General features: G+C 49.0%; 109 protein-coding genes, 2 pseudogenes and 1 riboswitch (2 of these 112 cut by a window edge). Of the genes and pseudogenes, 28 read left to right on the forward strand and 83 right to left on the reverse strand.

All coding sequences use genetic code 11. The features are described 5' to 3' along the window. Positions 1-603 carry the 3' portion of a sensor domain-containing diguanylate cyclase gene (locus AC4PHM_RS07955; RefSeq protein ID WP_492020349.1) on the forward strand. 318 nt of this gene lie to the left of the window's left edge, so only the last 603 of its 921 coding nucleotides appear in the window; the start codon falls outside the window, past its left edge; its stop codon occupies positions 601-603. Between the two features lie 65 nt (positions 604-668). Here the strand turns inward: AC4PHM_RS07955 and AC4PHM_RS07960 are convergent, their stop codons facing one another. The 7 genes from AC4PHM_RS07960 to AC4PHM_RS07990 form a co-directional block, all read right to left on the reverse strand. Beyond that, positions 669-1,646, reverse strand: coding sequence for a glutamate formimidoyltransferase (locus AC4PHM_RS07960; RefSeq protein WP_492020350.1), 978 nt, complete (start codon positions 1,644-1,646; stop codon positions 669-671). Positions 1,647-1,850: 204 nt separating this feature from the next. After that, the gene (locus AC4PHM_RS07965; RefSeq protein WP_492020351.1) at positions 1,851-2,903 is read right to left on the reverse strand and encodes a copper amine oxidase N-terminal domain-containing protein; all 1,053 of its coding nucleotides are present in this window, start codon (positions 2,901-2,903) and stop codon (positions 1,851-1,853) included. A 173-nt stretch (positions 2,904-3,076) separates the two neighbouring features. Next, the gene (locus AC4PHM_RS07970) at positions 3,077-4,621 is read right to left on the reverse strand and encodes an IS3 family transposase (protein WP_492017433.1); all 1,545 of its coding nucleotides are present in this window, start codon (positions 4,619-4,621) and stop codon (positions 3,077-3,079) included. A gap of 254 nt (positions 4,622-4,875) precedes the next feature. Further along, positions 4,876-6,711: an ATP-dependent zinc metalloprotease FtsH gene (gene ftsH, locus AC4PHM_RS07975; protein ID WP_492020352.1), complete on the reverse strand. Its 1,836-nt coding sequence runs from the start codon at positions 6,709-6,711 to the stop codon at positions 4,876-4,878. Between the two features lies 1 nt (position 6,712). Then, positions 6,713-7,228, reverse strand: coding sequence for a MarR family winged helix-turn-helix transcriptional regulator (locus tag AC4PHM_RS07980; RefSeq protein WP_492020353.1), 516 nt, complete (start codon positions 7,226-7,228; stop codon positions 6,713-6,715). Positions 7,229-7,458: 230 nt separating this feature from the next. Next, a complete protein-coding gene (locus tag AC4PHM_RS07985; protein WP_492020354.1) occupies positions 7,459-8,661 on the reverse strand; it encodes a hypothetical protein in 1,203 nt (400 codons plus the stop codon). Between the two features lie 298 nt (positions 8,662-8,959). Next, a complete protein-coding gene (locus AC4PHM_RS07990; protein WP_492020355.1) occupies positions 8,960-9,658 on the reverse strand; it encodes a response regulator transcription factor in 699 nt (232 codons plus the stop codon). A gap of 166 nt (positions 9,659-9,824) precedes the next feature. Here AC4PHM_RS07990 and AC4PHM_RS07995 point away from each other — a divergent pair, with 166 nt between their 5' ends. Together AC4PHM_RS07995 and AC4PHM_RS08000 are read left to right on the forward strand one after the other, a co-directional pair. After that, positions 9,825-11,144, forward strand: a complete 1,320-nt coding sequence (locus tag AC4PHM_RS07995) for a YjiH family protein (RefSeq protein ID WP_492020356.1) — start codon at positions 9,825-9,827, stop codon at positions 11,142-11,144. 183 nt (positions 11,145-11,327) lie between these two features. Further along, a complete protein-coding gene (locus tag AC4PHM_RS08000; RefSeq protein WP_492020357.1) occupies positions 11,328-13,247 on the forward strand; it encodes a sensor histidine kinase in 1,920 nt (639 codons plus the stop codon). Between the two features lie 105 nt (positions 13,248-13,352). Here the strand turns inward: AC4PHM_RS08000 and hutG are convergent, their stop codons facing one another. The 4 genes from hutG to AC4PHM_RS08020 all read right to left on the reverse strand — a co-directional run bounded on the left by hutG (position 13,353) and on the right by AC4PHM_RS08020 (position 18,786). Next, on the reverse strand, positions 13,353-14,384 hold the full coding sequence (gene hutG, locus AC4PHM_RS08005) for a formimidoylglutamase (RefSeq protein WP_492020358.1): 1,032 nt from the start codon (positions 14,382-14,384) through the stop codon (positions 13,353-13,355). Between the two features lie 82 nt (positions 14,385-14,466). Beyond that, positions 14,467-15,369: a glycyl-radical enzyme activating protein gene (locus tag AC4PHM_RS08010; RefSeq protein ID WP_492020359.1), complete on the reverse strand. Its 903-nt coding sequence runs from the start codon at positions 15,367-15,369 to the stop codon at positions 14,467-14,469. 88 nt (positions 15,370-15,457) lie between these two features. Next, complete coding sequence (locus AC4PHM_RS08015; RefSeq protein WP_492020361.1) at positions 15,458-17,911, reverse strand: glycyl radical protein; 2,454 nt, start codon at positions 17,909-17,911, stop codon at positions 15,458-15,460. Between the two features lie 206 nt (positions 17,912-18,117). Then, positions 18,118-18,786 (reverse strand): GntR family transcriptional regulator, encoded by a 669-nt coding sequence (locus AC4PHM_RS08020; protein ID WP_492020362.1) that lies wholly within the window; start codon positions 18,784-18,786, stop codon positions 18,118-18,120. Between the two features lie 189 nt (positions 18,787-18,975). Between AC4PHM_RS08020 and AC4PHM_RS08025 the strand changes: the two genes are divergently transcribed. Next, positions 18,976-19,827, forward strand: coding sequence for a YitT family protein (locus tag AC4PHM_RS08025; RefSeq protein ID WP_492020364.1), 852 nt, complete (start codon positions 18,976-18,978; stop codon positions 19,825-19,827). Between the two features lie 64 nt (positions 19,828-19,891). After that, complete coding sequence (gene rbsK, locus AC4PHM_RS08030) at positions 19,892-20,848, forward strand: ribokinase (RefSeq protein ID WP_492020366.1); 957 nt, start codon at positions 19,892-19,894, stop codon at positions 20,846-20,848. Positions 20,849-20,944: 96 nt separating this feature from the next. Here rbsK and AC4PHM_RS08035 read toward each other — a convergent pair whose 3' ends face one another. Continuing rightward, positions 20,945-21,334, reverse strand: coding sequence for a YbaN family protein (locus AC4PHM_RS08035; RefSeq protein WP_492020369.1), 390 nt, complete (start codon positions 21,332-21,334; stop codon positions 20,945-20,947). 22 nt (positions 21,335-21,356) lie between these two features. Beyond that, positions 21,357-21,824 carry a Fur family transcriptional regulator gene (locus AC4PHM_RS08040; RefSeq protein WP_492020370.1) on the reverse strand — a complete coding sequence of 156 codons (468 nt, stop codon included), beginning with the start codon at positions 21,822-21,824 and terminating at the stop codon, positions 21,357-21,359. 707 nt (positions 21,825-22,531) lie between these two features. Here AC4PHM_RS08040 and AC4PHM_RS08045 point away from each other — a divergent pair. From AC4PHM_RS08045 to AC4PHM_RS08055, 3 genes are read left to right on the forward strand one after another with little or no spacing between them, the layout of a single operon-like run. After that, the gene (locus tag AC4PHM_RS08045) at positions 22,532-23,671 is read left to right on the forward strand and encodes an acyl-CoA dehydrogenase (RefSeq protein WP_492020372.1); all 1,140 of its coding nucleotides are present in this window, start codon (positions 22,532-22,534) and stop codon (positions 23,669-23,671) included. Between the two features lie 12 nt (positions 23,672-23,683). After that, complete coding sequence (locus tag AC4PHM_RS08050) at positions 23,684-24,475, forward strand: electron transfer flavoprotein subunit beta (RefSeq protein WP_492020374.1); 792 nt, start codon at positions 23,684-23,686, stop codon at positions 24,473-24,475. Between the two features lie 25 nt (positions 24,476-24,500). Next, positions 24,501-25,517, forward strand: coding sequence for an electron transfer flavoprotein subunit alpha/FixB family protein (locus AC4PHM_RS08055; RefSeq protein ID WP_492020376.1), 1,017 nt, complete (start codon positions 24,501-24,503; stop codon positions 25,515-25,517). Between the two features lie 124 nt (positions 25,518-25,641). On the opposite strand, the gene AC4PHM_RS08060 is transcribed toward AC4PHM_RS08055, so the two are convergent. The 34 genes from AC4PHM_RS08060 to AC4PHM_RS08225 form a co-directional block, all read right to left on the reverse strand. Further along, positions 25,642-26,370, reverse strand: coding sequence for an HAD family hydrolase (locus AC4PHM_RS08060; RefSeq protein ID WP_492020377.1), 729 nt, complete (start codon positions 26,368-26,370; stop codon positions 25,642-25,644). Between the two features lie 209 nt (positions 26,371-26,579). Further along, the gene (locus AC4PHM_RS08065; protein WP_492020379.1) at positions 26,580-26,984 is read right to left on the reverse strand and encodes an FMN-binding protein; all 405 of its coding nucleotides are present in this window, start codon (positions 26,982-26,984) and stop codon (positions 26,580-26,582) included. 14 nt (positions 26,985-26,998) lie between these two features. Further along, positions 26,999-27,562, reverse strand: a complete 564-nt coding sequence (locus AC4PHM_RS08070; RefSeq protein WP_492020381.1) for a TetR/AcrR family transcriptional regulator — start codon at positions 27,560-27,562, stop codon at positions 26,999-27,001. Between the two features lie 217 nt (positions 27,563-27,779). Further along, positions 27,780-28,172: a DUF5655 domain-containing protein gene (locus AC4PHM_RS08075; RefSeq protein ID WP_492020383.1), complete on the reverse strand. Its 393-nt coding sequence runs from the start codon at positions 28,170-28,172 to the stop codon at positions 27,780-27,782. Positions 28,173-28,447: 275 nt separating this feature from the next. Then, positions 28,448-30,187: an NADH-dependent [FeFe] hydrogenase, group A6 gene (locus AC4PHM_RS08080; protein WP_492020384.1), complete on the reverse strand. Its 1,740-nt coding sequence runs from the start codon at positions 30,185-30,187 to the stop codon at positions 28,448-28,450. Further along, the gene (locus AC4PHM_RS08085; RefSeq protein ID WP_492020385.1) at positions 30,184-31,569 is read right to left on the reverse strand and encodes a complex I 51 kDa subunit family protein; all 1,386 of its coding nucleotides are present in this window, start codon (positions 31,567-31,569) and stop codon (positions 30,184-30,186) included. Before AC4PHM_RS08085 ends, AC4PHM_RS08080 begins: the two co-directional genes overlap by 4 nt. Then, the gene (locus tag AC4PHM_RS08090) at positions 31,562-32,131 is read right to left on the reverse strand and encodes an NADH-quinone oxidoreductase subunit NuoE family protein (protein WP_492020386.1); all 570 of its coding nucleotides are present in this window, start codon (positions 32,129-32,131) and stop codon (positions 31,562-31,564) included. The genes AC4PHM_RS08085 and AC4PHM_RS08090 overlap by 8 nt, the downstream gene beginning before the upstream one ends. Before the next feature lie 461 nt (positions 32,132-32,592). Next, a complete protein-coding gene (locus tag AC4PHM_RS08095; RefSeq protein WP_492020387.1) occupies positions 32,593-33,852 on the reverse strand; it encodes an L-lactate MFS transporter in 1,260 nt (419 codons plus the stop codon). Continuing rightward, complete coding sequence (purE, locus tag AC4PHM_RS08100) at positions 33,849-34,388, reverse strand: 5-(carboxyamino)imidazole ribonucleotide mutase (protein WP_492020388.1); 540 nt, start codon at positions 34,386-34,388, stop codon at positions 33,849-33,851. Before purE ends, AC4PHM_RS08095 begins: the two co-directional genes overlap by 4 nt. Then, the gene (locus AC4PHM_RS08105) at positions 34,385-35,623 is read right to left on the reverse strand and encodes a 5-(carboxyamino)imidazole ribonucleotide synthase (RefSeq protein WP_492020390.1); all 1,239 of its coding nucleotides are present in this window, start codon (positions 35,621-35,623) and stop codon (positions 34,385-34,387) included. The genes purE and AC4PHM_RS08105 overlap by 4 nt, the downstream gene beginning before the upstream one ends. Before the next feature lie 138 nt (positions 35,624-35,761). Continuing rightward, positions 35,762-36,124, reverse strand: a complete 363-nt coding sequence (locus tag AC4PHM_RS08110) for a Na-translocating system protein MpsC family protein (protein ID WP_291400089.1) — start codon at positions 36,122-36,124, stop codon at positions 35,762-35,764. A 207-nt stretch (positions 36,125-36,331) separates the two neighbouring features. Further along, the gene (locus AC4PHM_RS08115; RefSeq protein ID WP_492020391.1) at positions 36,332-36,907 is read right to left on the reverse strand and encodes a YdeI/OmpD-associated family protein; all 576 of its coding nucleotides are present in this window, start codon (positions 36,905-36,907) and stop codon (positions 36,332-36,334) included. Next, on the reverse strand, positions 36,900-37,898 hold the full coding sequence (locus tag AC4PHM_RS08120) for a hypothetical protein (RefSeq protein WP_492020392.1): 999 nt from the start codon (positions 37,896-37,898) through the stop codon (positions 36,900-36,902). Before AC4PHM_RS08120 ends, AC4PHM_RS08115 begins: the two co-directional genes overlap by 8 nt. Positions 37,899-37,960: 62 nt before the next feature. Then, positions 37,961-40,024 (reverse strand): alpha-amylase family glycosyl hydrolase, encoded by a 2,064-nt coding sequence (locus AC4PHM_RS08125; RefSeq protein ID WP_492020393.1) that lies wholly within the window; start codon positions 40,022-40,024, stop codon positions 37,961-37,963. Positions 40,025-40,076: 52 nt separating this feature from the next. Continuing rightward, complete coding sequence (locus AC4PHM_RS08130; protein WP_492020394.1) at positions 40,077-40,247, reverse strand: hypothetical protein; 171 nt, start codon at positions 40,245-40,247, stop codon at positions 40,077-40,079. Positions 40,248-40,281: 34 nt separating this feature from the next. After that, entirely contained in the window at positions 40,282-40,761 is a 480-nt protein-coding gene (locus AC4PHM_RS08135) for a DUF1801 domain-containing protein (protein ID WP_492020395.1), read from the reverse strand. Between the two features lie 255 nt (positions 40,762-41,016). After that, the gene (locus AC4PHM_RS08140; protein ID WP_492020396.1) at positions 41,017-41,163 is read right to left on the reverse strand and encodes a hypothetical protein; all 147 of its coding nucleotides are present in this window, start codon (positions 41,161-41,163) and stop codon (positions 41,017-41,019) included. A 414-nt stretch (positions 41,164-41,577) separates the two neighbouring features. Next, the gene (locus tag AC4PHM_RS08145; protein ID WP_492020397.1) at positions 41,578-42,153 is read right to left on the reverse strand and encodes a DUF937 domain-containing protein; all 576 of its coding nucleotides are present in this window, start codon (positions 42,151-42,153) and stop codon (positions 41,578-41,580) included. Positions 42,154-42,396: 243 nt separating this feature from the next. Beyond that, entirely contained in the window at positions 42,397-42,873 is a 477-nt protein-coding gene (gene grdA / locus AC4PHM_RS08150; RefSeq protein ID WP_492020398.1) for a glycine/sarcosine/betaine reductase complex selenoprotein A, read from the reverse strand. Positions 42,874-43,054: 181 nt separating this feature from the next. Next, the gene (locus AC4PHM_RS08155; RefSeq protein WP_492020400.1) at positions 43,055-43,321 is read right to left on the reverse strand and encodes a YkoF family thiamine/hydroxymethylpyrimidine-binding protein; all 267 of its coding nucleotides are present in this window, start codon (positions 43,319-43,321) and stop codon (positions 43,055-43,057) included. Continuing rightward, complete coding sequence (locus AC4PHM_RS08160; protein ID WP_492020402.1) at positions 43,291-43,965, reverse strand: class I SAM-dependent methyltransferase; 675 nt, start codon at positions 43,963-43,965, stop codon at positions 43,291-43,293. Before AC4PHM_RS08160 ends, AC4PHM_RS08155 begins: the two co-directional genes overlap by 31 nt. A 19-nt stretch (positions 43,966-43,984) precedes the next feature. Beyond that, a complete protein-coding gene (locus tag AC4PHM_RS08165) occupies positions 43,985-44,734 on the reverse strand; it encodes an ABC transporter ATP-binding protein (protein WP_492020403.1) in 750 nt (249 codons plus the stop codon). Beyond that, a complete protein-coding gene (locus tag AC4PHM_RS08170; RefSeq protein WP_492020404.1) occupies positions 44,712-45,764 on the reverse strand; it encodes an ABC transporter substrate-binding protein in 1,053 nt (350 codons plus the stop codon). Before AC4PHM_RS08170 ends, AC4PHM_RS08165 begins: the two co-directional genes overlap by 23 nt. A 76-nt stretch (positions 45,765-45,840) precedes the next feature. Continuing rightward, positions 45,841-46,605: an ABC transporter permease gene (locus AC4PHM_RS08175; RefSeq protein WP_492020486.1), complete on the reverse strand. Its 765-nt coding sequence runs from the start codon at positions 46,603-46,605 to the stop codon at positions 45,841-45,843. Continuing rightward, positions 46,580-46,864, reverse strand: a complete 285-nt coding sequence (locus tag AC4PHM_RS08180) for a thiamine-binding protein (RefSeq protein ID WP_492020406.1) — start codon at positions 46,862-46,864, stop codon at positions 46,580-46,582. Before AC4PHM_RS08180 ends, AC4PHM_RS08175 begins: the two co-directional genes overlap by 26 nt. Positions 46,865-46,918: 54 nt before the next feature. After that, positions 46,919-47,025: riboswitch (TPP riboswitch) on the reverse strand. A 145-nt stretch (positions 47,026-47,170) separates the two neighbouring features. Then, positions 47,171-48,517 carry a DEAD/DEAH box helicase gene (locus AC4PHM_RS08185; RefSeq protein WP_492020408.1) on the reverse strand — a complete coding sequence of 449 codons (1,347 nt, stop codon included), beginning with the start codon at positions 48,515-48,517 and terminating at the stop codon, positions 47,171-47,173. A 307-nt stretch (positions 48,518-48,824) separates the two neighbouring features. Beyond that, positions 48,825-49,757 carry an FMN-binding protein gene (locus tag AC4PHM_RS08190; RefSeq protein ID WP_492020410.1) on the reverse strand — a complete coding sequence of 311 codons (933 nt, stop codon included), beginning with the start codon at positions 49,755-49,757 and terminating at the stop codon, positions 48,825-48,827. 107 nt (positions 49,758-49,864) lie between these two features. Next, the gene (locus AC4PHM_RS08195; protein WP_492020411.1) at positions 49,865-50,995 is read right to left on the reverse strand and encodes a response regulator; all 1,131 of its coding nucleotides are present in this window, start codon (positions 50,993-50,995) and stop codon (positions 49,865-49,867) included. A 1-nt stretch (position 50,996) separates the two neighbouring features. Further along, positions 50,997-52,610 (reverse strand): sensor histidine kinase, encoded by a 1,614-nt coding sequence (locus AC4PHM_RS08200; RefSeq protein ID WP_492020412.1) that lies wholly within the window; start codon positions 52,608-52,610, stop codon positions 50,997-50,999. A gap of 268 nt (positions 52,611-52,878) precedes the next feature. Further along, positions 52,879-53,670 carry an arsenite methyltransferase gene (gene arsM / locus AC4PHM_RS08205; RefSeq protein ID WP_492020413.1) on the reverse strand — a complete coding sequence of 264 codons (792 nt, stop codon included), beginning with the start codon at positions 53,668-53,670 and terminating at the stop codon, positions 52,879-52,881. Positions 53,671-53,766: 96 nt separating this feature from the next. Next, complete coding sequence (sigZ, locus tag AC4PHM_RS08210) at positions 53,767-54,351, reverse strand: RNA polymerase sigma factor SigZ (protein ID WP_492020415.1); 585 nt, start codon at positions 54,349-54,351, stop codon at positions 53,767-53,769. 25 nt (positions 54,352-54,376) lie between these two features. Continuing rightward, positions 54,377-55,117: an MJ1433 family protein gene (locus tag AC4PHM_RS08215; protein ID WP_492020416.1), complete on the reverse strand. Its 741-nt coding sequence runs from the start codon at positions 55,115-55,117 to the stop codon at positions 54,377-54,379. A 284-nt stretch (positions 55,118-55,401) separates the two neighbouring features. Next, positions 55,402-57,582 carry a glycogen debranching protein GlgX gene (gene glgX / locus AC4PHM_RS08220; protein WP_492020417.1) on the reverse strand — a complete coding sequence of 727 codons (2,181 nt, stop codon included), beginning with the start codon at positions 57,580-57,582 and terminating at the stop codon, positions 55,402-55,404. A 55-nt stretch (positions 57,583-57,637) separates the two neighbouring features. Then, positions 57,638-58,402, reverse strand: coding sequence for a DUF434 domain-containing protein (locus AC4PHM_RS08225; RefSeq protein WP_492020418.1), 765 nt, complete (start codon positions 58,400-58,402; stop codon positions 57,638-57,640). A 261-nt stretch (positions 58,403-58,663) separates the two neighbouring features. On the opposite strand from AC4PHM_RS08225, the gene AC4PHM_RS08230 reads away from it, so the two are divergent. After that, positions 58,664-59,035, forward strand: a complete 372-nt coding sequence (locus AC4PHM_RS08230; protein ID WP_492020419.1) for a hypothetical protein — start codon at positions 58,664-58,666, stop codon at positions 59,033-59,035. A gap of 180 nt (positions 59,036-59,215) precedes the next feature. Here the strand turns inward: AC4PHM_RS08230 and tnpA (AC4PHM_RS08235) are convergent. The 5 genes and pseudogenes from tnpA (AC4PHM_RS08235) to AC4PHM_RS08255 all read right to left on the reverse strand — a co-directional run bounded on the left by tnpA (AC4PHM_RS08235) (position 59,216) and on the right by AC4PHM_RS08255 (position 64,970). Continuing rightward, a pseudogene (tnpA, locus tag AC4PHM_RS08235) lies at positions 59,216-59,690 on the reverse strand (IS200/IS605 family transposase). Positions 59,691-60,000: 310 nt separating this feature from the next. Further along, a complete protein-coding gene (locus AC4PHM_RS08240) occupies positions 60,001-60,528 on the reverse strand; it encodes a GNAT family N-acetyltransferase (RefSeq protein ID WP_492020420.1) in 528 nt (175 codons plus the stop codon). Positions 60,529-60,745: 217 nt separating this feature from the next. Continuing rightward, on the reverse strand, positions 60,746-62,248 hold the full coding sequence (locus AC4PHM_RS08245; RefSeq protein WP_492020421.1) for a glycine betaine uptake BCCT transporter: 1,503 nt from the start codon (positions 62,246-62,248) through the stop codon (positions 60,746-60,748). A 49-nt stretch (positions 62,249-62,297) separates the two neighbouring features. Then, a complete protein-coding gene (grdH, locus tag AC4PHM_RS08250; RefSeq protein ID WP_492020422.1) occupies positions 62,298-63,623 on the reverse strand; it encodes a betaine reductase selenoprotein B in 1,326 nt (441 codons plus the stop codon). Positions 63,624-63,638: 15 nt separating this feature from the next. Further along, a complete protein-coding gene (locus AC4PHM_RS08255) occupies positions 63,639-64,970 on the reverse strand; it encodes a glycine/sarcosine/betaine reductase component B subunit (RefSeq protein WP_492020423.1) in 1,332 nt (443 codons plus the stop codon). Positions 64,971-65,190: 220 nt separating this feature from the next. On the opposite strand from AC4PHM_RS08255, the gene AC4PHM_RS08260 reads away from it, so the two are divergent. Then, complete coding sequence (locus AC4PHM_RS08260) at positions 65,191-65,877, forward strand: TetR/AcrR family transcriptional regulator (protein WP_492020425.1); 687 nt, start codon at positions 65,191-65,193, stop codon at positions 65,875-65,877. Between the two features lie 70 nt (positions 65,878-65,947). Here the strand turns inward: AC4PHM_RS08260 and AC4PHM_RS08265 are convergent, their stop codons facing one another. Next, entirely contained in the window at positions 65,948-66,775 is an 828-nt protein-coding gene (locus tag AC4PHM_RS08265) for a hypothetical protein (RefSeq protein WP_492020427.1), read from the reverse strand. 265 nt (positions 66,776-67,040) lie between these two features. Here AC4PHM_RS08265 and AC4PHM_RS08270 point away from each other — a divergent pair, with 265 nt between their 5' ends. After that, positions 67,041-67,838: a TIGR00266 family protein gene (locus tag AC4PHM_RS08270; RefSeq protein ID WP_492020428.1), complete on the forward strand. Its 798-nt coding sequence runs from the start codon at positions 67,041-67,043 to the stop codon at positions 67,836-67,838. A 141-nt stretch (positions 67,839-67,979) separates the two neighbouring features. On the opposite strand, the gene AC4PHM_RS08275 is transcribed toward AC4PHM_RS08270, so the two are convergent. Together AC4PHM_RS08275 and AC4PHM_RS08280 are read right to left on the reverse strand one after the other, a co-directional pair. Next, positions 67,980-68,093: an LDCC motif putative metal-binding protein gene (locus AC4PHM_RS08275; protein WP_291405544.1), complete on the reverse strand. Its 114-nt coding sequence runs from the start codon at positions 68,091-68,093 to the stop codon at positions 67,980-67,982. 106 nt (positions 68,094-68,199) lie between these two features. Next, a complete protein-coding gene (locus AC4PHM_RS08280; protein ID WP_492020429.1) occupies positions 68,200-69,300 on the reverse strand; it encodes an S-layer homology domain-containing protein in 1,101 nt (366 codons plus the stop codon). A gap of 154 nt (positions 69,301-69,454) precedes the next feature. Between AC4PHM_RS08280 and AC4PHM_RS08285 the strand changes: the two genes are divergently transcribed. Then, positions 69,455-70,654 (forward strand): cation diffusion facilitator family transporter, encoded by a 1,200-nt coding sequence (locus tag AC4PHM_RS08285; protein WP_492020430.1) that lies wholly within the window; start codon positions 69,455-69,457, stop codon positions 70,652-70,654. An 88-nt stretch (positions 70,655-70,742) separates the two neighbouring features. Here AC4PHM_RS08285 and AC4PHM_RS08290 read toward each other — a convergent pair whose 3' ends face one another. Next, entirely contained in the window at positions 70,743-71,414 is a 672-nt protein-coding gene (locus tag AC4PHM_RS08290) for a DUF3159 domain-containing protein (RefSeq protein WP_492020431.1), read from the reverse strand. An 84-nt stretch (positions 71,415-71,498) separates the two neighbouring features. Beyond that, positions 71,499-71,852, reverse strand: coding sequence for a DUF1475 family protein (locus AC4PHM_RS08295; RefSeq protein WP_492020432.1), 354 nt, complete (start codon positions 71,850-71,852; stop codon positions 71,499-71,501). 85 nt (positions 71,853-71,937) lie between these two features. Here AC4PHM_RS08295 and AC4PHM_RS08300 point away from each other — a divergent pair, with 85 nt between their 5' ends. Beyond that, positions 71,938-72,129 carry a hypothetical protein gene (locus AC4PHM_RS08300; RefSeq protein ID WP_492020433.1) on the forward strand — a complete coding sequence of 64 codons (192 nt, stop codon included), beginning with the start codon at positions 71,938-71,940 and terminating at the stop codon, positions 72,127-72,129. Positions 72,130-72,138: 9 nt separating this feature from the next. Here the strand turns inward: AC4PHM_RS08300 and AC4PHM_RS08305 are convergent, their stop codons facing one another. Next, entirely contained in the window at positions 72,139-72,570 is a 432-nt protein-coding gene (locus tag AC4PHM_RS08305; RefSeq protein WP_492020434.1) for a universal stress protein, read from the reverse strand. A 272-nt stretch (positions 72,571-72,842) separates the two neighbouring features. Here AC4PHM_RS08305 and AC4PHM_RS08310 point away from each other — a divergent pair, with 272 nt between their 5' ends. Continuing rightward, positions 72,843-73,166, forward strand: a complete 324-nt coding sequence (locus AC4PHM_RS08310; protein ID WP_492020435.1) for a thioredoxin family protein — start codon at positions 72,843-72,845, stop codon at positions 73,164-73,166. Between the two features lie 192 nt (positions 73,167-73,358). On the opposite strand, the gene AC4PHM_RS08315 is transcribed toward AC4PHM_RS08310, so the two are convergent. Genes AC4PHM_RS08315 through AC4PHM_RS08325 form a run of 3 tightly spaced genes read right to left on the reverse strand, consistent with a single transcriptional unit; the run spans position 73,359 to position 76,116 of the window. Further along, positions 73,359-73,577, reverse strand: a complete 219-nt coding sequence (locus tag AC4PHM_RS08315) for a putative signal transducing protein (RefSeq protein ID WP_291405534.1) — start codon at positions 73,575-73,577, stop codon at positions 73,359-73,361. A gap of 20 nt (positions 73,578-73,597) precedes the next feature. Beyond that, a complete protein-coding gene (locus AC4PHM_RS08320) occupies positions 73,598-74,659 on the reverse strand; it encodes an XdhC family protein (RefSeq protein ID WP_492020436.1) in 1,062 nt (353 codons plus the stop codon). Between the two features lie 59 nt (positions 74,660-74,718). Then, on the reverse strand, positions 74,719-76,116 hold the full coding sequence (locus AC4PHM_RS08325; RefSeq protein WP_492017361.1) for an aldehyde dehydrogenase: 1,398 nt from the start codon (positions 76,114-76,116) through the stop codon (positions 74,719-74,721). Positions 76,117-76,413: 297 nt separating this feature from the next. Here AC4PHM_RS08325 and AC4PHM_RS08330 point away from each other — a divergent pair, with 297 nt between their 5' ends. The 6 genes from AC4PHM_RS08330 to AC4PHM_RS08355 all read left to right on the forward strand — a co-directional run bounded on the left by AC4PHM_RS08330 (position 76,414) and on the right by AC4PHM_RS08355 (position 81,923). Next, positions 76,414-77,586, forward strand: a complete 1,173-nt coding sequence (locus tag AC4PHM_RS08330; RefSeq protein WP_492017362.1) for an ABC transporter substrate-binding protein — start codon at positions 76,414-76,416, stop codon at positions 77,584-77,586. 94 nt (positions 77,587-77,680) lie between these two features. Continuing rightward, complete coding sequence (locus AC4PHM_RS08335) at positions 77,681-78,562, forward strand: branched-chain amino acid ABC transporter permease (protein WP_492017363.1); 882 nt, start codon at positions 77,681-77,683, stop codon at positions 78,560-78,562. Continuing rightward, complete coding sequence (locus tag AC4PHM_RS08340; protein WP_492017364.1) at positions 78,559-79,665, forward strand: branched-chain amino acid ABC transporter permease; 1,107 nt, start codon at positions 78,559-78,561, stop codon at positions 79,663-79,665. The genes AC4PHM_RS08335 and AC4PHM_RS08340 overlap by 4 nt, the downstream gene beginning before the upstream one ends. Continuing rightward, positions 79,658-80,500: an ABC transporter ATP-binding protein gene (locus tag AC4PHM_RS08345; RefSeq protein ID WP_492017365.1), complete on the forward strand. Its 843-nt coding sequence runs from the start codon at positions 79,658-79,660 to the stop codon at positions 80,498-80,500. The genes AC4PHM_RS08340 and AC4PHM_RS08345 overlap by 8 nt, the downstream gene beginning before the upstream one ends. After that, on the forward strand, positions 80,493-81,215 hold the full coding sequence (locus AC4PHM_RS08350) for an ABC transporter ATP-binding protein (protein ID WP_492017366.1): 723 nt from the start codon (positions 80,493-80,495) through the stop codon (positions 81,213-81,215). Before AC4PHM_RS08345 ends, AC4PHM_RS08350 begins: the two co-directional genes overlap by 8 nt. Positions 81,216-81,338: 123 nt before the next feature. Next, positions 81,339-81,923 carry a LysE family transporter gene (locus tag AC4PHM_RS08355; RefSeq protein ID WP_492017367.1) on the forward strand — a complete coding sequence of 195 codons (585 nt, stop codon included), beginning with the start codon at positions 81,339-81,341 and terminating at the stop codon, positions 81,921-81,923. Between the two features lie 128 nt (positions 81,924-82,051). Here the strand turns inward: AC4PHM_RS08355 and rnk are convergent, their stop codons facing one another. From rnk to AC4PHM_RS08390, 7 genes are all read right to left on the reverse strand, one after another. Then, positions 82,052-82,468, reverse strand: a complete 417-nt coding sequence (gene rnk, locus AC4PHM_RS08360; RefSeq protein ID WP_492017368.1) for a nucleoside diphosphate kinase regulator — start codon at positions 82,466-82,468, stop codon at positions 82,052-82,054. Positions 82,469-82,635: 167 nt separating this feature from the next. Continuing rightward, positions 82,636-83,169 carry a helix-turn-helix domain-containing protein gene (locus AC4PHM_RS08365; RefSeq protein ID WP_492017369.1) on the reverse strand — a complete coding sequence of 178 codons (534 nt, stop codon included), beginning with the start codon at positions 83,167-83,169 and terminating at the stop codon, positions 82,636-82,638. 131 nt (positions 83,170-83,300) lie between these two features. Then, positions 83,301-84,065 (reverse strand): CPBP family intramembrane glutamic endopeptidase, encoded by a 765-nt coding sequence (locus AC4PHM_RS08370; protein ID WP_492017370.1) that lies wholly within the window; start codon positions 84,063-84,065, stop codon positions 83,301-83,303. 214 nt (positions 84,066-84,279) lie between these two features. Next, positions 84,280-87,156 carry an acetate--CoA ligase family protein gene (locus AC4PHM_RS08375; RefSeq protein ID WP_492017371.1) on the reverse strand — a complete coding sequence of 959 codons (2,877 nt, stop codon included), beginning with the start codon at positions 87,154-87,156 and terminating at the stop codon, positions 84,280-84,282. Between the two features lie 102 nt (positions 87,157-87,258). Then, positions 87,259-88,641 carry a sodium-dependent transporter gene (locus tag AC4PHM_RS08380; protein ID WP_492017372.1) on the reverse strand — a complete coding sequence of 461 codons (1,383 nt, stop codon included), beginning with the start codon at positions 88,639-88,641 and terminating at the stop codon, positions 87,259-87,261. A gap of 45 nt (positions 88,642-88,686) precedes the next feature. Continuing rightward, positions 88,687-89,844 carry a pyridoxal phosphate-dependent aminotransferase gene (locus tag AC4PHM_RS08385; protein WP_492017373.1) on the reverse strand — a complete coding sequence of 386 codons (1,158 nt, stop codon included), beginning with the start codon at positions 89,842-89,844 and terminating at the stop codon, positions 88,687-88,689. Between the two features lie 11 nt (positions 89,845-89,855). Continuing rightward, positions 89,856-91,064: a hydroxymethylglutaryl-CoA lyase-like TIM-barrel protein gene (locus tag AC4PHM_RS08390; protein WP_492017374.1), complete on the reverse strand. Its 1,209-nt coding sequence runs from the start codon at positions 91,062-91,064 to the stop codon at positions 89,856-89,858. A 215-nt stretch (positions 91,065-91,279) separates the two neighbouring features. On the opposite strand from AC4PHM_RS08390, the gene AC4PHM_RS08395 reads away from it, so the two are divergent. After that, a complete protein-coding gene (locus tag AC4PHM_RS08395) occupies positions 91,280-92,128 on the forward strand; it encodes a helix-turn-helix domain-containing protein (RefSeq protein WP_492017375.1) in 849 nt (282 codons plus the stop codon). A gap of 199 nt (positions 92,129-92,327) precedes the next feature. Here the strand turns inward: AC4PHM_RS08395 and phoU are convergent, their stop codons facing one another. The 5 genes from phoU to AC4PHM_RS08420 form a co-directional block, all read right to left on the reverse strand. Beyond that, positions 92,328-92,975, reverse strand: a complete 648-nt coding sequence (gene phoU / locus AC4PHM_RS08400; RefSeq protein ID WP_492017376.1) for a phosphate signaling complex protein PhoU — start codon at positions 92,973-92,975, stop codon at positions 92,328-92,330. A gap of 67 nt (positions 92,976-93,042) precedes the next feature. Next, complete coding sequence (gene pstB / locus AC4PHM_RS08405; protein ID WP_291402025.1) at positions 93,043-93,822, reverse strand: phosphate ABC transporter ATP-binding protein PstB; 780 nt, start codon at positions 93,820-93,822, stop codon at positions 93,043-93,045. 16 nt (positions 93,823-93,838) lie between these two features. Continuing rightward, positions 93,839-94,798 carry a phosphate ABC transporter permease PstA gene (gene pstA, locus AC4PHM_RS08410; RefSeq protein WP_492017377.1) on the reverse strand — a complete coding sequence of 320 codons (960 nt, stop codon included), beginning with the start codon at positions 94,796-94,798 and terminating at the stop codon, positions 93,839-93,841. Continuing rightward, complete coding sequence (gene pstC / locus AC4PHM_RS08415; RefSeq protein ID WP_492017378.1) at positions 94,798-95,721, reverse strand: phosphate ABC transporter permease subunit PstC; 924 nt, start codon at positions 95,719-95,721, stop codon at positions 94,798-94,800. Before pstC ends, pstA begins: the two co-directional genes overlap by 1 nt. Positions 95,722-95,823: 102 nt before the next feature. Next, positions 95,824-96,819, reverse strand: a complete 996-nt coding sequence (locus tag AC4PHM_RS08420; RefSeq protein ID WP_492017379.1) for a PstS family phosphate ABC transporter substrate-binding protein — start codon at positions 96,817-96,819, stop codon at positions 95,824-95,826. A 466-nt stretch (positions 96,820-97,285) separates the two neighbouring features. Between AC4PHM_RS08420 and trxB the strand changes: the two genes are divergently transcribed. From trxB to AC4PHM_RS08450, 6 genes are all read left to right on the forward strand, one after another. After that, the gene (gene trxB, locus AC4PHM_RS08425) at positions 97,286-98,227 is read left to right on the forward strand and encodes a thioredoxin-disulfide reductase (protein WP_492017380.1); all 942 of its coding nucleotides are present in this window, start codon (positions 97,286-97,288) and stop codon (positions 98,225-98,227) included. A gap of 62 nt (positions 98,228-98,289) precedes the next feature. Further along, positions 98,290-98,619 (forward strand): thioredoxin TrxA, encoded by a 330-nt coding sequence (trxA, locus tag AC4PHM_RS08430; RefSeq protein WP_492017381.1) that lies wholly within the window; start codon positions 98,290-98,292, stop codon positions 98,617-98,619. Positions 98,620-98,638: 19 nt separating this feature from the next. Continuing rightward, positions 98,639-100,180: a glycine/sarcosine/betaine reductase complex component C subunit beta gene (gene grdC / locus AC4PHM_RS08435; RefSeq protein WP_492017382.1), complete on the forward strand. Its 1,542-nt coding sequence runs from the start codon at positions 98,639-98,641 to the stop codon at positions 100,178-100,180. A gap of 12 nt (positions 100,181-100,192) precedes the next feature. Further along, positions 100,193-101,383, forward strand: coding sequence for a glycine/sarcosine/betaine reductase complex component C subunit alpha (gene grdD / locus AC4PHM_RS08440; protein WP_492017383.1), 1,191 nt, complete (start codon positions 100,193-100,195; stop codon positions 101,381-101,383). A 336-nt stretch (positions 101,384-101,719) separates the two neighbouring features. Further along, a complete protein-coding gene (locus AC4PHM_RS08445; RefSeq protein ID WP_492017384.1) occupies positions 101,720-102,193 on the forward strand; it encodes an S-ribosylhomocysteine lyase in 474 nt (157 codons plus the stop codon). A gap of 81 nt (positions 102,194-102,274) precedes the next feature. Further along, positions 102,275-102,973, forward strand: coding sequence for a 5'-methylthioadenosine/adenosylhomocysteine nucleosidase (locus AC4PHM_RS08450; RefSeq protein WP_492017385.1), 699 nt, complete (start codon positions 102,275-102,277; stop codon positions 102,971-102,973). Positions 102,974-103,251: 278 nt separating this feature from the next. On the opposite strand, the pseudogene tnpA (AC4PHM_RS08455) reads toward AC4PHM_RS08450, so the two are convergent. The 8 genes and pseudogenes from tnpA (AC4PHM_RS08455) to AC4PHM_RS08490 form a co-directional block, all read right to left on the reverse strand. Then, positions 103,252-103,724: pseudogene (gene tnpA / locus AC4PHM_RS08455) on the reverse strand (IS200/IS605 family transposase). Positions 103,725-103,928: 204 nt separating this feature from the next. Then, complete coding sequence (gene sstT, locus AC4PHM_RS08460) at positions 103,929-105,176, reverse strand: serine/threonine transporter SstT (RefSeq protein WP_492017386.1); 1,248 nt, start codon at positions 105,174-105,176, stop codon at positions 103,929-103,931. Positions 105,177-105,628: 452 nt separating this feature from the next. Further along, positions 105,629-106,837: an MFS transporter gene (locus tag AC4PHM_RS08465; RefSeq protein ID WP_492017387.1), complete on the reverse strand. Its 1,209-nt coding sequence runs from the start codon at positions 106,835-106,837 to the stop codon at positions 105,629-105,631. 95 nt (positions 106,838-106,932) lie between these two features. Continuing rightward, positions 106,933-108,591, reverse strand: a complete 1,659-nt coding sequence (locus tag AC4PHM_RS08470) for a M20/M25/M40 family metallo-hydrolase (RefSeq protein ID WP_492017388.1) — start codon at positions 108,589-108,591, stop codon at positions 106,933-106,935. A gap of 164 nt (positions 108,592-108,755) precedes the next feature. Further along, the gene (locus AC4PHM_RS08475; protein ID WP_492017389.1) at positions 108,756-109,103 is read right to left on the reverse strand and encodes a GIY-YIG nuclease family protein; all 348 of its coding nucleotides are present in this window, start codon (positions 109,101-109,103) and stop codon (positions 108,756-108,758) included. Positions 109,104-109,186: 83 nt separating this feature from the next. After that, positions 109,187-109,795 (reverse strand): hypothetical protein, encoded by a 609-nt coding sequence (locus AC4PHM_RS08480; RefSeq protein WP_492017390.1) that lies wholly within the window; start codon positions 109,793-109,795, stop codon positions 109,187-109,189. Positions 109,796-109,954: 159 nt separating this feature from the next. Further along, on the reverse strand, positions 109,955-110,605 hold the full coding sequence (locus AC4PHM_RS08485) for a hypothetical protein (protein ID WP_492017391.1): 651 nt from the start codon (positions 110,603-110,605) through the stop codon (positions 109,955-109,957). Continuing rightward, positions 110,606-111,511: a hypothetical protein gene (locus tag AC4PHM_RS08490; RefSeq protein WP_492017392.1), complete on the reverse strand. Its 906-nt coding sequence runs from the start codon at positions 111,509-111,511 to the stop codon at positions 110,606-110,608. Positions 111,512-111,842: 331 nt separating this feature from the next. Between AC4PHM_RS08490 and AC4PHM_RS08495 the strand changes: the two genes are divergently transcribed. Continuing rightward, positions 111,843-112,760, forward strand: a complete 918-nt coding sequence (locus tag AC4PHM_RS08495; RefSeq protein ID WP_492017393.1) for a D-2-hydroxyacid dehydrogenase — start codon at positions 111,843-111,845, stop codon at positions 112,758-112,760. Between the two features lie 138 nt (positions 112,761-112,898). Here AC4PHM_RS08495 and AC4PHM_RS08500 read toward each other — a convergent pair whose 3' ends face one another. Both AC4PHM_RS08500 and ppk1 read right to left on the reverse strand, forming a co-directional pair. After that, a complete protein-coding gene (locus tag AC4PHM_RS08500; RefSeq protein ID WP_492017394.1) occupies positions 112,899-113,816 on the reverse strand; it encodes a metallophosphoesterase family protein in 918 nt (305 codons plus the stop codon). Positions 113,817-114,016: 200 nt separating this feature from the next. Further along, on the reverse strand, positions 114,017-115,343 hold the 3' portion of the coding sequence (ppk1, locus tag AC4PHM_RS08505; protein WP_492017395.1) for a polyphosphate kinase 1. 824 nt of this gene lie beyond the right edge of the window; the window shows 1,327 of its 2,151 coding nt (coding positions 825-2,151); its start codon lies beyond the right edge, outside the window; it ends in the stop codon at positions 114,017-114,019.

Below are 115,343 nucleotides of genomic sequence, written 5' to 3' on the forward strand. Positions count from 1 at the left end.
TCGCGGATCTTGATAATACTTAGAGATGTCAGCAACTTTATTGAGGCTCAGAGGGCACTTAAGGAAGCAGAACTATTTGCGACAGAGCTTGCGACGCACGATTTTCTGACCGGTCTTTTAAACCGACGCGGCTTTGAGGAATTTATGGAGCACGAACTCGACCGGGCAAAACGCTCAGGAAAGCCCACCGGTCTCATTATGATGGATATTGATCACTTCAAGCAAATCAATGACAAATTCGGTCATACGGGCGGCGACTGGCTGCTTAGAGAGTTTGCCACCGTCATGTCGACGAGCATCCGGGATTACGATATCCTCGCCCGATTTGCCGGAGATGAATTTATTCTGCTCTTACCCGAAACTTTACAGGGTGAAAGCATGCTGATCGCCGAACGGCTTCGTCACATTATCGAATCGCACCCTATCAAGTATAGCGGCGAACACTTTAAAATCACCGTCAGCCTGGGTGTGATCAGCGTGCCGTCAAGCTACGACGGACCAACGGAGGACCTTATTGCACTGGTGGATAAGGCGCTCTACCTCGCTAAAGGCAGCCGCAACAGTGTGTATTTTCAGACGCCGGATGTGGAAGTGGGTGTCTGACACCCACTTCCACATAAAAAAACACCCTGAATCCGACCGGATCCAGGGTGTTTTAACGTCTTTAATTATTGAAGGTGGAACTCAATGATAGACTCTTTGTTGAAGCCTTCGAGCATCATATTGTCAGCGAGGCAAGCGACGACAGCGTCAAAGTCGTTGTCTGCGCCGGCATAGCCAAGAGCTTTAGCAGAATCGAGGAGGTACTGGTATTTAACCGGTCCTACGATTTGAGTCGCGATGACTTTTGTTCCGCGCTTGTCAGCTTCTTTGGCGATGAACTCTTTAAGCATTGCGAGTGGAGTGCTTGCAGCATCAAAGACGTTCATGGAAACTGCCGTACCAACGTGACCTTCATCTTTAAAGCCAATGCCTTTGATGGATGTCCAGCCTGTCTCAGCATTTTTGACAACTTTAGCAATGTCGTTGGCAACAGTCGCATCTTCTGTCTCAACGAAAACGTTGTAAGCTGTAAGACCTTCATAGTCAGAGCTGACTGTGCAGCCACCCATAGTTGGGCTGAGCTTGCCGTCAACAGAAAGGTCAGGCTTTCTCATTTCGAGATCTGGATGGTCAGGCGTCTCGAGAAGTGCCTTAAGGCCTTCATACTGACCTTTACGAATGTTGGTATTGGATTTTTTGAACTCTGTACGTGCATTGAGGCCGGAGAAGTAAACCGGAACTTTGTAAGTCTCGTGGAGCGCGACGCCAATTTCTTCAGCGAGGGCTTTAACTTCTTCGATGTCCATGTTCTGGAGCGGGAATACTGGCGCAGTGTCAAGAGCACCAATTCGCGGGTGATCGCCTTTTTGGACTTCCATGTTGACGTACTGGTAAACCGCACCTGCGAGTTTCAACATAGCTTCTTTGACGAACTGAGGCTCACAGATGTAAGTGAGAACTGTACGGTTGAAGTTGGCCTCTGGTTCAACAGCGACAATTTTGACAGACTCAACAGCTTTAACAGCGTTTACAGCAGCATCGATGGCTTCCTTGTTGCGGCCTTCGCTAAAGTTAGGGACAGCGAGAACATATTTCTTACTCATAACGGAAATACACATCCTCTCAATAGTCTAAATTCTGATTTGATCATATCAAAAATCAAGAGGAATGTCATTTCTGTTTTACTAAAGAATTATCTTAAAATTCGAGAAAATACGAGGCAAAACTTGTGTACTTTATCTAAAAAGTTAACGAACTTTCATATTCACGTTAATTCGAACGTGAAATTAGTTTAATCTCGTTAAAATTCATTCATTGCTTTTAATCTGAATCGAAACTTTGACGGCTGTGTTTTCATTGGTCGTTTCTTGTTCAGTTCCAGTTTCGGTTTTAGCTTCAGCGGTCAGTTCGGGCAGGATTTTGCTGAAGAATTCCATCGGCACAAAAGTTCTGCCTTCCCTGAGTTCAGGTGCAGCGCCTAGCGATTGCGGCGCCATTCTCGCGAAAGCGTAAGCATCCTTGCCAATGACCAGCGAGGCTTTGCCAACCATGACGGTCTGGGACTCTTCCAGCCAGGTGACCTCATAACCCAAGGCCTCTGCAGTTGCCCGAAGTGGTACCATGACGGTTTTGTCTTCTTTAACAAAGGAGGACATGGCATGCACCACGCTGCCGTTGACCAAGACTGGAATCTCGCCGGCTGGCGTCAGCCACTTTTGATCCTCTATGACATAGATGGATTCAGGCACGGTCTGCGCTGGGATGCTGCGCGTTGAAATTTTATAGTTCACGAGAAGGTGCTTCCCTGAAAGACTTTCTGCGTAAACCTTCCCTTGGCTGTCCCACAGCTTTAGACTGCCCTCTTGCTGCAGATTGAGCTTCAGCATGCCGTCGGCGCTGGTCAGGGTCTCGTCAAAATAGTCGACTTTTTGCGTGGTGCCCTCTGATGGCATAGTCACCAGTTCAATATTATACTGTGGCGGGTAGATCAGGATCATAGGTTTTCTGGCATCATACCAGCCTGTGATAGTCTTGCCAATTTCGATCTGGACGTTGTCAGCGAAAACAGTATCCTTTGTCAGGACAAAATCCGCGATGGCTTCTCCATCCCCATGGATGCGGATCATTTTTGCGTCTGGAATGCTGTGGTGAGGCTCAATGCTTTCGATGGTCCCTTCAAAAAAACCGTAATGGGCGAATTTCATCTGCGATTCCCAGATCTCCTCTCCATAAGGCATTGCCGTTTGGTCAACACTGTCTGCCAGTGAGGCAAGTGGCGAGCCCCCTATGGCCAAGGCCGTGATCAGTAGTCCAGTAGTCATGTTTTTCATAGTGTTCTTTTTCATCTTCTTATGCAGCATCATGATGCTCCTTTCAATTTTAGGTTCTGGCAGTAAGACGCCGCACCTACTCAAAAGGTTGCACGAACAGGCATTAAGAAAGTGTAACAAAGGAATTAAAGGGTTGGGTAAGGGTCGGGGACGCGGACAAGTTTCAACTTGGGGACGGGGGTGCGGACGTTTTCTTGGACGGTTTAGGCTACTAGTCCTTTGCTTCGCCTGAACACCAACGGGCTCATTCCACCCAGCGACATTTTGATTCTTTTTTCGTTATACCAGATTAAGTATTCATCTAATATATTCATAAACTCGTTCAGGCTAACACCGACCCATGAGCGATAATAAAACATTTCAACCTTGAGTCTGCCGAAGAAGCCCTCGCAGGCAGAGTTATCAGGTGAACAGCCTTTCTTTGACATTGATCTCACCAGGCCTGCATTGTCCATTCTGGATAGCCACCCTGGCCAACGGTAGTGGCATCCTCTATCCGAATGGACAATTGGACGCTGATCCTCTTGTAGCTTGTCTATGGCGCGATCAAGCATACTGTTAACCAGAGCTGCGTCGGGTCTTGTTCCAATTGACCAGCTCGTTATATAACCGTCATAGCAGTCTACTATTGGGGATAGGTATATCTTACCGGCGGGGATTGAAAACTCGGTTATATCCGTAAGCCATTTTGTATTTGGTGCGTCCGCATGGAAATCCCGATTAATCAGGTTGTCTGCTGCAGGTGCTATCTCACCTAAATAGGAACTGTACTTTCGCTTCTTTTTCCCGAAAACAACAAGTTTTAATGTTGACATGATACGTCTCACAATCTTCTCCGAAACACGAATGCCTTCCTGCTGAAGGAGTTCGTTAATCCGTCGATATCCAAATCTTCCGTGGTTTTCTTTAAAAAGATCAATAATTCGAAGCTTGATATTCTCGTATTTCTCAGGCATCAATGCAATCTGATGATGATAATGATAACTGCTTTTTGGTATATCAACATATTTCAATAATTCCTTAAGGGTATATTTATTTCTTAGGGCGTCGATCAATGTTGCTCTCACTTTGTTTGTCAATTTCTTCGGATCGACGCCCGGGTTCTTTTTTAGAATTATTGAGAGTTCTCCCATGAGTTCTTTTTCAATTTCCAATTTCCTGATTTGTTTTTTTAGCAATTCGATTTCAACCAAGAGAGCCTCTGTTCCTTCAGGGGGCTTGCCTTCATGGAGTTTATCATCAACTTTCAACATGATTATTGGATACTCCTTAGCGAGCAGAACACCGTTGTGTTTATAATTAGTTCTTCGGCCGACACTGTGCTTATCTCCGAGATCCGTCGCCCTGACACACGGCGTGTCGGGTTCTACGACGGCTTCCTTTTTCTGCGCTTGAGTGCATTGTATACTACTGACGTGCATTTTGCGATCATTTGGATTCAATTCATCACACCAGAGTCTTAATTTGCCCGTGGATGGATAGCCTAAAGCTCTTACTGTTCTTGAAAGATTTCTCCCGTGCGCCAGGTAATGATTAACGGCTACTTCCATTTGCTCTACTGAATACTTGACCTTTCTAGGTTTCCTCCCCCATTCGTCTCCGATTGATTGACCCCTTAGATAGTCTTTGTACCATCTCCGGATGACTCTACACGATGGAAAACCGAGCTCATTTGATACAGCGGCCGCAGACTTGTCGTACTTGATGTATAACTCGATTACTTTTTTCCTAACTTCCAACGAATACATACGGACAACTCCTGACTTTTTCATAGTCCAGGTTTTTGTCCGCACCCCCGACGCGGACGGTAACAGATCTGTAACAATAGACATGCCAACCTCGCGGCTGGCGCCTATTGCTCCGCCCCAAAACACGCTTAGCGTGTTTCATGGCTGCGCTTCGGTTGAGGGCTGCGCCCTATACAAACAACGATGATCCCGCGCCACAGAGAGCAAGCTCTCTGAAGCGCGGGATCATCATTGTTTGTGCACGTCTGTTAGCCTTAGCAACTCTCCAGCGGTTGTGTCGCATTCAACACATACATGAACTCATCACCGGTCATGGTTTCCTTTTCAAGCAGGCATTTCGTCAGCTCATGCAGCTTCGCCTTATTCTCCACAAGAATGCCTTTCGCGTTTTGATAAGCCGTGTCCAAAATCTTCATGATCTCTTTATCGATTAATGCCGCCGTCTCGGGCGACACCATCAAGGTTGTGTCTGTGCCCAGATAAGGATTGTTGACCGTTTCCAGCGCCATCATACCAAAAGTCTCACTCATCCCAAAGCGCGTCACCATGGATCTGGCGATTCGGGTGGCTTGTTCAATGTCATTGGACGCGCCCGTAGTGATGCTATCAAAGATCAGCTCTTCAGCCGCACGGCCACCCATAAAGGTCGAAATTTTATCCAGCGCCTGCTCTTTGGTCATCAAAATTTGCTCAGTCTCTTCGACCTGCATTGTATAGCCCAGCGCACCGGAAGTCCTCGGCACAATGGTGATCTTCGTGACCGGTGCTGAATGTGACTGTTTTGCAGCTACAAGCGCGTGCCCAATCTCGTGATAGGCTATCGTCAGCTTGTCCTTCATGGAAATAACCGCGTTTTTCCTCTGATAACCCGCTATCACCACTTCTACGGATTCCTCCAGATCGCTTTGAACAATCTGTTTACGGCCCATCTTAACCGCACGCAGCGCCGCTTCATTGATGATGTTGGCCAGATCCGCGCCGGAAGCGCCGGAAGTCGCCCTGGCAATGGCATTGAAGTTTATGGCAGGCCCCAGCTTGACTTTCTTGGCGTGGACGACGAGGATCGCTTCACGACCCGCAAGATCAGGCAGCTCCACCGGAATGCGGCGGTCAAAACGGCCCGGTCTGAGAAGGGCCTTGTCCAGTGTTTCAGGACGGTTGGTTGCCGCCAGAATGACGACACCCTTGTCCGCGTCGAAGCCATCCATTTCTGACAGGAGCTGGTTCAGCGTCTGCTCCCGTTCATCATTGCCACCAAGCCCGCCGGAATTTCTGCTTTTTCCAATAGTATCAATTTCATCAATAAACACAATGCAAGGCGCCTTTTCCTGAGCCTGCTTGAACAAATCCCGAACCCTGGCCGCGCCCATGCCTACAAACATCTCGACGAATTCCGAACCGGAAATTGAGAAAAACGGTACTTTCGATTCGCCCGCAACGGCTTTTGCCAGTAAGGTTTTCCCGGTCCCCGGAGGGCCTACAAGCAGCGCGCCTTTAGGGATGTTGGCGCCAATTTCCTTATATTTTCCGGGGTCGTGAAGAAAATCGACGATTTCCTGGAGGGCTTCTTTGGCTTCTTCCTGCCCTGCGACGTCTTCAAAGGATTTACCGGTCTGCGCCTCGACGTACACCTTCGCTTTGCTGTTGCCAAAGGACATGGCGTTGCCGCCCACTTTGCCCATCATCTTCTTCATGAGGAATTGGCCGAGGGCTATGAAAATGACCATCGGCAAAATCCAGCCTAATACGGAGGCCAGAATCGGTGAGCTTTCTGCCGGAATGACTTTGTTGAACTCAACGCCCGCCGCGTAAAGCCGGTCAACGAGCTGGGGATCTTCAATGCGTCCGGTGATGAAATAGCTGTCCTTACCCTCTGCATCTTTCTGAACGTAGACCACCTGCTTGTCGTCCACCTCAACTTTGGTGACCGTGCCGGCTTCCACCTGTTCGAGGAAGGTGCCGTAATCGACCTGAGTCACCTCAGGTTTGTTCATCAGCGGAAAAACAAAAGCATTCAGCAGCATGACCACCAAAAGCACAATCATATAATAGTAGTAAATGGGGCGTTTATTATTCTCGTTGAATTTCATTTCAGTCGCGCTCCTTCGCACTTTTATTGGACTCAAACGCTTCTTCTTCCGGGGCTTCATGTAGCGACCCGTTCAGCGACGTGTTCAGACTCAGCAAATCGCTGAACTTCTTTAGGCCGTTAAGCATGGCCTTCAGTTCTGCTTCGTCCACTGCTTCCATCATGCGGTTGATTTTTTTATTAAAAACCTCATTGATCTCTTTCATTTCATCTTCACCCACTCGTGTGAGGACAACCATGACGACGCGTTCGTCCGCCTCGCTGCGCCGTCGGTTGACCAAACCACGGGCCTCAAGTTTTTTGCACATGGTCGAGACATTGGTTCCGGCCTGCCCCATCTGGGCAGCGACCTCCCCAACGGTCAAGGCGCCGTCATTGTAAAGCTCCATCAGGAGTCTCAGCTGCATGGCGGTAAGGCCATGTCGTACTGCCTCCTGATTCAGCAGCGTGTTTGTGCAGTCGTTGATCTTTTTGGAATAGTCGAGCAGGCTGCGCTTGAACGCCTCCGTGACCATCATCTCGTCACCTCCGGATACGTCTTCGTGATTACTCTTTATTTACTTTAAGATATATATACATTATATATATTATGAAACATAATTTTTATTAAAAATGAATTAAACTTAGCTTTCAGGCAAACAAAAACGGCACCTCACATTCGAGAGAAAACTCTCTTCTGCGAGGTGCCGTTTTACTTTTGCACGTCATTCAGCTTTTGCGGACACTTTCGCGGATCCTTTCGCAGACCCTACTTCACCAGCGACGTCATAGCCCCCGCAACGAGGACGGATACAATAGTGACGCATACGAACCCAGCGATCAGCATCGTAGGCAAGAGGGCGTCAAAAATCTTTTCTTCTTCCTCAGCAGATTCTGCAACAGCCATAGCCGCTTCCTTCGTGATCAGGTAGTTCAAAGGGAAACCAAGGAAGCAGTTAAATCCGACCGCCATGGAGAGCCTCGCCGAATAGCCAATCCGCTTGCCGACCAGAACACTGAGAATCGCGATCGCTGCAGTTGCCAAAACGAAAGCAATGACGAGCGGCACAATCAAAGCCTTAATCGTTTCAACCTTCGCGCCAACCAAGAATGTCATGATAAACGCGTAAAAGCTGATCTCCATAATACCTTCGGACTTAGTTTTAGTCATAACGCCCTTGTCAAGGATCCCAAGATTCCCGAGAACGACACCGATAATTAGAGAAACAATCGATTTATCCAAGACGAGCTTAACATATGGGATGTTTACGATTACGTTGTTGTAAAACGCGACGTTCAGGGTGTAGAGGATAGCGAGAATCAAGAAGTAGAAAGCCGGCGTTCTGAACTTCTGAGGCACCTTGTCAATCCATTTGGTCTTTGCAGCAGCTTTTGTCTCTGCTTTATGCGCGGTAATTTCCTGGCCGCCTCTAAGCTTCCTGGCAAGGTCAGAAGCCTCACCACGCAGCATATAAGCCACTACCGGCATCCCAATAAAGCCTTGAAGCGTGATCAGAAGAATTGGCCACACCGCCAAATCGGTTTGTCCAATGTTGGTGAGCGCCTGACTCATGAGAATTGCCGCGATCATACCGCCTGCCAAAGGCGCAATAGCCGTGATTGCCATGTTGGCACTCGGGAGAACGAATCTGCCGAGAAGAAGGAACACCAGCACCACGCCTGCTACTGCCGCGAGTGCCGTCACAACGGTTCTCCACTCGCGCTTAAGCTGGTCAATTTCAAGCAGCGTGCCCATGTGGATCAGAATGATCATCATGGTGATATCCTTGACGGCTACCATGCCCGAAACCGGCACCACATCCAGCGGTAAGATTGTCCAGTAACCAATCAGCGTAATGACCGTCATCAAGAACAGTCCCGGAACCTTGCCTTTCGTCATGCTGGAAATTGTCTCAGAGAAGAAGATGATGCCAATAACAATAATAAATGCCAGTTCAAATCCGTATTGCATGTACTAACGCCTCCTTAGAGTCATGATTTTGACCCGACCGCAGCGCCTGAGAAAAGCAAACCTTATGTAATCCTCATCCGTATGCGAATCCGTCATGCACATGTAATACGCAAGTCTATTGCCAATATACGAATTTTCTAAAACTTTCTGTAACTTTTTTTAAAACACTGATAATGCTTGGTTTTAGCCGATGGTTTCTTCTCCATCACCCGCACCCGCCACCGGTCGCTTTTCGAACGTAAAATTTGTTTTACTCATGTAAAAAACCACACTGTTGATTGTAAAAATCACCTGAGCGTTATTCAACGCGTTCCAGTTCCGCCTCAAAGAGATAGCCCACACCCCGAACGGACTTTATGTACGCCTGGTCGTCGTCACCCCGCCTGATCTTTTGCCTCAGCCGCTTGATATAAGCGGTCACCGTATTCTCATCGTAATGCTCGCTTTCCCACACCTCGGCCAACAGCGTTTTCCGCGTAAACACCTCGTTGGGATGGTCAATCAGAAAACTCAGAAGTCTGAACTCGGTGGATGACAAAACAAGCTCCTGATCCCCTTTTAAGAGGCGATGCGCACTTTTGTTCAGGGTAAAGTCGCCAAACTTCACCTGACTGCCCATTCGAACCGCCTCGTTGTAAACCTGATGCCTTCTCAGTTGTGCCTGAATTCGCGCAATCAGCTCCATGGGGTCAAAAGGTTTTGTGATGTAGTCGTCCGCACCATACCCAAGTCCAAGAATTTTATCCGATGAGGACGTGTTCGCACTCAGGAACAAAATGGGCACCTTGTAGCGCTGCCGAATCCACTGGCACGTCTCCATGCCCCCCATCTCATCCATATTCACATCCAGAAGCACCAAATCGACGCGCTCATCCATCAGCACAATAGCGTCTTTGCCATCATAGGCGGTGATGACGCTCATGTTATTGAGCAGGAGAAATTGTTCGACCATTTTGACGATCCGCTTATCATCATCTACAACTAAAATTTTAGGCATGACATCACCTTCTCCCTTCAAATCGTTTAATTTATACCCTTTGGTGACAAATTGGTGACAAAGCCATGATGCTTCCATGACTTTTTAAGAAACGTCGAATTTTCGGTGTATATTAGCCCTATCATATCACATTTATCAAACTTCATATTTAAGGGGAGGCACTATCATGGAAAAAAGCGTTACAAGTCCGAAGTCTCACGCAACATCGCTTAATCTCATGAAATTGATCGGTTTCAGCGCAATTGGCATCCTAATGTTTTTCATCCCAATTACCATCGGCGAAAAAACCACTATTCCTCTCGACCATTTAGTCACCTTCATCACCGCAGCTTTAGGCGCCAGCGCAAAGTTCTATGCACTCGCCGTAATTATTATAGGCGGCCTTCGACCTTTCGTCATCAAAACATGGAATAAAGACGCCGTCACTTTGGTGTTCTCCATTTTCAAGCTGATCGGTATTGGTGTCGCGTTCATGGCAGTGTTCAATGTTGGTCCGGCGTTCATGTTCGAACCGGATATGGTGCCTTTCTTACTTAATAAACTCGTTATTCCTGTTGGACTGATCGTCCCTATTGGTTCTGTGTTTCTCGCGTTCCTCGTCGGTTACGGACTTCTCGAATTCATTGGCGTTCTCGTCCAACCGGTCATGCGCCCTATTTGGAAGACGCCGGGCCGTTCCGCGGTCGACGCAGTCGCCTCCTTTGTCGGCAGCTATTCCATCGGCCTCCTGATCACTAATCGCGTCTTCAAGGAAGGCAAATACACCATCAAAGAAGCATCGATCATAGCCACAGGATTCTCCACCGTCTCTGCGACTTTCATGATCATAGTCGCTAAAACTCTGGGCATCATGGAGCATTGGAACCTTTACTTCTGGGCGACCCTCGTCATTACCTTCATTGTCACCGCCATCACTGCCCGCATTTATCCGCTCAACAAGAAAAGCGACAATTACTATTCTGACGTTTCTGATCCCGAGCCTGAAATTCATGGTAATCTGCTCAGAAATGCTGTCGCGGAAGGTTTGAAAGCGACCAGCCATTCCCTTTCTATTGGAAAAAATATCGTCGATAACTTTAAAGACGGGTTTATCATGGCAATGGGCATCCTCCCAACCATTCTCTCCGTTGGTCTCTTCGGTCTGATTCTCGCTAAGTATACGCCGGTTTTCGACATTATGGGCTACATCTTCTATCCTTTCACCTGGGCACTTCAAATACCTGAGCCGATGCTTGCAGCAAAGGCCTCCGCCCTCGAAATTGCTGAAATGTTTCTCCCGGCGCTCCTCGTTGTGGACGCACCAATCGTCACCAAGTTTATTATCGCTATAGTTTCCGTCTCTTCGATCCTTTTCTTCTCAGCCTCTATTCCATGCGTTCTTTCAACCGAGATCCCATTAACCCTAAAGGATATTCTGATCATCTGGTACGAGAGAACGGTCTTGACGCTCATCCTGGCGGCGCCGGTTGCATTCCTGCTGTTTTGATACAAGCCATTCTCGCGCCGGGCAGTCATGGCAGCAATGGACGGCGCTGAAATTTGAATGACAAGACAGCGTTCAACCTCACAACAATATGATACAATAAAAGTGTCTGGCGCCGGGTGTACAACTGCGGTCCAGGCACTTTTTCCATTCGTGGGAAAATCATCTGCGAAACGAGGGGTCCCTATGAGCTTGAAGCGCCGACTCGCGCTGATCTTATGCGCGCTGATCATCTTTTTGATGCTCTCCGTCAGTTACTTTTTATACCATAGATCTGCCGACATCATTAACCAGGACGCAAAACATTACATGGCGGCACAGCTCGAAAGAACCAAGGAAAACATTGATCTTTTGCTGGAAATCACTCAGCTGGAGACCAAAAATCTTGCCAATGACCTTCAAGTAAGAGCGTTTCTGAATGAGAATCTGTCCACCGCTGAGATGAACGCTTATCTGAAGGAACTCATGGCGCAGCGCGACCCCGCTCACGAGCAGTATATGGACCTGTTTATTCTCGATCTCAGCGGACACATTTCAGCCGCGACCAAAGCGGAATTCATGAACCTGGACCTGTCGAGCCGGGATTATTATCTAAAGTCCAGACGTACAGGAACCACAGTGACCAGCGATATTTTAATAGCAAGATCAGATGGCTCCCTGGTCGTCAATACTGTGAGCCCCATTTATGATGAGGACGGCACACTGCTGGCCCACGCTGGGATTGCGATCTACGCGCAGTACCTGTCAAACGTGGTTAAAACCTTTGAAATGGGAGAGAACGGGTACTATATAATTCTCGATTCCGAGAACAGAATCCTCTCTCACCCTGAGGTCAGCCTCATCGCAACTGAAGCAGACTTTGAGCTTCCTGAAAACTTACGCACGGACGACCTTGAGAGCAATGCGGTTTCGGCTTCCGACCTCCCGGTCATGAAATCCACCGAGGGTGACAGCAATCTGATGATGTTAAAGCGCATGGCCAGTAATCAGTGGATTTTGATTGCGGTACTGCCTGAGACAGAGCTCCTGGGTAAATCACTCAGCCTGCTTTCCGACGTCATTTTTATTGGACTGATGACATCACTCCTCGCAGTCCTGGCTGCTTTTTATATTTCAGGAAAAATTACAGCGCCCATTGTCGCCATTACAGAGTCCATAGACTCTGCGGCAAGGAGCAGCCAGCGCTTGACTCAGTCCGTCGCCAGCGCCGCACAGCAGCCTGGATCCTCCGAAAAGCTCTTCGAATCCGACCACAACGAAGGTATTGCCGCCACAGATGCTGCTTCAAAAGAAATCCAAAATTTATCCGGCGCTTATTTGAATTTTAAAACCACATTCAGTTCCCTGATCAAAAACTTCAGCCTGGAAAACGAACAGCTGTTAAAGCAGACCCAGACCTTAACCACCGACATTGAAAATCGCAATGACCAGACCGCCCAGTTTGTCTCAGTCTTATCCCACGATCTGAGAACCACACTGACGCTTATAAAAGGTTACAGCAGGGCTCTGACCTCAAGCCTCAGCGTGGATGAAGATACTCGACAAAAGTTTTTAGAGGAGATTGTCGAAGGCGCTGAAGATCTTGAGCGCATCACCTCAGATATCCTGGATTCCGCCTATGAGGCCCAGGCTGAGCCAAAGCTGCACGTTATAGGTATCGATGCAGCACCGTTCACAGCCAGGATTTTTGAGAACTCCAAGCGCTATATCGAGGATGCCGGTCATATTTTCGAAGGTGTCTGCCAGAATACTGAGGGGTTACTGTCCATAGATCCGGTCAAAATCACGCGGGCCTGGAATAACTTAATGAGTAATGCAGTCAAGTATTCCGAAGCTGGCGGCGTGATCCGCGTCGAGCTGAAAGGTTCTGACAGCCATCTGGTTTTCAGCATCGAAGATCATGGCATTGGCATCCCTGCTGAGGATCAATTGAAAATCTTCGACATGTTTTTCTCCGGACAGCACAATCGAAAGCAAGGCTATGGGCTGGGTCTCTTTATTGCAAAATCATTTTTGCAGGCCCATGGTTCAACCCTTCAGTTTGTCTCTGAAAAAAATAAAGGCACAACTTTTTGGTTTGAATTGCCACTGAAAGGATCCCAGTAACTCCCTATAGCGCTCGTGAACAAAGAAAAAAGCGGGATGAAATGACCATCGACACGAAGCACTAGTCACAGCTTCTTTCGACGTCCATTTCAGATCCCGCTTTTGCTATTCGGCGTCCAGCAGCAAATTCTTGTTTTGACACAAGGTGTTCACTACGGTAAAAATAATGACTTTAGCCAGACTCGCCGTGATGTTGTCCTTGTCGAATCGCGGTGAGACTTCTGCAATATCGAAGCTGATCACTTTTCCGGATCTGATCAGGCGCTTTAAAATTTTAAGTGCCAGCTCCGGGTCCAGACCGAGAGGCTGCGGGGCGCTGACCCCGGGCGCGAAGGCGGAGGAAAAAACATCCGCGCAGACCGTCACATATAAGTGGTCAGTCCGACCGACAAAGGCACCTATAGATTCGCTCAGCTGCCAGTGATCCTCCTGAATGAGGTCCTTGGCCAGCTTGTATTTGACCCCCAGTGCCTCCGCCGTTTTGAAGAGTTCAATGGTATTGCTGTAGCGCTGAACCCCGGCGCAATAATACAGAAATGGAAAGTCGCTGGCTTGGTTCAGATCCGCGATCTGCCTGAACATTGTCCCGGAGTTTCCACCGCTAAAGTAGGGTCTCAAGTCAAAGTGGGCATCAAAATTGAAAATGCCTATCCTTGGGCGCGACTCTCCGGATGCCAGGAACTTCTGCAGCCCCAGGTAATGCCCATAGGCGATCTCGTGTCCGCCGCCCAGGAGAATGGGAAACAGCTTCAGCTCAAGCAGCCGTTCGACCATGTCGCCTAACTGCCTCTGACTTTCCTCGAGATTGCCATCCTCACAAATCACGTCCCCCGCATCAAATAGGGCAACCGACGGATCAAAATAGCATGGCAAGTTCGCAAGTTCATGGCGAATGCTTGCCGGTCCGTTGACCGCACCGCCTCGTCCTTTGTTCCTGCGGATGCCCTCGTCTGACTGAAATCCCAAAAAGGCAATGCCAAGGGCACCCTCATAAGCCCTGACAGCACCGTTGTTCAGATCCAAAAGTCGGACACACTGATGCCATCTGAAGGCGTAGTAGTTGTCTTCACTGTCTACTCTGCCGTGCCACTCATCAAGGTTTTCGAGTGGTTTGTATCGATCTGTGCAGCTTCCCATTCAAGCTTCCCCCATTCAAATCCATTTGCGTTATTGGAGAAAGCCTATCAGGCCGCTGTCAACAAATCGTCAAAGTGCAATCCTACTTATAAGAAACCACCTTAACCCCGCACTTCTCAACCAATGCCCTGAGCGCTTCCATCCGTACCTCACTGGGTGTCTCATAGACATACAGCCGGGCTCCCAGATTCAGCGCTTCGTACTTATAGTTGCCATAAGCATGATACGGCAGCAGCTCAACAGCCGCCCGCGGGAGTACCTCGCTGACGAACAATGCTGTGGCCTCAATGTTGGCCTCGTCCTCATTCACCCCTGAAATGACGGGAATCCTGACCACCACGTCGACCCCCAGGCTAGCCAGCCTTCTGAAATTCTCCAGGATCCGCCCATTGTCCTGCCCGGTCATTTCCAGATGCTTTTCACTGTCCATCAGTTTCAGGTCATAGAAAATGTGGTCCATGAGCATCAAGCTCTCGGCTGCCTCATCCCATTCAAAAAATCCGGAAGTCTCGAGGGCCAGATGTACCCCCAGGTCGTAAAATTCCCGGACCAGCCTGTTGAAATAGTCCGCCTGGAACGTGGCTTCGCCGCCTGAAAAAGTGACCCCGCCGCCTGACGCCTGGAAAAAGATGTTGTTCCGCATCACTTTCCCGACGACCTCTGACACCGACATTTCCCCGCCCATCCTGGTTTTGGCTGCCGATGGGCACACCGCCACACACTTTCCACACAGTGTACACTGTGCAGGATTGACATGATGAGGCATGACCAAATCGAGGGCCCCTTCTGCCGGACATACCTGAAGACAGCGTCCGCAGTCTGTGCACCGGCTGGCATGTGAGGCCACCACAGGCTTTATGCCCCAGGTTTCGGGGTTGGAACACCATCGGCAGCGAAGAGGACATCCAGAAAGGAAAATCGTGGTGCGGATGCCATCCCCATCATGTACCGAAAAATCCTGAATCTGTGATACGACGCCGGTCATGGCCCTCCGCCTCCTTTCTTCTTGAACTGTATACACTTTGCCGACTTTGCGGTCTACTGTCCTGAACCATCACAAGGCTCAGACCCGCCTAGACCAGCGCATGGGCATTTCGGGCAATAATCGCCTCCTGAACCTCTGGCGACAGATTGACAAACTGTGTGCTGTAACCCGCGACGCGAACCAAAAGATCCCTATAGTCCTGCGGACGGTCCTGAGCTTTTCGCAGGACCTCATTGGACACCGTGTTGAACTGCACGTGGAAAGCTCCCAGGGAGAAGTAAGCCCGAATCATGGATTTCAGGTTATTGACCCCACGACGTGTCTCCAGGAAGTCGGACATCAGACGCAGATTGAGCAGCGTCCCACCCGTGTGGACGTCGTGATTCATCTTGGCGGCAGAGCGCATGGCGGCCAGGGGTGTTGAAATATCCGAACCCACAAACGGAGAAACCCCTTCCGTCAGCGGCTGACGGGCTTTTCGGCCACAAGGCGTTGCGCCCACGACCTTACCCGCTGGAATATAGTTGGAAATCCCCATAAAAGCCGTATTGAAATGGGAGCCAAAAATGTCCTTATAGTTTCGCGTTTCATGATAGTAATAGTTGGCAATGGACTGTGCGATCCGGTCGACCTCTTCCTGGTCATTGCCGTATTTCTCCACATTCACAGCCCGGCGCTGCAGGTCCTCGTAACCCACCCAGTCCGCCGCCAAAGCGTCAGCGAAATCCTGCAGGGTTGCAGAGCCCTCTTCGAACACCAGCTTCTTGATCGCCATCAACGAGTTGGCCACAACCCCCAGACCAATCCCCGTTAGTACCGGTCCCACATTATAGCGGGCACCGCCCCGGCTAAGGTCCTTGCCCTTCTCAAAGCAGCCCTCCACACAGGTGGAGAGGAACGGCCGCGGCACCATCTCAGAATGGAGCTGCTGTGCAATGACTGTACCAATAACTGAGTGATGGATCAAATACTGAAGCTGTGCCTCAAAGGCCGCCTTGATCTCCTCAAAGCTGGTGAAGTCCGTCAGCGGCTTCACAGGAATCCCCAGGGTCTCCCCCCGGAGCCGGCTGTTCCCCTCGTTCAGGGCATACTCCAATGCAGCGCCAAAGTTGACATTGACCGCCGCGGTCCACTGTCCCGTCTTTCTGAAATGCGGCACGACACAGCCGCAGTTGTTCCAGTCCCGGGCGTCCTCCGGCTCGTACCCCGCTTGGAGCAGCATCCTGGAGCCCGCGTCGTCATTGTGGATTGCCGGAAAACCCGTCCCCGTCTTCACCAGGTCCACTACGGCGTTCATGAAGGCCTCGGGACAATCGGCATGAATCCGCACACTGAGCCCCGGCTGATGGGTCTTCACCCGCTTCGTGGCTTCCAGACACATGTAGGTAATGTCGTTGGTGGCATCCGAGCCGTCGCGCTTCCGTCCGCCCACCGTTAGATTCTGGAACTGATTATACCCTGCGAAGAAGTCCGCCGTGTTGGCGGAAATCGTCCAGACCCACTCGGAAAGCTTGATCCACAAGGCCTCAATCAGCTCCTGGGCCTCCGCCGGCGTGATGCGCCCCGCCGCCAGGTCTGCAGCGTAGAACGGGTACATGTACTGGTCAAAGCGCCCCGGATTCAGCGCCAGTGGGTTCTCGGAAATGACGCCGCCCAGCTGCACAAACCACACGAACTGAATCGCCTCCCGGAAGGTCTCCGGAGGATTAGCCGGCACCTTGCGGCAGACTCGGGCGATCTCCAGGAGCTCCTGCCGTCGCTGCTTCAGCGGTACAGCCCATTGTTTTTCCCCGTCTTCAAAGACTTTATTTGCCGATGGTTCCGCCGTCCCAGTCCCAGTCCCAGCCCCAGCCAGGTCTGCCGCCATCTCCTCCGCTTTGTCCGCATACCGATTCGCAAAAGTGACAATGGCCTGCGCTGCAATGGCTATAGAGGTGTAAAATTGTATTTTCTCAATGTTCTCTCTGCTGATCGGCTCAAGCGCTGCAAGCTTTGCCTGTGCCTCCTCGCGAATGCGGTCATAGCCCTTAGGGAACAGAGTCTCCGGGTAATCCGGCGTCACTTCGCCAATGGCCTGACGCCATTTGGAGTCGTTATCGATGATCCCCGTGTCAATCAGAATTCTGGCAGTGCTTTCCGGCACGCGGCTCAGGAAAGCCTCTTCCAGGGACTTCCCTTTCCAGTAAGGGAAAATGTTCTCACGCACATAGGCGCGCTGCTCGTCGGTCATCACATAAGGGTCCTGTGGACGTGTCTCAAAGGTGTCCATTTCCTTGTCCACCCATTTCCAGGAGAATTCCGGCGTCAGGATGCCGGTTCGGCGAAAGCGTCCCGCTGTGCCCACCAAGAGTTCGTCCTCAAAAATCTGAACCGGGAGCTCGCTGCAGGCTTTCAGGAACGCCTTGGCACGTCTGATTTCAATAGGTTCGCCCTCCGTTTCCTGATGAGAACGGGTCCACAGATCCGCACGGTCATAGCAGATCAGCGGTTTTGAGTTCACATAAGACTGTCTGAATTTTTCAATTCTCTTGGTAGTATTCATGATTTTTACCTCCTTGTACGCAGCGTTTCCAACGCCTGGAGTGTGTTTTGTTGTAAGTATTATTTTATATTTTATAATATATAATCTTGATTACATTATAATAGCCCTTTCAATTTCAGTCAATCGAGAAGGGCCGCTTTGCACATTAAAATTTCAAACTTACAGAACTCAACATACTCAACAAAAAGCCTTACTGCATGACTGCGCTAAAGCTCTTCCCGTTTCAGCGCCTCGATCAGCGACGTCATGGCCATGCGCATGTGCTGCTCCAGATCAAAGCAGGCCTGATCACTGTTTTTTTCCTCAGCCGCTCTGAGAATCCTTCTGTGAAATTCCTGGGAGAGATCATTGTTGAGATGCTCTATCAAATAACGCCGCATGTACCGTTCCACCTGATAGTGCAGGGTTTCGATCAGCTCCAGCAAAAAGGTATTGCCGCAGCGTCCGTAGAGCACGTTGTGAAGTTCCAGATTGAGCCTGCTCAGGGCCTTCCCCGTCTCAGCCCGGTCCAGCTGGTCAATGAGCTGGGAAGCTGCTTTAAAATCCTTTTTAGTCAGCTTGGGAATTGACATGGCCAAGGCGCCCTTTTCGATGAGGATCCGGGTCTCAAAAACCTCTCTGGCCCGCTCACTGGAAAGTTCGCTGACAAAAGCCCCTTTATTTGGGTAAAAAGTGACCAGACCTTCCGTCTCCAGATTTCTCAGCGCTTCCCGCACCGGAATCAGGCTGCTGTCAAAACGTCTGGCGATCTCCTCCTGTTTCATTTGAGTGCCTGCTTCAATTTCACCGTTCAGGATGGATTCCCTGAGCTCCTCGGCAATGATCGCCGGCAGATTTTGATAGGTCTTGCCTTTTTTCTTCAGATCGAGTGCCATGTCAACAACCCTTTCAGCGGACTGATTTAGCCTTCTTTCAGCAATTGCTGTGCCTAAGCCAAGCCGTGCCCCATGCCTTTTGTTTTAAGTATACCAGAAATGCCACCCACCTGAAGCCCCATTTACGTTCAGAAAAGAACGTGATAACATTATGAGCAAACCACAGTTTTACCAAGGAGGCACCCGAATTTGAAAAAAAACATCAAAGAATTTTTCCTCATCAACCTTGGTCTGGCCATGGTAGCAGCCGGCATCTATTTCTTCCTGGTGCCCAACAACGTCGCTGCCGGCGGCGTCAGCGGCCTGGCCATGGTCATCAATTATTATCTGCCTCTGATCCCAATTGGCGCCTTTATGATGATGATGAACGTCATCCTCTTTATCATTGGGATAATTTTTATTGGACGGGATTTTGGTGTCAAAACCATTTATTCCAGCCTGATGCTTTCCGGTATGATCTGGCTGTTTGAATTCCTTTTCCCTCTCTCTGAACCGCTGACTGGCGACATTCTGCTGGAAATGATCTACGGGATCATGCTGGCGGGCGGCGGCATGGGCATTGTCTTCCTCAACAACGCTTCAACAGGTGGAACGGACATCATTGCCAAGATTTTGAATAAGTATTTTCAGATCGCCATCGGCAAAGGTCTTCTGATGGCGGACTTTCTCATTGTCACTGCCGCAGGCGTCACCTTTGGCATTCAGAGCGGCCTCTATGCGCTGCTGGCGGTCATTATCAACGGCTTTGTGATCGACGCGGTGATTGAGGGCCTAGAGACCAACAAACAGGTGACGATCATTGCCACTGAGGTGGATCAGATAACGCGGTTCATCATGGACGACCTGGGGCGGGGCGCGACGCTGTATCAGGCCAGAGGCGCCTATACCAATGAGTCGAGGGAGATCATCATGACTATTGTGGACCGCAAGGAATTTATTCGCCTGCGAAATTACATCAAGTCGGTGGATCAGCGGGCGTTCATTTCCGTCAGCAAAATACACGAGACGCTTGGAGAGGGCTTTAAGAGTTTACTGCATTAGTGCCCTCTGAACGCGAATTTGGATCGAATTGACGACATCCACTGAATTGAAAGGGCGGAGGCAAATGAGGACTAAACTGCTGGTCGTGGGCAGTCTAAATATGGATCTGGTGGCCATGGTGGATCAGCTGCCCCGGCTTGGGGAAACCGTGACGGGGCAGCGCTTTGACACTTATCCCGGCGGCAAGGGTGCCAATCAGGCGGTGGCCGCGGCGCGGATGGGGGCCTCCGTGGCCATGGTCGGTGCGGTGGGTCAGGATGATTACGGCGCTCGTTTGCTGGAGGGCCTGATTCGGGATGGGGTTGACATTCAGGGTGTAAAGACGCTCCCCGACCTTCCAACCGGCGTCGCACTGATCACAGTTTCTGCCGATGGTCACAATACCATCACCGTCATCCCCGGCGCCAACGGCGGGGTGCAGCCCTCTGACCTTGACCTGGCAACGGACGCGTTCTCAGCTTGCGACCTGGTGATCCTCCAGCTCGAGCTGCCTATGGACACCGTCGTTGCCGCAGCTTCGCTCGCCCATTCTTACGGAAAAAAAGTCATCCTCAATCCGGCACCCTATCAGCCGCTGCCCGAGACGCTGCTTCAGTGTGTCGACGTACTGGTGGTCAACGAGATTGAAGGACTTCAGCTCAGCGGGCTTGTGCCTGATTTTCACGAGCCTGGCGAAGTCAGCGGCACATCCGGTTCCGGAGTGTCCGGCAATGATTTTTCACCTGCTGATGTTTTGAAGACGTTGGTAGCGTTGGGACTACCTAATGTTCTCATGACTATGGGGGCGGACGGGGTTTATTACAGCGGCGAAGGTCGAACTGGCCACATTCCCGCTGTTAAAGTCTCGGCAGTGGATACGACTGCTGCCGGGGATACGTTTGCCGGTGCCTTTGCGGCCTTTTGGCGATCTGTTGGTCTGGAGAAGGCGGTCGAGCTGGCGGTAAAGGCTGCCGGCATAGCCGTCACCCGCCCGGGAGCGCAGTCTTCGATCCCCTATGAGTGGGAATTGAGCAGGAATTGAGCTGGAATTGAGCTGGAACTAAAGCTAAAGCCACCATGGATGCCCCCGACTATCAGGGGATCTGAGGTGGCTTGTTATTTTGGGGGTTAATAATCTTTAGTCCGCCGGTTGCTCTGTTTCTATTGTTTTCAGTGTAAACAAGTGGATGCTCACCGCAATGCCAATAAAGACGAGAAGAAGCCTTATGTGAAAGTGATCCACCAGGATCATGGAGATGCTGAGGGTCAGCCACAGCATGGAGAGAGCTGCTGTTCTGGCCTTGCGCCTGACGCCCCTGTAAGTGATGTAGTCATAAAGGTACGGACCCAGGATTTTATGATTCATCAGCCAGTCGTACAGGCGCTTTGAGCTTCGCATGTAGCAATAGGAGGCCAGAAGCAAAAAAGGGGTCGTAGGCAGGACAGGTAATACGACACCAATGATTCCGAGAATCAGGGCAAGACTGCCGGCTGCGATCAGCAAATGCTTTTTTAGTCTGCTCGACACCTGTTCACCTCCAAAATGTGGGTTAAACGTCCTTTTGCTTTCTAAGACATTTTGGGCATGTCCCTTTTAAATAAATATTCTTGTCGTCAACGACGAAGCCCTTTAACTCATCCGATACCAGTACGTCATCACTGACTCGGAAATTGAAGATATCGCCACAGGCGTTGCACTTAAAGTGCCCGTGGAAGTCGGTAAGGATGTCATACCGCGCCTCATTTTCCACGATGTCCAGCACTTTGACGAGCCCAGCTTTTAAAAACAGATTCAAGGTGTTGTAAACGGTGGCCCTGGACAGCGTCGGCACTTTAATCAGCAATGCATTGTAGATCATGTCCACGGAGGGATGATAGTGATGGTTCATCAAATATTCCAGGATCATGAGCCGCTGTTGTGATGGGCGGACTTTGTGGACCGAGAGTATGGTGGTGAGCTGCTGGACGGTTGGGGATTCATGTGCTTTACCCTCTGTTTGCTTATTCGTGGCTTTCATTGGATTCCCAGCTTTCTCATAGGGTGTGCTGCGCCTTGAAACCTTAGCCTATCGAAAGAAACCGCTGTCCTGAACCGGAGTAGATATTTTCTATTTTATAATGAATTTAAAGTTATTGTACTCTCATTCGAAATTGGCGTCAAGATTGGCGAAAGGGTCGGTTAAGGTGGGGGACGCGGACAGCTTCAACTTTGGGGACGCAGACAGCTTCAACTTTGGGGACGCGGACAGAAATGAAAATTGTACCAGAGCTTGCGATAACAATTCTCGCTGTCGTAAAAATGAACGCTTGTGTTACTTAAACATTTCTGTCCGTGTCCCCAACCCAAAACCTATCCGCGTCACCAACACCCACTTCGTCCGCGTCCCCTTCCATTAAAAAGCCATGCCCGGCGCTTGCCGGGCATGGCTTCATCTCAACTTACAATCCAAATCAGGCGTCAGACACCAAGACAAAATTCTTCCCTTTGTCACAATTCCATAAGACGAAACGACACTTTGTTAAATTAGAATCAAAAAAACTCAAATTAAATGAACTTTAATCACCGCCTGACAAGAAGTGTTGTTCCGCTTCCAATCCCCTTCATTTAGCGCATCAATTATTATATAATGGCGTTGGAATACCAATCCGTTAGTAGGTTTTACAAAAATGATTGAAATTTTTTTGATACTTTTTGTGAATCTATTAACAAATTTAGGAGGTTGTTATGAACTTCTCTTTGTCAAAAGAACACGAAATGCTTCGCGAACTGTATCGCAGCTTCACAGTTCAGGAGGTCAAACCCCTCGCAGAAGAAATCGATGAGGAAGAGCGCTTCCCGGTTGAAACCGTCGAAAAGCTCGCGCGCTATGGCTTCATGGGGATCCCTTTTCCGAAGGAACTCGGCGGCAGCGGCGCTGGGAACCTGGCCTATGCCATGGCTGTCGAAGAGCTCTCAAAAGCATGCGGCACCACCGGCGTCATCGTCAGCGCCCACACAAGCCTCTGCGCAGCGCCCATCTACGAGTTCGGCACTGAAGCGCAAAAGCAGAAGTATCTCCCGCCTCTTGCCAAAGGTGAGAAAATTGGCGCTTTCGGACTCACAGAAGCCAACGCCGGTACAGATGCCAGCGCCCAGCAGACCAAGGCAGTCCTCCAAGGTGACCACTACGTCCTGAACGGCAGCAAAATCTTCATCACAAACGCCGGGCATGCGGACACCTATATTGTCATGGCCATGACGGATAAAGCCGCCGGGACCAGAGGGATCTCGGCATTTATTGTGGAGCGTGGTTTCCCGGGCTTTTCCATCGGCAAAAAAGAGAAAAAGATGGGCATCCGCGGTTCCTCTACCTGCGAGCTTATCTTCGAAAACTGCATTGTGCCAAAAGAGAATCTGCTCGGCAAAGAGGGTCAAGGCTTCAAAATTGCCATGAAGACGCTGGACGGCGGCCGCATAGGCATCGCTGCCCAAGCTCTTGGCATTGCTCAAGGCGCCATTGACGAGACTGTCAAATACGTGAAAGAACGCAAACAGTTCAACAGGCCAATTTCAGCCTTCCAAAACACCCAGTTCGAGCTCGCCGGCATGCAGACGAAAGTCGACGCTGCCCGTCTCCTGGTCTACCGTGCTGCTACCCTAAAGGAAGCAGGCGCGTCCTACGCCACCGAAGCCGCCATGGCCAAGCTCTACGCTTCAGAGGTCGCCATGGAAGTCACCACCAAAGCAGTCCAGCTGCACGGCGGCTATGGCTACACCCGAGAATACGGCATTGAGCGCATGATGCGCGACGCGAAGATCACTGAAATCTACGAAGGCACCTCGGAGGTCCAGAAAATGGTCATTTCGAGCGCAATGCTGAAATAGGAGGCCTGTCCCATGAAGATAATCGTATGCATGAAGCAAGTTCCGGATACCAATGAGGTCAAGCTGGATCCCGTCACCGGGACGCTGATCCGCGACGGGATTCCGTCCATCATCAACCACGACGACAAAGCCGGCCTCGAAGCCGCCCTTTGCCTGAAAGATCAGTTTGGCGCTCACGTCACCGTCCTCACCATGGGACCGCCGCAAGCCGACAAGGCTCTCCGGGAAGCCCTGGCTATGGGCGCGGACCGCGCTATCCTACTGACAGATCGCCGCTTTGCCGGAGCAGATACCTGGGCGACGTCCCTGACGCTCGCCAGCGCTATCCGCAAGATGGACTACGATCTCATCATCGCCGGACGTCAGGCCATCGATGGCGACACCGCTCAAGTCGGACCTCAAATCGCAGAAAAACTCAGCATTCCTCAGGTCAGCTACGTGGAGGACCTCGAAGTCGAAGAGGGCCAAACTTCCATCATCGTCAAGCGTATTTTTGAGGAAGGCTTTCACCGCATCCGCGTCAAGTTCCCTTGCCTGATCACGACCCTGGCAGAGATGAACACGCCGCGCTACATGTCCGTTGGGGGCATTATGGCCGCTTACAATGAAAAACAAGTCGAAACCTGGACTCTGGACCACCTGGACATGAACCCGGACCACGCCGGTCTCAAGGGCTCGCCAACCAAGGTCAGGAAGTCCTTTACCAAAGCGCCAAAGGCGCCTGGCAAAAAATTCAACGCCGAGCCGGACGCAGCTGCCAGACTCATTCTGGATGCGCTCAAAGAACGCTTCATTGTAGAATAACGCTGATTCGATCAGGAGGTATAGCATGGAAATCCAAAATTATTCTGATGTCATGGTCTTTGTCGAACAGCGTGAAGGCCACGTCCAAAAGGTGTCCCTCGAGCTCATTTCCAAAGGCAGAGAAATTGCCGATGAGCTCGGAGCCCGCCTAAAAGCCGCCGTTCTCACAGCGGGTCTGACCCACCCTGTGCATTCGCTCATCGAACTGGGCTGCGATGAGGTCATCCTCGTCGAGCATCCCATCCTTGAACCTTACACCACGGAGCCTTATACGAAAGCGCTCACAGAAGTCATTCGTGCCCACAACCCAGAGATCGTTCTGTTTGGGGCGACGACCATCGGCAGAGACCTGGCACCTAGGGTTTCTTCGAGGTTAGATACCGGCCTCACCGCGGACTGCACGAAGCTGGAGGTCGACCTCGAAAACCGAAATCTCCTGATGACGCGGCCGGCGTTTGGCGGCAACATCATGGCGACGATTATTTGTCCGAACCACCGTCCGCAAATGTCGACGGTGCGTCCCGGCGTCATGCAGATGGCGGAACCGGTTGTTGGGCGTATGGGTGTCTGCAGGAATTTCGAGGTCGCGTTCTCGCCGGCGGATCAGCACGTGGAGGTGCTCGAGGTCGTTAAGGCAAGCAAGAAAAAGGTCAATATTGAGGACGCGACGATCCTGATCTCAGGCGGTCGCGGCATTGGTTCACCTGAAGCGTTCCCGATTCTTGAGTCTTTGGCGGACAAGCTGGGCGGCACTGTGTCTGCTTCAAGGGCTGCGGTAGACGCGGGCTGGATCGATCGAAGCCATCAGGTCGGCCAAACCGGAAAGACCGTGCGTCCTGACCTGTACATTGCCTGCGGGATTTCAGGCGCTATTCAGCACCTTGCGGGCATGGAGGAGTCTGAGTTTATCGTGGCCATCAATAAGGATGAAGGGGCGCCAATTTTTGACGCGGCGGATCTCAGCATTGTTGGGGATGTCCATAAGATCGTCCCTGAGTTGATCCGGATTTTGCCGGAGCTGGGGAACAGAAACGCGCAGTAGGGATTTGGGAGCAGGGGTTAGGCGGTAAAGATCATGCAATAGGGACCAAAAGGTAAGGCGTCAGGAAAACGGTTTTCATCAAACCATTTTCCTGACGCCTTTTTTATTTAAAGTATCATCCAACTTACCGTGTCGATTTTGTCGTCAAATCCGGCAATTCTTCAATCCATGTCTTTAAAGTTTCGAAGCTGCCCTGTCTGTGATGGGACAGATCTTCCTCCCCCTTGTGAATCAGGTGATCCGTCAATAGAAAGGTGTCCATGCCCAGATCCGCAACGCACAGGTCTTCCCTGGCATCATTGCCGACCATCAGGCATTCCTGCGGTTCTTTTTTGAGAGCCTTTAAGACGTCTCTGTAATAGTCCAGGTTTGGCTTGCAATGGCTGCAATTCTCGTAGGTGGTCACCAGGGAAAAGTCCTCAGGTTTTAAGCCTGCCCACTGAATTCTAAAATGAGTCGCTATGGCAGGAAAAAGCGGATTGGTGGTCAGAGCCAGGGTGTAGCCTTTGTCTTTTAGAAGGTCGACGCATTCTCGGGCCAAAGGATTTTGGCTGGCGACCACTTTAGCTTTGTCAAATTCGGTCATGTAAAACTCTTCAAGCAGAGGTCTTAAGGCTTTGGCATCGCCTTCATAGACGTTGTCGAAAACGCGCCAAAACTTTTCTTCATTGGTCATGATGCCATCATTGCGGACCATGGCTTCCGTACCGGTCCAGATTGCTTTGAAGAGCGGTTTGGGCTCAATGCCTCTGGAGGCCATCATCTTGCCCATTAATCCAAAATAAGTTTCCAGAAATTGATCCTGGTCCAAGGGAAGCAAAGTCCCATCCAAATCGAATAATACGGTATTCATAATGCCATAACCCCATTTCTCAAGCACCTTCGCTTAGCTAGAAAGTTTACTTTTCAAAGTTTAACATATTCACGTTGAAAAAGGTAGTTAAGGCAGGGTGACAAAATGGAAATTATTGCGCTTTGGCTCTGCCCCCGAAATGAGTTTGGTGCCTGTCACCAAGTTCATCTCGGTGCCAGAGCTTCACACAATTCACTACAATTTGCTGTTTACTTCTCGGCCGCCTGCAGCAGTGCGTCTTCGATTGCCTTCAAAATCACCTTGCTGCTGTAGGTAGCACCCGCCACCAAGTCGACGTCGAGAGATTGCGCCTGCACGACAATCTCAGGCAAAATTTCAGCATTGGCCCCTTGGCCGTGTTTGTGTTCAATCAACTCGATAGATACAATTCTATGTTCTTCAAGTGTAACTTTAACTTCTGCTGCTACCGGAAGCGCAGAATAACTGCCTGTATAAATGCCATCCTTTGCCTTTTCCAAATCAATGTCTGCCAGTTCCAGCGCCATGAGCCCATTCAAATTGCTTTCAATTTTTTTCATGGCCACCTGCGCCGCCAGAAATATCAAAACCAGCGCAATCAAAGTCCACATTAAAATTCTTTTCTTTTTGGACATTTACTTTCTCTCCTCTACAACAAGTGATTCACTATTTTCTCCAAATCTTGATAGGCTTGATCTTCGGTCAACTCCCCTGCGCTTGAGAATCGCAGTGTCAGAAGTCCCTGTACAGAATAGATCATCACTTTTGCCACAATCTCAATGTCTTCCGGTCTCAGAATGCCATTTTGAACAAAAGCACCAAAGGTTTCCGACCACATAGATGAAAAATCCGGATCACTGCTTTGATCTCCCGAACCTCCAATGGATTCAACGTCAGGTTTGATCAAAGGATAAAAATAAAAAAATCTGAAGACCTCGGGATGTTCAAAAAAGTAACCCATGTAAAGTTTAAAGACTTTCTTGATGTCTTCCTTATCTTTAACCGGCGCTGACATCTTTGACTTAACGTCTTCAACGAGCTCCTGGATCATGAGCTGTCGTGTCTCCCAAAGCAATGCATTTAGATCTTTGAAATAGTTGTAGATTGTCGCATAGGAATAGCCTGCTGCATCCGCGACTTTACGAACTGTCAGTTGGTCAGCCCCATCATTTTTTACGGCTTGAATGGCGGCTTCCAAAAAGTAGGTTTTCATGCGCTGCTTCTTTATTTCTTGTCGTTCCTCAGGGTGCAAGTGATTTCATCTCCTCATTGGGCAATTGTTTATTCGAAGATTCAAAGATTTGAACCTTCGAGTAAACAAACGTATACAATATTAACATTGTTAATTATATGGACAAATAATCAAATTGTCAAATCGAACGCGATCAGCAGTCCTTATACTATTATGTCAGAATAGTGTTTCCCATAGGTTAACGCAAACCAAAATTATACGCCTCCCTCAACCAATCCAGGAGTTCTTCATCGAGTTCTTCCCGCGCGGAGAGGATGAGGTGATGCATCCATCGGCATGGGTAGGGTTCTGCAGCTTCAATAATTCGGGGGCTCACAATCTGACGAGGCAATGTGAAGCTCAGGACAAGATAATGCGCCGGTCGTCCCTTGACTTTGTGGATGGGAAGCCACACATAGGCAAATCCCTTGCCTGAGGAAAATGAGATCTGGGTCTTTTGAACTTTGCGCGTCACATCACCCAGCGCATAAAGGAGGGGTTCCAGCGCCTGATAGAGCGGGTTTACAGCGGGATCCGCCGCGAAGAACGCATCTATTTGATTTTTTGTTGGCATAGTCTCAGCGTCTTGCATTCACTCTGCCTCCTTCCTCAAGTTTTATTCAGCTTACGTCAATTATACCCATTGCAAGGCCGTAAAAAAGCAGCCCGCATAAATCACCGGGCTGCTCAGAATCACTTCATTCGCGAATGCTTACAGACCTGCATCTCGTAACCGCGCAGCAGGGTTTCCGGCGGAGCAATAGGCGCCAGCCGCGAGGTGGCAAGTCAATGTTACAATTTCATGACCGTCCGCGTCCCCAAGTCAAAACCTGTCCGCGTCCCCAACCTTCACAACCTTCAAATCCCCTACTTCCCCCTGCTGTGATAATGGGTGTGAAGCAGCTCGTGGGACTTATGGCCCAGGGGCTCTCCCAGCCAGGTTTCATATAGCTTCAGGACATCCGGATTCTTGTGGGACTTGCGGATTGTCAGTGCTTCATCAATCTTGTAAAGGGCGTCCATGCGCTTCTCCCTGACTTTATTGGTTGAGCGGATCGGCTGTCCGCCGCCGCCCAGGCATCCGCCCGGACAGGCCATGATCTCAATAAAGTGATAAGGCGACTCACCACGCCGAATCTGCGTCATCAGCGTCTTGGCATTGGAAAGACCATTGGCGACGGCAACCCTGAGGACGACCTCGTCCCCTATTGCAACTTCCGCCTCCTTGATCCCCTCAAGGCCTCTGACCTCTCTAAATTCCAAGCTCTCAAGCTCATGACCGGTCACGACTTCATAAGCTGTGCGCAGCGCGGCCTCCGTCACGCCGCCTGTAGCGCCAAAGATCGCGCCGGCGCCGGAACCAATGCCAAATGGATTGTCGAAGGTTTCTTCCTCGATCTCAGCAAACTCAATGCCGGCAGAACCAATCATGCGCGCCAGCTCCCGGGTCGTTAAAACCGCGTCCACCTCTCGAACACCTCCGGAAGTCATTTCAGGTCTGGCCGCTTCATATTTTTTCGCCGTACAAGGCATCACAGACACCGTGAAAATATCCGATGGCGCCAACCCCTTCAGCTCCGCATAGTAGGTCTTTGACAGCGCCCCAAACATCTGCTGGGGTGATTTGCAGGTGGACAGATGGTCCAGCAGATCGTCGAAAACCCCCTCGATGTAATTGATCCATCCGGGAGAACATGAGGTGACCATCGGCAAAACGGCTTTTTCTCCCTTTGACAGCTGTGACAGCCTCGAAAGGAGCTCCGACGACTCCTCCATAATCGTGAGGTCCGCGGTGAAGTTGGTGTCGAAAACCTGATCAAAGCCCAGCCGCCTCAGCGCTGCCACAGTCTTGCCCGTGACAATTTCGCCCTTTGGCAGGCCAAAGGCGTCCCCGAGGGCCACGCGCACCGCAGGCGCCACCTGCACAATGACGTGCTTCGAAGGATCCTCAATGGCCTCCCAGACCAGATCCGTATCATCTTTCTCAACGATAGCCCCGGTCGGGCACACCGCCGCGCACTGGCCGCAGAAAACGCAGAGGGTGTCCTCCAGCGGCATTTCGTAAGCTGGCGCAATGTTGAACCGGGTGGAGCGGTGGGAATGGGTCAGGACGTGAACCTCCTGAACGTTCTGGCAAGCTTCCACACAGCGCCCGCACTTGATGCATTTGCTGGAATCCCTGACCAGGGACGGGTTGGTATTGTCCAGGGGCAGCGCGTCAACCGCGTCCTCCAGGTGGGTCCTCGAAATATTGAATCGCTCGCAGAGGTCCTGCAGCTCGCAGTTCCCGTTGCGGTGGCATTTCAGGCAGTCCTGGTTGTGGTTGGCCAGCATCAGCTCCAGGATCCCCCGCTGCATGTCCCTGACTTTTCTGGTGTTGGTCAGAACCTCCATGCCCTCCCAGACCCGGGTCGAGCAGGCGGCAGACAGCTTACGGCTGCCCTTCACCTCCACGACGCAGATCCTGCAGTTGGCTTTGATCTCCTGGTCCGGATGGTAGCAGAGGTGCGGAATGTTGACCGCGACCTTCTTTGCCGCCTCCAGCACCGTCGTCCCCTCCGGCACCCGGATCGTCTTATGGTCAATGGTCAGTTGAATGTCCTTCATGCCCGCTCCCCCCTTTCGCCTTTAAAGCTGTTTTGGCCGATGGTTTCATCCACAACCACCCCAGCCGCACTCGCATTTGCACTTGTATTTCCATCAGCATTTGCCTTTACACCCGTCTCGGTCTCAACCCCCTCTACGACCGCCCCAAGCTCAAACGCCTCAGGAAAGTGCCGAATCGCCGAAAGCAGCGCGCTCTGGGCCGTCTCACCCAGCCCGCAGAATGAGCAGTTCGACATAATGGTCGCAAAGCGTTTGGCGGTTTCCAGGTCATCCGGCCTTGGCGCGCCGTCCGCAAATCGGGCAATGATCCGCCCGATCTGTCGATTGCCTTCCCGGCACGGCGTGCATTTGCCACAGCTTTCGTGGATGAAAAAGTCCTGGATGGACTCAAGGAATTCAATGACGGAAGTGCGGTCGTCCACCACCAAAATACCGCCTGAGCCTACGTCAAGCCCGGCCTTGGCCAGGTCCTCGTAAGTATAGGGCGTGTCCAGCAGCGACGCAGGCGCGATTCGTCCCGAAGCCCCGCCCAATTGTACCAGTCTGAGGGCCCTTCCCTCTTCAAGACCGCCGCCGATGGTTTCAACAATCTCCCTGAGCGTCATCCCAAAAGGGATCTCGTAAGCACCGGGCCGCCTGACATTGCCTGCCAGTGAGATCAGCTTCGTTCCCGGCGACTTCTCTGTGCCGTACGCTTTAAACGCCTCAGCGCCAAAATCCAGAATCGCCGCGGCGGCCGCCAGCGTTTCCACGTTGTTGACCAACGTTGGTTTTTGAAAGAGTCCGCATTCCTTTATAAACGGAGGCTTGATGCGCGGTCGCCCGCTTTTGCCCTCCATGGATTCAATGAGGGTGGAGCCTTCGCCGCAGACGTATGCCCCAGCGCCGGAATAGAGCGTTATGTCGAAGCTGAAGCCAGTGCCTTGGATGTGGTCACCTAGCCACTGATTAGCTATTGCCTGGTCTATGGCATTTTGGAGCCTTGGCCTCAAGTGGCGGTATTCCTCCCTGAGGTAGATGTAGCCTTGGTTCGCGCCCACCGCATAACCTGCTATGGCCATGCCCTCGAGCAGTCTGAAGGGGTCCTTTTCCATCAGGGTCCTGTCCTTGAAGGTGCAGGGCTCCCCCTCGTCTGCGTTGCAGATGACGACTTTGTCCTCTCCCGGGACTTCAGCGGCCTGACGCCACTTGATTCCGGTGCTGTAAGCGGCGCCGCCCCGCCCCTGAATGCCGGATTCCGCAATGATCTGGATGAGTTCAGACGGGGTCAGACCCAGGGCGCGCTTCAATCCGCCAAACCCGCCAATGGCAAGGCAGCCGGCAAGGTCGACAGGACTATACTTGTCAAAATGCGCTGTAATAAAACTGACTGTGTTAAGCACGCGCTCCGCCCCCTTTCTCATAGCAGTCCAGGGCGTCCTTGACATCCTCTTCCGACTTCAGGGGCCCGAAGACAACGCCATTGATCCGGATCGCCGGAGATCTATCGCAAGCCCCAAAGCAAGGCGCCGCCTCAAGATGATATTTTCCATCCTTTGACGACTCTCCGGTTTTTATGCCCAGGAGCCCTTCCAAGGCATGTTTTAGCCGATGGTTTCCTGTCACCTTACACACCACGCTGTCACAATACTGGATGACAATGTCCGCCTGGGGCACATCCGAAAGCGCTTCGTAAAATGAGATGACATCATAAACCCTGCTGAGGGGCAGGTCGAGTTTTTCACCGACATAAACCGCGATCTCTTTTGGGAGATACTGCATAGGTGTGATGTCCTGGATGTCGAGCAGCATGCCGACCAGGCGTGTTGGGTCCTTGGCGAAGCGCTCAAGGATGTGGTCGATCTGAGTCGCCAGTTCCAGAGTGAGAATGGTCGTGTCAAGAGGTCTGTACAGACGGTCTGAACTTTGGTTTACACGGGTTGTATTCGTCACATTGGCGTTCATAAGATGCCCTCGCTTTCATTGAAAACTTCAGAGATCTATTCTAAACCTGTTGATGAGAATTCGAATAGCCATTTACTTATTTTACATTATGAACATTATGAACTTTATTAGGTTAATTATACACCCAATGCCTTTGCCATAGCAAGATTGCTGATTTGTGAAACGAACAACACAAAGCCTCCATTTTTTTCTGTCATGTGGTTCTTCACACTGACTGAAAAAGTGGAGGCTTGAAGGAGGCATTTGAATTTCACTTCATCCTAAAGGTCCTGTAGCCCTTGTATAGAACTGTTGTCACAAAAAGAATGCAATTGATGCCAGTTAGGAAGCCACGGCTCCATAAACTCTACATCAACTGCATTCTTTAACTGCCTTGACCCTCACACAACACTGAGCGCATTGAACATAGTCAGCTTCAAAGCTAAGGTCGTATGGTCTCAATTATACTGAAATTTCAAAGCCTAAGTTGAGTGTTTACCGGACACTAGCTTCACCGCAAGACTTCCAATCATTGCAAGAACAAACACCAGGTAGAAGATCGTAGGATAGCCTCCAAACCAATCTATCAAAAGCCCGGAACTAACGACGCCGATTATGGCGCCTATACCATAGGCCGTAAAGACCACGCCGTAATTTTGGCTGTAATGGAGCGTTCCAAACAGAGTCATGGTTGACGCTGGTGCGATGGCCAGCCAGCCACCCAGGTTAAACCAAAATATTGAAAATGCCAAGCCAAAGGCAACCTGACTTGAACCATTCGAAATAATCATTAATAAGGATGCTATCATAATGGATAGAAAAGAGAGCATCGCAGCGCGCCTGAAGGAGAAGCGGTCGGTCAGCCACCCAAAAGCGGGTCTGCCAATGCCATTAAACACAGCGAAGAAGGACATTAAAAGTGCAGCACCGCCCTGGGAGAGGCCTACCCATTCAACTGCAACTTTTCCGGTCATCCCTATGAGCATCAAGCCAATCATTGTACCGATCAAAAAAGCGGCATATAAAATTTTGAAAGATTTCGTCTTTATCATGACTGCAGATGGATATTCGATCTGTCGCTCATGACGAGTTCCCTGGGTTGTGTCTGCCTTGGAAGTTAAGCGTTTCGTTTTTTGATCCGGATTCCAATGCTCGGGAGGATAGGACAGAGTAAACGCCAACAAGGGGATGATCACACCAAAAGTTGCTCCCAGTAGTTTAAACGTCTGCATGCCCCCGTAAATCTCAATCAGATGCCTCGCAAGAGGCGCAGTTACGAGGGGCGACAATCCAAACCCCACAAGAACCAATCCAACCGCAAGCCCCTTTTTATCCGGGAACCACTTCGCCACTACTGCCATAGGTACACCGTAAGCAATACCTACCCCTGCGCCAATGACAACACCATAAGTAAGTGTCAGCACATAGATATTGGACGCATAAGCAGACCCAATCCAACCGGCACTTATGAGCAGCGCACCAACTGTTATGACAAGCCGAGGGCTGAAGCGGCTCAAATACTTTCCGGAGATCAGCATAAACAAGGCATAAAAAGCCAGCGACACCATATAAGGCAATCCGCTCAAAGTCGTCCCAATGCCAAAGGTCTGTTCAACAGGAATCCTAAAGACACTCCAGGCATAAACCGTTCCAAGGCACATCATCAGAAGATTGCCTGTCAGGACATATAACCAGCGGAAAGTCTGTCGACCTGTCCCGGAAAAAGCTGCATTCTGAATCATGTCATGACCTCACTTTCGTAGAATTTATCCTCCAGATCATAAACGACCTGATCCCTGATTTGCTCCATGCGCGCCTCCAACCACTCGCGGATCCACGGATATTTGATACTCAGCATTCTGGCTGCCAGGATCCCCGCGTTTTTCGCATTATTGATACCTACCGTCGCAACCGGAACTCCTGAGGGCATCTGGACAATTGACAACAGCGCATCCAGCCCTTCCAAGGTTTTAAGCTGAATAGGCACCCCAATTACAGGCAATGTCGTCATGGATGCGACCATCCCCGGGAGGTGCGCAGCGCCTCCGGCTCCTGCGATCACGACTTCAAGTCCCCGATCGGCCGCTGACTTTGAGTATTCCACCATGCGGTCCGGTGTACGGTGGGCAGATACCACCTTGATCTCGAAGGGGACCCCCAGGGATTTCAATTCTAGGGCCGCAAGCCTCATCACCGGAAAGTCGGACTCACTCCCCATGATAATCCCGACGAGCGGTTTGCCACTGTCCGTCCCATTATGATTCACATTATAATTCACGCTCTCACCCTCTCCAATTCTTCATCTAAGACTTCAATCGAAATCGATTTCATAAGAGTCTCGGCCTTAAAACGCGCAGCTTCAGCACTTTCCCCAAGCACGGTTACATGACCAAGCTTACGCAGCGGACCCGTTTCCTTCTTTCCATACAGATGCAAATAACAAGCATCCTCTGCCATCAAGTGCTCCGTGCCTCTGAGCTTATATTCCCCTGTGCCCTCGCCCTGTCCGAGCAGATTCCACATGGCACATGGGGCCAGCAGTGCACTCGACCCGAGCGGCATCCCTGTGATCACCCTGAGCAGCTGTTCAAACTGGGAAGTGATGCAAGCCTCAATACTGTAATGTCCGGAATTATGCGGACGCGGTGCAATTTCATTCACCAAAATGTTAAAATTCTCATCTACAAAATACTCAACGCAAAAGATGCCATAGTCGCCAATAGCCTCGATGATCTTCATTGTCACCCGCCGGATCTCAGACTCAGTTTTTTCTGGCAAGCCTGCAGGAACACTTGAATGAATTAAAATGCCGTCTCTGTGGACATTTTCCGATATGGGGTAGAGTACGACACCATAAGCCCCATTCGCGGCCAGGATGGAGACTTCTTTAATGTAATCCACATAGGCTTCCGCCATGATCTCTTCGCCTTCGAAAACCATCCATGCCGCCTCGAGCTGGTCCTGCGACTTAACCAGCTGAGTCCCTTTGCCGTCGTAGCCATCCCTGCAAGTCTTCAGAACCATCCTGCAGCCAAACCCTACAAACGCCGCCTTCAGTTCTTCCAGTGACTCTATCCTCTGAAACGGCGGCACCTGAATGCCATGCGTCTTCAGAAAACGCTTCTGTACAACCTTGTCCTGTATGAGCCCAAGGCTTTTAGCCGATGGAATCAGGCACGCACCATCCGCCTCAAGCTGAGCCAATGCTTCAAGATCAATGTGCTCAAACTCGTAAGTCATCACATCCACTTTTTGTGATAAGCTGAGCAACGCTTCACCATCTGAATAGGCCGCCACGATCTGATGATCTGCCACCTGGCCTGCAGGTGAATTTGGCTTTGGATCCAGCACAATGACACTGTAACCCATGCGTTTCGCTTCGACTGCAAGCATCCGGCCAAGCTGTCCTCCGCCTATAATGCCAATTTTCCCCGGCGGGTGCAGCCTTCTAATCCTGTTTTGCTTCCCAATTTGAATGACTTGTTTCGATTCTGGCAACTGAGGTAATTTCATTTTTCATCCTCCAAACACATAAAAAAAGCCAACAACAAAAGCTCCGCAGTGTACGGATTTTTGTTGCTGGCTTACCTGTCAACTGGTCTATGACCTTTCAACGTGTCTTCCAACTTTTTAGAAATTTAGTTTGACCTGCTATTTTGAAATAAGCTCTTCCAAATCGCGATCCACTACAATCCCAATGAGTTTTTCACCGGTTTTAGTGCTTACATCTGAATAAGTACTGATCACATTGACCTCAATGAGCGCTTTAATAGCTTCCTCCAGGTTCTCTCTCGAGCTTTCGAAGAGCGCCATCCTCACTTTTTTAATCAATTCAACGCCATCTTTGCTCGTCGCGAGATTGGTTTCCGCTTTGCTCAGAAATCCCTTAATTCTGACAATGATTAAATCCTGGAATATTATGGTCCTAATTTTCTCAGGCCCTCTGCCCATATGCTCAATCTCAAACTTGCTTATGATTTCGCTAATTTTTGCTTCCAATTGTCCTTTTGTCATTCTAATGTATACCTCTTCATAATTCTGTTGGCATGTCTCTTGAGTTTCATGCGCTGCAAACCATTCTCATTGATTTTTCACATTGTAACACATAATCCCTATCAAAATCAACACTGTAATGAATAAAAATCCGCAGTTGTCGAACAATAATTTATATTTTTATTTTTTTGTACGCTTTTTTGAATTGGCTTTTATATTTTAAGTGCTCTAGTCTTCCTCAACTTCCTTCTGATTTGCCATTTCAACGACAATGCGAATGCGTTTTTTTCTCGTCTCCAGACTCTTTGACAAATTGACCCAAATGATCCACCTGGACTGCTCGGTGTAACGCCATGCTTCAAAAGCCTCCAAAGCGCCTGGTTGAGCAGCCAGCTCAAGCCTTAAGTCATCAGGACAATCCGGCTTTTCTTTGGAAGAGTAAGCCAAATCCCACCATCCGCTTTCCTTGGCGGCGCGCACACTTTCCATCCCGGTTTCAGTCATTCTTCCCTGCTCAATAAGCCGGCAAACCCTGTCGCGATTAATCTTAGACCATACGCTTCCGGGCTTTCTTGGTGTGAAATGAAGCATAAAATAATCTGAGTCCACGCTGCGCATAATACTGTCAATCCAGCCAAAACAAAGCGCTTCCGTCACCGCTTCCTCAAGGCGAATGCCCACCGCGTCAGACTTTGCCTTTTTTATTAAGACCCAAATATCTTTTTCTTTCTCGTGATTCAACTCAAGCCACTGCCTCCATGCACCAGACGTCGGAAAATGTCGAATCTGCTTAAACTCAGTCATGGCCGGATACCTCGCTCAGCCTGTAGTCCTCCACCCGCTTCTGAATCCTTTGAATAACAAAGGTCATCCACAGAGAGGGCTTCTTCTTTTGCCCAAAATCCCAGCCTTTCCAAGGCTGCCAGATAGATTCCGGCGTATACAATCCTTCTCCGTCTGTTTTGTCCAGGACTAAGGACAGCATCTCCGCAAACCGCTCATCTCTAACCGCGACCTCAAACTGAGACAGCACCTCAAGGACATGCAGAATGTCATACCAGATGAAGGGCAACTTCAACTTACGAAAGTCAGAACCCATGTAAAAGATATAAGGATGTTTTGTCCTGCTGTTCACCCACAAGTCAAGGAGTGTCTCAATCCCTGTCCTCGCCGCTTCACGACATGAGGTGTCGTCATACAGCGCCAGACATTTCAAGATAATCAGGTTCACATAGGGGCATGGATCCTCTTTTCTGCCAGGGCCTCTGAAAGTCCCGAGTTCTTTTGAGACTTTACATGGCCAGCCGTTGTCTCTTGCCAGACTCAGGAGATAGTCCCGGCCTTTGAGAATCCGAGGGTCTTCCTTGTATCCCATTTTGGCTAAGGCATAAAGGCTGGTTGGCGCGTCACACAGTGCCCACCCCCAGGTTTCCTGGCCGCTGCCGCCGTAATGTGTTGGGATGACCATCGGCAGAGTCACTAAACCTTCCTCTGTTATATGACTGAGCACATGGTTGAGTATTTCAGGAATTCCGGGATCCTCTCGGGTCAGACCCAGGTCCGCCAGAAATGCCAGCTTGTGATAGTGCTGGCTGGCGCTTTTGTGGCTGCTGAGAACCACACCCGGCCAGGACTGCAGCTCAAGGATCAGCGACTGGACCAGCGGATGTGCAATCATGGCGGATCTGGCGGAAGTAACCGCTTCTTGGGTCTCGTCATAGCCATATAAATCCTTGAGCGCCCTGTACCGGACCCAAGGCTCAGATGCATTGATCAAAGCCGGCCAAATCTCCATGATCTCCACCTCGCTTATGATGCAAAAATGTTACAGTGCCTGACCCCAAACTCAAAAACACTCTAATCCTGAAGCGTCACTTTCTTCAGTACCATAGCCGTACGGTTTGGCAGGTAGATCTGAATACCGGTCTGCTGCTTCAGCCCCGGCAGTGTTTTGACCTCATAAATCACGTCATGAGAAATGCGCGAATGTCCTCCAAACCTGGCTTCATCCGTGTCCATGAGCACTTTGTAACGCCCCGTTTCATGAATTGGCAGCTCAAACTCAACCTGCGGATCCGTTGAGTGGAAGTTGAAAATGAAAATATAGTCCTTTTTCTTATAGGCTATGATCTTCTTCTTCTGATCGATCCACAGTGGCTGAGGTACACCGCCGCCCATCAGCGAATTATCGCTCATCAGGTGAATCATGGCAATATCAAAATGCTTTAAATCCTCGTATCTGAGGAATGGATTATCCGCGAGGCTCCAGAGACGTCGGCAGTGCTTAAAGCTCCAGTTATTCCCTTCGCGTGGGAAGTCAATCCACTCCGGATGGCCAAATTCGTTGCCCATAAAATTCAGATATCCTTCGCTGCCCATGGAAATGGTGATCAGGCGGATCATCTTGTGTAGCGCCACAGCGCGCTCAATGACCAGGCTAGGGCTCTTTTTATTCATGTGCCAATACATATCTTTATCCGCCATCCTGAAGATCAGCGTCTTGTCGCCAACGAGAGCCTGGTCATGGGATTCGACGTACCCTATGCGCTTCTCGCCCGGCCGGCTGGTACTCAGCTCGTACCATAGCTGCCCGACACTCCAGTCTTCATCCTTTTTCTTCAGGGTATTCACCCAAAAGTCCGGTATCCCCATGGCAAGACGGTAGTCAAAGCCTATTCCGCCGTCTTGGATAGGCAGACACATTCCCGGCATGCCGCTCATGTCCTCGGCAATCGAAATCGCATCCGGCCGCAGCGACTTGATCAGTTCATTCGCGAACTGCAGATAAGTCACCGCATCAATGTCGGTATTCAGGCTGAAGTACTTGGCATAATCGTCGAAGGACGTTCCAAGACCATGGTCGTGGTAGAGCATGGAGGTCACGCCGTCAAAGCGGAATCCGTCAAAGTGAAACTCCTCCAACCAGTATTTGATGCTGGACAGGAGAAAATGGATCACGCTGTGCTTTCCATAATCAAAGAGTTTGGAGTCCCAGGCACTGTGATGTCCCCGGGCGCCATGGTGGAAAAACTGAGTTGCGGTGCCGTCGAATTCATTGATGCCTTCTGCGAAATTCTTGATGGTATGAGACTGAACCATATCCATCAGAACAGCAATGCCCATGCTGTGAGCCTTATTGATCAGGCTCTTCAGTTCTTCGGGATTTCCGAACCAGGAGGACGGCGCGAAATAATTTGAGACGTGATAGCCAAAGGACGCGTAATAAGGATGCTCCATGACTGCCATAATTTGAACGGTATTGTAGCCCTGGGCCTTGATTCGGGGCAGGATCACCTCTTCAAATTCCTTATAGCTGCCGATGGTCTCCTTTTCCTGCGCCATACCAATATGCGCTTCATAAATCAAGGGCGCTCTGGACGGATCAAGTTTAAAATCCTCATCAGTCCAGTGAAACGGCACCTCAGGCGCCCAGATCTGTCCGCTGAAGTCATGGGTTCTCGTGTCCTGAATGACCTTTCGTATGTAGAGCGGAATGCGGTCCCGGTCACCGTTTCTGGCGACTACCCTGACCTTGACGCGGGATTCGTGCTTCAGTGCGTCGTGTCCAGGAATGTAAATTTCCCAGGTGCCGTCACCTTTATTCTCGAGAGGGTGGGAATCCCTGTTCCAGCCGTTGAAGTCCCCCATCAAATAGAGCGCGAAGGCGGACGGAGCCCATTCGCGGTAAACCCAGCCATCGCCAAAAGGATGAAGACCGAAGTGGTGGTGACCATTGGCAAAGTCCTTAAAGGTGCCTGTCTCGCCAAGCAGTGATTTTCGAACGCCTTCATAACGCCTCATTCTGAGCGCGATATCTTCTTCATAGGGTTTTACCCAAGGATCGAGCTTGAAAATTCCGAGATCCGGATTCACGTTTGTTGAACTGGCAGCGTTCTCTTTTTTCTTGACTTTGCTCTCCATAAAATCGCCTCCATAGGTCAATCGCTCGTTGTCATGTTTCTATGCTGCAGCCTTACGTCTCACTTCTCCACATTTTAAAACCAACGGCCACCGAAATCAGGCCAAAAATAGTCAAGGCGGGCAGCCCGTGAAAAATGCCGGTAATATAGGCAACCGCATTGTAAATCAGTATTGCAGCGCCCACTATGGCCATGACCAGGCCCCGGGTTTTCTTTGTTCCCATATCGCCACCTCATTTTTTATTCTCTTTTCAGGCCCTAACGACGTTGCGGTTTTTTGCCCTCTTCATAGAGTCGGATATATTGTTCCACGGTAATTTTTGCGCATAGCTCCGCGATCAGGTCGTAGGGGATCGCGTCTGGTTTTTTGAATCTTATGCAGCTTTTCCCCATGTCGAGCTTACCCTCCGCCCTTGAGGCATATTCCTTTTCGAACCATGCCAAGAGATCCGGCAAAGCGTAGATTCCCATATGGTAGAACGCGATATGCTGCTTTTGTGAGGCCAAATTGATAAAAGGCAGCGGTTCCTTGGGATTGACGTGGTAACCGGCAGGATAAAGCGTGTGCGGCACGACGTAGCCGAGCATGCCATAGCTTATGACCTCTTCGAAACCATCGGGCAAATTTTCCAGAATCACTGTCCTCAGTTTTTCTACAGCCTCTCGATGTGCTGCAGGTAGACTATCCAGGTATTCTTCAGGTGTTTTTGCTTTTTTGACTTCCAAATCGGAATTCAAGACTATTATCCCTCCTCGTTTTGAACCAACTAAAGCATATATACCCCATTCCAGATGTTTATGCAGATCGTTAGCAGTAAATCGTCCTCTGTTCTCCGGATTTCCGGGTGAAGGTAAGGTAAGAATGGCAATGCAGCAGTCACATTTCTCGCCATGCCCTATTATGAGCGTGCGCCCATGCCGGGCGCACCAAAAAAAACTCCCTCCCAATCAGATTGGAAAGGAGTTTGCAGTTAAATTATGTAGGAATTTCGCCTAGAAATCGGATCCCTCATGAGCCAGTCTGTGGCACTGAACGTCTTTGACTCTCATTTCTTCTTTAAGCTGACGGATTTGCTGATCCTTTTCCTTGAGCATTTCCTCGAGTTCTTTTACTCTTTCTTCACATCTCAAATTGTCCATTTAATCCAGCTCCTTCTTTAGGGATTGGCATTAGCCGTCTCCCGCAATTTGTTTTCTTAGGTTACAACCATTTTAACCATATCTTGCACTAAAAATAAAGCATCGTTATTTAGTGAACAGAATCGGTTTGTATGTCTACTAATGCTTATTCTCTGAAAAGCCTGAATTTTCAGTCTTTTAGAGATTTGTATTATGTGACGGTGGAAAAATAAACATTAAAAATTTTATTTATGCTGCACTTTATAGGTGTTGTTCGTTAATACCCAAACTACTTTGCTGCTACTATTCAAAAACAAAAACAGCATGCCGATGGTCCCAATCAGCAAGCTGTCTTTGTTTTTGTATGAAACTGGGTGTTGAAACTGGGTGTCAGACACCTAGTTACTGTTTTTGAATAAACTTCAATTAATTCCTCTATCTTTTTTTCATGAATCCGCCAATCAGATTCCCAATGTCGTCCATAATGTCGCCGTCTTTGTCAGCATCAAGAATCTTTGATGCCATCCCCATTAAATCATTGCCGTCACCTGACATGACGCCGCTGAGCATATTTGAAATGCCGGAGGCGTCGAGGTTTTGGCTCTTCTTCTGCTGTCCAAGTGCACCAAGGACAAGAGGTGCGAGCTGGGTCAATAGACCAGAGACTTGGTCGCTTTTTAGACCGGTTTGACTGGCCAAATTATTTTGAACGGTCTGTGTCTTGCCTCCGAGAACATGCTGAAGGATTTTGGCCCCATCGTTTTGATCCACTTTGCCGAGAAAACCGTCCAGGTCATCCACATCATCCTCTTCGTGCCGTTCAAGTGCCTTCGCGAGGGCGGAAGCGCCTTCAGGCGTGCTGGCATTTTGTCCGAGTGCTTTCATGAGGGTCGGAAGACCTATTTTAGCGAGCTGCTCTACTTGCTCAGGATTAGCGCCTACAGATTGCCCCAACTTGTTGAGGGCTGCCGGATTATTAAGCTGACCAGAAATCAGATCCATTAGATTCATTAAAATTGCCTCCTTTTTTGTTTATGTGAGTTATGTTTACCCATTTAGTTAGAAAATATGTAAATTAAAAGAGGAAGCTGGCTTCAGGACACCAACTTCCTCTTATAGGTTCTCAATAATTTCATGGCTCGACCGAACCATGTATAGCATGGATTTTGGATTCATCAGGGTTTTAATCAGGGTTTTTGTATTGCTATGTGTTGCTTTGGTGCGCTTGGTGCCTCTAAACTATCGGCTAAGGTTTTAGAGGTATTTGCAGTAAGACGTTCTCATATTGCTCATCTCAGCAATGATGTCGTCCACGTTGAGGACCATTTCCATCATGCCGATCTGCTCTTCGTAGACGTCTGCGTCTACGTCAGCCTTGAACTCAGGCTCTACCGCGTGGTAGACAGAAAGTCCAAGTGCCACGCCTGCAAGGCTTCCTGCAAACGTTGGGTCACCGTTGGTGACGGTCTCAGCTGCAAGACCAGCTGATTCTGCTTCTGCTGCGCCGAAGATGACGACGACATTCTCATGTCCGTACTCATCCGCTAAAGATTTAACCCTGTTCTGATTCTCCAAATCCATGGCCCCTGCAGCCGTTCAGACGAAACACTCTGTTGCGGAATAGACGACGGTCGCTTCGCTATTCGTTTTGACGCATTCTTCGATCGCTTGGCCCGGAACACCGTCGCGGTCGCCAATGATGATCACTTTCTTGTTGGCTAAAATGCTCATTCATCCCATCCTTTCCTATTTTTCCACTAGACGTGGATTGAGATTTTTTATACCCATTTCGTTTTAATCAGAAACTTTTATCTGATAATTTAATTATAGTTATTTTATAAACATGTTCAAGTTATTTCGTGATACTTTTGGATATTTATTTTGTTTCGAAGAAAATCGGCGCCTGGAACCGCTAAATGCCACAAGTATTGGAGAGTCTGAGATCCAGCGTGAATACCCCCTGGCTGTCCATTGCTTTGTAAAGCGCGCTGACCATATCGAGAATGGTCTCCAGATCGCCTCTGATCAGCGTGGCCATGGCGTTCGTTTCAATGGTCAGCGGGAAGTTATGAATCACTTTCAATGCGCTCTCTACGGCTGCCTCAACGTCAGATGTTTGAACAGGCGTGAAGATCACCTGGGCGCCGACTATGCCCGCAGCTTTTCCCATAGAAGACATATGAATCCTCCTCTGTTGTTGGCACTGAACTGATGCTCAGTTTCCATGCTAATGTGTTCTTCCGGAGTGTCCGGCGGCAAAAACAAACACTCTTTGGTTTGCTTCAAAACCTCGGTGTGATAGGCCGCCATTTCCTCCAAGGTTTTGAAGGCTGCGTGCCTGAACACTGTTTCCTTCTGGAAATACTCCAAGGTATAAAGCCGGCCCCAGGAGGAGTTCAGGTGAATGGTCCCCACCATAAGACTGCCACCCGGCTTAAGGACTCGGAACAGTTCACCGAGTGCCCGCTCCGGATCCTTTACAAATTCAAAGGCTGCCATGGAAAAAACAGCGTCGAAGGTGTTGTCCTCAAACTCAAGCTGGTATAAATCCATATTTTCGTAGGTGATGGGCAATTCACCTGTTTTGGATCTTGCGATGCTGAGCATTTCCTCCGAAACATCAATACCCGTGACAATAGCGCCTTTTTCAGCCAGCTTGATCGAGAAGTTTCCAGTCCCGCATCCAACATCCAGAATCTTTTGATCTGGCTTCGGCAAAAAGAGTTCGAAAGCGCAGGCAGTTTCAACTTCATCCACAAATCGCCCCATCTTGGTCGTGTACCACTGGTCGTAGTCTGTTGCGACTTCATTGAATATTGTCATAACTCAATTGCCCCCAATCCTAAAAGCTGTGCAGCAGCTTCTTTTTCAACTGAGTAAAGGTCTCCGACACCATCATATCCCTATTTCGCGGCCTCGGCAGCTCCACAAGGATCTCTTCCTTGATCGTCGACGGCCGGTCGGACATCAGATAAATCCGGTCGGACAGATAAATTGCCTCTTCAATGTCATGAGTTATGAACAAAATGGAAGCCTTCAGCTCGTCATTCACACCCAGCAGCCAGTCCTGCATCTTGGCCTTCGTCAGCGCGTCCAGCCCGCCAAAGGGCTCATCCAGCAGCATGATATCCCTGGAGTAGACATAGGTTCTCATGAGCGCCGCCCTCTGGCGCATCCCACCAGACAGCTGATGGGGATACTTGTGCTCAAAGCCTTCCAGTCCAAAGGTCTCAAACAAAGACGCCACCTCCGCCCTGGCCGCCTTCTTCGAAACACCTTTCACCCGAAGGGGCAGGGCCACATTGTCAATGATCTTCAGCCACGACAGCAGCAAATCCTTCTGGTACATGTAGCTGACGAGACCTTTGCGGGCTTTGACCGGCGCGCCATCGATTCGTATTTCGCCTTCATCCTCCACAATCAAGCCCGAAATCATATTGAACAGCGTGCTCTTCCCGCAGCCGGAAGGCCCTATGATCGACACAAACTCGGTTTCCTTCAGCACCAGGGACACATCACTGACCGCGAAGGTATCTTCAAAGGTCTTCTTGACGCCGACGAGCTCCAGCCTATTTTTTAGGGAGGAAGTCATTGGTGAACGCCTCCTCAGCCTCGAGTTCTGACTCGATCAGACCATTCTCAAACATCCACCCTGCGTAATTGGTCCAGATCTCCAGGTCCATAACGCCCCACTGTGGTGCTTCCGCCTGATACTGGTCCGCCAGGTAATTCTGCGAGGCGACTGCAATAGCCTCATCCACTTCCGGCGCCGCTTTCAGCAGTGACTTGACGGCCTCTTCAGGATTCTCCATGGCATATTCATAACCCTTAGTCGTCGCCGCCAGGAACTTCTTCGCAAGCTCCGGACGCGCGCTCAAAAGCTCTTCCTTGGCAATGATGACCGGCGTATAGAAATCGAGGTTCTCTTCGAAATCCTGCAGCAGAATGAAGTTGATCGGCACATTGTTGACCTCTGCCGCAATGCCGTCCCAGCCATAGTAGATCCACGTGAAGTCCACATGACTTTTCGTTGCTGCGAAGAAGTCAAGCGCGCCGAGGTCCACCATCTCCAGCTTGTCAAAATCCGCGCCTTCCTTGGCCATCAGCCCGCTCAGCATCGCGACTTCAGCAGGGGAGCCCCAGCCGCCGTACTTCTTGCCCTCGAAATCCTTGGGTGTCACGATCCCCTTTTCCACCGGTGACGCGAAGCCCGAGGTGTTGTGCTGGATAATTGCTGCGATCGCTTTCACCGGAAGCGGCTCAGCTGCCGTTCTGGCATAGGTGATCTCTTCCTGGTAGGAGATGCCGAACTCCCCCTGACCCGCTGCGATCAGGCTCGCTGAGCCCCCTTCAGCCGGCTGGATGATCTCCACATCAAGCCCGGCTTCTTCGTAAAAGCCCAGGTCCTGGGCCACGTAGAGTCCCGTGTGGTTCGTGTTGGGTACCCAATCCAGGACTACAGTGACCTTCTCAAGCTCTGCCGATGGTCCCTGCGCCCCATCCCCTGCCTCCACAGCGTCCTTCGGCTGGCATCCCGCGAGGGCCAGAGTGGCCGTCAAAATCAAAAAAAGCGCGGCTATACTGAGTTTCTTCATCTTCATCTTCATCTTCATCTTCTTCATCTTAATTTACCTCCAATAAGTCTCTTTCAAAATGTTGGTGAAACACACGACCATCGGCCGCCTGGTCCTTAATCCTCTACTTCTCTTTGCTGACCGCCCATGGCATCAGCATTCTTTGAATCAGGTCAATGCCCTTGAACACGGCAATGCTCAGCACGACGACAATCAAAATGGCAGCGAACATCTTGTCCAAAGCGAAGGAATGCCTGACCCGCAGCATGTAGACGCCCAGGCCGCCGGTGCCCCCCAGCCACTCGCCGATCACCGCACCCATGATGGAATAGGTCGCCGCAATGCGGATGCCGGAAAACAGGTTGACCAAGGCACCGGGAAACTTGACCCAGCGAAACTGCTGCAGCTGCCCTGCGCCCATGCCCTCGATGAGGTGCAGCTCATCCGGGTCCGCTGCCTCCAGGCCGTCCAGCAGGCTGACAATGATGGGGAAGAAGCAGACCAGCATGACAATGACGATCTTGGGCAGCATGCCAAATCCGAACCACATGCCGAACAGAGGCGCCAGCACAATGATGGGCACCGTCTGTGACAGGACGAGAATGGGGTACAGGCCTTTTTTAACCATGGGCACGAAATCCATCAGAAGCGCCAAGGCAATTGAAAAGCCAATAGCCGCGAGAAATCCAATTCCCGCCTCCTGGAGGGTGATCCAAATGTGGCTGCGCAGTCCCGGCAGCTCAGAAAACAGTACGCGGATGACGCTGGACGGCGCCGGCAGGGTGTAGGCATCTACCCAGCCGGATCTTACGGACAGCTCCCACAAGGCCGTCAAGACAGCTAGGAAGACAGCGGCCGGCCACTTACCGGTATTTGCCGACTTTTTCATCAATGGTCACGCCCCCGGGCTTGTAATCGATCTTGACGACAGAGCACACACGCTCCGCGCCCTGCTCGACGCAGATTTCCTGGGCGCGTTTGACAATGTTGAGAAGCTCCTCAAGGTCGCCCTCCATGGTCGTCTCCATGGGGCCCACGGTGTGAACGACGCCCGTGCTTTGGATGTACTCGATCACCGCGTCCACGACGGGATAGATCTTGCTTTCCGGAACGCTTGGAATGACTTGCAGACTGACATTGGTCAACATATTGCATCTCCCTTCGAATTAAAAAAGACCCATCCGGAGGATGAGTCTCATAGGTGTAAGCTTATGTCTCCTCCCTTCGCTGGCATGATCCAGAGCAGGTGATATGGGTCGGAACTCACAGTTCCCTCTCAGCCAGTTTACTGACTCCCCCGTACATCTTCGTTTCAGTTGTGGGTGTTTAGTGGATGTTTAGTGGTTAGATAAAAATTTTAAAAAGTCTTTTTCGAACACCAACATCATAAGCCTTGAAATTTGATTTGTCAATTGCGTAGATGAAACTTGATTTAAGCCTGCCTGTTGGTCTGGTTATTCGGTAGGCTTTCTTCTTCGATTTCGTCTGCGGTTCGCCGCAGCGGGTGATTCTGCCTGAGCTGCGGCCTTTGGCACGCTATGACGGCTTTCCTGTTTGGCCCTCTGCTGTGTTTGCTTGCCCTGATGCTTTTGTTGCTGCGGGCGAGGCTCTATGAAAATGTCGTCCTTGACCGTAGCGTCCAAAGGAAATGGATGCTCTTTCACCTCAGGAATGCGTTTGCCGATGGTCTTTTCTATATCCTTCAGCAGCGGCAGCTCCTCAACATCACAGAAGGACATAGCGATCCCGCTGAGGCCCGCCCGGCCGGTTCTGCCAATCCGGTGAACATAGGTCTCGGGCACGTTTGGAAGGTCAAAGTTGATGACATAGGACAGCTCATCAATATCAATTCCTCTGGCTGCGATATCCGTCGCAACCAGGACGCGGATGGCGCCCTTTCTGAAGTTCTCCAGGGCGTTTTGACGGCTGTTTTGACTTTTGTCGCCATGGATAGCCATAGCTGAAATATGTGCTTTTACCAGCTCGCGCACTACGCGGTCTGCGCCGTGCTTGGTTCTGGTAAACACAAGCACAGACTCAAGCTTTGGATCATTGAGCAAGTGGATCAGCAGCTTTCGCTTGTTGGCTTTGTTAACCAGGTAAACGCTTTGGCTGATCGCCTCCACTGTCACGACCTCAGGCGTCACCGACACCTTGGCAGGATGCTTCAGCATGGCATCTGCCAAGGCTGAAATCTCCTTAGGCATGGTAGCGGAAAACAGAAGTGTCTGCCGTTCAGAAGGCACCTTTGCGACGATCCGTTTGACATCGTGAATAAAGCCCATATCCAGCATGCGGTCTGCTTCGTCGAGAATCAGAATTTTGACTTTGTCAAGCTTGATGATGCCTTGATTCATCAGATCATTCAAACGTCCGGGTGTCGCGACCAAAATATCCAGACCATCTTTAATCATCTTTTCCTGGGGGCCCTGAGGCACGCCGCCAAAGATGACGCCGGTCTTCAAATAAACGTGGCGCCCGTAAGCATGGAAGCTGTCCTTGATCTGAATGGCCAGCTCGCGGGTTGGCGTCAGGATCAGCGACTGTATGCCGTCATGCTTCTTCCCAGATTGTGATGAAGCGCTTGAAAGACCTTCCTGTTTCATTTCAATGATCCTCTGGAGCGTCGGGATTGCGAAGGCGGCGGTTTTCCCCGTTCCTGTCTGAGCGCAGCCCAGAACGTCTCTCCCTGTCAGGATCAGCGGAATTGCCTGGTCCTGAATATCCGTAGGCTCAACATACTGTTCTTCTTTAATGGCTTTGAGAATGGCGGGCATAATGCCCAATGACTTAAACTTCAATCTAAAAACTCCTTTGTAATGGCCTTTTCCCTGTGTTGTAGAATTTTTTGGCAAAGGTCCAAACTACATTGTATGTTATTCGAGCCATTCTGTCCAATTTTTGATTGGGGGACGCGGACAGCTTTCTAGTGAGTGCCTGTCACCAAACCAAAACTGGGGACAGAGCATTGTAATATTTCGGTAATATTCAACTCGGCATAAATCGTGTTAAAACGGGAATATCCGCAACTTCTTGACCGTCCTGCTCATAATCAAAAAAAGAGTCGCAGGGAAGCGACTCTAAAAATGGGGGACGTGAACCAAAATTTTAGTTTAAAGCACCATCTTTTTTGATTTCTTCAAGGAGTGTACCAGCGAGCTTCAAGTAATTATCCCACGCTGTATTTCGAATAGTAAATCCACTTGAGGCATAGTCGCCGGACTCATCAGTTGAAGGAAGTCCATTGAGATCTAACAAGTCCTGTGTTTCAACTACTTTTGCATTCAGGGCATCCATTTGAATGTTAAAGCCAATGCGTGATGGCTCCTGGTATTCGACGCTCTCATATTTTGATTGGCGATAGAACGCCTTCAGTGCTGGATCCTCAATCTCTTCAGGTGTATTCGCGAAAATTTCGTCGTATCGAACAGATGTGATTTTGCCATTTTCAATGACGACCTGTACAAAGCCTGTCAAGCCACCGCCAAGTTTTTCTGCAATACTGTAATATTTTTTTGCCGATGGTTGATCCAGCAGCGGCGCCAACTTCTCAGCAAGCGGGATCATGGACTGGTTAACACTGTTGGACGCACCTGAAATTGTGTCAAATTCGCCCGTCACACGTTGCTCCTCGATCATTTGTTTTTCAACAGCGACTACGCTTTGCACCCACGCAGCGCCTTTTTTATCACCCATACTGAAGTTATATTCAGAAAGCCGTTTAGGCACATTCTGAAAATATCGCTCATAATAATTTGGGCGCGTCATCTCATTAAACTCTATGTAAACCAACTTATCGTCCTGTTTGACGATTTCAAGGATTCCAAGATGACCTTGACGGAAACGTTCTTCAATTGAGTAATAATCACCCTTAACAATGCCAAGCGGTGGTTGAATATCCCATTCAAGTTCTGCCTGTTCAGCTTCAGCTGAAATTTCCGGTGCAGGCGTACTGACTGGCGCTTCTGTAGTTTGTTTTTCTGCTGTGCCACAAGCCGTGAGGTTAAAAACAAGCCCCGCAAGCACCAACAATTTGAACATTTTAGACCTAAATACCATGATGAGCCTCCTTCAATGTTTTCGTATGATTTGTTATATATTTATCATACTAGACGCTTGAACAAGACCGAAGGATCAAAACATGGCTTTTACCCCGACAATTTACGGGTGTTCTTTTGACGGTACTGCGAAGGTGTCATACCAAACTGGCGTCTGAACAGCTTATAAAAATATTCATCGCTATAGCCTAACAGTTCAGCAATTTCATAAGTTTTTAACGCACTGTCCGCCATCAGTTCTAAGGCTCGATACAGCTTAACTTTAGTCATATAGTCTCCAAGGGTGATTCCTGTTTCACGTCTAAAAGTCTCCGCAATATAATTTTTTGTCAGATAAAATTCCTTAGCAATTTCCTCCTGAGAAGCCACCGCCTCACAATGAGTTAAAATGAATTCTTTAATTTTTCTTATGAGAGTATGTCCTTGATCCCAAGGATCCAGGATATTAAGTATCTCAACAAGTTTCTCAAATCTAATTTTGACTATCCGAAACAAAGTTTCAAAAGCATCTTGATCAGATAAGTCAACATGCATCTCTGTTTCGTAATCAAAGAGCATCAAATCGCGATTGTTTAAAAAAAGTGGAAGCCAATCCAATGATTCCACCAACTTTGAGCATATTTCCTGACAACTCTTTTCAAGAATCGCTCTGGTTTTGAAAACATTGAGATCCAAAGCCAAATAGGTCTTTCTAATCATATCCTGAAATAATTCACTTGCCTTCGCTCTCTGACTAGTGAGTGACTCAATGATTTCACGAATCTGTCCATTTGGATAATAAGGTGCCACGGTCTCAGCGAGACTTGTTTTTAATAAATTGACTTCAGCATCCCGTGCTTCCAGTGACTCTAAATGCTTTTGAACCCTTGACAAGAGCGCTGCCAGCAACCGCTCATCCACCGGCTTCAACAAATAGTCAAAAATCCCATGATGAATAGCTTCCTTCGCTAACCCAAACTCACCATAATCCGACAAAAACACAACACAAGGCACCAAATTTTCCTTTTGTACGCACTTAAGTAACTCCAGTCCATCCAGAATCGGCATGCGAATATCTGAAATTAGGAGATCAAGAGATTGATTTCTCAACTTCTGAAGCGCCTCTAGACCGTCACTCGCCTCATCGACAATCTCAAAGCCAGTGGAGTTGCCCCACAGCGGCAGTCTTTTAATCTGTCGTCGAAAGATAGGCATATCATCCACAATCATCACTCGATACATGTTATTGCACCCTCCTTTCCAGCGGCAGGCTTATACACGCTGACGCACCTTCCCCCGCCTTCCCTTCCAGAGATACAGTTCCCCCGTGCTTTTCAATTAGTTTCTTCACTGTGGCCAACCCAACACCATAACCGGCAAAATCCTCTTTTCGATGTCCCCGGCCAAAAATTTGAAAAAGTTGCGCTTTCGAAGCTGAATCAAACCCCACCCCATTATCCTGGATACAAATTTCCAAACAGACATCCGTAGCGATTGATGAGATGATGATTTGAGGCGCAGACTGCAGACTTGAAAACTTAATGGCATTATCCAACAGATTCATAAAAATCTGACGCATCATAACTCGATCCCCAGTAATCACCGGCAAAGGATCAGGGAGCACGACACGAACCCTCTGATCAGATCCCGATTGACTTAATGTCTTGATACACTCCTCAACAAGATCATTTAAATCAATGATTTCATCTTCAAGAGGCGTCTTGGACATGACTGAAAATTTAAGCAGATGCTCAATAAGCGAAATCATATCCGCAACCAAAGCCTGCATTTCCCTCAGCATTTCCAGACTTGTACCGGGTAATTCCTTGAGATTGTCTTCTTCCAACATGGAGCCATAAACCTGAAGCGCTCTCAGCGGTGACTTTAAATCATGAGAAACCGTAAAGGTGAAAGACTCAAGATCTGCTACAGCTTCTTCAAGCTTCGCAGTTCGTTCTTCAACTCTCTTTTCCAACACTTCATTTAGTTGAAGGATTTCGTTGTTGGCCTTTGTCAATGCCTGCTGTTTCTGCTGCAATTCGACCTTTGAAGCCAATGTTTTTTCGACAAATCGGACTGTGATTCCGCCAGCAATTGAAAACAGAAGTCCAGACAAAATCAATGTTATCTGCGTTTCATCATGCCTGCCAAGAAACCAAGCAGATGTCGATTCTCCCCGAACAATGACCTGCTGAACAAATAACAACAACCAAGCGAAAAAGAGACCACCAAAAAACATCAGCGACATGATCAGAGTGTTTCGTTCACTGCCAACACGAACCTCCATAAGCATCATCCGTCTTATGAAGGGCAGCTGAAGCAGAGCATCTGCCAATGCCAAAAATACAAACTCAACGATTATCCCTTTGACAGCAAAAATCACAATTACATCTGTTGACATTGAATTTAGCGCATTGGGATAAAGATAAACACCATTTAGTTTAAGTAAAATTGGAAACAGTGCGATATAGAGCCCCATTCTGGCCAAACTGTAAATAACCTGGAGAAAATAAGCATTATAGCGCAAAGCTTTAGAGCCTTCTCTATGACCCTTACCCCATCCTTGAATCTGGATCCAGAGTCCATAGGATATCACTGGAACCAGTGAAGCCCATCCATTGTAAGGTCCCAGTATAAACGGATAGATGATCACGCCTCCGAGGACCAGACACACCATGCCATAGAATCGACCCCAGGCCAGAGTAACAACCATCGGCAGAATTAGACTCCACGGGAAGTTAATCGAAAATTCATTAAAGGCGAGGCGTGTGGAAAAAAAGATCCCAGCCAAGCTGAAAAGGCCGATCAACCAAGATAGTATTAATTTGTTGCGTTCCAGTTTGATATTTTTCAACATTTTTCCTCACCTAATGATCTTTTTCTCATGTTCTGATCCAATAATCTCATTATATACGTTTGGCGAAACTAAAGCATAAAATTCGCCGGGCTTCACTTGGAGACAAGACAAAACCCGAATTGGGAATGGTAATTTTTAACAATGCACGCCCCCCAAAAATCAGGACCATCAGAATGTCTTTGTTCAACATCCTGATGGTCCTAGTTTAAGCATTTCAAAGACTTAATTCCAGACTTTTTCAGTCTCTATTTCTTTTCAATTTCCATTTCTATTTCACTGCTTCAATTAAATAAGACGCCACGAAATCCTCCGCCTTATGTCCCGGCGCCCATGAAGAAATCAACTCACGGCTGTTGTCCTTTGGCATCAGCCGGATCTCCTTGAAACCAGCTTTCTCCATAATAGCCCTCAGATCTTCGACATATTCTGCGCCGCCAATACAGCTGGCCACCAGTCTCAAGTCATCACGCATGTTCTCAGGGATCACTGCCGTGGCTACCACATCTGAAGCTGCTATACGCCCGCCCGGTTTCAACACTCTGTAAGCATCGTTGAACACCTGCTGCTTGTCCACAGACAGATTGATGACACAGTTTGAAATAATCACGTCCACAGACGCGTCCGCAACCGGCAGATGCTCAATCTCCCCCAGCCTGAAGTCCATGTTGTCAATGCCTGCCTCATGAGCGTTTTTTCGCGCCAGCCTGACCATGTCCGGTGTCATGTCGACACCGATTACGTAGCCAGTTTCGCCGACTTTGGCTTGCGCCAGGAAGCAGTCAAAGCCGCCCCCGCTGCCAAGATCCAGGACGACCTCGCCGGGCTTCAGTGCCGCAATGGCCGTAGGATTTCCACAGCCCAGCGCCATATTAGAGCCTTCCGGAGCCTGGCTGAGCTCGTCCGCCGAATATCCAATGAGCGCGGACGCATCCAGCAAACTTACCGCCTGTGTGCCGCACCCGCATCCGCTGATGCAGCAGCCACCATCGGCACCCTGTTTTAAGGCTACAGCTGCATAGTTCTTCTGTATGTGTTCCCTGACTTTTTCCTTTTTTTGCATAACAAACCCTCCACATTAATCCTAAATACTACTCACCCCTATAGACGACACAACACAAAAAAGGACGCAAAAAAAGACGCAATTTCTGCGTCTTTTTCAACATTTTTTCCCCGGCTGATACTTTTGAAACTCAATGATGTTGCCACAGCGGTCAAATTCAAGCCTGCAGCAATCCAGCATCATGTCCTTCAGCAATTTCCGAGCCCTCTGTACTCTGGACTTTGCGCCGGACACCGACAGCCCCAGCCGCTCGGCCAGCGCCTTTTGTGTCAGGTTTTCGAATTCGGTGAGCAGAATGGCCTCCCGGTACTTCTCGGGCAGCTGCTGAACCATGCCCGTCAGGCAGCCCGCCATTTCAGCGTTGGCATTGCCGCCGGCTCCAGCCCCTCCTTCTGCCGATGGTCCCAAAACCCCACCCGCGCCTTCCGCCAAATCCTCCGGAAGCTCAGCAAAGGTCTTCCCGCTGCGGTAATAGTCAACTATGACATTCCGGGCAATCTGATAAATCCAGGCATGGATCTTTTCCTGATCCTTCAAGGTATCCAGGCTCAGGCTGATTTTAACAAAGACTTCTTGAAGCAAATCCTCCACGTCGTGGGGATTGGACACGCGCCTCGCAATAAATTTTTCAAGCGGCTCATGAAAATTTTCCCACAGACATGTCACGCAGGTGCCTGCCATATCATCACGACCTCTCCTTTGATTATTATGCAGCTTTCTCTTCTTTGATCTGCATTGGATTTTTACGGAGCGCGGCAACGTAAAGAAAAGGATATTCTGCTTTTAAATACAGGATATACTGGATCCACTCCGCCACAAGGGCTTCATAGGCCCGGCGCAGGTCGTTGGAGAGGTGTTCAATGTCGCTAGAATCGAGTTCGCCAAAAGGACCACGGATTTTCAACTCATCCGCCACATGAAAGACTGCCCAAAGCATATCTGTAAAAGAATCGTGCTCAAGCAGGTTGGAGTTTTCGAGCATACTCAGGAGAGGTGCTTTATAGCCCTCCATGACCATAGCCAGCTCACCAAGACTTGCCGGATTTGCATAGAAATCATAAGGGTAAGCATTTTGAGTGCGATTGCCTTTGAACAAAGATTTTTCTTTTTTCAAATCCATAATATTGAGCATCTCACATAAGGCGGCGTTTTCCCGGTTGAATTTGCCAATTTCGAACAGCAAAGTTGTCCCGGTTTCTGAGAAAAAAGTGCTTATGATGACGTTGACTTTTTTTACTTTCTTGCGCTTTTCGGACAGACTCAGAAATCGATTGATCACCAATGTGACAACCAGAACCTGAACCGGAACAAAAGCAAGGTCTTGAAGCAGGTAGAACAGGGTTTCGTCGCCTCTTTGAAAAATTATGTATTGAACACCATAAACGGCTGCAGACGCAACAATGAGGATCATGGTCAGCACCAGGTTGTCTCGCAGTTTAATTAACAATATTATATTCACCCTTCTGTACATAATTAAATGACTTAGCACCTCAGACTTCAATGACGTGAAGTTAATCTATTCTAACACAAGGAAAAATTGTTTGGGAATTGTTTTGGTGACGCGGACAGCTTTTTATTGAGTGTCAGGCACTGTTTCAACTTTGGGGACTGTCACTCGTTCAACTTTGGGGGCGGGGCACTGTAATAATTTTGTAACATTGCAATTAAAATAAGCCGGTGTCAAGGAAGTCAAGGCCATCATGCCTTCCCTGCACCAGCTTCAATTTCCTGCTATTTTCGCCTGCTGCTTCTTGTATCTTGCTTATGGATCCGGCAAGCCATCATAATGACCACAGATCTTGGTTCAAAATCAAACTCATAATGGACCGCCGTCATCTTACAGGGTTCCTCGACAATTTCTTCTCCGGCCGGCAAGGCGGTATTGACTGCCATCCGCCATTCTAAGCCCAGCGGCAAGGCAGGCAGCACCACATGCCGGGACTCCCAGTGCATGTTCATGCCAACATAGATGACCTCATCTTCCTGGTTCTCCCCTGTCTCTTCAGCTTTTCCAGCGAACATGACCCCCAGATAGCGGGTTTCAGCATCCTCCGTTAAATTCCACGGTTCAAGTCCATGCCTGCTGACATAGGGGAAGCCACATTTAGCCTGTCCTGTACTGTCCCGCAGATTCGGACATCGCTTTCGCAGCGCGATCATCTTCCTGAAGAATTCATACACCTCCCGGTTCTTCTCAAGCAGTGTCCAGTCCAGCCAGGAGACCTCATTGTCCTGACAATAGGCATTGTTGTTCCCATATTGTGTGTTGCAAAATTCATCCCCGGCAAAGAACATGGGGGTCCCCTGGCTGGCCATCAAAACCGCGCAGGCATTCTTGATCAAGCGCTTGCGCAGCGCCATGACCCCAGGATCCTCCGTCTCTCCTTCCACGCCGCAGTTCCAGCTGTGGTTGTGATTTTCACCGTCGGAATTATTCCAGCCATTTGCCTCATTATGTTTTTCATTGTAACTGTACAGGTCATATAAAGTGAACCCATCATGACACGTTATGAAATTGACCGAGGCATTCTTGCCGCGGTGCACCGGATCATAAAGATCGTGGGATCCTCCAATTCGTTCCGCGACCGTCATGGCAAGCCCGGCATCTCCCTTCAGAAAACGCCGCAGATCATCCCGATACCGGCCATTCCACTCCGACCATCGCTTCCAGGACGGAAAACTCCCAACCTGGTACAACCCGCCGGCGTCCCAGGCTTCTGCAATCAGTTTGACATTCGCCAAAATTGGATCATAGGCCAGATTTTTCAAAAGCGGCGGATTGTTGCTCGGCGATCCATCCTCGTTGCGCCCCAAAATTGACGCCAGATCAAACCTGAAACCATCCACTCTGTACTCCGTCACCCAATACCTGAGACAATCCAAAATCAAGCGCTGAACCACAGGATGATTGGCGTTCAAAGTATTGCCTACCCCACTGAAGTTATAATATCGCCCATCCGGGGTCAACATGTAATAAACGTTGTTGTCGAGCCCCTTAAAAGAGATGTACGGCCCCCGTTCATCCCCCTCGGCTGTATGATTGAAAACCACATCCAAAATGACCTCAATGCCATTTTCATTAAGGGTTTTTATCAGGGCTTTCAGCTCTTTCCCTTCCTGGTTGTACTCCACGCCTGCTGTATAACTGGTATTGGGCGCGAAAAAGCAAACAGGATTATACCCCCAGTAATTCAAAAGTTTGTCCCCGTTGACCTCTCTCATGTCTCTGCATTCATCGAACTCAAAAATCGGCATCAGCTCCACCGCATTGACGCCGAGTGCCTTTAAATAAGGCAGCTTCTCCATCAGTCCGTCAAAGGTGCCGGGATGCTTCACACCAGAGGACTCATGCCTTGTAAAGCCTCGCACATGCAGCTCATAGATGATCAGGTCCTGCATGGGAATCAACGGCTGCTTGCAGTTGGCCCAGTCAAAGCCATTGGTCACCACCCGGGCTTTATAAGGCTCATCACTCCCTTGCCGCTGCCCCCATTTGCTCTGTCCGGTGACCGCCTTCGCGAAGGGATCCAGCAAATACTTAGTCTGATCAAAGATCAGCCCCTTTTCAGGCTCATACGGCCCATCCACCAGATAGGCATACTCGAAGTTTTCAATGTCCAGTCCAAAGACAATCATAGAAAACACATTGCCAATTCTATACGGCTCTGGAAACGGTATGACTACATAGGGCTCTTTGCTGCCCCGTTCAAACAGCGCCAAACTGCATGAAGTGGCCTGCTGGGAGTAAATGGTGAAGCTTACCCCCCCAGGGACTACCACTGCGCCGTTTTGAAGAAAAAAGCCCGGCCGAATTTTGTAGTTTTGATAGGTGTCAATGGGCACCAGCTCTTTCCACACAAAATGGTCCATGCCGCTGGACTGCCTGATCTTCTTGACTTTGAAGGTTGCCACGCACTCACCCCCGCTCTCTGATTCGTCCGCTTTGTCGCTGACGTTTCTTTATATATTAGTCAAACTTCCCCACTTCCGCTTCCGTCACCCGCAGCTGTCCGTCGCCGCTTTCCAGATCGACGATCCAAGCATCCGGAATCCACTTATCAACGATCCACCGCCCGAGGTTCAGCCAGCTGCGGCAATTGTCCAAGATTACCGAGTCCCCTGAGACAACCCCTTCAGCGCCTTCGAGCGCCACATCCGCGTTTTTCACAAGCAATACTTCAATGGGAATGCCCCAGGACGTTCCCGCATCCAGTATCAACTGTCCAAGCCGCCCGGAGTTCGAAACAGGCGCATCCAAAAAGAATTTTGCCGATGGTACCCCAAGCGTCCCCAGCGCCCTGCCAATCCACGTGAGCGAAAGGTACGTCTTGTCCACAATGCCGTAGGTTCCCCTTAGTCCGGCCAAATCACGCAGGACCCCATCCCGTCCCAAAATCAGCGGACTGCCCGATAGCGCCACCTCAAGCAAAATGACGAGATTGAACCCGTCAATACTCAGCGGGGTGTGCTGAGCCGCGGCCATCGGCAGCATGTGTTCTGCTCTTCGAGCCTGCAAACGGTGTGTAACCGCAGCCCGCTGAAGCGCAATCCGCTGCCTGGCCGTCAACTGATAGTGGCCACCCACCAGTTCAACCACCGACCTCAGATTATAGCCGCGGTCGAGCAGCCAGATGATCTCATCCAGGGCAACTCTGAGCTGGGTCACAGCGGCTTCCGAAAATCCCGCTTCATCCGAGGGATCATAGCCCCTTCGCTTCGTTTTGAGTGTCATGGAGATCCCTCTTCCACAGGAACATTTTGTATCTGTTATTCCCTTTGATACCCAATCATAAAAATTTCATCACACTTTGCGCCACTATTTAACTGTGGGGCAGTCCCCAAACTGAACCTGGGGTCTGTCCCCAGGTTCAGTTTGGGGACTGAGCTAAAAAGACCATAAAGCGCATTGTAATCTTTTATAAACCCTATCTATAGATTTATCTGATAAAGTGGTCCTCAGTGAGAATTCTTTTTCCTGAAGGAGACCAATACCATGACTTCAAAACCATCAAATAAATTTCTTCAAAGCACAAAATTCCTGATTTTTTCTGCTTGTTTAGTCTTATTAATGGGGATCCTATACCTGATTAACCATATTACATATTTCACAAAATCAGTCTCGCTCTATACTGCGCAAGGATTCAGTCAATCAGAGATCCTTGACCTGCTTGTGCCTGACCGGCTGCTGCCGGGCCTCTTTGAAGGGATTGGGCTCTTTTTTGGCGTGTCGGCACTTTTATTTGGCACTGCAATGATTAACCAAAAACTTGCGGCCTCTTCCTTTGAGGCAGCAGCCTCTGTGCGCGCTGAAAAGGAAGCCCTTGAGGCTGCCAAAGTATTTATGTCTCTTGAAGGGCTAGAGTGACCGTTCGCAAAAAATCTGACTCATTTTTCCCCCTTCCAAGGTAAACTAAATCTTAATCAAAACTACCCGCTTAGCGGGTAGTTTGCTCAGCCCTATAAGGGCTTGTTACTCGCTTGAGCCTTAAGGCTCTTCGAAAAAGTCTGCCAACTGCTTTTATTCTCGGGCTGCTGCTAAAGCAGCCTATTTTTTGCCCTTTTTCACCTGCTCACCCGTAAACGGGTCAACATACTCCTCTATACTTATCTGGTCATGTGCTATGTCCTCATCTAATTGATTTCTTACGTACTCTCTTATTTGCTTTTCATTACGTCCCACTGTATCCACATAATATCCTCTGCACCAGAAATGCCGGTTTCCGTACTTGTACTTTAAGTTGGCATGCCGGTCAAATATCATGAGCGAACTTTTTTCTTTCAGGTATCCCATAATACTCGCTAAACTATACTTTGGCGGTATTGCAATTACCATGTGAATATGATCTGAGCAAGCGGTCGCTTCAAGTATTTCGATACCTTTTTGCTCACATAATTTCCGTAAAATCCTCCCTATATCGTTCTTTATTTTTTCCGTAAATCACTTGTCGGCGATATTTGGGAGCAAATACTATGTGATATTTGCAGTTCCATTTTGTATGTGCTAAACTATGCTTATCCATTTCAGGATACCTCCTTTTGTTTATTAAGCTGGTTGGCAGACCATCTTTATTCTAACAAAAGGAGGTATCTGAATTAAATACTCAAAGCTAAAGCTCTTTAGAACCCCCGGTAGAACCGGGGGTTTTCGTTTTATAAAAAGAAGCGCTGTCAGTTCCGAAATCCCACGGAACTAACAGCGCTTTTTAGCTTTTCCAACCCTTCACAGGTTGGGGACGCGGACAACTTTCATGTCGGGGACAATAGGCCACAAACCGCGCGGACGGTAATATTCGGACGGTATATTTCTGCAACATTCCCCTTGAAAGTCGTTTATAAAACAAATTCCAGCTGGAGATCCCTCGGATCTGCGTCAAATAACGCCCTATTCACTTCAACCGCAGTTTTGCACCCGAGCGCCCAATAAAACGCAATGGTCTCTTCCGCTGAACCCGCGCAGATGTATAGCTTCTCCGCACCCCACTGCCTTGCACCTTCAGCCGCCGCCTCAAACAGCCTTCGCCCCAGCCCATTGCCCCTGGCCTCTCGCGTTATGAACAACTGATCGAGCAAGACATATGGAGCAGTTTCTCCGAAAAAATCTCTTCTGACCGACACAAAACCAATCATTTTTTGCCGATGGTCAAACGCCCCAACCGCTAACCCGTCTCCCACCACTGTCTCCACCAAATGTTTCAGATGCGTCTCGTAGCCATTAGGCCAGCTCAGGTCGTAATAATCTATCTCAACCAGCTTCAAATGACCCTCCACTTCCCGCCAGGCCTTTCCAATATACTGAGAGGCGTCAATATCGCTGATTCTTTTACAGTCTTCCAATGCCAAGGCTTTGATTTCTATCATTTCATTGAGACCCTCCCCAAAAGTTCTTATCTTATATTAGCACAGATTGATGCTCGCAAGTTTAGGTTGAATGGCCATCTGACACAGACACAACTTTTTTAACAAAGAAAGAAACCAGAGTCAGAAGCATACGTCAATTATCTTTATTTCATTTCCAAAAAAAGTTAGGAAGGCGGTGTCTGACACCGCCTTCCTACTTTCTATTTATAAGTTAAATCTAAGCCACTTTTTCCTCACGCAGCGCCTTCATAAGCGCCAGCGCCGCCCCAAGCATAATTGCTATGAATGGGAATGCAGCAGCAACGGATACCGTCTGGAGTGGCCCAAGGCCGCCAGCCATTAGCAGCGCCGTCGCGAGCGCAGACTGAATGAGACCCCAGCTGATCTTTTTAGTATTGCTCGGGTTCAAGTCGCCATCCGACGTGAACATGCCGAGGACAAACGTTGCTGAGTTTGCAGAAGTGATAAAAAATGTGCATAAAAGGATCAGCGTCAGCGCTGACAAAATCATGCCCAGCGGCAGCTGACTGTAGACCGTGAATAAGGCCGTCTCAGGTTTGGCCGCAACTGCTGCTGTCGCCTCAACCCCCATCTTCATGCCATAGTCGATCCCTATTCCGCCGAAGATCGCGAACCACACCATAGAAGTGATCGCTGGCGCTACAATAACACCCGCAATGAACTCACGTATGGTTCTTCCCTTAGAAATCCGCGCAATAAAGGAACCGACAAACGGTGCCCATGCGATCCACCAAGCCCAGTAAAAGACTGTCCAGCCGTTGACCCAGCCGTTGTCCCCGCCAATGGAGTAGTTAAGGCTGTCCGCGAAGAAATAGTTGAGATACTCACCGAAGGCACCGGCAAAGCCCGTCAGCATCAACAGCTTCGGCCCCACAAGGAACGTCAGAAGCAGAATGCCGCATGCCAAATATAGATTTATATCTCCCAAAAGCTTAATGCCTTTATCAATGCCTGTGACAGCTGTCCAGATAAAAATAACCGTAATGACGACAATGATGATGATCTGCATTAAGAAATTCTCAGGAAGCCCGAAGACCGCATTCAACCCACTGTTGATTTGCAGAGTTCCAAGTCCAAGGGATGTCGCGACACCCGCAACGGTCGCAAAGACCGCCAAGATATCAATCGTCTTGCCAATTGGACCTTCCGCGCCCTTTTTGCCAATCAAAGGGATAAAAATGGAACTGATCAGACCTTTGTGGCCTTTTCTAAACTGGAAATACGCAAGTGCCAGGCCAATGATGCTGTAATTCGCCCAAGGGTGGAAGCCCCAGTGCTTGAAGGATGCCCTAAGTGCAAACATGGCTGCTTCAGGCGTGCCCGGCGTCGCGCCTAGAGGTGCTGCGTAGTGTGACATTGGCTCTGCCACGCCCCAGAACACCAGACCAATGCCCATTCCGGCGCCAAACAGCATGGCGAACCATGAAGTCGTTGAAAACTCAGGCTTGTCGTTGTCCTTGCCCAGTTTGATCTTGCCATAGGGGCTGACAGCCAGCCCTATGGCAAAGATGACAAACAACAGCATGGAGAACAGGTAAGCCCATCCAAAGTTGGTTGTGATGAAACCCAGCGTGCTCGAAGCTGCCGCCGCGAAGCTCTCCTTAGACAGGATGCCCCACAGCGTCAGGATAATGACAGCGATAAGCGGAATTAGGTAGGTCAGCTTCTGACCCAGAGATGTTGTTGCCGATGGTTTCAATCCATTCACTCCCCAGTGATTCGTCTTTTGGACTTAACTGAACAATAGTTTAGAACTTGACCGGAAATACAGTTTGCTCACGTACATCTGCGGTTAAAGCATCCAGCGCGACGCCGACTCTGTGGTAACGCAGCTTATATTGCGCTTCTTTCGTCGTTGACGGATCGCCAAGTGGATAAGGGATTGAAATGGTTGGAACGATTTTGTTGCTGCCTACAGTTTTTGCGACCGGAATCAGGTTGCACATTTGAACAATCGCAAAGCCCGCTCTTTCGATTTCTTTGACCATCGTTGCACCGCAACGAGTACAGGTGCCTCATGTCGAGGTGAGAATCACGCCGTCCACGCCAGCTTCTCTAAGATACGGAATCATCTCCTGGGCCATTCTAGCAGCTTCTGCTTCAGTTGTGCCAGTACCAACCGTACTGTAGAAGTACTCGTGGACCTTGCCAATTTTGCCTTCTCTTTCGTAAGCTTTTAAAGCGTCAAGTGGTACTATGACATCCGGATCCGCATCCGCAGCAGCCGGGTCAAAACCTGCGTGAATCGTTTTGAAGACACCAGTTTCAAGGTCAACCAGCTCGGAAATGTCATATCGTCCCCAGCGCGTCGCGGAAGCGGACTGAATTCTGTCAGGGTTCGCCACCGGCACAATGCCGCCGCTGGTAATGATAGCAATGGTTGCCTTGGAAAGATCTGCAATAGGCGGCGCAATGTCAACGCGATCAATTTTAGGAATAGGAAGCTCTGTCTGGAAAGGCTCACCAGCCAGCTTCTTCAGAAGCATCTCAACGACGCGGTCCGAAGCTGGTTTCTGATCCTTGAGCCATACTTGATGGCGGACGCCTCTTGGGTAGAAGCCTTCTTCAGCAGCAAGGAACATTGGCTTTTCGCCTTCCGGCAGTGCCAGGATCTTGTCACCAAGTTCAGCCATTTTCTGCGTGTCCACTTTCATAGCCGCAGCGCTTTTGCCGCCTGGGAAGATATAGACATCTTTCTTGAACATTTCGACGCCAGGATTTTCTTCATTCATGGACGTCACTGCACAGACACCAAACTTGTCCTGGACAAATTTGCTGACGACGCCGCAGGCATTGCCATAACGTCCAGCTTGGAAAGCAGGTCCTGCAAAGAAGATATCAAATTCTTTGTCTTTAAGGAAGCCTTCGATTGCGGCAATCGCCTCGTCCTGACGGGAACCCATAAAGTTGTCACCGCAGATAATCGTATGCGTAATTTCAGCGTTTTTCAGGGACGCAGCCAGTGCAAGACCTGGACCGACCAGACCTTCCCGGATTTCAGGCGCGTGGTCTGCTTTCTCTTCTCCACCGATACCTGCGAAAAACTGATTGATATATAAAATCGCTTTTTTCACGTTGATCTCCCCCCTCTAAAATTCTGCCATGGTCTTTGGTGACCAACCGCATACCTGGTCGCCGCAGAACATTGAGTTGTTCTCGAGGATGATGGAACCGTCCTCGCGGACAGATGACCCGAGCTTTTCATCATAAGCCCATCCGCCGGATAAACCGTCACGGCCAAGTGCTGCCAGCTCGCCGATTACGACGTCCATCGGCGGAAGCTCTATGAGCTCTGATACATTGCCGCAAGAGACGATGGCATTCGCTTTGATGTCTAAAGTAACGAGTGGCTGAGATTTACCGTCGCGGCCAGTACATTCATTCGTGATACCGACGGTCTTAACGCCTGCATTCTCAAGTTCTACGAAGCACTCGATGAAGTCCGCATCCGGGTTGCCATAGCCTTCTTCAGCAAGAATCGCGCCGTCTGCGCCGAGGAGCTTCGCCATTTTCGCAACGAACTGCGCCGAACGTCGCTTTTGCTCAAGAGAGACGTTGAGGTTGCTCATGATGACGCCAAGGAAATTCAGGGACTTGCCGTGCTCATCATAGAGACGCTTGATGGTTGGGTTGTTTTGGAAGTCATAAGTCGACCATTTGGAGGAGCATGGCATAAAGGAGCCGGAGATCACAGCGCCGTCAAGCACCTCGTTTGGATGCATGAAAGTTGGGATGAAGTGGTTGAGGTCCCAGCCGTAGAGAAGGTCGTTATAACCCATTTCTTCCATTTGGGATTGAGGCTGCATAACGTAGACTACTGAAGGCAGCGCATTCATCTGCGCACTTCTCTTAGTGACCGGCTCAAGTTCGAAGACTTCAAGAGCTTCCGGCGTTTGATCCTTGACGGTATTGCCTATATATTCCGCGAGTCTGTGAGCTGCCCAACGAATCGCGTGATTCTTCTTTTGCTGCTCGTGTCTCTCAAAAGCTTCGTCTGTATCCGCTACGAGGCAAAGATTGACTAATTGAGAAAAGTAGGTGAGTTTTGCGCCTTCGCCAGCCATGTCGATGAGTCCATCTCCAAAGCTGCCCCAGTGTTTGCCAACAGCAAGGACACTCATGCCTTTTAACGCATGGGTTCTGCCTTCGCCAACCTGGAAAACTTCGCCTGTGACGCCCGGGAATACTGAATGTTCTGCGCCGACGCGTGTGCGTGGTTCAATGGCTTCTTTAACCGGTACAATTCGAACAGACTCTCCCGGTCTTGCAACTTGAAGGTCCACTTCTGTCAGATGCTCATCCGCGTCTTTCAGAAATGCAATAGCCTCCTCCTTATTGATGGTGAGAACGCCGTTTTCAAACACTGTGTTGGCTCCGAACTGGATGTCTCGTACATAGAAATTTCCGATTTCCAATCTCACTTCAATTTCACCCCTTGTCAGAATGCTTGCCTTTTGATTGTTATTTTTTTATTTATTTCACTTATAATATATATGAATCAATTTACAATGTAAATAGATTTATTTGATAATCGTGTTTATTTTTTCAGAGGATTCTTTCTATAAGCTCATAGCTTTTGTTGAAAATTTCCAAGAAGATGTGCTATTATAATAACAATGATGACTCAAGTGAGGTGGCGACATGGCACAAATTGCAATGGCAAAGAAGGATCTCCAAAGGAAGCGCATAATGAAATATTTCATAGAAGCTGCCCATAATTTACTTATTGAAGACGGCATTGAAAACATCACTGCCAGAAAAGTCGCGGACCTTGCCGGCTACAACAGCGCGACGCTCTATAACTATTTCAGCAACTTGGATCACCTGATCTGTTATGCTTCCATGAATTATTTGAAAGCCTATTATGCTGAACTGGACGATTATGTGGAAGGCACTGAAGTACCAAGAGAAATTTTTATGAAAACCTGGCAATTGTTTTCCCGCCATTCTTTTGAAAATCCAAAGATTTTTAAGCTAATCTTTTTTAGTCCATTCAGGGATGAACTCAAGCAGATGATCGAAACTTATTTTGATATTTTTCCGGAGAACTTCGGGGAGCACCGTGTGGATCTGATCCCAATGCTGAGAGAAGGTGACTTGAAAAAGCGGAATATGGCCATCCTCAGTAAAAAGATGGGTTCCGAGATTCCGGAGGATCAGCTCGAAATGATCAACGAAATCATGATCAATCTTTATCGAGCCAATCTGGACGCTGTGATTTCCGGTGAATTTGACTCAGTTGACGAGGCTGTTGACTACACCATGAAGCTGATCGACTTCGCCTTGGATTTGTCGTGTGTAACGAAAAAATCAAAACAGAAGAAATAGAAAAGGAAATTGGTGCTGTTTGGCGTAATGTAAAACGCCGTCAGCACCAATTTCCTTTTATCTTTTTTATTTAAAGTTTTTGACAAGTTGGGCAATAATAGATACTTCCGCCCAGGTAAGCTTCTTTTGTAATCCCGCCGCTACAAACAGGACACCCCTCTGAGGCGTGGAGCTTGCTCATATGTGTGTAATAGCCGCCGATACTGCCAAAGAGATCTTTTTCAGTATCCCGACCGCCTTTGGCTGTCATTTCACCGAGCAGCACTTTGATGCTTTGAAATAGAACTTCTCTTTCTTTTACATTTAGTGTCTGAACCTTCCTTTTGGGGTGAATATGCGCTGTCCACAGCACATCCTGAAGGACCCCGTTTCCAAAACCAGGAATGCGCTGCTCAGTCGCTAAAAAAGCTTTAGTGCTTAGTTTCTGAACGCTATCGAGTTCAATTAGGTTTTGGAAATAGAGTGAATCGAATTCCAGCGTCAACGGGGATGGCTTTTCCAAGGCAGCTGTTCTATACTCATTTTTAAATTCGCCCTCTTTAAAACACCACAGTCCACCGTACATTTGAACAGAACCACTCATTGCCGCACCATCCGAAAATTCAATGAGCATCTGATGCTTCTGTGGTCTTTGGTCACTGCTTTCATGAAATCTCAAATTGACACCATCCGAAAAAACCAATCTGATGTCATTAGCCACCAATTCGACCATTCCACCGTAAGCTGTCGCGGTTTCAAATTTTGCTCCCTTTAAAATACGCTCATACTTCAAAGGATCATCTGTGTAAAACGCGAACTTATGCGGTGTGCTGTTTATGGTCACGGCAGATATCTCACGTCCGCAAACAGTACGCTTTAATAGATCAGCCATGACTCGGGCTTCTGGAAGTTCGAGCATTCATATCACCTCCAACTTAATATTCTAATAGACCATTTCTACGAAAATTATACCCATTGAGTTCTGATTCAATTGACTCAAGGCACAATTACACTCAAAGCACAATTACACTCAAAGCCCTCTTTTCCGAAAAGGTGATATGGCATGCTTTTCAAGTTTAGACCTCGGACGAAAATATTACTTAAAGAAAAAATGCCTTTATATGACCATCTCCTGAATTTATGGGTATATTCTTCTTGCTTCAACATTGTCGGAGGTGATTGAAATGACAGTTAAATATGAGATCCATGGGGACGATCTCCAGTTTGTCCGCTTTCTCTTGAATCAGGGCGAAAGCCTGGTCGCCGAAGCTGGCGCACTTCTTTTCTTGGACAGCACCCTTGAGATGGAAACGATTTTTGGCGATGGCTCAAACGCGAACCAAGGCGCCGGGCTCATGGGAAAACTGATGGGCGCAGGCAAGCGCGCCATCATGGGTGAAAGCCTTTTCATGACGCTTTTTACGCAGCGCAGTTATGCGGAGGGAGAAATTGCCTTCGCGGCACCTTATCCGGGAAAAATCATCCCATTAAGTCTTTCAGACTACCAAGGCACCATACTCTGCCAAAAAGATGCTTTTTTATGCGCAGAGAAAGGCACCTCACTGGAAATTGCGTTTAACCGGAAAATCGGCGTCGGTCTCTTCGGCGGCGAAGGCTTTATCATGCAAAAACTTCAAGGCAACGGCATGACCTTCCTTCACGCCGGCGGAACAATTTATAAACGAGAGTTGACCTCGGGAGAGACACTTAAAGTTGACACGGGATGTCTTGTTGCACTCACCGGAAGTGTCCATTATGACATTGAGATGGTCTCCAGCATGAAAACCGCGCTGTTTGGCGGCGAAGGCCTTTTCTTTGCCACATTGACTGGTCCCGGTACCGTATGGCTTCAGTCGCTTCCATTTTCACGGCTCGCAGACAGAATTATGACCTCCTCGAGAAGAGCTGGACACTCCGGCAAAGGCGAAGGCAGCGTACTGGATGCCCTCGGCGGGCTGGGAAATCTGCTGGATGGGAAATAGTCACTGTTGATGAAAATAATAAAGACTGTCACTTTCTCCTCACAAGGGTTAAAATGACAGTCTTTTTGGCGTCTTCAATGGGAAGGAAAAAGGGGTCGACAGGCACCCGCCGCTGACATCTTCTTCCTTCCCAACTCATTCTCACTTCTTGTTCAAATCGCAGCAGTCCATCCGCTGCTCGCCAAAGCTGCTCTTATTTTGAGCCGCTATGGACGTCAGAAACCTCATGATTCTTTTTTTCAGCCGTGTCAGCATGCTTCACGCCTCCTTGTTGGCCACACCACATTTCTTAATTCCATTCTAACGGTCAAATGTGGAGAAAGTGTGGGGATGTGACCATCGACAAAAGCACTGATGTTAATCAAGTCGTCCACTCGCCGTTGGCAATGCCTACCAGATAATAGTCGCCGGCGTAATACTCAAAGATGAGGTAGAGGCTGCGCCAGTCCATGCCGCCATAGAGCGGATTGACGCCGTCCAGATAGAGCTCGACGAAAATGCCGCTGGCATAAAAAGTAGGGATATTGTTGATCAGGTTGCCTCGGGAAACCACCGTGTTATAAACGGTCTGATCAGGGGTGGTGAAATCCCTGGCGTTGACATAGCGGTCAAAGTAGTCCTGAGGAGTTTTGTCGATATTAAAGCCGCTGCCGTCCTGGATCCCCCAAAAATAAACCGTGTTATCCGTTAAAAGATTAGGCAGGGCTGCTGCAGAGACAACTTTATGGGTATTATCGATATAGTAATAAGGTGAGAATCGCACGCCCTGCACAGGGTGAACATGTGTGGCCAGCTGGGTCATGTCCTCGTCCTTGAGAAGCTGCGCAATCGTCAGCGCCTTCGCTTGCAGCATGGTCGGCACGACGAACGGTGGGTGAATGGCCTTCGCCACAAAGACAGAAAACTCAGCACGGGTCATGACATTGTCAGGTTTAAAGGTCCCATCCGGGTAACCCTCAGTAATATAGTTGTCCACCAGCGCCATAATGGACCCAAAGGCCCAGTGGCTGGCTGTGACGTCTGAAAATGGCGAGGTAGCAGTGTTTTGCGAAAATCCATATGCTATGGCCAGGACAGACGCAATCTCTGCCCGGGTCATGGCCTGATCCGGCTTGAACGTCCCGTCCGGATAACCGCTCATGTTGCCGTTTGCTGCAATGGCTCCAATGGCACCATTTGCCCAGTGGGTCGCCGGCACATCTGGAAATGCCGCAGACTGTAACGTCAGCCCCAGCTCATTCGAAAGAATAGCTGCTGCCTGAGCCCGGGTTATAGATTGGTTAGGTTTAAATGTGCCATCCGGAAAGCCGCTGATCAGGTTCAGTCCCAGCAGATGCTCAATGTGCGCCTGGGCCCAATGGCCGCTGATATCAGGAAAGGTTGTGGCGGCATACGCCGGAGAGAAGGCGAGCGAGAGGACCAGCGTCAACGTCAGTAATATAGTGTTTAGGCTCTTTTTCATGAGAGTCACCTCCATTTTACTTATACCTGTTTGTCGCTTGAACAAACGTGAACGTTATAACCAAAAATACACACCATATTAATCTCAAATATGGTAGAATGAAAGCCATCTGATGACTTTCCCTTCTCTCAGCCGTTGATTTGGAGTGACCCTTATGCAAGAGTTTCTGATCCATAGATTCGTTAAAAATTATGACAATATAAAGAGTCCCGAGGTGCGGCAATCCTATGGCACCATGAGCAGCATCATTGGCATAGTGGTCAATTTGCTGTTGTTCACCATAAAATTTGTCGCTGGTACCTTGTCCGGAAGTATCGCCATCACCGGCGACGCCGTCAACAATCTGTCGGATGCCGGATCCTCAGTGATTTCGCTGATCAGTTTTAAGATTTCCAACAAGCCCGCAGATCTGGAGCACCCCTTCGGCCATGCCCGCATAGAGTACATCGCTGCATCTACGGTGGCGATTATCATCCTGCTGATTGGCGTAGAGCTGATTCAGTCCTCTATTGGCAAAATACGTCATCCATCCCCTGTGGACTTCACTTGGCTGACCGCCGGCATTCTGGTCTTCTCCATTGCTGCCAAGCTGTGGCTGACGCGGTTCAACTCCAGCCTGGGCAAACGCATTGGCTCCACCGTCATGAAAGCCACCGCCGCGGACAGTCTGGCAGACGTTATGGCCACCACGGTGGTTTTATTCTCTGCGGTTATCAGTCCTATGATTGGTTTTCAGCTCGACGGCTACATGGGTATCGCGGTGGCGCTGTTTATAATGAATTCTGGCCTCGGCATTCTGAAGGAAACCCTGGACAGCATCCTGGGTCAAGGCCCAACCGAAGAGCTCTCGGAACAGATTGAGAAATACATCTACCGCTACCCCGGCATCAGCGGGATCCACGACCTCGTCGCCCACAATTACGGCCCTAACCGTTGGTTTGCGTCCGTGCATGTGGAAGTGGACGCTGCCGTGGACATTCTCATCAGCCACGACCTCATCGATACCATTGAACGCGACATCATGTCAGAGCTCAGCATCCACCTGGTCATTCACATTGACCCCGTGGTCAAGGATGATCCTTTGCTGAATGAGTATTGCCTTCTCACACAAGGCATTGTCTCCGCAGTGGATGACTCCCTGACGCTGCACGACTTCCGGCTGGTTCGGGGCTCTGCTTTCAAGAAGCTGGTCTTTGACGTCAACGTGCCTTACAATTGCAAAAAAGGTGATCAGCAAATTCTGGATGAAATTGAAACCGAGTTGAAGAAGCTTCACATCAATGCCGTGATAACCATTGACCGTTCGTATCTGACCTCCAGCAATTACAAAATCAAGAAGAGCAGAACGCTGTAACCTTTGTTGTGAGCGGGAGTGAGGAAATATGACCATCGGCAAAAAGCCTATAAAAGGACTTTTTTGCCGATGGTCATTTAATTTACATTCAAAATCCCCGTGTTTGCCCTTTCCAAGGTGGCGAGGCGCCTTCCGTGAATTCATGAATCCCTGGACCGCCTAATTGATGCAGCCTCTTCTGACCATACAGATAGCTGACGACCAGCACGCCCAGAGTGACCGGGGTCCCCAGCAGCAGGTTGGCCCAGGCCAGCTGGGCTGCGCTGCCTCTCAGGTACAATAGAACCTGAATGGCAAGACGCATGACAAAAAGAGCTGTCCAGAGCCAGGTGACCTCCCGGTAGGCCGGTCGAACGTCCCTGCGCCAGTACCATTCAATTGGCCAGGCCCTGGATAAGTGGCTGGCCCAAGCGGCCAAGGGCTTCCCGGCGATCTGGCTTGCCAAGGAAAGCATGACCATAAAGGCACTGCCCAAAATTTTCGGGATAAAATAATTCTCCGCCCGTCCTGCGAAGAGCGCAAAAGCAGATGCCAGCGCGACACCACCCAAGCCGCCAAGGGCGTACTTCAAAGGCTGCCTTCTGATCAGGCGGATCAGGCTGAAAAGGAGTGCGGTACCCATGGCTATTGCAATGGCTGGCCCCAATCCCAGAAAGCTGTTTGTGAGAACAAAAATCAGAGGTGGGATCAAGGCGTCAAGGGTTTTACCGGAGACGACTGATTTCAACTCCTCCAAAATTTCAGTGCTGCGGTTTGACACTAAGGAGCACCTCTCTTTTATTGGGCTTATGAAGAATGTCCGTTGGAACGGGCTCGAAAATTTTACCTCTCATCACGCTGTCAGTCACTCTTTGGCCTTATCAATCAGCCTGGCCTTATGATGTCCGAGATAAAAATCGAGCCAGCTGCCCTTACTCTTATATAGAGCCACTAAAACGTAGACGCTTCCGGCGAAGAAACCCAGCACCATCATCAAAACAACCCAGACTGCCGCTGTCCACTTATTCCTTTCCCTGAAGACGATCCATAGGGAAAAGAGTGCAAAACCTGTATAGAGATCGACCATGGAAACGATGCCCCAAGGATTTGACAATAGTATTGATCCATCCGCGAAGAAATTACCGTTGAAAAAACCGTGGTATAACGCTGCAGTCATGGCTATAGCGCCCAGCCACGCAATGACTTTTGCCACTTTCATTTATATGCCTCCCCCGCTAAAGTCTGCGAATCTAGGGACTTTATACCCATTATTTGTCTCAGCCTATCCACTGCAGGTTATATAAATGAAAATTGTTATCAGCAGCTCTGGCACCAAAATGAAACTCGTCCGCGTCACCAGTTTGAAACCTGTCCGCGTCACCAAAATTGAATTGGTGACGCGGACAGGATCACAAATAAAAAAATCCACTGATAGCCGTGCGAGGCCAGCAGTGGATTGGGATCCATCAGATTATTCTTTTAACTGTCAAAAATAAAAGCCGCATTCACTCTCTAATTACAATGACAGGTATGCTGGCATGATGGACAACTTTATTGGTCACTGATCCTATTAAAAGCCGCTTGGCTGCACCCATTCCATGGGTACACATCAAGATCAGGTGGAAGTTACCTGATTCAGCAGTTTCAACAATAGTTTCTGAAGGCTCGCCAGTCTTTGTCATTGTGACAACTGAGTTTATCCCCTCCGCCTTTAATTTTTCTTCAAAACTGGTCAGCATTTCATTGGACGGTGTTTCCAGATCAAGTGGTTTAACGTCATAGACCCCGCCCGCTTCTTTATTCATCCTTATGCGCTCTGAAGAAATGACATTGAGCAACGTCACTTCATAATCCATGCAAGGTACGAAATCTTTCAAATACGTTAAAACCTTTTCCGGCACTTTCCCTGAATCTATAGGAAGCAGCATTTTCCTCATGGCGATTCATCCCTTCTTTCACAGATGGACCCATCCAATAGACAATCAAATTTATACCGTGCAAATAGATCATTTAATTTCTACCCATTTTCCTGCAGAAAATAGTGTATTTGACCGAATTATTGTCATTTTCTCCTAACTCCGACCCCCGCCGGCGGGGGATGGACATTCCTACTTGTGACATGATATGATGTAATGGTTAAACTTTATAAATTGAATGACTCAAATTTCAGACTGATCCAATCAGCCCTATGATAAAAGGAGAAAACCAGATGCCAAATACCATGATCCCCATTGAATCCAAAGAACAGCTGAACCAACTCATGGACGCCGAAGAGGTGCTCGTCGTTTATTTCAGCTCAGTGGACTGCAGCGTCTGCCATTCCGTCTCACCCAAAATTGAAGCGCTTCTTGAGGAAATTCCGGTCAAAATCGTAAGAGTTGAAGCGAGTAAATTTGTCGATATTGCAGGACAGCACCTGGTGTTCGCCATGCCGACTGTCCTTGTCTTCCAAAACGGCAAGGAAATCTTGAGAGAAAGTCGGTTTATCGATCTCCAAAAGATCGAGCGTTTGATGAGCCTTTTGTTTGAGTAGTGCCTTATAAAATTCAAATTGGCAGGATAGGCAAAAAACTTTTTTCACAAGGCTGTTCATAGGAACGACCATCGGCAAACTGGGCCGATGGTCGTTTTTTCATACACAAATTCACTTCACATTTGCTTGGAAGCGGGTGTCGATAGGCATTAGCATTAGCATTAGCATTAGCCTCAGTCACCGCCTTCCATCCTATTTAGCATACTCTTGAACAAAATTCTTGCGCAGTGCCTCCGCCGAGTCTCTGAATTCTTCCGGCACCTCGACGTGGCCCCAGCCCATGGTCATCTGAAACAGACCGTCGAAAACCAGGCTGCTGTGATCGACGACGGTATAGGGAATGCCTTCCGCCTCCAGCATGGCGACGAACATGTCCGCCTCAAAGGGATTGCTCATGGGAATTTTGAACATAGTGGATTCCTCCTTTGAGGTTATGTGCTTTCTACCAGCACTTTCATAATGCCGCCGCAGACCATACCTTCGTCTTCCGCCACCTGACCAGTCATGTCAATATCCAGATACCTGAACCGTCCGTCGCGGATGACGTCATAGGCCACCTGAATAGCCTCCCCTTCGCTGCAGCCTCCGCCTATACTGCCTATAGTCCTGCCATCCGGCCATACGACCATCTTGGCACCCTCTCTGCGAGGAACTGAACCTTTTGTCGCGACCACGGTCACCAGCGCTCGGGGCCCCTGATCTGACCTCGCCAATTCACTTAAGACCGCGAGATCCAGCTCAGGCCAATTATTGGATTTTCTCGCAGCCTTCTCGCCTTTTCTCTTATATTGAATGACCTGTGCCAAAATAGAGATCGCGATTTCCTCTGGCGTCACCGCCCCAATCTCGAGTCCGATTGGTGTGCACACCTGCTCAAGCCGCACCGGATCATGACCTTCCGAAACCAGAAGCTCCTTGAGGCCTGCCACTCTGCGCCTGGAGCCTATCATGCCCACATAGGCGGTATCGTACTTCAGCACGTTTTCCAAACACACCTTATCATAACGGTGCCCGCGGGTCACAATGACCACAAAGGTTGCCTTATTAAGGTTCAGAGACTCAAAGCTCTTGGCAAAGCTTTCGCAAATCACTTTATTCGCTAAGGGAAATCGAGAATTGTTGGCAAAGGCTGGCCGATCATCCACCACGGTGACTTTAAATCCGGCTTTCGCGCCAAACTCGACCAGAGGAACAGCGATATGCCCGCCACCCAAAATGATCAGCTGAGCCTCCGGGAAGAACGGCTCAATGAGCGTTGCCCGCCCATCTGTTCCGGCGCCATTGTCAAAATAGAATTCACCGCGCGCCAGGCCCCCTTCGAGCGGGGTGCGCAGCTCAGGGTCCAATTCATCCCGGATCAAATCATGACCGGCGATTAGTGTTTTAGTTACAGCTGCTTGATCCGCACTACTGTCCATTTTAGTCATCAGCACTGCTCTATGACCCGCTTCAAGCTCTTCCAAAAGTCTTTGATATAAATGTGCGTCACCCATAAGAACCTCCACGATATTTTTTGAACATGAAACCGGGTGTCTGACACCGAGTTTCACAATCACTTCAGCACTTTCCTGAGCAGATTCAGCTGACGTGAACTATAGCCCGGATAGGCAATGGTCACATTAAACCTGCCTTTCTTTAAAACACTCTTACAATGCGAGAAGGTCAGAAAACTCTGTTTGCCATGATAGCGCCCCATGCCAGATTGACCCACGCCTCCGAAAGGCAGATTAGGGTGCGCTACATGTGTGACCGTATCATTGATAGCGACGCCGCCGGCAGAGATTGCGTTGAGGATTAGTCTCTCTACCCTTGAATCTGTTGTAAAAAGATACAGAGCAAGTGGTTTTGAATGTCTGTTGATATCTTCAATCACTTGATTGATATCCGTATAGGTCATGATTGGCAGCAGCGGGCCAAAGATCTCCTCTTTCATAACTGCAGTGTCACGGTTTGGAATTTCCAGCAACGTAGGCTCAATATAGCAAAGTCCTTCATCGCAGCATCCGCCCCAGACTATGTGCTCCTGATCTTCTGTGAGCATTGCCGATAGTCGTTTAAATTGCTTATTGTTTACTATTTTTCCATAACCATTTTTCCAATAATCTTTTCGACCCCACATAGTCTCAACACTGCGTGTCATTTCCAGCACAAGCTCTTCCTTGACCGCTTCATGGACATAAACATAGTCCGGCGCCACACAGGTTTGACCCGCATTGATGGTTTTCCCCCACATGATTCTTCGAGCGGCTTCTTTTATGTGCGCGCTCTGATCGACTATAACCGGACTTTTCCCGCCCAGCTCAAGAGTTACCGGCGTCAGGTGCGCAGCCGCCGCCTCCATTACAATTTTCCCAACTCTTGTACTTCCCGTGAAAAAAATGTAGTCAAAATTTGAGTTGATCAAGGCCGAGGTCGTTTCTTGTGTGCCTTGAACACAAGCAACATAGTGCTTGTCGAAGGCTTCCTCCAGAATCGTCAGAATAACACGAGACACATTGGGTGTCAGCTCGGAAGGCTTCACAACCGCACAGTTCCCTGCCGCCAAAGCACCAATTAAAGGTTCGATAATCAGCTGAAAGGGATAATTGAATGGACCAATTATAAGTACACTGCCAAATGGTTCCCTCACAATAAAGCCCTTGGATGGCTGAAGATAAATGGGGGTCTTGACCTTTTGCGGCTTAACCCACCGTTTAAGATGCCTGACATACTCTGAAAGGCTCTTGTAAATAAACCCCACTTCCGTCGCGTAAGCTTCGACCGGGTTTTTCCCCAAATCAGCTGCCAATGACTTCAATAAAGCGTTTTCGTGCTTTTGGATGATAGATTTGAGCCGCTTAAGTTGTTTTACTCTAAAAGAGACTTCTCTGGTTTCAAGTGTGTCAAAGTATTGTTTTTGTCCTTTTAACAACAGTTCCACGTCCTGAAGTGTCCACTCTTTATAAGCCATAAAAAGCCCTCCCTGAAGGTGTCCAGCGGCAATCCATTTCTTTACCTCATATCGTCTCGCTTTCCTTCAACAAAGTCAATATTAGCCTTTTACCAATAATTTCGTTAAAGTTTTATAATAATTTCAAGTATGCCTCTAATCTAGTTCCCATCTTACCGTATAAAAGTTTCTAAAAAGTTAGAATGTTCAGATTCTGATTGCTAAGATGATTGTAACATTGTATAATTATTCCTGTACATAGAGAAAGGGTTAGGGGAAGATTTTCACACACTATCATTATTTTGGAGGGATTGTCTAATGAAAAAGGCAACGACACTGCTACTCATTCTAGTAATGATTTTGTCGCTCTTTACCGGATGTGCCGGTGAGCCAGCGGCAGAAGCAGAAAAAGTCATCAAGATTGGCGTCTTCGAGCCTCAAACCGGCGAGAATGGCGGCGGCGGATTCCAGGAAGTTCTGGGCATTCGTTATGCAAACACCGTATATCCTACAGTAGACATCAACGGCGAAACTTATAAAGTTGAGCTCGTAGAAGTCGACAACAAATCAGATAAAACAGAAGCTGTTACAGCGGCTCAAAGCCTTGTCAGTGCTGGTGTATCCGCAGTCATCGGTTCTTATGGCTCAGGTGTCTCCATCGCAGCCGGCCCTATTTTCTCGGATGCTCAAATTCCAGCGGTTGCGCCTTCCGCAACTAACCCTCAGGTCACTGAAGGCAATGATTTCTACTTCCGCGTTTGCTTCCTTGATCCGTTCCAAGGTACGGTCATGGCGAACTACGCGATCCAAAACGGCGCTAAGACTGCTGCGGTTATCACTCAGCTCGGCGACGACTACTCCTCCGGTCTTGGCTCTTTCTTCGTTACAGCGTTCAACGAACTCGGCGGCGCCGGCTCAGTTATCGCTGAAGAGCAGTTCCAAACAAACCAAACTGACTTCAAAGCAATTTTGACAAACATCAAAGCTAAAAATCCTGATGTCATCTTCGCTCCATCCTCTATTACAACTGCACCGCTTCTTATCAAGCAAGCACGCGAGCTCGGCATCACAGTGCCTATCATGGGCGGCGACACTTGGGAAAATGCGACGATCATCGAAAACGCCGGCGCTGATGCTGAAGGCATAGTGCTCTCAACTTTCTTCGACGAAGCTGAGCCAGCAACAGACGAAGCTGCTTCCTTTATTACGGGCTTCAAAGAGTACCTCAAAGCTAACGGACAAGGCGAGATCATCCCGGCTGTTTCTGCACTCGGTTATGATGCTTACATCACCATTCTCGAAGCTGTCAAAACTGCCAACTCTACAGAAGGCGCTGCAATCAAAGACGCGCTCAAGGGTGTTGAAGTTGTAGGCGTTACCGGCTCCATCACATTTGACGAAAAAGGCGACGCTAAAAAAGATATGGCTTTCATCAAGATCGTTGAGAACGGCCAGTTCAAATTCCTCAAAACCGTCACTGTAGAACAATAGTCCATTAATGACACATGTGCTTGAGTGGGGGTCTATACCCCCACTCATTTAATCTTTTTTTAGGATCAGGCGTACTTAGAGGAGGCATCGCGTCATGGACTTTGCTGTATTTTTGCAACACTGTTTGACCGGAATATCACTCGGTGGTGCCTATGCGTTGATCGCGGTTGGCTACACCATGGTTTACGGCATTTTGAGACTCATCAACTTCGCTCATGGCGACATTTTTATGATGGCGGGCTATTTCATGGTTTTCGCGTCAGCCACCATGCCATGGTATTTGGCAACACCCATAGTCCTTATAGCTACGGTTATCCTCGGTGTTTTGATTGAACGTACCGCCTATAAGCCCCTTAGGAATGCTCCTAGAATGTCGATCATGATTTCTGCGATCGGTGTTTCGTATTTACTCCAGAATCTCGCTACTTATCTCTTTACTGCACTGCCAAGAGGCTACCCTACGCTCACCGCACTTAAGAAAATTTTCCAGATTGGGCCTTTATCCGCTTCTCTGGTGACCTTTATTACACCGGTTCTGACACTGGCGCTCGTTTACGTTTTGATACTGCTCATCAATCACAGCAAAATTGGCATGGCCATGCGCGCTGTATCGAAAGATTTTGAGACCGCCCAGCTGATGGGCATCAAGATCAACAGAGTCATCAGTTTTACGTTTGCGATCGGCTCTCTTTTGGCAGCCATCGGCTCAATTCTTTATTTTACGGATCGTATGACTGTCTTCCCATTCAGCGGTGCGCTGCCGGGCCTTAAATGCTTTGTCGCAGCAGTACTAGGCGGTATTGGAAGCATACCAGGTGCCATGGTTGGCGGCTTCATTCTTGGTCTGGGTGAAACTGCGCTGGTCGCAATGGGCTATTCCACCTTCAGTGACGCCTTTACCTTTATTTTATTAATTATTATGCTTATCTTCCGCCCTACAGGTATTTTCGGCGAGAAAGTGACGGACAAAGTATGATGAAGATGAAGAAGAACACTAAAATCCTGTTGTCAGTGCTATTGCTGATAGCAGCCGCTGCTGCCTTGTGGTATCTCGACGCAAACAAAAATCAGTACAGTTACGCCATTTCTATTCTTCAGCGCAGCGCAATCTACGCCATTGCAGCTGTCGCCATGAACATGCTGACAGGCTTCACGGGGCTGTTCTCCCTCGGACAGGCTGGTTTTATGGCTATTGGCGCTTACACAGTCGCGATCCTTACAATTCCGGTTGAAATGCGTGCTAATGTTTATTACATCAACGGCATAGCAGATTTCCTCGCGAATCTTTCTTTGCCTTTCTGGGCGGCGCTGATTCTGGGCGGCGTACTTGCGGCACTGGTTGGTTTCTTTGTCGGAATCCCGGTTCTGAGACTCAAGAGCGACTATTTGGCCATTGCAACTCTTGGCTTTTCAGAAATCATTAGGGCGATCATCGCAGCGCCGCAGCTTGACCGAATCACCAACGGTTCCTACGGGCTCAAAAGCATCCCTGCGTTTGGTTCCATCTTTGAGGTCTTTTTCGTTGCCGGACTCTGCATCCTGCTGATGATTCTAATCATCAACTCTTCTTACGGAAGAGCTTTCAAAGCCATCAAAGAAGATGAGACCGCTGCTCAAGCTATGGGCATCAATCTTTTCAAACACAAGAGCATGTCGTTTATCATCAGCTGTTTCTTCACAGGAATAGCCGGTGGTCTCCTGGCAGTTTTCATGAGATCCATCGATTCCAAAACCTTTCAGATTGCGCTGACCTATGACATTCTGCTGATTGTTGTACTCGGCGGCCTTGGAAGCATCACCGGCAGTGTCATTGGCGCTTTTTTAATGACTGCCGGCAGAGAGTGGCTGAGGTTCTTTGACAATCCTTTGATGATAGGCGGTTTTCAAGTGCCGCTGTTCAGAACCGGTTTCCGAATGGTCATTTTCTCCCTGATCCTCATGGCTGTCGTTCTCTACTATCGCAAAGGTCTATTTGGTGATAGGGAGTTCACCTGGGATAGGATCTATAACTACTATATTCGGTTAAGGGATCGAATACGGCGGAAAACGCCTGAAAAGGGGGACAAAGGCAATGTCTGATCAAGTACTCAGCCTGAATGATGTAACGATGCAGTTTGGTGGTGTCGTTGCGGTCAATAACCTCTCCCTGGAAGTCAACAAAGGTGAGATCGTCGCCTTGATTGGGCCAAACGGCGCAGGTAAAACGACAGCTTTCAACGTTATAACAGGTGTCTACGCCCCAACAAACGGAGAGGTTTCCTTTCAAGGGAAACCCATCATCAGCAATTTCCCTCAGGGGAAAATGAAAAAACTCTACTCCGGTGAAAATAACGGAAAGTATACAGAGTTAATCCGCAAAACGCCGGACATTATTACGAAGTTAGGCATCGCAAGGACCTTCCAAAACATTCGTCTTTTTAAAAACCTGACGGTGTTTGACAATGTTTTAATCGCAAAACACATGAATATTAAATCTAATGTGTTTTCAGCGACTTTAAGATTAAATCACAAAGAAGAAGAGACTATGCGCAGAGAATCTATGGAGCTACTGGAAATACTGGGGCTAGCTCATCTCAAGGACGAGATTTCCAGTTCTTTGCCTTACGGCCAACAGAGAAAACTCGAAATCGCCCGTGCGCTGGCGACGAAACCCTCCCTGCTGCTTCTGGATGAACCTGCTGCCGGCATGAATCCACAAGAGACTCACGATCTGACAGCATTTATCAGAATGTTGAAAGACGATTTCCACCTGACTGTTCTGATGATTGAACACCATATGAACCTGGTCATGGAAATCTCTGATCGCATTTATGTCTTGGATTTTGGAAAGCTGATTGCCTCAGGAACACCTGCTGATATTCAGAGCAACCAGAGGGTAATCGACGCTTATTTGGGGGTAGCTGACGATGAGTAATGACATCCATCTTAAAATTTCCAATTTAAGCGTAGCTTATGGCGGGATTCAAGCGGTCAAAAACATTTCCATTGAAGTCCCTAAAGGAAAAATAGTAACTCTGATTGGCTCTAACGGTGCCGGGAAAAGCACAACGCTTCGTACGATTGCCGGCGTCGTCAAACCAAAGGAAGGCTCAATCCAATTTAACGGTGAAGAGCTCCTGGGCAAATCTCCGGATTATATTGTCACGCGCGGCATCACGCTGGTTCCGGAGGGACGCAGAGTTTTCGACAATCTGACAGTCCTTGAAAACCTCAAGATTGGCGCTTATGTCCACAAGCACAGGCTGGAAGAAGACATTGAGCAGGTTTACAAACTGTTTCCCCGTCTTAAAGAGCGTGCCTGGCAATTTGCCGGAACTCTTTCTGGGGGTGAACAACAGATGCTGGCTGTTGGCCGAGCGCTGATGAGCCGTCCTAAGATGATCATGATGGACGAACCTTCCTTAGGTCTCGCACCTCTGATCGTCAAAGACATCTTCAACATCATCAAGACTGTCAACGCTGAGGGAATCACTGTCCTGCTGATTGAGCAGAATGCCAACCTCGCGCTCAAGATCGCGGACTATGCCTATGTCATGGAAACCGGCGTCATTTCCATGGAAGGCACAGGCGCTGCACTCCTTGCTGATGAAAGCGTCAAGGAAGCTTATCTTGGAAAAAGAAAAGATTGAACAAAATTAAATTCGAGGGGGTGTGGAAGAGGGTGTCAGACACCCTCTTCCACACCCCCGTTCTATAGAATGCGTACCCCCATCCGGCCCTCAGAAAGCCCAATCGTACGGGAGATGAGTCCTATGCCCAATGTTGCCGCCTTTTTATCCTACGTGTTTATAACGACCTTCACACCCGGCCCCAACAACATCATGTCCATGTCCAATGCCAGCCGCTATGGTTTCCTAAAAAGTCTCCCCTTCAATATTGGGATTTTCTTAGGTTTTCTTGTGATTCTGGCGCTAAGCAGTCTGTTCAGTGTCTCATTATTCGCCGTCATTCCCAGCATTAAACCCGTCATGACGGTCGTTGGTGCTGTCTACATCCTGTGGTTGGCGTGGAAAACTTATCACAGCAAGCCCCAAGACGGCTCACGCAGCGATAAGCAGACCAATACCATCGCAGCAGGGCTGCTGCTTCAGTTTGTCAATCCAAAAGTCATTCTGTACAGCATAACGACACTGTCCACTTTTATTGTGCCTTATTACACTTCAATTCCGTTAGTTATTGCTTTCGCCGTTTTTCTGGCCTTCGTCGGTTTCATTTCGACGTGCTGTTGGTCGCTGTTTGGTTCCGTTTTCCAAAGATTTCTGCACAATCATCAAAAACTTGTCAATTCGGCTATGGCGCTGCTGTTAGTTTACTGCGCGGTATCGCTATTTATGTAACAGTGATGTTGTTCTCAGCAGAAAAGATCCGAGCCGGGAGAGAATGGATAATGACCATCGGCAAAAAAAATATCAGGGAGCACAGGTGTGCTCCCTTTTTCTTGCGAATGGATCAGTTTGAGGCGACCCTAAAGCTCAAAGTGGCCAAAGGCTTCAGGCTGATAAAGGACTTTTTCAATTTTGAGTCGGACCGTGCCTTCCGGCACTTGCCAGTCGATCTCGTCACCTTCATGATAGCCCAGCATAGCGGTTCCAATGGGGGCCATGATCGAAATTTTATTTTCGAGCAAATCCGCATCTTCCGGATAAACAAGGCTATATTCGGTTTTTTCTTCTGAGTTCAAGTGCTTCATTAGAAATCTGGAATTCATTGTGATGGTACCAGCTGGAATTTGCTCTGCCTCAACGACATGGGCCCGTTCCAACTCGAGTTGAAGCGCTTTCAACTCCTTTGAATCCTTTGCTTTTCCAAATTCACGTTCCTCTGCCACCAGTTTTTTGAGTCGTTCCAAATCTTGCTGGGTTATCACGATGTTTCGAGTCATGATTGTCAGTTCCTTCCTTTCGGCATAAATACAGAGGAGTCCTTAACAGGACTCCCTTTTTCTTTAGTATAATGGATATTTCTATTTTTGTAAATGGCTGGGTAGGTCTGAAGTATACCACTGTGACTCTGCAGTGACTCGGCAGTGACTCGGCAGTGACTCCGCAGTTACTCCGTTTCATCCCCCGGCAGCAATGCGAAAGAAAACTTTCTAAGCCTGCCCTCAGGCTTCTCGCTTGTCTTCAGATATTTTATCAAAAGCTCGCTGAAATCCTTCAGAAATTCATCACAAGTCTCATCCGTCATTGTGATGGGATAACTTCTGAAGCCAACCCGATCTTTGACCAGATCATAAGAAGGTGTTGAAATATATCTTGAAAAATCCACGAGCATTGACATGGCAAAGGTATAAAAAAGATCATAATGCGTATTTTGGTCTCCTGCGCTGACGAGCTCTTCAATCGCCTTAAAGGGCTCCAGCCTGACTTTATAAGTCTTTTCTACAGTGCCTCGAATGGGCGTCTCTGATACAACTTCCAGGACACCAATGTCCAGTAGTTTTTTAAGGTGTCTGTAAAGACTCGCGACAGGGATCCCGGGAACCGCTTCAATAATTTCTTTTGGTGTCGCTGAACCTTTTTCGGATATAACTTGTATGACTTTCATCCTGACGGGATTCAATAACTCACTTAGCAATTTCACTTTCGATCCCTCCTCGTCAATTTATAAGTGCTTATTTACGAAACGTCGAATAGAGAAGGCCACAATGCGGCTATTGGCAATGAGCTCACAACGTGTTCTGCCTGGAAAGGCTGCAAGGGGTACCTTTAAACTTACAACAGCAGCGGCATGAGAACAAGTTGGTTGATTATATGGGCCATCATATGCCCCAGCATAGCATAGATCAGCCCTTTCTTCCAGTACAGCCAGCCAAAACCGAGCCCGGCAACCCCGTTCAACAGCAGCGCTCTGATTACAATTGGTGCTGAAAGACCCATCATTTGAGCTGTAGCTGGCAAATGACCGAGCGCAAACAGGAGTGAGGATATGTAGATGGCGACCCAGGCGTGAGATACCCTTATGTCTTGACCTGCCGCAACAGGTCCTGCTTTTTCTTTTTTTTTATTCGAGCCTTTTGTCAGCAACCAAAGGATCAAAGTCATGAGTCCAAGTCGCAATAAAACCTCCTCGACAACGCCGCCATATAAGACTGCCGCGACCAAATAGAGGGGTGAAAAGCTAAAAGTACTCAACCCTTCGGGAAGGTACTTCATAAATATAAATTTCTCTGAGAGTGTAATGATCAGAGAGGAGGCCCCGCCAATTAAGACAGCCGCAATAATCCCATTCAAGTCGGGAAATTTTGTTTCCGGAAAAGTTAAATTTTTTCTCAGCTTATACCCTACCGTTGCTGCGACAGCCGTCAATAGCGCCGTTTGGAAACCGGTTACCACCAGGAGCATTCCAAGTGATCCAAGCTGATTCATCACAGCATTTGATAATTCCGGTGACATGGTAAGAAATTGATAATACCCTATGAGCGCACCTGCGAACGCGCCTATAAAGGTTAATAGAATAACTTTGTGCAAGGTTTTCATGCCAGATCCGCCTTTCAATTTATCAGATTACAATTATTATCATAAAAGATATTATTACCATTATTGATAATATAAAAATATCACCAATGAGACCTTTTGTCAAGATTTAAAAAGACCAAGACGACAAAGAGGAAGGCGCACCTTCCTCTTTGTCGTCTATTCACTTTATGATTTAATTCCAAAATAATCCAGTCTCTTCCACTCTGAAATTATTTTACTCCACTCTGATTCTGCAATCCACCGCCATAAACTGACCGGTGGAAGCATCCCAGGTGACCGGATTCAGGTCAATTTCCTGTATCCCGGGAAGTTCGCCAACCATGTCACTGAAGCGCTTCACCACTTCTGCCAGTTCTTCAACCGGCACTTTTACCTTCCCCCTGTATCCGTTCAACAGCGGATAAGTCTTGAGGCTTTCAATCATGGTGGTGGCTTGCTTCTGGCACACTGGCATCAGCTTTATAGAGACATCCTGGAACAATTCAACCAGCGTCCCCCCTGCCCCTACGACACAAAGGTGTCCAATCCCCGGTTCAAATTTTCCACCCAAGATCACTTCATGAGTGATCTTCGCCTGTTCCTGAACCAATACAGCTTCCGCACCCGGGAAGGCGTCAAATAATTCCTCGACTACCTGCATTAAAGCGGCTTTGCTTTCAATGTTCAAAACGACACCACCGGCATCCGACTTATGCAGCACTTCCGGATGTTCGATCTTTGCCACCACAGGAAAATTCATTCCCTCGACATCGAGTACGCCAGGCATGGTGATCCAGTGCCATCTTGGGGTTGGGATGCCATAGAGCTCCAGCAGTTTCATGGCTGCGTCAGAACGCAGATACCCTGTCTCATAGCGGGACTGCATCAGGGGTCTGGCACTTCTGCGATTTGCGCTGCCCCCCTCAACCAAAGGCTTACCTTGTTCAAACTCAGTTACAGCGCCTCTCTCAGGCCCACCCGCCTTCAAGGACATAGCCTGTAGTACGTCCGCTACATTTTCCGGAAACTCAAGGCATGGAATCTGATGCTGATTCAGCACCTTCCTGGCCGCAGCGCCCAAAGTCGGCCCAATAAAGCAGCATATTGCCGGTAGATCAAATCTTTGGATGACCGGTACCAAAGCTTCCGCAATCTTTCCTGTATCTATCGTCGCAGGCGGAACACAAATTACTGCGAGCGCATCATACATCCCGCTTTCCGCCATAGCTTCAAGCGCCTTTGCATAATGCTCCGGCGGTGCAGGCGCGACAAGGTCAATGGGGTTGGCTGTAGAGGCCTCAGGAAATAAAACACTCGCCAAGGCATCTCGCTCCACTGCCGGCAGCAGCGGCAGCTCAAAGCCGTGCATTGCGAGGCGATCCGTAATCAGAATGCCTGGCCCGCCCGCATTAGTGACAACCCCCACTCTTTTTCCGGTAAACGTCCTGGACTTGCTCAAGCTCATTGCTGTCAGATAAGCCATTTCGAGGGTTTCCACACGGATCGCCCCGGCTTTTTCAATAAGTGCCTCAATAGCCGCATCACTCCCGGCAATACTGCCGGTGTGAGAACTCGCAGCGGCCGCTCCGGCACTGCTTCGTCCGGATTTGACAATGACCACCGGTTTTGTTTTTGTGAGCTCTGAGACCTGTTTAAAAAAGCTCTGCCCTTCACCAATAGTCTCCAGATACAACATCACGACCTTGGTGTATGGGTCATCCCTGAGTTCGCCCAGCAGATCACTGGCGTCAATATCCATCTGATTCCCGAGAGACGCGATCTTTGAAAAGCCCATCCCCAAATTCTCTGCGTAATCCAGCAGCGCTGCGCCCAGTGCCCCGCTTTGCGTAATGAATGCAATATTTCCCGGCGTCGGCTGATGCTGAAGCATGGTAGCATTAAGTGACACGGCAGGATCGGTGTTCAAAACCCCCATGCAATTTGGCCCCAAGAGCCTCATGTTGTATCGATCCGTAATCGCCCTGAGCTTGCTTTCCTCGACTGCGCCCGCTTCACCGGTTTCCTTGAAACCAGCGCTGATGCAAACCACTGCTTTTACACCGAGTTTTCCGCAGGCCTCAACCGCTTCAAGCACTGCGCCAGAAGGCGTTGTCACCACCGCAAGATCCGGTGCCTCAGGCAGAAGTCCGACCCCTTCATAAGCCTTGACCCCTGCGACATCCTCACCGCTGCGGTTCACAGCATAAAGCCTGCCGGTAAAACCGCCGTCCTGAATATTCGACAGAATCGCGTTGCCTAGTCCGCCACGAGCCGAAGCGCCTATAACAACGACGCTTTTAGGGGACAGCATGGCATTTAAATCGCGCCGAAACTTCGGAACATTCTCAGACCAGCGCTCGACTTTCACGCCTGCCGGAACGGGATCTGCGCAATACAAAACGTGACCCGCCTCATTCAGTCCAAACTTGCCTTGTGCAATCTCCAGGATCACCCTTGCACCCAAATGCCGCGAGTGCTCATTGACCGCTTTCAGTACAGCTTTGCGCAGCTGCTGGTTGTCCTCAGGAATCGAATAGTCAATCACGTGAGAAGGCGATCGCATGAGGAGCGGCCCGCCGTCAATTTCCGCCGTCGCCAGGTGGGCACTTGAGCAAATTGTCTCCTGGCGCAGGTGAAGGGTGTCACCGACACCATCGGCACCAGCAAAGAGGCGATGGCCATAAGGCGCCACAGACAGATCCGCCGGATGCACGTTGACCATCCAGTAATGGTTCACAATGGCTTCCGTCGTCGCCCACACGTAACCGGCCAGGAGGATCAAATCTGCGCCAAACGGCTCAATCAGTTTTGCCACCTCCTGATCGTACAGCGCGCGCACGCCGAGGTCACTTAATGGCGCATCGTGCTCACTGTGAAACGCCCGAAGATCAAGAGAGGCAAAGGCCATGCCGATGGTCTTTGCCATCTCAATAGCTTTCGAATCCGGCTTGTCTGAGAATACCCCCACGATTTCAAATGGGCATCCCCCTTTTGTGGCTTCCATTTCTTTTTGAAGTTCATAGACTTTCCAAAGGGTATTTCCGCTTCCGGATGCGAAGCCGAGCACCTTTAATTTACCGTGAACAGGATTATGAATAAGTTTATTTTTCATGATAGATTACCTCCGTCAGACACAAAGTTGCGCTTTTGCTTATGAAAAGGGCGGGAGTCGCAGTGCAGGCTGCTCCCGCCGAATTCATGAGTGTTGTTCAGACTAAAGTTTCAGGATGCCAAGATTGGAGAGGAAAATCAAAACCACAGTGACAGGCACAATGTATTTCACAACCGGGAACCAAGCTTTTACAATTGTGCCTTTAATCTCGCCATTATTGGAAATTTCAGCAACAGCCTCTTTTTCACCCCAGAACCATCCAACCAGGATCGCTGCGGCTAAGCCGCCGAGTGGCAGTGAAATGTTTGAACCGAAGTAGTCAAAGAGATCAAAGACGCCTTTGCCAAAGAGGGTGAAGTCACTCCAGATTCCAAAGCTGAAAGACACTGCAATACCCAAGACGTAGGCGATTGCACCGACCAAAAGCGCCGCTTTGGTTCTGGCCATCTTTCGCGTTTCAATCAAATACGAAACAGGCATTTCCAGTATGGAGATAGACGAAGTCAAGCATGCAATGGCCAAAAGGACGAAGAACATAAAGGAGAAAATTGATCCGAGCGGCATCTGCGCAAAGACAGCCGGCAGCGTGATGAAGACAAGACCCGGTCCGGCACCTGGTTCAAGACCAAAGGAGAAGACAGCCGGGAAAATAATCAAGCCTGCGAGCAGCGCTACAGAGGTATCCATTAAAGCAACGATAATGGAAGTCTTAGGTAAATTTTCATGTTTGCCTAAATAGCTCGCGTACGTCACCATACCGGACATGCCGACGCTCATACTGAAGAATACTTGACCGAGCGCTGCGATCCAGACACCGCCAGTAATCTTGGAAAGGTCCGGCGTAAGATACCATTTGATGCCTTCCCAGGCACCAGGCAGGGTCAGAGCGCGAATAACGAGGATAATCAGCAGAACGAACAGCATTGGCATCATAATTTTTGTTGATTTTTCAATGCCTTGTGAGACGCCTTTGATGATGATGCCCACTGTCAAGGCCATAAAGACCGCATGGTACATGAGCGGCTTCACAGGATGTGAAATGAAAGCGCCAAAGAAATTGCCAATCTGATCAGGCGCTATCCCGTTGAGCCCAAAGAAAGATTGAATGGAGTAGTAAACAGTCCAGCCACTGACGACGGAATAATAAGACAGGAAGATAAACGCTGAGAAGAAGCCAAGAAAACCAATCCACTTCGCGCCTTTTCGAATTTTTGCGTAGCTTTCAATTGCATTTGTCTTACCGTTTCTTCCGATTGCAAATTCGACCAAAAGCAAGCTGGCGCCTACAAAGAGAACACAAATTAAGTATAAAAGTACAAAGGCGCCTCCACCGTTTGTTCCGGTCATGTAAGGGAATCTCCATATATTCCCCAGTCCTACTGCCGAACCTGCTGCCGCGAAAATAAAACCGAGTTGCGATTTGAACTGATCCCTTGGTTTTTGATCTTGAATTCGTTCTGCTGATACTCTGGATTCCACCGCCATGGTTAGATCCTCCCTATTTGGAATAGTGTGTTTCAAAAAGGAATATTAATTCCCCAAAACCGCTTCTATTCTGTCAAACGCTTCTGCCATCTGTTCATTTGGGATAGTACAGGAGATTCGGATAAAATTGTCGCTGTTCGGTCCAAAGGAGATGCCCGGAATAGTGATCACTTTCGCTTCTTCCAATAGCTTCATGCCCAGTTCCATGGAGGTCATTCCTGTTTTTTCTATGTTCGCGAACAGGTAGAAGGCGCCTCGCGGTTTCACACAGGACAAGCCTTTAATCTGGTTGATGCGTTTGTGAGCATAGTCGACGCGATCCTTGTAGATTTCCACCATTTCTTTAACTTGAGTGTCACAGTTTTTCAGTGCGTACAGCGCTGCTTTCTGAGAAACGGAATTCATGCACATGGTGGTGCCAATGTTGATGATCTTCATGGTGTCTATGACCTTTTTCGGTCCAATGGCGTAGCCAATCCGCCAGCCACACATGGCATAGGTTTTTGAAAATCCGGCTATAGTAAAGGTACGTTCTTTCATGTCTGGCAGCGTCGCGAAACAGATATGTTCGCCCTCGAAGATAAAGGCTTCATAGATTTCATCTGAGATCAGGATGAGATCGTGTTTCTTGATGACGTCACAGATTTTCAAAGCCTCTTCCAACCCTATGACTGCACCCGTCGGATTACCTGGTGAGTTGAGCATGACTATTTTGGTCTTTGGGGTTATGCAGGACTCAAGCAGCTCTGCGGTCATGTTGAACGCATCTTCTTCTTTTAGCGGTACAGGTACCGGCACACCATAAACGTAGTCGATAGCCTGCATGTAGGGTGTAAAGCACGGATCCGGAACAATGACTTCATCTCCTGGATTTATGAGGGCTTGAAGAATCATGTAGATCGCTTGCGTAGCCCCTGCGCCGATGATCACCTCTTCCGGTGAGGATTCCAGTCCATACTTGTCTCTCCAGTAATCTGAAATGGCCGCGCGCAGGTCCTGGAAGCCATTGACTGGCGGATAATGCGTGAACCCTGCCTTTGCAGCTTCCGCTGCCGCATCTACAATGCTGGGGTGCGTATGGGCATCAGGTTCGCCAATCCCAAGACTTATAAGGCCTGTATGTTTTGATGCGGCTTCAAACATTTGAAGCATTGGGGAAGGCTGGACGGTCTTAAAAAGATTGGACAATGCTATGTCTTTCATGTCACGACCTCCTAAAGGCTTTTTGTCAGCTCAATGAATTCTTCCGGTGTCAAGTCGCGTTTTAAAGACAATGAGAGATCCTTGACCTTTCCGAGCAAATCCTGTTCTTGTTCGTCAGACAGCGCTACATTGTTTTCCAAAATCCAGGTTTTTATGTTGTCTTTGCCGCTTTTCTTGCCAAGATACAGCTTAGGTTCGGATTGGCCTGTCATACTCCAGTGGTAAGGGAGCATGGCCAGAGGCTCTTCATTTTTGCAGTTGACCCAGAGACTGGACGGCATTCCTGTTTCCCAACCGAAAATTCTATCACCGACGACGGGTCTGGTAGGCGGTACAGCGAACCTGGTAAAGTCGGCAACAGTACTTGACAGCGATTTGAGCTGATCCAGCTCAATTCCGGTATCATAGCCATACAGAACTTTTAGCGAAAGCGCAAGCGGTTCAAGGGCGACGCTGCCAGAACGCTCACCAATGCCATTGACGGTGACATGTGCTACTTCCGCACCTGCAGCAAGACCGGCAATAGTCGAAGCGACACCCAGACCAAAGTCATCATGGAAGTGAACTTCTATTGGAACATTGAATTCGCTCTTCAGTTTCCTCACTGTGTAGGCGGCGCCTTCCGGAGAAAAGCATCCAAAGGTATCCACGAGGGCCAGGGAATCCATATGTCCACCTTCAGAAATCTGATGCACTGCATCAATCAGAAAATCAAGGCTTGCTCTGGAGGAATCCGCTGGGAAAAATGTGACATAAAGACCTTCTTCGCGCGCTGCCTGAGTCGCTTCAATTGCGGCTTTAATGGCTCTTTCGGCCGTCCAGCGCTTACCGTATTTAAGCAGGTGCTCACTGCCGGGAATCTCTGCCAGGACATGGGAGACCCCGCACTCTCTGGCGAGCTTCATATCCTCAGGTGTGTTTCTCACGAAAGCAAAGATCTTGGGACCCAGGTTAAGAGAAGCAATTTCCTTGATGGCATCTGCGTCTTCTTTGGATGCTGCCGGTGTACCTGCCTCAATTCTATGGACGCCTGCCAGGGCGAGCTTCTTGGCAATCTCGACTTTTTCCTTACGAGTCAGGATAATGCCCGGCTGTTGCTCACCGTCTCGTAAAGTCGTATCCAGAATTTCGATTTTTTTGGGGAATTCATAACCCTTTAATACGTCCGCTGCAAAATTAGACTGACTGACCCACCATTTTCCGTCTTCTTTGTAGCCCATAATAGCCTCCCTTTTTTCATGTTATTTTGTGAAGGGTAACATTCAACTTTTCTCAACCTTGTCATTTGCATTGTAAATCTTTCGAAATTAATGTAACATCATTTTATCATCCTTGTCAATATTTTTTTAATAGTTGGTGGATGTTTATTTTTTCTTATCAATTTTCTGTACATTGTTGTATAATACAACTACATAATTAGTGTTGGAGGACTGACATGACAAAAAAGTCTGAGAATAATGCCGAACTTTATTTCAGTATCAATGAGGTTGCCAAGCTTTTAGGTGTCGTTCCTGCCACCATCCGCAACTGGGAAAAGCAAGGCTTTTTCGTTGCAAAACGCAGTTCGAACGCTTACCGGATCTACAGTTTGGAGGATATTGAAACGTTAAGAAAAATTAAGCAGTACTCCATAGATGATAAAATGGGCTCCAAAGCTATAAAAAGTCTGCTCATGACTCAAGCGTCTCTGCCTCCGCTGATTGTAGGTACAGATGCCTACGACGCAGCCCCGGCGCCCAGCCGTAAACTCATAGGCAGCAAATGGAAGCTGTATAGAGATAAGCTGAACCTGACCCTGGAAGAAGTTGCTACACAGGTTGGCATTTCTACCTCCTATCTCAGCAAAATTGAGAATGGCCAGGCGAATATTTCCTATGAGATCTTGGAGCGCCTTGCGACTTTCTATGGTGAAAGCGTCCTGCATTTCTTTGAACCAGAAGAAGAAAACAGAAGCCTCGTTGAAAAAGGTACCGGCGAACCGGTCCAGGCCGGTATTCCCGGTGTCACACTTGAATCTTTGATTTCGCAAAGAGAACACGTTCTCTTCCCCATGATGTTCTATGTTGAGCCCGGTGCCGGAGCGCCGGAGACTCATCAACATCATGGAGAAGAATTCATCTATGTAGTAAACGGCAACTTCAGGGTCACCCTGAATTATTCGGAGGTCTATGACATGAAAACCGGAGACTCCATGTACTTTAAATCCACCGAGTTTCACAACTGGATGAATCCTGGCAAAAAAACATCTCAGATCCTTTGGGTTCACTCCCCGGTGGAGCGGTAAAAAAACTTCATTCAACGACAAAAAAGCGTTAAGAACTCCGGACCATTCACACAAAGGTCCTGAATTCTTAACGCTTATTTTTTTCAGAAGCAGGTATTTTATTCTGATTGCATGGCGTGAACACCTATTCTCGAAACTGGGTGTCTGACACCCGGTTTCACATGACACCCGGTTTCACATCAGACACTCAGTCCCTCATCTACAGCTTCACATTCTCCCCTGTCATCATCAGGATCACACGCTCGCAGATATTGGTGGCATGGTCCGCGATGCGCTCAAGGTAGCGCCCCACTAGAATCAATCCAATAATTTGATCCTCCTGATTTTCCCGGATCTTGATCAGATGAAGCAGTTCTCTGTAAATTTCTTCGTAAAGCGCGTCAACTTCATCATCTTTTCGCGCCGTGGCATACGCCAATTCTATATCATGCTGGAAGTAGGCCCTGAGACTGGCCTCCAGCATCTCCCTCACTTTCTTCTCCATGATGGGGAGTCTTTCGAGTGGCTTGACCAGCTCATATTTCCCAAGGCTGATAACGACCTCCGCAATATTACAGCTATAATCACCAACACGCTCCAGATCCGTCACAATCTTGATAATGCTGACCATTTGCCTCAAATCAGAGGCCAGCGGGCTCTGGGTAGCAGCGAGGGTTATGCACAAATTCTCAATTTCCTTTTCGAGTTTATTGATTTCAGGGTCCTGAGCCAGAATTTGCTTCGCGATACGCGCGTCCTGCCGGACAAAGGCCTCCATGGCCTGTCCAATGCTCCCTGCCGATAGTCGGCTCATATACTCAACTTTGCTGTGGATCTCCCTGATTCTATCCTCCATTTGCTCTCTCATGAGCGCGTCTTCCTCCTCATTGAACGGCAGGGACTCACCCTCCCTGCAAACCGCTCACGTGCCGGAATTAACCGAACCGACCCGTAATGTAATCCTCTGTGCGCTTGTCCCTTGGATTGGAGAAAATTGCTTCGGTCTTGTCGTATTCGATCAAATCCCCCATCAGAAAGAACGCAGTCTTGTCAGAAATTCTGGCCGCCTGCTGCATGGAGTGGGTGACAATGGCAATGGTATACTCCTGCTTCAGACTGTCCATCAGTTCTTCAACTTTCAGCGTCGCAATTGGGTCGAGGGCGGAAGTCGGCTCGTCCATCAGGATCACATCCGGCTGGACCGCGATACACCGCGCAATGCAAAGTCGCTGCTGCTGGCCGCCGGACAACCCGTAAGCATTGTCGTTAAGACGGTCCTTGACCTCATCCCATAGGGCGGCGCTCTTGAGGCTGGCCTCCGCAATTTCCATCAGAAGCTTCTTGTCCTTTATGCCGTGAATTTTAGGACCATAGACGACATTTTCAAAAATAGACTTAGGAAAAGGATTCGGTTTTTGGAAGACCATGCCGACCTTGGTTCTGAGTTCCTCAACCCTCATGGATTTATCGAAAATATCATTGCCATGGTAAAGGATTTCGCCGGTGGTGCGAACAATCGGCACATTTTCGATCATTCGGTTCAAAGTCTTGATGAACGTTGACTTTCCGCAGCCGGACGGGCCGATGATGGCCGTAATTTTGTTTTTCTCTATCTGCATATTGATGTTTTTCAAGGCCTGGTCGTTGCCGTACCAAAGGTTTAAGCCCCTTACATCAAAGACGTTGTTTTCAATTTCAGGGTTTTGAATGTTCAAAAGGATCTCCTCCATATTAGAAGCGCTTCTGGAACTTGTTCCGGATGATGATCGCGACAGAATTCAGGATAAACAGGACTGCCAGGAGAACGACAATGGTCGCCGCGGCAAGGTTCGCGTATTCCGGCGTCAGGACCGTATCCAGTGTCCAGTAATAAATCTGGATTGGCAGCGCGGTAAAATCATCCATAACGCTGTTAGGTATTTTCAATATGAGTGTCGGGATGCCCAGGACGACCAGCGGCGCTGTTTCTCCAATAGCTCTGGACATGGCGAGGATCGAGCCGGTGAGAATGCCAGGCAGCGCTACTGGCAGAACGACTTTATGGATCGTCGTCCATTTGTCAGCGCCCATGCCATAGGAAGCTTCACGCAGAAAACCCGGAACCGCTTTGATGGCTTCCTGGCTGGCGACGACAACCGTCGGCAGAACCAGGAGGGACATGGTGAGTCCGCCTGCGAGTATGCTGGAGCCCAAGTTCAGCATCCGCCCGAAAACAGCCAGACCGAGGAGGCCAAAAATGACGGATGGGACGCTGGCGAGGTTGGAAATGTTGACTTTGATAAAGCGCTGTACGCGGCCTTTGGAAGCATATTCCTCAAGATAGATTGCCGTTGACACGCCTAGAACCAGGGTGACCGGCACCACAATAAGCATGAGCAAGACGGTCCCGAGGATGGCGCCATAGATCCCTGCTTTGTCAGCAAATCTCGATAAATTCGAGGTCAGAAACTGAAGATCCAGCCATCCTGCGCTTTGAACGCCGATTCTGTATAAAAGAATGGCCAGAACCACCAGCGCGAAGACCGTTGAAAGAGAGAACAAATGCTTTAAGCCGTTGTTGAGTCTGACCCGACGTTCAATACGGCTGCTGTCTATCTTAACTTTATATCGTTCAGCGACGCTCGTTTGCCCTGTCTCAAGCATTGTACTCTCCCTGCCTTCGTTAAAGAGTTGAATATTAGTTGCAGCCATCAATATTCCTCCCTGTATTTATGAGAAATATGTTGGGCAATGAGGTTCATGACTAAGGTAAATAAAAACAGAATGAGACCGACGGCATAAAGGCTGTAATAACCCACTGTGCCGCTGCCGGCGTCACCGCTGGTAAACTCGACAATATACGCCGTCATGGTCTGCATGGACTGAGTGATGTCCAAGGTGAAGTTCTTGGAGCTGCCGCTGGCTATGGTGACGATCATGGTTTCGCCAATCGCCCGTGAAACCGCCAACACAATTGAGGACATAATGCCAGAAATCGCTGCCGGGATGACGACCTTGAAGGTTACTTCCAGTCGCGTAGAGCCAAGTCCCAGCGCGCCTTCCCGCATGATGTTGGGGACGGCGTTCATGGCGTCCTCAGAAAGAGAAGCCACCAAAGGAATGATCATGATGCCCATGACGAGACCTGGGCTTAACGCATTTTTTGCGCCCAGTGTCGGGATCAGCTTCATCAGGAGCGGCGTCACGAAGGAATAGGCGAAGAAGCCGTAGACTATGGTCGGGATGCCGGCGAGGACTTCCATGATTGGCTTAAGGGTGCGGCGCGTTCTCTCCGAGGCGAACTGACTCAGATAGATCGCAGCGGTCAGTCCAACCGGCACCGCGACGAGCATGGCGATCAGGGAGGTAATGATGGTCCCGGTGATCAATGGCAAAATGCCAAAGGACGGCTCAGCCGCCAGCGGCGCGAGCTTAGTACTGAAAACCTGAGCGAGCGGCACTTGGCTGAAAAACTTTGCTGCGTCAGTGACCAAGGTGATGATAATGCCAAAGGTTGTGAACACAGAAACGAATGCCATGACGAAAAAGAATTTTGGCATAAAGCGGTCAGAGACGTGCTTTTTATTTAGGATGTTGTTTTGAATCAATTGTCGAACCTGCGTATCTTGACTCATCTTTTTCACTCCATTATTTGTTCAGACAAAACTTCAAGATGGGCAGCCCCCGCCCCCACCTTGAAGTTGAAATTGTTGATTCGAATTTCGGCTTCCTGTCAATTATTGAATCGCTTCGAGCTGAGTCAGGTACTCTGCATAAGACGCTTCCGGAAGTGGCGCGAAGCCATTTTCGCCGGCGAGTCTCGCTGCGCCTTCAGGAGAGACGACATATTTCGCGTAGTCGAGAACCTGCGGCTTTTCTTTTGCGTAGTTGAGGTTCAGGTAAGTGTAGACGAGTCTTGTGAAGCCACCGTATGGAAGCTCTTCGCCGATGGTCTCAAGGGTAGGCTCTACCGGGCCATTGCCAAAGTCGACTTTTACCGCAACCAGTTTATCTGTGTTGGTTGTATAGTAACCGAATCCAAAGAACGCGATGGCATTTTTATCCTGAGAGACGAGGTCAACCAGCGTGGAGTACTCTTGTTGGAGGTTGGCGGTTGCGACCATCGGCTGCTTATCCAGGATCTCTTCAGCGAAGAATTCGTAAGTGCCGTGGTTCTCATTCGGACCGTAGAATTTGATTTCTTCTGCAGGCCAGTCCGCTCTGATGTCGGACCAGAGGACTTTGTCGTCTGCTTTGTAGCTGCCGGAGAGGAACATTTTGACGATTTCTTCGTTCGTCATTTCAGTTGCCCAAGTGTTTTCAGGATTGATGACCATGGTCAGACCGTCGTAAGCGAGCTTGATTTCCATGACGTTGTCGCCCATTTTGAGGCCTTTTTCTTCGAGCTGCGCAATTTCTTCATCTTTGATCTTTCTGGAAGCATCGGAGAAGTCTGTCTCACCTGGGATGAATTTCTTAAAGCCGGCGGAGGAGCCTGCGCGGCCAACCTGGACGCTGACTTCGTTTTGCTCATTGACCATGTATTCTTCAGCGATGTGAGCCATGAGTGGATAAACCGTACCAGAACCATCGACAATGACGTCACCGCTGAGTGCTTCGACTTGCTCAGCAGGTTCCGCTGCCGGAGCTTCAGCCGCCGGCTGGGAGCAGGCTGCCAGTGAACCGACAATTCCAAGGGTCAACATCAATACGAGTGCTTTTTTCTTTAACATTTACAAGTCCTCCTAGTAGTCTAATATTATTTGTTTTTTGTTGTTAAGCTTATTGTTAAGATTGTTGACTGATTGAGGGCTTTCCTCGCGGGGCGTTTTGTCTTGCCTCAACCTTACAAACTGAGTTTAGCATGGAAAATTGATCCTTGTGTTTTGTCGAAGTTAAGCAATTGTTAAATCCATGTTGAATCTCACTTGATTTTTTATTTGCTTATTTTACTTTGCCGATGGTCACTGGGACCACAAAGGTGTGGATCATCGGAGAGGTTGGACGTACTTTGGGTGTTTTAAATGATGAAATTGTGAAATTTGAAACAAAATGAAGAAATAAATCTTGAACTTGTTTATATTTTAACTATAATTAAATTGTCGGACAATTTTATTTACTTATATAGTCAAGCCAACTAGCTTTGGCTGTTCGACTTCGAGCACTGCCTTCTCTCCAAAAAAATTCAGGAGGTTGAACATGGAACAGTTTTATGATGTCGTCATTATAGGCGCAGGCCCGGCTGGCCTGTCAGCGGGTCTTTACGCAGCCCGCGCGAAATTGAAAACCGTGATACTTGAAAAAGAAAAAGCAGGCGGTCAGATCGCAACGACCGACGAAGTTGCCAACTACCCGGGCTCAATAGAGCACGCTACTGGTCCGAGCCTCGTGGAGCGCATGATTGACCAGTGTGAGGAATTTGGCGCGCAGCGCGTCAAAGATGCTGTCACACGTTTTGATTTCGAGGGGAATCCAAAAGTCATTCACACAGAAAGTGGTGCAGTTTACTATGCTAAGGCTGTCATCATAGCCACCGGTGCAACGCCGAAGAAGATTGGCTGCTCAGGCGAAGCCGAACTGACCGGTAAAGGCGTTTCTTACTGCGCGACTTGCGACGCTGATTTCTTTACCGATCTGGAAGTCTTTTGTGTGGGCGGCGGCGACACTGCCGTTGAGGAGGCTATGTATCTGACAAAATTCGCGCGTAAAGTGACATTGGTTCACAGACGCGACGAGTTCAGAGCGGCGAAGTCCATCATTGAAAAGGTTAATAAAAACGAAAAGGTCGACTACTTGATGGACTCAGTCGTCGAGGAAATTTACGGCGAAGGTATTCTTGAAGGCATCAAGATCAAGAATGTAAAGACCGGAGAGATCACGGACATCCCAGCCAGCGTGGAAGACGGCACCATGGGCGTGTTTGTTTTTATAGGTTATGATCCAGCGACTTCAATGTTTAACGGCTGTCTCAACATGGACACTTCAGGTTATCTCATCACGGACGACGCTATGAAAACCAATATTCCAGGCGTTTTTGCAGCAGGCGACGTGCGTCAAAAACAGCTTCGCCAAGTGGTGACAGCCACTGCCGACGGTGCCATAGCTGCGGTTATGGCAGAGAAATATATTGAGTCTTTGTAAAACCCGCATTGGGATGGTCCAAAATATTATGAAACATAATTAAATTTACAGGGAGGATCACTATGTTAATTCTGGATAAAGACAATTTCGAGCAAGAGGTTCTGAACGCTGAAGGATTAGTGCTGGTAGACTACTGGAACGAAGGCTGTGAGCCTTGTAAGGCACTCATGCCAGAGGTTGAAGCTCTTTCTGAAGCTTATGGCGACAGAGTAAAGTTCTGCAAACTCAACACTTCAAGCGCGAGACGCCTTGCTATTTCACAAAAGGTACTAGGATTACCGACAATTACACTCTACAAAAATGGCGAAAAAATAAGCGAAGCCACAAAAGAGGCCGCAACAAAATCCGGTATTCAAGCAATGCTGGATGCGGCTGTCACTGCATCAGTCTAAATCTCAGAGGAGGTACAAAATGTCCTACGCAGTATTGAAAGCGGCCGGCTATGTGCTCGTTCACACGCCGGACATGATTATGCATAATGGAACAACTCAAACTGTTGAGAAAGCAATGAACCCTGATTCGGAATACCTCAAGAAAGTGCCTGAGCATCTTCGTACATTCGAAGAAGTGGTCAACTACGCGCCTAACCAGACGTATGTTGGCAACCTTACGCCTGAAGCCCTTGGCGAACTCGAAAAGCCATGGGTCGGCGTTGACGTTCCGGGCAGCAACCGCTTCGGCAAGTTCGGCGAGATCATGCCGCAGGTCGAATTCATTGCCATGCTGAAGTTTTCTGACGTCTTCGACCTTGTCAAACTCGAGAAGTCCTTTACGGATCTGGCAAAAGCAGAATACGCAAAGCATCCACTGGCGACTCAGGAAGAGCTTGCCAAGCTTGGCGAAGGCGATTCCCTTGCCCTGATCGAAGAGCTCGTGAACGTCCATCATGCGGAAGCGATTTACCATGACGGCAAGCTCGTCGGCTGCGTCAAGAAAGCCCACGATGTCGACGTCAACCTCAATGCCCACGTCATGTTCGAAAACCTCGTGGTTAAGGCGTCCGGCATCCTCGCGTTCAAACACCTGATTGCGAAAAACAACATTGATCCGCTTTCCATCGATTATGTAATCGAGTGCTCTGAAGAAGCTTGCGGCGACATGAACCAGCGCGGCGGCGGCAACTTCGCAAAATCCATTGCTGAGATGGGCGGCGCGGTCAACGCGACGGGTTCCGACCTCAGAGGCTTCTGCGCGGCACCTACCCATGCTCTGATTACAGCGGCTTCCCTCGTTAAGGCCGGCACTTATAAGAATGTCGTCATTGTCGCAGGCGGCGCTACTGCCAAGCTTGGCATGAACGGCAAAGACCATGTCAAGAAAGGCCTCCCTATTCTTGAGGACGTGCTCGGCGGATTCGCGCTTCTGATCTCTGAGAATGACGGGAGATCCCCGGTTCTCAGAACGGATCTTGTCGGCAAGCACAACGTCGGCACCGGCTCTTCTCCTCAGGCGGTCATCACGGCTTTGATCTCCATGCCGCTTGACAAGGGCAACCTCAAAGTGACGGATATCGATAAGTACTCCGTCGAAATGCAAAATCCTGACATCACGAAGCCAGCCGGCGCCGGCGACGTTCCTGAAGCCAACTACAAAATGATCGCTGCCATTGGCGTCAAACGTGGTGAGCTTGATCGCACGCAGCTGGGCGAATTCGTTGAGAAGCACGGCATGAACGGCTGGGCACCGACACAGGGTCACATTCCATCCGGCGTGCCGTATGCCGGTTTTGCCATTGATGATTTGACGACTGGCAGCTTGAACCGCGCGATGATCGTTGGTAAAGGCTCCCTGTTCCTGGGCCGTATGACAAACCTGTTTGACGGTGTCTCCATTGTCGTCGAGAGAAACAGTGGTGAGACTGCTTCAGAGGGTGCTTCCGTTTCCAAGGAAGAAATCAACAACATGATCGCAGAAGCCATGAGAGGTTTTGCCGCTCACTTGCTAAACGCGTAAGGAGGGGCTAATATGTCTGAGAACCTCGAAGTAAAAAAGATTCTTGGTAATGCGTTCCTCGAGATCGCGGATGCCATTCAAACCGGCAAGTTCGGCAGCCGCGTTCGCGTGGGTCTGACGACCCTTGGCAGCGAGCACGGTGTGGATAACCTCGTCAAAGGCGCGGAACTCGCGGCGCGCGACGCGGACTATGATATTGTTCTGATTGGACCCAAATGCGACACTTCCCTCGAAGTGATCGAAATCAATTCCGAAGACGAAATGCATGGGAAGATGGAAGAGCTCCTGGACAGCGGCTACATCCAGTCGTGTGTTACCATGCACTATACGTTCCCAATCGGCGTTTCAACGGTTGGCCGTGTGGTGACGCCGGGCATTGGCAAGGAAATGTTCATAGCGACGACGACGGGCACGTCTGCGACCAACCGAACGGAAGCGATGCTGAAAAACGCCATTTATGGCGTGATTGCGGCAAAAGCCATGGGCATCCAAAAACCTTCCGTGGGTATTTTGAATGTGGACAACGCGCGTACGGTTGAGCGCGGCCTCAAAGAGCTGATCGCTGCAGGCTATGGCCTCAGCTTTGGCGAGTCCGGCCGTTCAGACGGCGGCAATGTCATGCGCGGCAACGACCTGCTCATGGGTTCTGTCGACGTCATGGTCACGGATACCCTGACAGGCAATATCCTCATGAAGATGTTCTCCTCCTTTACAACGGGCGGAAGCTATGAAGCCACTGGCTTTGGCTATGGTCCTGGCATAGGCTTTGACTATGAGCGCGCCATCCTGATCCTGTCCAGAGCCTCCGGCGTACCGGTGGTCGCCAATGCGATTCGTTACGGCGCCATGCTCGCCAAGGGCAATCTGAAAGAGGTCGCTAAAGCCGAATTCGACAAAGTTCGCGCAGCGGGCTTTGACACTATTGTCAAGGGACTGACCAAGGATACAAAAAAATCAGCTGCAGCGGAAGAAGAGACAGAAGTCACAGCGCCTGCGAAAGAAGTCGTCACCGGCTCCGTTTCAGGCATTGACATCATGGACCTTGAAGATGCGGTCAAAGCGCTTTGGAAGCAGGGCGTCTATGCGGAGAGCGGCATGGGCTGTACCGGACCGATAGTCATGGTGGCTGAAGAGAAGCTTGAGCTCGCAATCAAATTGCTGGCGGAAGCGGGCTTCCTCGCTAAAGAAGCGGTGCCTTGCTAGTTAAGAAGTCGTTGGATTGATCCAAGATTTATTTTGAAAGGCCGGTATGTCGCTGGAATGTGCGATCTGCCGGCCTCTTTTGTGGTGGTTGAGAGTGTGAGGAAAGCGATGAATAGTGTAAAATTACACCAAGCTCTGGCACTGTTTTTGAGTTAGTGCCTGTCACCAGCCTCGGGTTGGTGACAGGCACTGACTTTGTATTTGTCCGCGTCACCAATCTTCAGTTTCAAGGGTGGCTGTAGGCTGATGCCGTCATCTTCATTTCTCACCTCAGATGTGATATCCTTGATTGAGTAGTTCTTTATCAAATGAAAGTGTAAAGGAGTTAGATCCCCCTTGAAAAAAATTGAAAGCTTTACAGTCGACCATTTACGTCTAAATCTGGGCGTCTACGTCTCCAGAGTCGACCACGTCGGCGCTGAAACCGTAACGACCTTCGACCTTCGCATGAAGTATCCAAACAAGGAGCGTCTGGACAACGGCGCCATACACACCCTGGAGCATTTGATCGCGACCTTTGTGAGAAATGATGAGGAATTCGCGTCCAGGATTCTCTATTTCGGACCTATGGGCTGTCTGACAGGGATGTATTTGTTGGTCCACGGGGCTTACACTTCTGAAGACATCCTGCCGCTGCTGAAGCGCGCCTTTGCCTTTGCGGCTGATTATAACGGTGAGATCCCTGGCGTCAGCGCAATAGAATGCGGCAATTATGAGCTTCACAATCTCTCCGGTGCTAAACAGGAAGCAGCAGCTTATTTGGAAGTGCTCAACCATGCGGGTCCTGAAAATATGAACTATCCGCAGTAGTGTGCTGCCCAATAAAAAGCATCCCTGGATCATATCAGATTGAAATCTAAGTCAGCATTAACTTATTGAGAGGAGTTCCTTATGACAAAAATTGCGATTATAGGCGCCATGGATTTGGAAACGGAACAGTTGAAGGCGCTGATGACTATCGGCAAAAAAAAAGTAGTGGCTGGCATCACTTTCTTCGACGGAAAACTTAAAGAGCAGGAGGTCATTGTGGCGACTTGCGGCGTTGGAAAAGTTAACGCGGCGGTGTGCACTCAAATTATGATTTCGGAGTTTGGTGCCGGTGTCGTGATCAACACAGGCGTTTCCGGTGCAATCCACCATAGTCTGAATGTGGGAGACATCGTCATTTCAACGGATTGCCTTCAGCACGACGTAGATTGTACAGCCTTTGGCTATTCCCACGGCATGATCCCGCGCATGGAGACCTCTGTATTTCCTGCGGATGCTGCTTTGGTTGAGCTCGCCTACGCAGTCAGCCAGGCGCACATCAAGGATCACCAGGTCTTTAAAGGCCGGATCGTCTCCGGGGACCAATTCGTCGCTTCGCCTGACCGAAAGGAATTTATAGAGAAAGTCTTCAGCGCTTACACTACCGAAATGGAAGGCGCCTCTATTGCCCACGTCTGCCACTTGAATCAGGTGCCGTTTGTGATCATCAGGGCTATGTCTGACAAGGCGGATGGTTCGGCCCATGTCAATTTTGATGAATTCGCGGTCATGGCAGCTGAGAATTCCAACCGCATTGTTCTGGGAATGCTTGAAAAAATGTAGGAAAGCTTTCTTTTTTAGTCATAAAGAGCAATGGGAATACGCAGGGACGCAGACAGAATCAACTTCTGTCGCGTCCCTTTTAGTTTGCAGCGAAAAGTCAACTTCTAAAACTGCAACTTATTAGGGTCCGAGTCACCTGTCATAACCCCTGAAATCAAAACTACCCGCTTAGCGGGTAGTTTGCTCAGCCCTATAAGGGCTTGTTACTCGCTTGAGCCTTAAGGCTCTTCGAAAAAGTCTGCCAACTGCTTTTATTCTCGGGCTGCTGCTAAAGCAGCCTATTTTTTGCCCTTTTTCACCTGCTCACCCGTAAACGGGTCAACATACTCCTCTATACTTATCTGGTCATGTGCTATGTCCTCATCTAATTGATTTCTTACGTACTCTCTTATTTGCTTTTCATTACGTCCCACTGTATCCACATAATATCCTCTGCACCAGAAATGCCGGTTTCCGTACTTGTACTTTAAGTTGGCATGCCGGTCAAATATCATGAGCGAACTTTTTCCTTTCAGGTATCCCATAATACTCGCTACACTGTACTTTGGCGGTATTGCAATTACCATATGAATATGATCTGAGCACGCTGTTGCTTCAAGTATTTCGATACCTTTTTGCTCACACAGTTTCCGTAAAATCCTCCCAATATCATTCTTATTTTTCCGTAAATCACTTGTCGGCGATACTTGGGAGCAAATACTACGTGATATTTGCAGTTCCGTTTTGTATGTGCTAAACTATTCTTATCCATTTCAGGATACCTCCTTTTGTTTATTAAGCTGGTTGGCAGACCATCTTTATTCTAACAAAAGGAGGTATCTGAATTAAATACTCAAAGCTAAAGCTCTTTAGAACCCCCGGTAGAACCGGGGGTTTTCGTTTTATAATAATAAAAAACGCAACAGCCAAAGCTGATGCGTTTTTTGGTTCAATAAGTTTAAGAACTTCTTTCTGACTACTCGACGTCAACCGCTCTATTCTCAAAGACAATAGGCTCGCCTGCTTTACGCTTCTTAGCATACTCTGCAGTCGCAGTAAAGAGAACGTCTGTAGAAGAGTTGAGCGCCGTTTCGCAAGAATCCTGAAGCACGCCGACGATAAAACCAACGCCAACAACCTGCATTGCGACGTCATTCGGAATACCGAACAAGCTTGCAGCAAGCGGAATGAGGAGGAGTGAACCACCTGCAACACCGGATGCGCCGCACGCTGCGACTGCAGACAGAACGCTGAGGATGACCGCTGTTGGCAGGTCGACAGGAATGCCAAGGGTATTAACAGCAGCAAGTGTCAAAACTGAGATGGTAACCGCGGCGCCAGCCATGTTGATCGTTGCGCCGAGCGGAATGGATACTGAATAAGTGTCTTTGTCGAGGTTAAGGCTTTCGCAAAGTCTCATGTTAACTGGAATATTCGCAGCGGAGCTTCTGGTAAAGAACGCAGTCAAGCCGCTCTCCTTAAGGCATCTGAATACAAGCGGGAACGGGTTTTTACGGATATTGATCCATACAATCAGCGGATTGACAACGAGAGCAATAAAGAACATTGTCCCTAACAATACTGCCAGCAGCTGTCCGTAACTGAGGAGAGTTCCAAGACCACTTGTAGCAATGGAGTCGAAGACCAGACCCATGATGCCGAGCGGCGCGAAACCAATGACCCAGCGAACCATTTGGGAGAGTGCGTCAGCGAAGTTTGTGATCATCGTCTTTGTCGTATCAGGGGCATGTCTGAGTGCCAAACCAAGCACGACTGCCCATGAAAGGACACCAATGTAGTTTGCGTTCATCAACGCACGGATTGGGTTGTCGACGACATTAAGAAGAAGAGCCTTAAGTACTTCTGTAACACCGCCCGGTGCCGAAACGCCTTCTACGCCCGTTGCAAGTGTCAAACTTACTGGGAAAATAAAGCTGACAATTACTGCAGTGAGGCCGGCTACAAATGTGCCCAGCAGGTAAAGGACAATGATTCCTTTCATGTTGGTTTGCTGACCGTGCTTATGCTGGGAGATTGCGCCCATGACGAGGAAGAATACCAATACCGGAGCAATTGCCTTTAGCGCGCCAACGAAAAGCGAGCCAAAGATCGTGATTGGCTTTGCAGCCTCAGGAAGTGCAACTGCTAAAATAATACCAATGATAAGACCAATTAAAATACGTTTGACAAGACTTAAGTGGTTCCACTTATGAAGTAATTGCATAAAAGTATGAGTCCTCCTTAAATTAGCTTCGGGAACTTTTGACGTTCCTCAGTGGTGTCGGCATTTCAAGTTCACTCTCAACATCACCAATTCTAACTCAAAATACGCGATAAGGGAAGAGTAAAATGTTATTATTTTTTAATTTTTTAGTCAAATCGACTGAATATTATATACTTTTAGTTAATTCTGAATTTATATAACATGAGCCTTAAATTATGTTTTTTAGTCAATACGACCATGTCACAAGCGGTTTACATAATATAAAACAACCTAACGGCTGACACCTGGTTCCCACCTAAAGAGTCGTTCTGACTGCACAAACTGAGGTTTACATAAAAAAACACACCCTTTTCAGGATGTGCTTGTCAATTCTCTTTGCCGGCTTCCATTTTACCGAAAAATCAGCCAACTTAATATTTAAAAGTGGACGTGCAGCCTCCCCGTCTTCCTCTTTACCTGCTTTTCGTCCTTTTATCGACAATCATGGAAAATAAAAGCATCAAGAGCAAGGAAGCGCCGATGGTCGCCATCCCACCATAGATCCCGATCTGCTCTGCGATGATTCCCGTGACCATCGGCATAAGAATCGCGCCGAAGCCGGCAATAAAAATCAGCAGCCCCATGCCCATCTTGGCACCTTTCAGCTCCGGACCAATGACCGCCACCGCGGTGGGAAACACCCCTGCGAAAAAAAAGCCAAGACCAATAATCCAAAGCGCCAAAGGGACGACACTGCGCGTCAGCATAAATAAAAAAAAGAAGACTGAAGACCCCACAGCTTGGATCACCAGCAGCCTGGCTTTGCCTACAGATCTGGAAAGCCGTCCGGCGAACAAACGCCCAAAAATAATGACGACCCACAGCAGCGACAGGATGCTCTGAGCGAAGCCCGTGGACATGATCCCGGCGTCCTTGAGGTAGGTCACCGCCCAGCCGTTTATGGCACTTTCCGCACCGAGATAAAAAAACAGCAGTCCTGCAATGATATAAAAAGCAGGATTTTTCAAATAACCGCCTGAATTGGTTCCGGCTTCAGTTCGACTCACCCCAACTTCAGCTGCAGGCTTGGCACCCGATTCACCGCTTCCCTGCTCCTCAATAGGCATAGCCAGAAACAAAACACTGCGCGCGGCTATCCCAAGTGCAGTTATGACCAGCGCAGCCTGCCAGCCGAGGCCCGCCTGAACGCAGATCAAGGCCAGAAACGGCGCAATGAATGCACCGACAGCATAAAAGGTATGGAGTATATTCATGGCATGGGCATCTCCAAGGGATGCTTCGTTGACAATTTCGTTGGTGACGGTGCTGGCGCTGCCCCGCGCAAGTCCGGTCAGGAAGTAAAGACTTACAAGCACCACCGGGAGCGACGTATAGATCATGCCCACAAAGCCCAAAGCCCCCGCCAAAGACAACAGCGCTGCCGATAGTTTTCTGCCCAGCTTCAGCGCCATAACGCTCACGAGAAGACTTGCGGTCAAATGACCCGCAGAATGGGCCGCCAGCATCAAGCCCCCAATTTCATAACCCAAGCCATACGCCTGAATTAAATATGGCATAACCGCTCCAAGCATCAGCGTCAGTACGCCGTTGACGAACATGGCATAATAACTGCCCCAAATCAGCGACTTCCTGGATTGAAGCCCGTCTTTATGTCTGTTCATGATTTTAAAGTCCTCCAATTTGCTGCGAATCCTGTGTTGTGGATGGTTCTTTTTTTAGTCTGCACTAATGGATTCTGCTTATTTTGCGGTTCCTTTTACACCTGCCATTCCAATAACCCAAGCAGCGTATCATAGACCAGCTGCGGTGCCACATTAAAGGAATAATCCCGCTGAATCCGCTCCGTAAACTGGTGAGCGTCCTTGCCGTAAGGTCCAATATTGACCACGGGGAGACTCAGTTTTTGCATCTCCTCAATAGGGAGCTTGTATCTGGACCCGTATGCGGGCATATTGTTCTGAAGGGCGACGATGCGCTCATTCTTTGGTGCTGACACAAAACTCAGATCCGAAATATAGGGATAGAACTTCCGGCTCACCACTTTACGAGAGCCGCCCTGAGCCTGGATTGCATGCTCCACCGCTTCCAGAAGCCGTACATCCTTGGCCCAGTTGCCCTTGACGTAGTTATGCGGATAATACGGCGGGGAAAAGTACACAATCACAATTGGATCTTTAAAGGACCACAGGCTGTGGACCGCTTCGACAATTCTCTGTCCAAAGAGGCGCTCGTCAATAGACGGATCTTTTAGCATTTCCGCTTTCAAAGTCTCAATATGGGCTTCCAGCACTGCTTCTCCCCGCTCTTCCTTGACTGCTTCGTAAAGCGCCTGATAGGAAATGACCCTGGACCGCCACGGCAGCAGTTTGTGGTCCATGCGGCTGGCTTTGCAGTAGATGTCATAGCGCTCATTCAAGACGTTGACAACATCAGAAAATGCCTCATGGGCGGCACGGATCATCTTGGACATGACCTCGTCCGGCGTGCTCTTGTGTGTCGCGTAGTTGAAGTAAAGGTTCGTCGCCCTCGCGATCTGGACAGAGTATTCCTCCTTCTGGTCGCGCTGCTGAAGCGTGATTGGGGGAAGGGACACCTCTCCATCCGCTACATCCGAGAAAGCGACGTTCTTATTGATCTTGTGAATAATTGCGCCGGCGATCTGATTGGGATCAAGTCCCTTGAACGGGTCTCCGACGTGGGTTTCTTTGCCTATGACATAAAATGACGGCATCAGCTTGCCTACCGTCCCAATATAGATATAGCGGTCCTCGTCGCCCTCATAGCGCGGCGCCATGTAATCTGTATCCAAGACAGCCATGTACTCGTAGCCCTCTTCTTCCTGCAGGCGAACCAGCTCCGGCACCACGGACAGCATGCCTCCGGAATTGCCCTCTTCATCCCCCACAGCCGCGAAGACAATGTTGCCGGAGAGATTTTCCACATCCTGAGACAGCAGCTCCAACAAGCTGATGAGGATAGCCACACCGCACTTCATGTCAAGGATTCCCCTGCCAAACAGCCATTCGCCGGAATCCAGATCCGCTTTGGCCTCCTCGGACAGCGTCACCGTCTTCAGCGCTTCAATCAGCGCCTCCGGCTTAGTAGCAAGGGACTTGAAGTCCCCATAATCGCTTATGCCCACTGTATCCGTATGGCCAATCGTGATGACCGTCTTTTTGGATTCGTCCTTTTGACCTTCCAAACGGACTATTACACTGAAGCGGCCGAGTGGATCGTTGATAAACGGCTGCTTGACCAGCAGATGTGGACGTTGTTTCCAGTACGGCAGATCAGACAGAATCTTGTAGACCAGTTCGCTCATGGCAAGTTCGTCAGAAGTGGCTACAACACTGCGGCAATTGACCAATTCCAGCGTCAGCCGCTCTATTCTTTGAGCAAGAGCTTCTTTTTTCATTGTATTTTCCTCCACAGAACTGCATTTTTATAGGTGATTTAGCGTCCGTTACATTCCATTATAGTCGATTTCGCGCCAAATGCACTATCCGAATTGGATAATTCGCTCATGTGAAGGAAAAAGTTTTTTTATGCCGGATCGTGGTTTTTTACACACGCGCAGCATCAATAAAAATATGCGTCTTTTAGCTTCTCCATCCAAAATTCTTTGAGAATTTCAAGATCTTCCGCGAAAGCTTCTCCAGTCTGAGCCTCACCTTTCTCCAGGGACTCCAGAACCTCAAATTCGAAGGCCTCCGCTCCCAGATGTGTCCAATCTCGCTGAAGCTTAAGATTCAGCCCGGCGCCTGTTTTCTTCGCGAATTCAAATCGATTCCGGCTGCCTTTCAGATCACCGGTTGCTTCGAGGAGAATCTGGCCGCTGTGCGTATTGCGAATGACAAAGACACCGCCGGTGATGGTGCGTTCCTCATACTGGGCCCTAAGTTCCTTTTTGGTTTTCTTATCTTTCATGAGATGCGCCTCCTGATCGGGGTTGAATTGGGGTTGAAAAATTGGTTGTGAATTATAATTTGAAATTGAGTGAAAGACGCTTATTACTTAATTTCCACTTCAGTTACATATAAGATCTCGCAGGCTCTGTTCCCGGAGTCTGTCCGAGTGAGGCTTGACGACCATTCCGGCAGCTGTGGATCAAAGGTAACACTGACGAGATAGCCTTCCAGCCGGATGAGGTCGTGCTTGTCAATTTTTTTGATTTGCTTCAGAATGTCATCATCTTTTGGGATCAAGTGCGTATTGGCAGACTGAATTTGAACGTCATAGACGCTCACCGGGGCATTGGGGGAAAGCCGGTAATAATACCAACGGCCAGACTGAGTGTAGTCAATGGTGTCGTCAATGGCCCTCTGATTCAGGTTGCCCCAGGCCAAGGCCAGATCTACCGGCGAGACGGCTGATGAAGCGTCGCTGGTGTAGTTTTTGCGTCCTTTGACCACGGCTGTGATCTCATACTCTGCCAGCAGCTCAAGTGTTACAGGGCCGTTCTTCCCCTCGAACTCAATAGTTTCAGGTTTGCTGAGTGGGCGCTGAACGGGTTCCGGGATCTGATCCGGGTAGTTTGGCGTACGGTTAAGGACACCCGCTGCGGTGGCGGAAACGATGAGGATGATGAGAAGCAGTATGAATTTTTCCATGGTGTTCATGATGAAATCACCCCCTGGTTGGCGTGTGGTGCGGATTTGGGATTCAATGACCATCGGCAGAAAAATGCATCCGTGGTATTTACAACGTGGCTTCATTATAGCAAAAAAACGAGGACGCAGGTGAATGCGTCCTCAAGTAACTTGAATTTTAGTGGTTATTCAAGGCGCGCTTTGGGATTGGGACGTCTGGCTGGCTGAAGCGGGCTTCAGGCTGTGGATCAGCAGGATGAACCAGATTCTGAGTACCAGCATGACAATGCCGAAGACGACGCTGGACTCGAGCGCCCCCAGCGCCAGCCCGATGATCCCTATGATTGAGGCGCTGCTGAAAAGCACCAGATAAAGACGAAGCCGTTTGAGATAAAAAACTTTTCGTTCCGAGTTTCCCTGGACTTCCAGCAGGCAGGCCGCGCCCGTCAGCAAATAGTAGGCGAGGGCCAGATCGAGTATCGAAACGAAGCCAAAGTTCAGCAGCATCACCAAGGGATGCTCTGAAAGAAACTGGCTGTAAAAGGCAGTCGCGACCCTTGGCACGGCGATAAACGCACTGATCAGAGCCAGGGTGGCTGCGCGCCTGAAGTATTGGGTTGAATGACAGTCTGTATTTTCAGGCGGGTCACTTATGGTTAGGTTTGGATAGGCGCTTTCACCCTCAGTAAGTTTGGGTTCATTTGTGAGCTGTATTATTCCGGACCGAACCATGAGGTACCCAGCGAACGCCGGCAGCGGCAAACCCTCAAATCCCCCGAAGTTAATGTGAAACGTCACAAAGCACAATCCCCAGAAGATCCGGTTGAAGCCTTCGTGCATTTAGATGACCCCCCTTGCCCTAAGATAGCGGACCAGGTCCAGAAAACTTTCAGGCCTGTAGATTGCCTGATATTCGAGTATAGTCAACAGGCGCTGGCTGAATATCTCACCCTCTGTCGTCCTGTAACTCAAGACGGGGGTCAGATCATAAATCGCGAATTGCTGAGTGATACTCTGAGGCCCCTTAAGGGCGGCCGTTGTATGGAGTGTATCCCCTCTTGAAAATTTGGCGCCTTGCAGCTCGGCTGGACTTTTGCCGTTGACTTTGATTTCAAACAGCGACTCGAACTTGGATATCAGTGGTAACTTGACCTCAAGGACCTCCATGGGGATCTCGACTGAAAAGCTGGACTCATAGGAATGGTCCAAAGAACCCCCGCTGCTTCGGTGCTTAAAATGCCCCTCGGACAACTCGATCCCAGAAAGATAGATTTCACCAATTTCAACCGTTTCCCTCTCCCCATTTGCATAGCAGAGGTCCGCACGAGTCAATTTGACCGGTCCAAAGGGCTCTGCCTCCAGTAAGTCTATGGAAACCATCAGGGTATTGAAGTTATAGCGTCCAATCGTCGTTTTTCCGACAGCCGTCCCCATAAAGCTGGACAGGCCTGCCTCCGGTTCATAATAAACCCTGGTCTGATCCTCAGGCCAGGGTGCTTCCGGGAAGATCACGCGCTCAATCACGCGCTCGTCCGTCACATCCGTCAGAAACGGCATTGGCAGCATCACTTGTTGGAAGGCCGGATAGCCCTCTGGTGTGGTTCCAACGATGATGGTATTTTCCCGAAACTGCTCGAAGAAGACCGGTCCTTCCAATTTCACAGACCACCATAAACCCAGTGCTGCCAGGGTCGTCACTGAGATCAAGATTAAACCGGTGATGAACAGGCGTCGATTCGTCTGCAACTGAATTCCTCCCTTTACTTGGCGTTACTGCAGATTCCAGCGCTGCAAATTCCATTTATGATGAAAAGATTTTTTGCCGATGCTCGTTATCCTTTTACAATATTGTATCATACTGGAAAAGGCGATATGTTACAAATATATGACCGTCCGCGTCACCAAAGTGAAATGAGTGTCAGTCACCAACTCAAATCCGGTGCCAGAGCTCACTTTTTTTATGTACAAAAGTTGTTTTTTTTCATAATTTGGTATCTATATAGATACAAGTAAACTTAGATCGCATACAACCTAATTCACTTTCTCCTCATACTAACCTGAATAGGGGGACCTCAGCATGCTAAAGATACTGGCAAACGATGGTTTGGACTCCATAGCATCCGACTGTCTGTCAGAAAAAGGCCACACTATCGACACGACCCATTTTGATCCCGAACCACTCAAAGAAGTCATAGGCGAGTATGACGTCATTATTGTCAGATCCGCCACAACATTGGATCAACTCATACTCGACGCGGCCGCACAGCCGGGTTCCAAACTTAAACTGATCATCCGTGCCGGCGTTGGACTTGATAACATCGATGTCGATTACGCCACTTCGAAAGGTTTTGGCGTCCGCAACACGCCGAACTCCAGCAGCACTTCCGTCGCGGAGCTGGCTCTTGGACACATGTTCAATCTTGCGCGCCACATCCACTCAGCCAACATCACGATTAGAAAGGGCGAATGGAATAAAAAACATTACAATGGCATCCAGCTCTACGGAAGAACCTTGGGCATCATTGGTTTCGGCCGTATTGGACAGGAAATCGCCGCCAAAGCCCGCGCCCTGGGTATGAATATTCTTTATTTCCAGCGCAGTGGCCCGAAAGACGATCACGAGGACTTCAAATTTGCCGACCTCGACACGCTCCTCAAAGAATCTGATTTCATCACCCTCCATACGCCGTCAAGTCCGGATGGCAAAGCCATCCTGGATGCTGAAGCCATTCAAAAAATAAAAAAAGGCGCCTATGTCATCAACACCGCCCGAGGCAGCCTGATCGACTACGACGCTCTTCTCGATGCCCTCGACAGCGGCCACCTCTCCGGTGCTGGACTGGATGTCTATACGGAAGAACCGCCGCTCAATCCAAGATTGACGCAGCATCCAAAGATCTCAATGACACCGCATATTGGCGCTTCCACCGAGGAAGCACAGCGCGGCATTGGCGCTGAGGTGTGCGATGTGATCACGAAGTATTTTACGCCATGACAACAATGAGAGGGGGAAGGTGCCGGAGCGCCTTTCCCCTTCCTTTGTTTAAAGCGGAAGAAGCCGCCGCCGCGAGGAAAGCTGGGTGTCAGCTTTCTTCGCGGCGGTGGCTTCTTTCCTTTTCAAGCGAACGCATATTCACACCACTTCATTGAACTGATACTTTTTCAAATCATATTTGGAAACAAATTGCGGCCCTCTGAGCACCTGTCTCTCAACCCTCAGGAGTCCCTCCTGATCTGTGCGGATCCTCCATTCCACCAGCATGACTGAATTATTTACAATCTCTATGCCGGTGACACCTTTGGTATGCACGCCACAGCCGGAATTGAAATACGGCAGCTCACCATGCTTTGGAAACTTTGGTCGGTGGGTATGCCCGCAAATCAGCATCATCCGATGCTTGTAAATCCATTTATTGTAGTTGCGCTCAATCTTATGCATCTTATGTACGTTTTTGGCAGGACTAGCTGGGTTTCTGAATCCGATCATGTGCATAAATCGCCAAAAATAACGCAGTGACAGCATTGAGAAACGCCACATCTGATCGTTCATAAAATCGCCTTGGTGGCCGTGCAGCGCCAAAATCTCCTGGCCTGTTTCCCTATGCCTGAGAAGCAGGGCTTCGTGAGCCGTCATCCCCTCAAAAAGCTCACAATTTTCCTCGTTATACTCGTCGAAAAAGTGATAAAAATTATGTTCCAGGTAGGACTGATCTTTCAAATACATATTATGATTCCCATAGAGTAAAATCATCCTATTGCCATCATGAAACCTCTTAAGCATGTCATAAACGTCACTGTGGGCAAACCGGATATGCTTGAACTTTGAGTGCTCCCAAAGCTCTTCACCGTCCCCGGTTTCGATGAAGGTAAAGCCCTCGTTGTAATAATAGTCAAGGGCACTCAGGAATGTGTTCTGATTTCTGGCGAATTCATCAGAGAGACTATTATCTCCGCGATGCGCGTCACTAAAAAAGACAAAACGTGAATTTTCATCGAAGAGCTCGACACGGGCGCCAGTGTAGGCTTCGGTCAGCCTTTGGTCTGTAAACATGGTCATCGCCTCGATTGTGGTGTTATACCCGGCATCTGCGGTGAGGTGCCTTGTTGGAAAACCATCGGCAAAGACAGGTTCCGTATGAGTTGCTCATAAAATGAACCTGTCTCTGTCATTAGAATCTATACCCGTTTGTAGTGTCTTTGTCTCTATTTTCTAAAATTTTTGATCAATCGAGGCGCAGGTCAACCTTCACATCACTTTTTAAACCATGCCATGACATCCTCGAACCAGCGCTTCATGGATTTATTGTCGGCATTGTACACAGCGAGCCTTCGAACAGCCTGGGCCATCATCTGTTCCTGACAGTCAACCACTGCTTGCGACTCAGTCGTCACCGGAATAAAATTGCCCTCGGCAGTAATGGTTCTGGCCTTGACATTGTCCCGAAGCTGGAGATCAAGCATTTCAAGGAGGCGCTTTTTAATGGTCATATCATGGATCGGACACGCTATTTCAATGCGCTTGACTGTATTGCGCGTCATGAGATCCGCTGAGGAGATGTAGAGTTTCAGGTCCTGAATGCTGTCCTCCGGATCGCCAAAGCAGAATATTCTGGCATGCTCCAGATACCTGCCGACAATGCTTCGAATCCACACATGATCCGTCTTTCCCGGAACCCCGGGCAATAGGCAGCATATGCTTCTAACGATCAGCCGGACAGGCACCCCCGCTTGGGACGCTTCAGCTAAGGCATCGATAACCTCCCTGTCTGAGAGGGAATTCAATTTCATGAGAATGCCGCTGCGCTCACCATTCCTTGCTTTTTCCGTCTCATTTTCAATGAGCTTCAGGATGGGATCTTTGAGTTCAAAGGGCGACACGAGGAGCTCTGAGTATTCGCCTTCCAGATTTGAGATCAGTATTCTCTTAAAAAACAGGCTGGCGTCGGCTCCAATAGCCTCATCTGCCGTCAAGAGCGACAAATCTGTGTAGAGTTTGGCAGTCTTTTCATTGAAATTCCCGGTACCAATGTGGGTGATGTAGCTCAGTTTATTCTTGTCACGACGCGTGATCAGGCAGATCTTGGAGTGAATCTTAAACTTCTCAAAGCCGTAAATGACCTTGCATCCAGCCTCTTCCAGCCGCTCTGCCCACTCAATATTGTTGATTTCATCAAATCGCGCCCGAAGCTCCATTATGACGATGACTTCTTTCTTGTTTTCCACTGCGTCGATCAGGTATTCCGCCAACTTCGACTTTCTGTCAATTCTGTAAAGGGTAATCTTGATGCTGATCACCGTAGGATCAGCGGAAGCCTCGCGGATTAGATTTAAAACGGGATCCATGGCGTCATAAGGGTAGTGGAGCAGCAAATCCTTTTTCATGATTTGTCGGATTATACTTTCGGACGGATTGATATCAGCGCTGTTCTGAGGCTCAAAGAGCTGGTAGATGAGATGGTGCCGCGCTACCGCTGTCAGACGGCTTTCCAGTTCAAAAACATAGGTCATATCGAGCGGCGTTTTGCTATAGTAAACCTGGGTAAGGTCAAAATTCAAACGGCTGCATAAAAAGCTTGAG

The sequence above is a fragment of the Acidaminobacter sp. QWL-03 genome (assembly GCF_058683855.1).

Excerpts from the sequence above, each read along its gene's own strand:
- AC4PHM_RS07960 (WP_492020350.1), bottom strand. The coding sequence starts at position 1,646 with ATGAGTAAGAAATATGTTCTCGCTGTCCCTAACTTTAGCGAAGGCCGC.
- AC4PHM_RS07965 (WP_492020351.1), bottom strand. The coding sequence starts at position 2,903 with ATGCTGCATAAGAAGATGAAAAAGAACACTATGAAAAACATGACTACT.
- AC4PHM_RS07970 (WP_492017433.1), bottom strand. The coding sequence starts at position 4,621 with ATGTATTCGTTGGAAGTTAGGAAAAAAGTAATCGAGTTATACATCAAG.
- ftsH (WP_492020352.1), bottom strand. The coding sequence starts at position 6,711 with ATGAAATTCAACGAGAATAATAAACGCCCCATTTACTACTATTATATG.
- AC4PHM_RS07980 (WP_492020353.1), bottom strand. The coding sequence starts at position 7,228 with ATGATGGTCACGGAGGCGTTCAAGCGCAGCCTGCTCGACTATTCCAAA.
- AC4PHM_RS07985 (WP_492020354.1), bottom strand. The coding sequence starts at position 8,661 with ATGCAATACGGATTTGAACTGGCATTTATTATTGTTATTGGCATCATC.
- AC4PHM_RS07990 (WP_492020355.1), bottom strand. The coding sequence starts at position 9,658 with ATGCCTAAAATTTTAGTTGTAGATGATGATAAGCGGATCGTCAAAATG.
- AC4PHM_RS07995 (WP_492020356.1), top strand. The coding sequence starts at position 9,825 with ATGGAAAAAAGCGTTACAAGTCCGAAGTCTCACGCAACATCGCTTAAT.
- AC4PHM_RS08000 (WP_492020357.1), top strand. The coding sequence starts at position 11,328 with ATGAGCTTGAAGCGCCGACTCGCGCTGATCTTATGCGCGCTGATCATC.
- hutG (WP_492020358.1), bottom strand. The coding sequence starts at position 14,384 with ATGGGAAGCTGCACAGATCGATACAAACCACTCGAAAACCTTGATGAG.
- AC4PHM_RS08010 (WP_492020359.1), bottom strand. The coding sequence starts at position 15,369 with ATGACCGGCGTCGTATCACAGATTCAGGATTTTTCGGTACATGATGGG.
- AC4PHM_RS08015 (WP_492020361.1), bottom strand. The coding sequence starts at position 17,911 with ATGAATACTACCAAGAGAATTGAAAAATTCAGACAGTCTTATGTGAAC.
- AC4PHM_RS08020 (WP_492020362.1), bottom strand. The coding sequence starts at position 18,786 with ATGGCACTCGATCTGAAGAAAAAAGGCAAGACCTATCAAAATCTGCCG.
- rbsK (WP_492020366.1), top strand. The coding sequence starts at position 19,892 with ATGAGGACTAAACTGCTGGTCGTGGGCAGTCTAAATATGGATCTGGTG.
- AC4PHM_RS08040 (WP_492020370.1), bottom strand. The coding sequence starts at position 21,824 with ATGAAAGCCACGAATAAGCAAACAGAGGGTAAAGCACATGAATCCCCA.
- AC4PHM_RS08045 (WP_492020372.1), top strand. The coding sequence starts at position 22,532 with ATGAACTTCTCTTTGTCAAAAGAACACGAAATGCTTCGCGAACTGTAT.
- AC4PHM_RS08050 (WP_492020374.1), top strand. The coding sequence starts at position 23,684 with ATGAAGATAATCGTATGCATGAAGCAAGTTCCGGATACCAATGAGGTC.
- AC4PHM_RS08055 (WP_492020376.1), top strand. The coding sequence starts at position 24,501 with ATGGAAATCCAAAATTATTCTGATGTCATGGTCTTTGTCGAACAGCGT.
- AC4PHM_RS08060 (WP_492020377.1), bottom strand. The coding sequence starts at position 26,370 with ATGAATACCGTATTATTCGATTTGGATGGGACTTTGCTTCCCTTGGAC.
- AC4PHM_RS08065 (WP_492020379.1), bottom strand. The coding sequence starts at position 26,984 with ATGTCCAAAAAGAAAAGAATTTTAATGTGGACTTTGATTGCGCTGGTT.
- AC4PHM_RS08070 (WP_492020381.1), bottom strand. The coding sequence starts at position 27,562 with ATGAAAACCTACTTTTTGGAAGCCGCCATTCAAGCCGTAAAAAATGAT.
- AC4PHM_RS08075 (WP_492020383.1), bottom strand. The coding sequence starts at position 28,172 with ATGCAAGACGCTGAGACTATGCCAACAAAAAATCAAATAGATGCGTTC.
- AC4PHM_RS08080 (WP_492020384.1), bottom strand. The coding sequence starts at position 30,187 with ATGAAGGACATTCAACTGACCATTGACCATAAGACGATCCGGGTGCCG.
- AC4PHM_RS08090 (WP_492020386.1), bottom strand. The coding sequence starts at position 32,131 with ATGAACGCCAATGTGACGAATACAACCCGTGTAAACCAAAGTTCAGAC.
- AC4PHM_RS08095 (WP_492020387.1), bottom strand. The coding sequence starts at position 33,852 with ATGATTCAGAATGCAGCTTTTTCCGGGACAGGTCGACAGACTTTCCGC.
- AC4PHM_RS08105 (WP_492020390.1), bottom strand. The coding sequence starts at position 35,623 with ATGAAATTACCTCAGTTGCCAGAATCGAAACAAGTCATTCAAATTGGG.
- AC4PHM_RS08110 (WP_291400089.1), bottom strand. The coding sequence starts at position 36,124 with ATGACAAAAGGACAATTGGAAGCAAAAATTAGCGAAATCATAAGCAAG.
- AC4PHM_RS08115 (WP_492020391.1), bottom strand. The coding sequence starts at position 36,907 with ATGACTGAGTTTAAGCAGATTCGACATTTTCCGACGTCTGGTGCATGG.
- AC4PHM_RS08120 (WP_492020392.1), bottom strand. The coding sequence starts at position 37,898 with ATGGAGATTTGGCCGGCTTTGATCAATGCATCTGAGCCTTGGGTCCGG.
- AC4PHM_RS08125 (WP_492020393.1), bottom strand. The coding sequence starts at position 40,024 with ATGGAGAGCAAAGTCAAGAAAAAAGAGAACGCTGCCAGTTCAACAAAC.
- AC4PHM_RS08130 (WP_492020394.1), bottom strand. The coding sequence starts at position 40,247 with ATGGGAACAAAGAAAACCCGGGGCCTGGTCATGGCCATAGTGGGCGCT.
- AC4PHM_RS08140 (WP_492020396.1), bottom strand. The coding sequence starts at position 41,163 with ATGGACAATTTGAGATGTGAAGAAAGAGTAAAAGAACTCGAGGAAATG.
- AC4PHM_RS08145 (WP_492020397.1), bottom strand. The coding sequence starts at position 42,153 with ATGAATCTAATGGATCTGATTTCTGGTCAGCTTAATAATCCGGCAGCC.
- AC4PHM_RS08155 (WP_492020400.1), bottom strand. The coding sequence starts at position 43,321 with ATGTCTTCTATGGGAAAAGCTGCGGGCATAGTCGGCGCCCAGGTGATC.
- AC4PHM_RS08160 (WP_492020402.1), bottom strand. The coding sequence starts at position 43,965 with ATGACAATATTCAATGAAGTCGCAACAGACTACGACCAGTGGTACACG.
- AC4PHM_RS08165 (WP_492020403.1), bottom strand. The coding sequence starts at position 44,734 with ATGACTTCCTCCCTAAAAAATAGGCTGGAGCTCGTCGGCGTCAAGAAG.
- AC4PHM_RS08170 (WP_492020404.1), bottom strand. The coding sequence starts at position 45,764 with ATGAAGAAGATGAAGATGAAGATGAAGATGAAGAAACTCAGTATAGCC.
- AC4PHM_RS08175 (WP_492020486.1), bottom strand. The coding sequence starts at position 46,605 with ATGAAAAAGTCGGCAAATACCGGTAAGTGGCCGGCCGCTGTCTTCCTA.
- AC4PHM_RS08180 (WP_492020406.1), bottom strand. The coding sequence starts at position 46,864 with ATGTTGACCAATGTCAGTCTGCAAGTCATTCCAAGCGTTCCGGAAAGC.
- AC4PHM_RS08190 (WP_492020410.1), bottom strand. The coding sequence starts at position 49,757 with ATGTTCAAATTGTTGGTGCTTGCGGGGCTTGTTTTTAACCTCACGGCT.
- AC4PHM_RS08195 (WP_492020411.1), bottom strand. The coding sequence starts at position 50,995 with ATGTATCGAGTGATGATTGTGGATGATATGCCTATCTTTCGACGACAG.
- AC4PHM_RS08200 (WP_492020412.1), bottom strand. The coding sequence starts at position 52,610 with ATGTTGAAAAATATCAAACTGGAACGCAACAAATTAATACTATCTTGG.
- arsM (WP_492020413.1), bottom strand. The coding sequence starts at position 53,670 with ATGCAAAAAAAGGAAAAAGTCAGGGAACACATACAGAAGAACTATGCA.
- sigZ (WP_492020415.1), bottom strand. The coding sequence starts at position 54,351 with ATGGCAGGCACCTGCGTGACATGTCTGTGGGAAAATTTTCATGAGCCG.
- AC4PHM_RS08225 (WP_492020418.1), bottom strand. The coding sequence starts at position 58,402 with ATGACACTCAAAACGAAGCGAAGGGGCTATGATCCCTCGGATGAAGCG.
- AC4PHM_RS08230 (WP_492020419.1), top strand. The coding sequence starts at position 58,664 with ATGACTTCAAAACCATCAAATAAATTTCTTCAAAGCACAAAATTCCTG.
- AC4PHM_RS08240 (WP_492020420.1), bottom strand. The coding sequence starts at position 60,528 with ATGATAGAAATCAAAGCCTTGGCATTGGAAGACTGTAAAAGAATCAGC.
- AC4PHM_RS08260 (WP_492020425.1), top strand. The coding sequence starts at position 65,191 with ATGGCACAAATTGCAATGGCAAAGAAGGATCTCCAAAGGAAGCGCATA.
- AC4PHM_RS08265 (WP_492020427.1), bottom strand. The coding sequence starts at position 66,775 with ATGCTCGAACTTCCAGAAGCCCGAGTCATGGCTGATCTATTAAAGCGT.
- AC4PHM_RS08270 (WP_492020428.1), top strand. The coding sequence starts at position 67,041 with ATGACAGTTAAATATGAGATCCATGGGGACGATCTCCAGTTTGTCCGC.
- AC4PHM_RS08275 (WP_291405544.1), bottom strand. The coding sequence starts at position 68,093 with ATGCTGACACGGCTGAAAAAAAGAATCATGAGGTTTCTGACGTCCATA.
- AC4PHM_RS08280 (WP_492020429.1), bottom strand. The coding sequence starts at position 69,300 with ATGAAAAAGAGCCTAAACACTATATTACTGACGTTGACGCTGGTCCTC.
- AC4PHM_RS08285 (WP_492020430.1), top strand. The coding sequence starts at position 69,455 with ATGCAAGAGTTTCTGATCCATAGATTCGTTAAAAATTATGACAATATA.
- AC4PHM_RS08295 (WP_492020432.1), bottom strand. The coding sequence starts at position 71,852 with ATGAAAGTGGCAAAAGTCATTGCGTGGCTGGGCGCTATAGCCATGACT.
- AC4PHM_RS08300 (WP_492020433.1), top strand. The coding sequence starts at position 71,938 with ATGAAAATTGTTATCAGCAGCTCTGGCACCAAAATGAAACTCGTCCGC.
- AC4PHM_RS08305 (WP_492020434.1), bottom strand. The coding sequence starts at position 72,570 with ATGAGGAAAATGCTGCTTCCTATAGATTCAGGGAAAGTGCCGGAAAAG.
- AC4PHM_RS08310 (WP_492020435.1), top strand. The coding sequence starts at position 72,843 with ATGCCAAATACCATGATCCCCATTGAATCCAAAGAACAGCTGAACCAA.
- AC4PHM_RS08315 (WP_291405534.1), bottom strand. The coding sequence starts at position 73,577 with ATGTTCAAAATTCCCATGAGCAATCCCTTTGAGGCGGACATGTTCGTC.
- AC4PHM_RS08320 (WP_492020436.1), bottom strand. The coding sequence starts at position 74,659 with ATGGGTGACGCACATTTATATCAAAGACTTTTGGAAGAGCTTGAAGCG.
- AC4PHM_RS08325 (WP_492017361.1), bottom strand. The coding sequence starts at position 76,116 with ATGGCTTATAAAGAGTGGACACTTCAGGACGTGGAACTGTTGTTAAAA.
- AC4PHM_RS08330 (WP_492017362.1), top strand. The coding sequence starts at position 76,414 with ATGAAAAAGGCAACGACACTGCTACTCATTCTAGTAATGATTTTGTCG.
- AC4PHM_RS08335 (WP_492017363.1), top strand. The coding sequence starts at position 77,681 with ATGGACTTTGCTGTATTTTTGCAACACTGTTTGACCGGAATATCACTC.
- AC4PHM_RS08340 (WP_492017364.1), top strand. The coding sequence starts at position 78,559 with ATGATGAAGATGAAGAAGAACACTAAAATCCTGTTGTCAGTGCTATTG.
- AC4PHM_RS08345 (WP_492017365.1), top strand. The coding sequence starts at position 79,658 with ATGTCTGATCAAGTACTCAGCCTGAATGATGTAACGATGCAGTTTGGT.
- AC4PHM_RS08350 (WP_492017366.1), top strand. The coding sequence starts at position 80,493 with ATGAGTAATGACATCCATCTTAAAATTTCCAATTTAAGCGTAGCTTAT.
- AC4PHM_RS08355 (WP_492017367.1), top strand. The coding sequence starts at position 81,339 with ATGCCCAATGTTGCCGCCTTTTTATCCTACGTGTTTATAACGACCTTC.
- rnk (WP_492017368.1), bottom strand. The coding sequence starts at position 82,468 with ATGACTCGAAACATCGTGATAACCCAGCAAGATTTGGAACGACTCAAA.
- AC4PHM_RS08370 (WP_492017370.1), bottom strand. The coding sequence starts at position 84,065 with ATGAAAACCTTGCACAAAGTTATTCTATTAACCTTTATAGGCGCGTTC.
- AC4PHM_RS08375 (WP_492017371.1), bottom strand. The coding sequence starts at position 87,156 with ATGAAAAATAAACTTATTCATAATCCTGTTCACGGTAAATTAAAGGTG.
- AC4PHM_RS08380 (WP_492017372.1), bottom strand. The coding sequence starts at position 88,641 with ATGGCGGTGGAATCCAGAGTATCAGCAGAACGAATTCAAGATCAAAAA.
- AC4PHM_RS08385 (WP_492017373.1), bottom strand. The coding sequence starts at position 89,844 with ATGAAAGACATAGCATTGTCCAATCTTTTTAAGACCGTCCAGCCTTCC.
- AC4PHM_RS08390 (WP_492017374.1), bottom strand. The coding sequence starts at position 91,064 with ATGGGCTACAAAGAAGACGGAAAATGGTGGGTCAGTCAGTCTAATTTT.
- AC4PHM_RS08395 (WP_492017375.1), top strand. The coding sequence starts at position 91,280 with ATGACAAAAAAGTCTGAGAATAATGCCGAACTTTATTTCAGTATCAAT.
- phoU (WP_492017376.1), bottom strand. The coding sequence starts at position 92,975 with ATGAGAGAGCAAATGGAGGATAGAATCAGGGAGATCCACAGCAAAGTT.
- pstA (WP_492017377.1), bottom strand. The coding sequence starts at position 94,798 with ATGGCTGCAACTAATATTCAACTCTTTAACGAAGGCAGGGAGAGTACA.
- pstC (WP_492017378.1), bottom strand. The coding sequence starts at position 95,721 with ATGAGTCAAGATACGCAGGTTCGACAATTGATTCAAAACAACATCCTA.
- AC4PHM_RS08420 (WP_492017379.1), bottom strand. The coding sequence starts at position 96,819 with ATGTTAAAGAAAAAAGCACTCGTATTGATGTTGACCCTTGGAATTGTC.
- trxB (WP_492017380.1), top strand. The coding sequence starts at position 97,286 with ATGGAACAGTTTTATGATGTCGTCATTATAGGCGCAGGCCCGGCTGGC.
- trxA (WP_492017381.1), top strand. The coding sequence starts at position 98,290 with ATGTTAATTCTGGATAAAGACAATTTCGAGCAAGAGGTTCTGAACGCT.
- grdC (WP_492017382.1), top strand. The coding sequence starts at position 98,639 with ATGTCCTACGCAGTATTGAAAGCGGCCGGCTATGTGCTCGTTCACACG.
- grdD (WP_492017383.1), top strand. The coding sequence starts at position 100,193 with ATGTCTGAGAACCTCGAAGTAAAAAAGATTCTTGGTAATGCGTTCCTC.
- AC4PHM_RS08450 (WP_492017385.1), top strand. The coding sequence starts at position 102,275 with ATGACAAAAATTGCGATTATAGGCGCCATGGATTTGGAAACGGAACAG.
- sstT (WP_492017386.1), bottom strand. The coding sequence starts at position 105,176 with ATGCAATTACTTCATAAGTGGAACCACTTAAGTCTTGTCAAACGTATT.
- AC4PHM_RS08465 (WP_492017387.1), bottom strand. The coding sequence starts at position 106,837 with ATGAACAGACATAAAGACGGGCTTCAATCCAGGAAGTCGCTGATTTGG.
- AC4PHM_RS08470 (WP_492017388.1), bottom strand. The coding sequence starts at position 108,591 with ATGAAAAAAGAAGCTCTTGCTCAAAGAATAGAGCGGCTGACGCTGGAA.
- AC4PHM_RS08475 (WP_492017389.1), bottom strand. The coding sequence starts at position 109,103 with ATGAAAGATAAGAAAACCAAAAAGGAACTTAGGGCCCAGTATGAGGAA.
- AC4PHM_RS08480 (WP_492017390.1), bottom strand. The coding sequence starts at position 109,795 with ATGAACACCATGGAAAAATTCATACTGCTTCTCATCATCCTCATCGTT.
- AC4PHM_RS08485 (WP_492017391.1), bottom strand. The coding sequence starts at position 110,605 with ATGCACGAAGGCTTCAACCGGATCTTCTGGGGATTGTGCTTTGTGACG.
- AC4PHM_RS08495 (WP_492017393.1), top strand. The coding sequence starts at position 111,843 with ATGCTAAAGATACTGGCAAACGATGGTTTGGACTCCATAGCATCCGAC.
- AC4PHM_RS08500 (WP_492017394.1), bottom strand. The coding sequence starts at position 113,816 with ATGTTTACAGACCAAAGGCTGACCGAAGCCTACACTGGCGCCCGTGTC.